Genomic DNA, 81,001 nt, shown 5'->3' on the forward strand with positions numbered 1-81,001 from the left:
ACCCACCATGCAAGGGGCCAGAAGGAAGAAGAAGAGGAAGACAACCCCGCCCCCCCCCCCCCCCCCCCCCCCCCTCCCCCGGTGCGTGCGGTGGGGGAGGGGACGGGGTGGTGTGCGTACCGCCCCGCGGGGTGTCCCGGCGTGCCCGGGGCCCGGCTCAGCCGTTGGTGGCCGGCCGGGCGGCGGCGCGTGCGGCGGGGGTCCGATCGGCGTGCACCGGGCGCCGGTTGCCGCCCGGCGCGGCCGGCACCCGCTCGGTGCGGACCAGGTGCGGGCGGCCGGCGTGGTGCGCGGTCCGGGGCACCGCGGCGTGCCCGGTGCCGGCCGCGGGGGCCGCGGCCTGCGCTCCGGCCTGCGCGGCTGCCTGACCCGGCACCGGGGCGCCGGCTGCCGTGCCGGCGGTTCGGGCTGCGGCCGGGGTTCCCGCCGCAGCAGGGCCGCCGGGGGTGGGCCGGAGCTGCCACTTGCCGCCCGCGGAGAGCAGCGGGACGAGCGCGGCGGCGACCGGCGCGGGCACCGTTCCGGCCTCCACGCGGCGCCGCATCCGCTCCCGGCGCTCGAACACCCAGGCCTCGACGCCCGCGATCAGCGGCTCGCACCAGGGCAGCGCCAGCATGATCAGCAGACCCGCGGACCAGCCGAGCAGGACGTCGCTGACCCAGTGGGTGCCGAGGTAGACGGTGGTGGCGCCGACGCTCAGCGAGACGACCGCGGAGACCACGGACAGCACCCGCCGGGTGACGACGGTCGAGGCCAGGTAGGCCAGGATGCCCCAGGTCACAACGGCGTTCGCGGTGTGGCCGGAGGGAAATATGTCGCCGCCGGCGAACAGCTCGGCGGAGCCGATCGTGGTGGCGTAGTGCGGGCCGAGGCGGCCGAGGCCGAGCTTGACCGAGCCCACGGTGATGTTGAGCAGGAGCAGCGCCACGCCGAGGGTGATCAGCGGGCGCAGGGTGTGCTGCCGCCAGGAGCGCCAGCCGAGCCATGCGGCGACCATGACCGCGGTGGGCCCGCGCTGCCCCAGCACGACGAGGTAGTCGAGGAAGGCGTGCAGCTGCGGCCACTGGTCGTACGGCCGGAAGAACATGACCTGCCAGTCCAGGCGGACGAGCCAGGACGTGGTCAGTACGGCCACCACGATCGCGAGATAGAAGGCGAGGGTCGCTCCGAAGAGCACGACGCGGTGCCGGCTCATCTGCGGCGTTTGCAGATGAGCCGGTCGCTCGGGTTCCCGGTCCAGTCGGGCGAACACCCGCTCCAACCGGGACAGGATTTGGTCGGTACGCACGTCAATCGACGTTACCGCGCGCCGCTGGTCGGCCCGGGCGAATCACCGGGTTTGTGATGACCATGTGATGTGGAGTTGGTCTCACGCGGCACTTAATTCCTGGGATTAAGGCATTAGTTGGAGTGCCCGATCCATTGGCCCGGCCATTGTTTCGCGCCCACGCCCGGGCTTTATCGGCGACGTTCAATTCCTTTGCCGAAAGATGGCTCGGAACGATCCATTCCGTTGCCGGGTGGGTGGGCCGCGTTCCCGCCCGACGCCCCGGCGGCGGACGTCGGGGGCGCAGCCGTGGCCGGGCCGCCCGGCCGTCCTACGGCGGCCCCGAGCCGTTCAGCCAGAACGCCCCGTACACCGCCGACACCAGCGCCACCGCCCCCAGCACCGCGGCCGCCCGGCCCGGCCGCCGGCGGGCCAGCGCCACCGCCGCCGGCAGCAGGAGCGGGAAGGCCGGCAGCAGCAGCCGCGGCTTGGACCCGAAGTACGCCGACGCGCCCAGCGCCAGCGCGACGACGATTCCGGAGTACACCAGCAGCGCGGCCGGCTGCCGCTGCCGTACGCACAGCGCGTACAGCCACAGCACCAGCACCACGCCCGCGATCAGCCCGATCCCCGCCGGGGCCGCGCCCGAGGCCAGCTTCGCCCCGATGAACCGGGCGAAGGCCAGCCCGCCGTCGAAGCCGTTGCCCCAGCCGCCCTGCACGTCGAGGTACCCGAGCAGTCCGCGCCCGGTGTACGAGCCCACCCACAGCACGTACGCCGCCGCCCCCGCCGGGGCCAGGGCCGCCCCCGCCGCCATCCGCCAGGAGCGCTCGCCGCTCCGCCAGGCCAGGACGGCCGCCACCCACACCGCCGCGACCACCGCGGCGCCGACCGGGCGGGTCAGCCCCGCCCCGGCCGCGAGCAGCCCCGCCGCCGGCCACCGGCCGCGCAGGGCCGCGTACAGGGCCCAGGCGGCCAGCGCCGTGAACAGCGACTCGCTGTACGCCATGGACTGCACGATCCCGACGGGCAGCGCAGCCCAGACCCCGGCCGCGAACACCCCCGCCCGGCGGCCGTCGACGCCGAGGTCCCGCCGGGCGCACACCAGGTCGGTGACCGCGAAGATCCCCCAGGCCGCGGCGAGCCCCGCCACCGCCGAGACCACCAGTCCCGCCGAGCCGTACCCCAGTCCCGTCGGCGCCGCGACCAGCCGCTCCAGCCAGGGCAGCAGCGGGAAGAACGCCAGGTTCGAGTGGACGGCCCCGCCCGGCAGGACCACCTCGTACCCGTACCCCTCGGCGGCGATCCGGGCGTACCAGAGGGAGTCCCAGCGCGCCGACAGCAGCGTGTGCGGGCTGCTGCCGGCCGCCGCCCCCCACGCCGCCAGCACGGCCAGCCCGAGCAGCCGGACCGCCGCGAAGGCGGCCAGGGCGGGCGCGGCCCGGCGAAAAGCATGATCTTTCACAGGCATGATTATCGGTGGCGCCCACGACGCCCGACGGGGTGGAACCACGCACCGTGGCCAGACGTGTACGGGGCGGAAGGGCGGGGAGGGGGGCCAAGTGGGGCGAGTGGCGTACACCACAGCGCGGCCGCCGCCGCGATGAGAGCTTGGCCACGTGCCGGACTGGGGAACTCGCGTACGCTGACCCTTCACTCGCATGTCGATGCCGGACCCCGTAGGACGCCGCCCCCGTGCACAGCCCGGCGGCTCCGCCGAGACGCTGGTCCGCCGAGTGCGAGCGATTCATCTGGGAGGTACATGCATGTCGGGGACCAACGCGGCCGACCGCAGGACCGCCGACAGCAGATACACCCCCGGCGAGCCCGCCGACCGCGCGTCCCTCGGGGCGCGGCTGCGCGCGGCCTCCGGAGGGGCCAACCGCTGGGTGGTCCTCGCGGTCCTGTGCGTCAGCCTGGTCCTCGTCGCGCTCGACGCGACGATCCTGCACGTCGCGGTCCCCTCCGTCACCGAGGACCTGCGCCCCGGCTCCGTCGAGCTCCTGTGGATCGTCGACGCGTACCCGCTGGTGTGCGCCGCGCTGCTGATCCTCTTCGGCACCCTCGGCGACCGGATCGGCCGCCGCCGGATACTCCTGCTCGGCTACACCCTCTTCGGTGCAGCCTCCGCCCTCGCGGCCTTCGCCGACCACGCCCAGGTCCTCATCGCCGCCCGCGCCCTGCTCGGCGTCGGCGGCGCGATGATCATGCCGGCCACCCTGTCGATCCTGCGCCAGGTCTTCCCCGACCGGCGCGAGCGGGCCCTGGCCATCGGCATCTGGACCGCCGTCGCCGCGATCGGCGCGGCCAGCGGCCCGGTCCTCGGCGGCTTCCTCATCGAGCACTTCTGGTGGGGCTCGGTCTTCCTGATCAACATTCCGCTGATGGCCCTGATCCTGCCGCTCGGGCGCTGGCTGCTGCCCGAGTCCAAGGGCGCCGCCGACGGGCCGTGGGACGTGCTCGGCGCGCTGATGGCCGCGGGCGGTGTGCTCGGCGTGGTCCTCGGGGTCAAGCGGTTCGGCGCCGAGCGCCGGCTCCTCGACGCCGAGTCGCTGCTGCCGTTGCTGCTCGGCGTGGTCCTGCTCGTGCTGTTCACCCGCCGGCAGAAGCGCCGCGCGCACCCGCTCATCGACATGCGGATGTTCGCGCGGGCCGCCTTCTCCACCTCCGTCGGCTGCATCGTCCTCGCCATGCTGGCCCTGGTCGGCCTGGAGCTCCTCGCGGTCCAGTACCTCCAGCTCGTGCTCGAGCTCAGCCCCCTCGAGACCGGCCTGCGGCTGCTGCCGCTGACCTTCGCGGCCATGGCCGCCGGGGCCACCGGCTCGTACACGCTGGCCCGGGTCGGGCCGCGCACGATGGTGTCGCTGGGCTTCCTGCTGACCGCCTTCGCCGTGCTGCTGCTGACGCTCATGGGGGAGCACGACCGGCCCGTCCTGCTCACCGTGGGCTTCGTCCTGCTCGGCTTCGGGCTCCAGACCACCCTCTTCGCCGCATACGAGTCGATGCTGAGCGAGGCGCCCGCGGAGACCGCCGGCGGGGCGGCCTCCATAGGCGAGACCTCGTACCAGCTGGGCGCGGGCATGGGCATCGCCCTGCTCGGCAGCGTCATGAACGCCGCCTACGCGCCGGGGCTGCTGGACGTGCCCGGCGTGTCGCCCGAGGACGCCAAGGGCGCCGCGAACTCGCTCGGCGAGGCCTACCAGATCGCCGGAAAGCTGGGCGGCGCCGCGGGTGAGTCGCTGTTCGACGCGGCCCGCCACTCGTTCGTGCAAGGCCTGCACATCACGCTGGTGGTCAGCGCCGCCCTGCTGCTCGCGGGGGCCGTGATGGCGCTGAAGCTGCCGCGGGTCATGGAGTGCACCGACGCGCACGAGGACGCCGGCACCACAGACACTGCCGGCACCACAGAAGCCGCCGGCACCGCGGCAGCGAACCCCGGCGGCGCCGAGCGCGCGGGGCGTCCCGCCCGGTCCGCGGCAGCACCGGTGGGCGAGGGCCCGCGGATCCCCGGCCCGGCGCGTCCCGGCCGTGATGCGCTCGCCGGCCCGGCCGGGGGTGGACCGGGGGCGGCGGCAAGGACAAACTTGCACCGCTAGGTTTACCCTCTGGCCCGCCGGGAGGCCCCGTGTCCTTCGTACCCACCGATCCGCTCGGGCTCGACGAGCTCCTCAGCACCGAGGACCTCGCCATCCGCGACACCGTCCGCGGCTGGGCCGCCGACCGCGTCCTCCCGCACGTCGCCGAGTGGTACGAGACCGGTGAGCTGCCGGTGATCCGCGAGCTGGCCCGCGAACTCGGCGCCCTCGGGGCCCTCGGCATGTCCCTGAAGGGCTACGGGTGCGCGGGCGCCACCGCCGTGCAGTACGGGCTCGCCTGCCTGGAGCTGGAGGCCGCCGACTCGGGGATCCGCTCGCTGGTCTCCGTCCAGGGCTCCCTCGCCATGTACGCGATCTGGAAGTACGGCTCGGAGGAGCAGAAGCAGCGCTGGCTCCCCGGTATGGCAGCCGGCGAGCTGATCGGCTGCTTCGGGCTGACCGAACCCGACATCGGCTCCGACCCCGCGGCCATGCGCACGTACGCCAAGCGCGACGGCTCCGACTGGATCCTGAACGGCCGCAAGATGTGGATCACCAACGGGTCCGTGGCGGCGGTGGCGGTGGTCTGGGCGCAGACCGACGAGGGGATCCGCGGCTTCGCCGTGCCCACCGACTCCGCCGGCTTCTCGGCGCCCGAGATCAAGCACAAGTGGTCGCTGCGCGCGTCGGTGACCAGCGAGCTGGTCATGGACGACGTACGGCTGCCCGCCGACGCGGTGCTGCCGGGGGTCACGGGGCTCAAGGGGCCGCTGGGCTGTCTCAGCCACGCGCGGTACGGGATCGTCTGGGGTTCCATGGGCGCGGCGCGCGCCAGTTTCGAGGCCGCGCTCGACTACGCGCGGACGCGGGAGCAGTTCGGCCGGCCGATCGGCGGCTTCCAGCTCACCCAGGCCAAGCTCGCCGACATGGCGCTGGAGCTCCACAAGGGCATCCTGCTCGCCCACCACCTCGGCCGCCGTATGGATGCCGGCACCCTGCGGCCGGAGCAGATCAGCTTCGGCAAGCTCAACAACGTCCGCGAGGCCATCGACATCTGCCGCACTGCGCGGACGATCCTCGGTGCCAACGGGATCTCGCTCGAGTACCCCGTCATGCGGCACGCCACCAACCTGGAGTCGGTGCTCACCTACGAGGGCACCGTGGAGATGCACCAGCTGGTGCTGGGCAAGGCGCTCACCGGGCTCGACGCCTTCCGGTGAGGCCCTGCCTCAGCTCTGGTTGAAGAAGTCGCGCGACCGGCCGCCGGACTCGCCGCTCACGATCTGGGTGTCGGCCGGGGTCAGCAGGAAGACCCTGGTCGCCACCCGCTCGATCGAGCCGCGCAGGCCGAAGGTCAGGCCGGCCGCGAAGTCGACCACGCGCTTGGCGTCGGCCGGGTCCATCAGCGAAAGGTTCACGATCACCGGGACGCCCTCGCGGAACAGCTCGCCGATGGCGCGTGCGTCGCGGAAGCCGTCCGGCGTGACCGTGGCGATCCGGCGGCCCCGCTCGACGGCCGACTCCGACGCGACCCTGACCCGGGGGTCGGTGACCCACTGGTCGCCCGGTCCCGCGACGGAACCGTGCGGGGCCTCCGCGTAGTCGTCGTCGTAGTAGCGCTCGTCGTCGCTGTCCTCCACGAGACCCAGCCAAGCGCTCGCCTTGCGTACCGAACCCATGGACGCCTCCTCTCTCACCGCGGTCAGTCTGTTTCTCTCCGCTGTCCCTATGGTCGTCCATGATGCTGACAACGCGCCAAGTGGATAGCCGCCGCGCAGGGTTTTCGTGACGGTACTGGTGCAGAACATCCGTTGCACCGTCAGGATCCCGGTCGGCCTCACTGCTGACTGAGTGAAAATATGACGACTGCCGCCGTCCGAGTGGGCGGCAGGGGCGTACGGGTGACTGATCCGGGTCGGTACGATGCCCGTCTCGCAAGCGATTGACACTCGGGGGACCTGGTTTGTTCGGCATTGTCAGACCCTGCGCGCACCGGCTCGGGGAGCGTTTCAAGACGGAGTGGATGGCCCATCTCTGCGGGCTCTGCCTGGCACTTCGCGGAGATCACGGACAGTTCGCCCGGATCGTTACCAACTACGACGGGCTCCTCATATCCGTTCTGACGGAGGCTCAGTCCGGCCCCGCCCCCGGCGCCCGCCGCACCGCCGGCCCCTGCCCGCTGCGCGGCATGCGCACGGCCGCCGTGGCCAACGGCGAGGGGGCGCGGCTCGCGGCCGCCGTCTCGCTCGTGCTCGCCTCGGCGAAGGTGCGGGACCACGTGGCCGACCGTGACGGGCTGTTGGCCCGCGCCCCGATCGCCGCCGCCGCGCGCCGGGTGGCCCGCGGCTGGGACCGCGCGGGCGCCCGCACCGGGGCCTCGCTCGGCTTCGACACCGCCGTGCTCGTCGACGCCGTGGACCGGCAGACGGACATCGAGGCGCTGGCCGGCCCGGGCACCCCGGTGCTCGTGGTGACCGAGCCGACGGAGACAGCGACGGCCGCCGCCTTCGCCCACACCGCGCAGCTGGCCGGACGGCCGGGCAACGCCGCCCCGCTCGCCGAGGCCGGCCGGTACTTCGGCCGGCTCGCGCACCTGCTGGACGCGGTGGAGGACCTGGCCGCGGACGCCGAGAAGGGCGCCTGGAACCCGCTGGCCGCCACCGGGACCCCGCTCGCCGAGGCCCGGCGGCTGTGCGACGACGCCCTCCACGGCATCCGGCTGTCCCTGAAGGAGGTCGAGTTCGTCGACGGCGGCCTGGCCCACCGGCTGCTGGTGCACGAGCTGCGGACCTCCGTGGACCGGGCCTTCGGCACCGGCTCCTGCCGCCACACCGCCGTGAACGCGGCCGGTCAGGGCGGCTTCGGAGCGCCGCCGCAGGGCTACGGCCCGGGAGGCGGGAATCCGTACGGGGGCGGCCAGTACGGGGGCGGCGAGTACGGCGGGGGCCCCTACGGCGGGAACCCGCCCGGCGGCGGCCCGTACGGCGGGGGCCCCTACGGCGGCGGTCCCCACGGCGGGGGTCCGGGCGGCCCCGGCGGCCCCGGAATGCCGCCGCCCACGGGTCCGGGCGGTCCCGGGATGCCCCCGCAGAAGCCGCGGCGCGGGCTGCTCGCCGGCTGCGCGGTGGCCGTGGGGCTGTTCTGTACCTGCCAGTTGTGCTGTACGGACCACGAGGGCCCGTGGTCCCGGAAGAAGCGGGACGCGTGGTGCGACATCTGCGAGTGCTGCGACTGCAGCTGCTGCCGTGGCTGCGGCGGCGGTGACAGCAGTGGCGGCGGTGAGAGCGGTGGCGGCGACGGCGGTTGCTGCGACTGCAACTGCGACTGCGGCTGTAGCTGAACCGGGAGAGCCGGGAGGCCGCCGGGGAAGGCCGGAAGGCGGGAAGTCCGGAAGTCCGGAAGGTCGGAAGGTCGGGGCGGCCCGCACGGCGCGGCGGGCCCGCCGACCCCCCGTCAGGCGCCGTATACACAGGCGGAATCAGGTCCGAAAGGCGTACAGCGCAGTTCCCGTCCGGGCCGGCGTGGAAGGGGCTGAGCGGCATGAACGATGCCGCGGACGCTCCCGCGACGGCCCGGCGGCGGGCGGACGGAGGCCGAAAGACACCCTTGCCGCCCGGGGCTGCGGCCGCGACACTCCCGACAGCGACTGTCCGGGAAGTTGTCAGGGGCACGACTAAAACCGGTGTACCCGCCGCATTCCCGGCTGCGCCTCACGGGCTCCGGCTCCCCCACATCCGCCGGGCCCCCGATCCCTCCCGGGAGGACGAGAAGTGAGGATCAAGAGAATCACCCGTACCCGGCTGCTCGCGGTGGCCGCCGGCCTGGCTGCCGTCGCTGGGCTCGCCGCCCCCACCGCCGCGAACGCCGACAGCGGCTTCAGCGCGGTCCGGCTCGCCTCGGCCGGCGCCGCCGTCGAACGCGCCGACGTCGCCGGCACGGCCTGGTACACCGATCCCGCCAGCGGGACCCTGGTGGTCGCCGCCGACTCCACCGTCACCGCTTCGGACCTCGCCAGGATCCGTACGGAGGCCGGAGCCGACGCCGCCGCCCTGCGCTTCGAGCGCATCCCGGGCACGCTGCGCAAGCTGATCTCCGGTGGCGACGCGGTCTACGCGTCGAGCTGGCGCTGCTCGCTCGGCTTCAACGTGCGCAGCGGCAGCACCTATTACCTGCTGACCGCCGGCCACTGCACCGACGGCGCGGGCACCTGGTGGACGAACTCCTCGCGCACCACGGCGATCGGCCCGACCGTGGGATCCAGCTTCCCGAACAACGACTACGGTCTGGTCCGCTACGACAACGCCTCCCTCGCCCACCCCGGAACGGTCGGCAGTCAGGACATCACCAGTGCCGTCAATGCCACCGTCGGCATGTCGGTGACCCGGCGCGGCTCCACCACCGGCACCCGCAGCGGGTCGGTGACCGGCCTCAACGCCACCGTGAACTACGGCGGCGGCGACATCGTCCACGGCATGATCCGCACCAACGTCTGCGCCGAACCCGGCGACAGCGGCGGCCCCCTCTACTCCGGCACCCGCGCCGTCGGCCTCACCTCCGGCGGCAGCGGCAACTGCAGCACGGGCGGAACGACCTTCTTCCAGCCGGTCGTCGAGGCCCTGAACGCCTACGGGGTCAGCGTCTACTAGCCCCTGCCGCAGACCTGACGGCACCCGCCCGGACCGGGCACCATCACGAGCCCCCCGCCCGAATCCCGGCCGGGGGGCTCGGCGTTGAGGAAGGCGGGGCGGGGAATTTCCGATGGAAGCACAGGTGCGGCGGCTCGGGGACGGGTGCAGCGGAACCGGGAGCGGTGGTCGGTGCCCGCCCCCATGCCGCGTGTCGGCGTCCGCGCCGGGTGCCGGGTCCGCCCCGTGCACGGCGCGGGTGTGGCCGTGGTCGGTGGAGGGCCTGTTTCGGAAACGGCATGGCGCATTGGGGCCGTTGTGCCGCTCTGCGGCGGCTGGTTAGCGTCGGGGCGCATTGCCGGTGCACCGTGCCGCCCTCGACCAGGAGTGTCCGTGAAGCCGTCCCGCTCTGCCCTGCTGTCCCTCGGAGCCGCTCTGGCGCTGGCCGCCACGGCCGCCGTCCCGGCCGCCCAGGCCGCCCCGGCCCCGGCCGCGGACGGCGGGGCCGTCGTACGCGAGTGGTACGACACCACCGCGCAGACCGTCGCCGTCGCGGGGGCGACGACCCAGATCACCAACAGCCGCACCTGGGCGATCAGCTGGCTCGCCGCCGTCCGCGCCGCCCGGGAGGCCCCCGTCGGCCGCGACCGGGCCCCCTTCCAGGACGCCGCGGTCGCCTCCGCCGTCCACGACGCCCTGGTCTCCCTCGCCCCCGCCCGGGCGCCGCAGCTCGACGCCGCCCTCGCCGCCACCCTCGACCGGATCCCCGACGGCCCCGCCGAGGCGCGGGGCGTCGCCGCCGGGGCCCGCCAGGCCCGGGCCGCCCTCGCCGAGCGCGCGGGCGACGGACTCGACCCGGAGTCCGTGAACGCCCCGTTCACCGTGCCGTCCGCCGCCCCCGGCGTGTGGCAGCCGACGCCCGACGGGTACGCACCCGCCGTCCAGTACGGCAACCGCGTCGCGAAGCCCTTCCTGCTGGACTCCCCGTCCCAGTACCGGCTCGGCCCCCCGCCCGCGCTCGACTCCCGCCGCTACCGGGCCGACCTCGCCGAGGTGCGCGCGTACGGGAAGGCCGACAGCACCGTGCGCACCCCGCGCCAGACCGAGACCGCCGAGTTCTGGTACGGCTCCTCGCTGACCCTCTACACCGAGCCGCTGCGGGTGGCCGTGACCCGCTCGCACCGCTCGGCCGCCGGCCGGGCGGAGCTGGTCGCCCTCTACCACGCCGCCCTGGTCGACACGCAGATCGCCACCTCCGACAGCAAGTACGCCTACACCCGCTGGCGCCCCGTCACCGCGATCCGGACCGGCTCCCTCGCCCCCGACCCGGCCTGGACCCCGCTGCACCAGACCCCGGCCCACCCCGACTACCCCAGCGGCCACACCACCTACGCGGGGGCCTCCGAGGTGATCCTGGACGCCCTCGCCGGAGCCCGCACCGCGCCGTTCTCGCTGACGAGCCCGACCGCGCCGGGCGTGCGCCGGACCTACACCGGCTGGGCGGAGCTGACCCGCGAGAACGTCGACGCGCGCGTCTTCTCGGGGATCCACAGCCGCTCGGCCGACGAGGCGGGCGTCGTCCTCGGCAAGACGGTCGCGCTGCACGCCCTGCGCCACGCCGACCGGCTCCTCGAACCGAAGGCCACCGGGCGCCCGTAGCGGCTCGGCGGCCGGCTGCCGGTACGGGGTGGTCGTCCGCACCGGCGTCGGGCCGTCCGGCGACGCCGTGCCGCCGGGCAGGGTGGCCGGGACCGGGCCCGCGATCAGCGCGCCGAGCAGCCCCCGTGGATGATCGAACAAACGTTTCGCACGGATATTCGAATTGCCTTATGGTGGAGACGGGGGAGGTGTTCGACGAACGAAGCAGGAGGCTGCGGGTGCCCGGGTTTACGCATCTGCACACCGTTTCGGGGTTCTCCATGCGCTACGGAGGCTCGCACCCCGAACGGCTGGCGGAGCGTGCCGCCGAGCGGGGCATGGACGCCCTCGCCCTGACCGACCGGGACACCCTCGGGGGTGCGGTGCGGTTCGCGAAGGCATGCGCGGGGGCCGGGATCCGGCCGCTGTTCGGAACCGACCTGGCCGTGTCGGCCGCACCCCCGGCAAGAGGCCCCGGCGGCCCCGGCGGCCCCGGTGCGGAGGCGTCGTACCGGCGGCGGACCCCCGTCAGGGGCGGGGCCTTCGTGGACGAGTCCGCACCCCGGGCCGTCTTCCTCGCCCGCGACGGAGCCGTCGGCTGGGCCGAGCTGTGCCGCATGGTCACCGCCGCCCACGCCGTCCCCGCCGCCGACGCCTCGGGAGTCCCGGAAGCCTCCGGCGTCGCGGGCGGGCAGCCCGTGCTGCCCTGGGACGCCCTGCACGGAACGGGCGTGTACGCCCTGCTCGGCCCCGGCTCCGAGGTGGGGCGGGCCCTGGCCGCCGGCCGGCCCGACCGGGCCGCGCGGCTGCTCGCGCCCTGGCGGGAGGTCTTCGGGGACTCCCTGCGCCTGGAGGCCGTCCACCACGGCCGCACCGGGACCGGCTCCGGCTCGCTGCGGCTGGCCGCCCGCACCGTCGGCTTCGCCGCCGAGCAGGGCGTCCCGGCCGTGCTGACCAACGCCGTCCGCTACGCCGACCCCGGCCAGGGCCCGGTCGCCGACGTCCTCGACGCGGCCCGCCGCCTGGTCCCCGTCGACCCCCGGGGCCCCCTCGACAGCGGGGAGCGCTGGCTCAAGGGCCCGGACGCCATGGCCGAGACCGCCGACCGGATCGCCCGGGCCGCCGGCCTCGGGCCGTCCGGCGCCCGCCGGCTGCTCGCGGAGACCCGGCGCACCGCCGAGGCCTGCGCAGTGGACCCCGAGGACGACCTCGGCATCGGCTCCGTGCACTTCCCCGAGGCCCACCTCGTCGGCGCCGCCCACCGCACCGCCCAGCGGGTCCTCGCCTCCCGGGCCTCCGCCGGCATGGTGCTGCGCGGCTACGCGGACGACCCCGCCTACTGGGAGCGGATGCACCACGAGCTCGACATCATCGCCTACCACGGCTACGCCTCGTACTTCCTGACGGTCGCCCGGGTCGTGGACGACGTACGGGAGATGGGCATCCGCGTGGCCGCCCGCGGCTCCGGCGCCGGCTCCCTCGTCAACCACCTGCTCGGCATCGCCCACGCCGACCCCGTCGCACAGGGCCTGCTGATGGAGCGCTTCCTGTCCAAGCGCCGCCACGTCCTGCCCGACATCGACATCGACGTGGAGTCCGCCCGCCGGCTGGAGGTCTACCGCCGGATCATCGACCGGTTCGGCACCGAGCGCGTCGCCACCGTCTCCATGCCCGAGACCTACCGCGTCCGCCATGCCGTCCGCGACGTCGGCGCCGCCCTGTCCATGGACCCCGCCGCCGTCGACCGGCTCGCCAAGGCCTTCCCGCACATCCGGGCCCGCGACGCCCGCGCGGCCCTCGCCGAACTGCCCGAGCTGCGCGGCGTACGCGAGGAGGAGCACGGACGGCTGTGGGAGCTCGTCGAGGCGCTGGACGCGCTGCCGCGCGGGATCGCCATGCACCCGTGCGGGGTGCTGCTCTCCGACGCCTCCCTGCTCGCCCGCACCCCCGTGGTGCCCACCAGCGGTGAGGGCTTCCCCATGTCCCAGTTCGACAAGGACGACGTGGAGGAGCTCGGCCTGCTCAAACTCGACGTGCTGGGCGTGCGGATGCAGTCCGCGATGGCGCACGCGGTCGCGGAGCTCCGGCGCACCACCGGCGAGGAGCTCGACCTGGACGACCCCGCGCAGGTGCCGCCGGGCGACCGGGCCACGTACGAACTCATCCGCTCGGCGGAGACACTGGGCTGCTTCCAGATCGAGTCGCCGGGCCAGCGCGACCTGGTGGGGCGGCTCCAGCCGTCCACCTTCCACGACCTGGTCGTCGACATCTCGCTGTTCCGTCCCGGGCCGGTGGCCGCCGACATGGTGCGGCCGTTCATCGAGGCCCGGCACGGGCGGGCCCCCGTCCGCTTCCCGCACCCGGACCTGGCGCCGGCGCTGGAGGAGACGTACGGGGTGGTGGTCTTCCACGAGCAGATCATCGAGATCGTGCACGTCCTGACCGGCTGCGGGCGGGACGAGGCGGACCGGGTCCGGCGCGGGCTCTCCGACCCCGAGTCGCAGCAGCGGATCAAGGCGTGGTTCGCGGCGCGGGCGGCCGAACGGGGCTACTCGGCGGAGGTGATCGGCCGGACCTGGGAGATCGTGGAGGCGTTCGGCAGCTACGGCTTCTGCAAGGCGCACGCGGTGGCCTTCGCCGTGCCCACGTACCAGTCGGCCTGGCTGAAGGCGCACCACCCGGCGGCGTTCTACGCCGGGCTGCTCACCCACGACCCCGGCATGTACCCGAAGCGGCTGCTGCTCGCGGACGCGCGGCGGCGGGGCGTGCCGGTGCTGCCGCTGGACGTGAACCGGTCGGCAGCGGCCCACCGTATCGAACTGGCGTCCGAGGATCCTCCGGTGTGGGGGCTCCGGCTGGCCCTGTCCGACGTCCACGGCATCAGCGAGGCCGAGGCACTGCGGATCGAGGACGGGCAGCCGTACGGATCGCTGCGCGACTTCTGGGACCGCGCCCACCCCGGCCACCCGGTCGCCCAACGGCTCGCCCAGGTCGGCGCGTTGGACGCCTTCGGCGCCAACCGGCGCGACCTGCTGCTGCACCTGGCCGAGCTGCACGGCGCGCAGCGCCCGGCCGGAGCCCGCGGCAGCGCCCAGCTCCCGCTGGAGGGCGGGCGGTCGACGGCCCCTGCCGGCCTGCCCGACCTGACCGACGAGGAGCGGCTCAGCGCGGAGCTCGGCGTCCTCGGCATGGACGCCTCGCGGCACCTGATGGGCGACCACCACGCCTTCCTGGCGGAGCTGGGCGTGGTCCCGGCCCGTCGGCTGCGCGAGGTCGAGCACGGCCGGACCGTGCTGGTCGCGGGGGCCAAGGCGGCCACCCAGACCCCGCCGATCCGGTCCGGGAGGCGGGTCATCTTCACGACCCTGGACGACGGGACGGGCCTGGTCGACCTGGCCTTCTTCGACGACAGCCACGAGGCCTGCGCGCACACCGTCTTCCACTCGTTCCTGCTGCTGGTCAGGGGCGTCGTGCAGCGGCGCGGGCCGCAGAGCCTGAGCGTGGTCGGCGCGGCGGCCTGGAACCTGGCCGAGCTGGTGGAACTGCGCCGCTCCGGCGGCCCGTCCGCGGTCGCGGCGCGGCTGGCGGAGCCGCCGCCGGGCACGGCCGGGTCCGAGCCCGAGCCCGGGTCCGAGCCCGGGTCCGGGGCGGGGGCGGGGGCGGGGCGGGGATCCGGGTCCGGGAAGGGGGCCGGGTCCGGGTCCGGTTCGGCGTCCGCCGACTCCGGGCGCCGCATCCACCTGCCCACCGGGTACGAGATGAACCCGTGGGCCGACCTCCAGCCCGCCGGCGACCGTGCTGCGACCGGCCGCAAGCTGTGGCACTCCAGCCCGGGGAGCGCGGGATGACGGCCCCGGAGAACGGCGTCCTGCACGTACGGTGCGCCCCGGCGGTGTCCGAGGAGGGGTACCGCGAAGTCCTGGAGCTGCTGCGGGAGTTCTCCCCGACGGTCCAGGCCCTGCCGCCCCGGGCGGCACTGGTCCACGTACGCGGCGCCCGGCGGTACTTCGGCGCGGACGCCCGCCGGATCGCCGAGCTGGTACGGCTGCGCGCCGTGGCCCGGCTGGGCACGGACGTGCGGATCGGGGTCGCCGCGACCTGGGCGGTGGCGGCGACGGCCTCCGCGCGGGTGCCCCCGCCCGGCGGCGTCCTGGCCGTGCCGGAGGACGACGTGGACGGCTTCCTGGGACCGCTGCCGGTGGAGGAGCTGCACGGCATCGGCCCCCGGCAGGCGGAGGCGCTGCGCGGGTACGGACTGCATACCGTCGGCGCGGTGGCGTCCGTCTCCCCGGGCACCGTCGAACGGATCCTGGGCCGGCGGGCCGGCCGGCTGGCCGCGGAGCGGGCCCGCGGGATCGACCCGCGCCCGGTCACCCCGAAGGACCTGCCCGCATCGGCCGCCGTCCGGAGCGGGTTCACCCGGCACGAGCTCGACGGCCCGCATGCCCGGGCCGTGCTCCTCGGCCTGGTGGTCCGGCTGGGGGCGGTGCTGCGCGGCCGCCGCCAGGCGGCCCGGGCCCTGTCGCTGACCCTCCGGTTCGCCGGCGGCGGCCACTGGGAGAAGGCCCGGCGGCTCCCGGAGGCGTCCGCGCACGACGAGGACCTGCGGGCGGCGGCGTACCGCCTGCTGGACGCGGCCGGGCTGCAACGGGCCCGGCTGACCGGCATGGTGCTGCGCGCCGAGGACCTGACGGATGCCGAGCGGGTGTCCCGGCAGTTGTCGCTGGACCCGGTCCGCGAGGCGCGGCTGACGGTGGAAGCGGCCGTCGACCGCGCGAACGCGCGTTTCGGCCCCGGAACGGTCCGCCCGGCCGCCACCTTCCGCGGGGCGGCGTAACCGCGGCCGGGGCGCGGCGCAGATTTTTTACTGACGCGTAACTTCCCAGTTTTGCTACTCGACCGTAATTTGGCGTCAGCAGCACGCCTTGTGATCCGGATCACGGGATGAGCCCCCACGTCCATTCCCCTTGAACCGCAAGGAGATCACTCGATGCTGCCCTGGCTGCGACGCCGGCTCCGCCCGCTGGCCGTCCTCCTCCTCACCGCCGCCACCCTCACCGCCCCCACCGGCGCCGCACAGGCCGCCTCCGCACCGAGCAGCGGCTGGAACAACTGGTCCTGCAAGCCGTCCGCCGCCCACCCCCGCCCGGTGGTCCTCGTGCACGGCACCCTCGGCAACTCCGTCGACAACTGGCTCGGCTTCGCCCCGTACCTCGTCCACCGCGGGTACTGCGTCTACTCGCTCGACTACGGGCAGCTGCCCGGCGTCCCCTTCTTCCACGGGCTGGGCCCCGTCGACCAGTCCGCCGGACAGCTCTCCGCCTTCGTCGACCGGGTGCTCGCCGCCACCCGTGCCGACGAGGTCGACCTCGTCGGCCACTCCCAGGGCGGCATGATGCCCAACTACTACCTCAAGTTCCTCGGCGGGGCCGACAAGGTCAACGCGCTGGTCGGACTGGCGCCCGACAACCACGGCACGACCCTGTCCGGCCTCACCGCACTCCTCCCGTACTTCCCCGGCGCCGAGGAGCTGATCAGCTCCAAGACGCCGGGCCTCGCCGACCAGATCGCCGGATCCGCCTTCCTCACCAAGCTGAACGCGGGCGGGGACACCGTGCCCGGGGTCCAGTACACGGTGATCACGACGAAGTACGACGAGGTGGTCACGCCCTACCGCAGCGGCTTCCTCCAGGGCACCGGGAACAACGTGCGCAACGTCGTCCTCCAGGACCTGTGCCCCCTGGACCTCTCCGAGCACGTCGCCATCGGGCTCGCCTCCCGGATCGCCTGGCACGAGGCACTCAACGCCCTCGACCCCGCGCATGCCGAACGGACCACCTGCGCCTCGGTCTTCGACTGACGGCCGACGGACGACGGCCGGCACGCCCGCTCCGGCGATCGCGATCGCCGGAGCGGTGCTGCCGCCCCCGTGGGCTCCGGCACCGCGCGCCGGCCCTCCCGGCTCCGCCAAGCCAAGCGGCCCCTGAGGAAAGCCGTCCCCGTCAGGCGAGGAGGGCGGCCAGGCCCGAGGGGGTGCGGGCCTGGCGCTCCAGGGCGTCGAGGGCCCGTACCGCCTCCGCGGCCGCCTCCGGGTCGGTTTCCGCGAGACCGCTCGCCGCGAACTCGTCCTCGTCCAGCCGCAGCACCGACGAGCCGTCCGCCGGCACCCACAGGTCCAGGTCGAGGTCCGCCACCCGGATCTCGCCGCCCTCCACCACCGCCGGGCGGGTGATGTCGCAGTACCAGCCCTTGAGGACCCCCTCCCCGGTCCGCACCTCCTTCACCGCGTACCAGCGGGTCCGCCAGAAGTGCTCGGTGAACACGTCGCCCGGCTCGAAGCGCACGAACCCGAAGTCCCGTACGCCGTCCGCCGCCCACGGGGCCCGTACGGTGATCCGGTCGCCGGTGTCGGCGACCACGTCCGCCGGGTAGCGGATCTTGGTCCGGCCGGCCTTGGAGAGGGCCACCGTCACCGCCGCACGCTCGGCCGCGGAGTCACCCCCGTCGAGCCGCCGCACGAAGCGGACCTCGCCGGCGCCGAACTCGTACCCGAACCACCGGTTGACGGCGAGCATCGGCCCGTTCTCGGCGTCGTTGCCGGTGAAGGCCTCCCGGTAGCCGGCCGCGCGCGCCCGGCGCAGGGAGTCCGTCTTGGCGAGTTTGGCCAGGCCGCGGCCGCGGAAGCCGGCGAGGGTTCCGGTCATCGCCGAGGCGTACCGGGTCTCGCCGTCGGTCCGGGCCGCGGTGAAGGCGGCCACGGCCCCGTCGACGAGGACGACCGAGGTCAGCTCGTGGTCGAGTTCCGGGTCCTGCCAGATGGTGCGTACCCAGTCCTCGTAGTCGTCCAGGACGACCGGCACGTCGCCCGGCTCGTCCGCGGTCACCGCCGCGTCCGCCTCGAACAGCGGGCGCGGGTCGCCGGCGAAGGCGGAGCCGGGGCGCAGCTCCACGCCGGGCGGGAGCTCCTCCGGGTACGGCGGCAGTTCGGCGGCGGCCAGGTCCAGACGCAGGAAGTGCGCGGAACGGCTCGGACGGTAGCCGCGGCGCTCGGCGTAGCCGCGCGAGGGGGGCTCGTCGGGCACCCAGGAGAACACCTCCACCGCGCCCTGGGCCGCGACGTGCTCCTCGGCCGCGCGCAGCAGCGCGGTGCCCGCGCCGCGTCCCCGGTGGCCGGGGTCCACGTGGACGTTGGCGAAGGACTGGCCCGGCTCGGAGCTGTCGTAGGCGATGCCGACCTGGGCGGTCCCGATGACGAGGCCGTCGCCGTCCTCGGCGACCAGGATGCGCCGGTGCTCGTCGGGGTGGGCGCCGGTCAGTTCGAAGGCCACGCCGCCGGCCGTGGAGATCATGAACGGAAGCGTCGCGCGGCGCACGCGCACAACGGCCTCCACGTCCGAGGGGTCGCCCGGGCGGAGGTCGCGGATCGATACGGTCATGGGGCCGACGGTAGGCGCGGGGCGTGGGCGGATGCCTCCGAATTTTCTGCGTGATGAGGGAGAATCAGCCAGGTGACCTCGACGAACCTGAACATCCGGATCGACGGATCGGCCGGCGCGGCCGCCCCGTACGAGCAGCTGCGCGCCCAGATCGCCGAGGCGGCGAGGGCGGGACGGCTGCCGGCGGGTTTCAAGCTGCCGACGGTACGCGGCTTCGCCGAGGAACTCGGGCTCGCGGCGAACACGGTGGCGAAGGCGTACCGGGTGCTGGAGGCGGACGGGGTGATCGAGACGCGGGGCAGGCACGGGACGTTCGTCGCGGCCGCCGGCGACTCCGCCGCGCGGGAGGCGGCGGCCGCGGCGCAGGCTTTCGCGGAGCGGGCGCAGCGGCTGGGCCTGACCTTCGACGAGGCGGCGGCGACCGCCCTGGACGCCCTGCGCGCGCGGTACGGCGCATAGGGCGGCTTATGGCAGGCGGGGCGGAGCCGGGCGCTCAGGCAGTGCTCCAGGGGGAGGCCGAGGGGGCCTGGGAGGAGGCCCGGGCCGCCGTGTCCTGCTCGACGGACGGCTCGCCGTCGCGCCGCACCTGCCGGCGCCGCACGCCGGTGACCTCCTCGGCCCGCGGTGGCGGCCCCGGCGGCGGGCTCGGTGGCAGCGTCAGAGGTACAGGCCGGCGTCCGCGCCGTGGCCCTGCGGCGGCAGTACGGCCGCCGGGCCCGTGCCCCGGCGCAGGGCGAACAGCTCGGCCAGGGTGGCGCCCTCGCGGGAGACGCCCTCCTCGGTGCCCAGCCACTCCACGGCCTCGCGGTGCGTCAGCTTGCCGACCTCGATGCGGGCCAGGCAGCGGCCGGGGCGGACCACCGCCGGGTGCAGCCGCTCCAGGTCCTCGTTCGTGGTCACCCCGACCAGCACGTTGCGGCCCTGGCCGAGCAGGCCGTCCGTCAGGTTCAGCAGCCGCGACAGGGCCTGGCCGGCGGTGTGCCGCGCCTCGCCGCGGATCAGCTCGTCGCAGTCCTCCAGCAGGAGCAGCCGCCAGCGGCCCTTCGCCGTGCCCTCGTCCTCGCCGATCGCGATGTCCATCAGGTAGCCGACGTCGTTGAACAGCCGCTCCGGGTCCAGGACGCAGTCCACCTGGCACCAGTCCCGCCAGGACCGGGCCAGGGTCCGCAGCGCCGAGGTCTTCCCCGTCCCCGGCGGCCCGTGCAGCAGCAGGAGCCGCCCGGCGATGTCGTCCGGGGTCACCTTCATCAGGCGGTCCATGGCCGAGGCCACCGGCGCGGTGTAGTTGGGCCGCACCTCCGCCCAGGTGCCCGCGCTGATCTGACGGGTCGTGCGGTACGGGCCGCGGCGCGGGGATACGTACCAGAACCCCATCGTGACGTTCTCCGGCTGCGGTTCGGGCTCGTCCTGCGCCCCCTCGGTGGCCTCGCCGAGCACACCGGCGGCGAGTTCGTCGCTGACCGCCGTCACCGTCACGTCCGCGCCGCGGCTCCAGCGGGACACGAGCACCGTCCAGCCCTCGCCCTCCGCCAGGACGGCGCTGCGGTCGGAGTCGCGTGCCGAGCGCAGCACGGCGGCCGCGGCAGGCAGCAGGGTCGCCTCCGCCTTCACCCGCTCGATGGTGACGCTGCGCGAGTACGGCTGCTCGCCGGAGGCGAACCGGCCGAGGAACAGCGCGTCCACGACGTCCGAGGGCGAATCGCTGTCGTCGACGTTGAGCCGGATCGGCAGCGCATCATGCGGGTTGGCTGACATGGCGCCCATGATCCGGCACGAACTGGCCCTGTGCACCCGTGTTTCGCCGGAACGGGTGCGTGCCCTCCCCCTCCAAACGCGGTGGCCGTGAAGATTCGGGGCGCAAGTCTGCGCCAAACATCCTTGGCATGGACACTTCCAGCCGTCCGGGGCTCCTTGTACCACGGACTCAGGAGTAACCCCGACTCCTGAGTAACCCCCCCACACCCCCACGAGGAGCCGCACCATGCCTTCGGGACGCCTGCCACGCCTTGCCGCCTGGACCTCCTCCCTGTTACTCGCCGCGGGCGCCGCCCTGTTCGGCGCCGGCCAGGCCTCCGCCGCGGCCGACTTCGGCTACGTCGCCCTCGGCGACTCGTACTCCTCCGGCGTCGGCGCCGGCAACTACGACAGCTCCAGCGGCGCCTGCAAGCGCACCAACCGCGCCTACCCGGCCCTGTGGGCCGCCGCCAACTCCCCGCAGACCTTCGCCTTCACCGCCTGCTCCGGCGCCCGCACGGGCGACGTCCTCTCCGGCCAGCTCGGCCCGCTGAACTCCGGCACCGACCTGGTCAGCATCACCATCGGCGGCAACGACGCAGGCTTCGCCGACGTCATGACGACCTGCGTGCTCCAGTCCGAGTCCACCTGCGTCAACCGCATCAACCAGGCCAAGGCGTACGTCGACTCCACCCTGCCCGGCCAGCTCGACCAGGTCTACGACGCCATCCGCGGCCGGGCGCCCTCCGCCCGCGTCGTCGTCCTCGGCTACCCCCGCTTCTACAAGCTGAACGGCACCTGCACCACCGGCCTCACCGAGGGCGAGCGCTCCGCCATCAACGGCGCGGCGGACCACCTGAACGCCGCGATCTCCCGGCGCGCCGCCGCCCACGGCTTCACCTTCGCCTCGGTCGTGAGCGCCTTCACCGGCCACGAAATCTGCTCCGGCGACGCGTGGCTGCACAGCGTCAACTGGCTCAACATCGGCGAGTCGTACCACCCGACCGCCGCCGGGCAGTCCGGCGGCTACCTGCCCGTCTTCCGCGGCAAGGCCTGACCCCGGGGCAGGCCCCGGGGCGCGGCCGCCGGGTCCGGTGACGCCACCGGGTCCGGCGATCCGCTCGCACCGGGGGAGGGGGCCCCGCCCGTCGGGGCCTCCTCCTCGCAGGTCACCGAGAACTCCACCCACTCCGAGACCGCGGCTACGGGCCCCTGCACCTCCAGGCGGACGGCGTCGGTCAGGGTCCCGTCCGCGCGGTACCCGGGCGCCGCGTGCTCCAGCTGCCGGCCCGCCGGCCCGTCCGTGGTGTACGTGACGGACTGCCAGCCGGGGCCGGCGGGGCTCCCGCTCCGCGTCACCCACCGGTACTCCAGCACGGCCGGCCGGGGCTCCACCTCCACGGTGGCCGTGAAGGAGGGCGCCCGCGACGCGGCGGGCGGGCAGGTCCCGCGGTACTCCCCGCGCACGGCGTGGACGGAGACCGCGACCCGCGGCGGGGGCGCGCCCGGCGGCGACGCCGAAGCGGAGGCGGATGCGGATGCGGACGCCGAGACCGGTGCCGAGACCGGTGCCGAGGCCGGGGCCGAGGCGGAGCCCGGGGCCGCGGCGCCCGCCGTACCGGAGGGGCTCGCCGACGCCGACGAGGCCGTACCGCTCGCGGCGGCCGACCCGCCGCCCGATCCCCCGGAGCCGTCCCCGGCAGACCGGTCCCGCAGCAGCAGCCAGCCCAGGACCACCACCGCCAGCAGCAGCACCGCGATTCCGGCGGCCAGCACCGCCCGGGGAGCCCGGAGCCGTACCCGGGGCCGTACCCGGGGTCGGGGTCCGGCGGTGGAGGGGCCGGCGCGGGCATCGGCAGCGGCGGCGTCACCCCTGCCCCCGTCCCTGACCCTGCCGCCGCACCTGCCCCTGCCGCCGCACCTGCCCCCGCCCATGCGCCGGCACCCGCGCCGCCGCGTGCCGTCGCCGCGGGGGAGTCCGGTCCGGACCGCGGCCCGCCCGCGGCCCGTACCGAACCGCCCGCCCCGATGATCCGCAGCATCCGGGCGGCCTCCACCGCCGGCAGCCGCTTCTCCGGGTCCTTGCGCAGCAGCCCCTCCAGTACGGGCGCCAGCGGCCCGGCCCGGCGCGGCGGCGGCAACTCCCCGTCCACCACGGCCCGCAGCGTGGTCAGCGGGGTGTCCTGGCGGAACGGCGAGACCCCCTCGACGGCCGCGTACAGCATCACCCCCAGCGACCACAAGTCCGAGGCCGGGCCCGGCTCGCGCCCCAGCGCCCGCTCGGGGGCGAGGAATTCGGGGGAGCCGACCACCTCGTCCGTCCTCGTGATCGTCGCCGAGCCCTCCAGGCGGGCGATCCCGAAGTCGCTCAGCACCACCCGGCCGTCGTTGGCCAGCAGCACGTTGGCGGGTTTGACGTCCCGGTGCAGCACCCCCGCCTCGTGCGCGGCCCGCAGCGCGGCCAGCACCTGCTCCCCGAGGTGCGCGGCGCGCTGCGGGGTCAGCGGCCCCTCCGCCTCCAGCACCTCGGCCAGCGAGAGTCCCCGGACCAGCTCCATCACGATCCAGGGGCGGCCCTCCTCGGTGACCACGTCGTAGATGGTGACGACCCCGCGGTGCGAGACCCGGGCCGCCGCCCAGGCCTCCCGTTCGAGCCGCCGGTACATCCGCCCGACCTCGGCCCCGTCCAGCCCCGCGGGGGCCCGTACCTCCTTGACGGCCACCTCGCGCGCCAGGACCCCGTCCCGGGCCCGCCACACGAGGCCCATGCCGCCCCGGCCGAGCAGGCCGAGCAGCCGGTACCGGCCCGCGACGACCCGGCCGGCTCCCGCGCCCGGCCCGCCGTCCGTGTCCGCGCCACCCCGGTTGTCGGTCACGCGCGCCCCCTGTGCGTCCAATGCATCCGCGCACCCCCTGCGTCGGAGCCGCGGCGATGCGTCATCGGGTGGTCACTCCACGTTACCGCAGTGCCGGCCGCCTGCCCCCCGTTGTGCAGGCGGGAATCACCTCCGGAGGTTCCTGAAATACCCTCACCTTGCGGAGAGTAACCGTCGACTCCGCTGAGTAATCGTCAACTCCCCGACGCATAGGGGTAATTCACACCACCGGGATACCCGCGCGCATCGAGGGGGCGATAGGGTTACCCTGCCCGGGCCGGGTGCCTTCGTACGGGTGGGGAGAGAAAGATGGAACAGATAGCTATGCGCAGCAGGCCGCCCCGCGTGCCTGCCATCACCTGCGGCAGCAGCGCGACCAGCTCGCGCCTCGACCGCCACCTCGCCGTGCTGGGCGGACCTGCCGTCCCCCACCGGGAAGTCGCCGAGGCGACCCTGCTGATGCGCGAGCTCACCGCCCGCGACCACACGCACCGGCTGCGCAGCCGGAGCGCACGCGTCTCGCTCTTCGCGCCGCTGCGCCGCCTGCGCCGCTCGCTCTTCGGCAGCCGCCGCTCGTAAGAACTGTCCCCGACCCCGAGAGGTTTCGCCCCGGCCCTACGCAATCACACCATCCCGGCGCAGTGTCGTGATCTGCGCGCCCGACATCCCCAGGGCGCGCAGCAGGGCCTCGGTGTGTTCGCCGAGTGCAGGCACCGCACCCATGTGCGGTGCCGTACCTCCCGGCAGCCCGATCGGCGGCAGCAGTGCCCGCAGCGGGCCGACGGGTGAACCCACCTCCCGCCAGCGGTCCCGTGCCGCCAGCTGCGGGTGCTCCGCGAGCTGTTCCACCGAGTTCAGCCGGGCGCAGGCGATGCCCGCCGCCTCCAGCCGCCCGACCGCCTCGTCGGCGTCTAGCACGGCCAGCACCTCCGCCACCACGGCATCGGTCTTCTCCCGGCCGCGGGTGCGCGCCGCGTTCGTCGCGTACGCCGGGTCCTCCGCCAATTCCGGCCGCCGGAGCACCTGTTCGGCGAGCCTGCGCCACTCCCGGTCGTTCTGCACCGACAGCAGCACCCGGTCGCCGTCCGCCGTCGGATAGGCGTCGTACGGGGCGATCACCGCATGCGCGAGCCCCGTCCGCTCGGGCTGCCGCCCGTCGTGCATCGTGTGGTGCAGGGGATGCCCCATCCACTCGGCGAGTGCATCGAGCATGGACACCTCCACCCGGCCCCCGCGCCCGGTGGCCCCGCGCCGCACCAGCGCCGCGAGGACCCCCGAGAAGGCGTACATGGCCGCCGCGATGTCCGCGGCCGGGATGCCCGCCTTGACGGGCTGCTCCGGGGTGCCCGTCACCGAGACCAGCCCCGCCTCGCACTGCACGAGCATGTCGTAGGCGCGCTTGTGGGCGTACGGGCCCTCGGCGCCGTACCCGGAGACGTCCACCGCGACCAGCCGCGGGTACCGCGCGCACAGCGCCGCCGAGTCCAGCCCGAGCCGGGCCGCCGCACCCTGCGCAAGGTTCTGCACGAACACGTCGGCCCCGTCGAGCAGGCCGTGCAGGACCTCCAGGCCGCGCGGGTCCTTCAGGTCCAGCGCGATCGACTCCTTGCCGCGGTTCGCCCAGACGAAGTGCGAGGCGAGGCCGTGCGCGGCCGTGTCGTAGGCGCGCGCGAAGTCCCCGCCGTCGGGGCGCTCCACCTTGATGACCCGGGCACCGAGATCGGCGAGCTGGCGGGTGGCGAAGGGCGCGGAGACGGCCTGCTCGACGGCGACGACCGTGATCCCGTCCAGCGGCAGGGGTTCGGGCGAGTGTTCCATGAGACCGATGCCTACCGGGTGAGGGCCGGTCCTGTCACCCCCGTACCGGCAGGATGTCCTGCCGAACGGCCGATTCTCCCTCCTGCGGCGCCTCCCGCAGCGCGCCGCCCGTCTCCCGCCTTCAACCTTCCGTCTCCCGCCATTCGCCTTCCGCCGTGGGAGCGTTCGCGCGGCTCAGTCCCGGCCGCGCGCAAACCTGCGGGCCGCGCGCGGCCCGAAGAGCGCGAGCACCGCCGGCGACCAGTTTCCGGGCGACCGCACCCCATCTCACTACGTACGGCGTACGTAACTAGGATGGAGGCGAGGTGATGAGCGATGACACCCAGCGGGCGCCCCGCTGACCCCGAAGTGATCTGGACCCGCCCGCAGCGCGCCGGCCGCGGACCCCGGCCCGCGCACACCCGCGAGTCGATCGCGGCCGAGGCGGTGCGGATCGCCGACGCGGAGGGGATCGACGCCGTCTCCATGCGGCGCGTGGCCGCGGGCATCGGCGCCGGGACGATGTCCCTGTACAACTACGTGCCGCGCAAGGAAGACCTGTACGAGCTGATGGTCGACGCGGTCAGCGGGGAGTACGAGCTGGCCGCCCCGACCGGCGACTGGCGGGCCGACCTGCTGGCACTGGCCCGCCAGACCCGGCAGCTGATGCACCGCCACCCGTGGCTGCCCCGGCTGCTGACCCCGGTCTACGGGTTCAGCCCCAACGCCCTGCGCTACTTGGAGCACAGCCTGGCCTGCCTGGCCCCGCTGGAGCTGTCGGGCGCCGAGAAGCTGGAGCTCGTCGCGTCGGTCAACGGCTCGGTGGCGACGTTCGTGGCGGGGGAGCTCGCCATGGCCGAGCGGGCCCGGGCGCTGCCCTGGAGCGAGGCCGAGGAGGCCGCGGTCCGCATGGTCTGGCTGCGCTCGGCGCTCGGGACCGGCCGGTACCCGCTGCTGGGGGCCGCGCTGGCGGACGCGTACCCGGTGGCGGAGGCGGCCGCGGACATGGGGGCGGTGTTCGACCGCTCGATGAACCGGCTGCTGGGGGGCTGGGGGAGCGCCTGAGGCGGGCGGCCCTCGGGGGGTCGGGGGACGGACTCCGCTCCGGGGGCGGTCCCGGGCCCCGGCTCCGGGGGCGGTCCCGGGCCCCGGCTCCGGGTCAGAGCAGGGCGAACTGCCCGCCCGGGCCCTCCTCCTGGTGGTCCAGTACGGAGGCCGGCCGCCGGGCCCAGTGTGGCGCGGGCAGCACCCCCGCCGCCGTCAGGTCGGCGCGGGACAGCAGCGGCCCCGGCGTGAACGCCTCCCGCTCCGGGGCCAGATCGGCCAGCAGCGCCAGGGTGGTCACCAGGGCCAGCAGCTCCGAGGTCCACGCCTGCGGCCACTCGGCCGGGCCGAGCGCCTCAAGCCCCTCGACGCCGGCCTCCCGGTGCGCGCAGCGGGCGGCGAACCAGGCCCGGAGCACCCGCGTGCCCGCTTTCGCTCCCGCGCTCCCGGCCCCGGCAGGCGCGCCCGGCAGCTCGTACTCCCAGGCGGCCCGAGGCACCGGGGAGACGGTCCCGGACCCGAGGCCCAGCGTCTCGGTCTCCGGCTCCCAGTCGAGCCCGTCGGGCCAGGTCTGGATCGCCGAGCGCACGTACGGCCGCCGGCCGCCCGGCAGCCGGGGCGACTCGCCGCCCGCCACCCCGCGCAACTGGACCGCGAGCAGCCGCCGGCCGAGCTTCAGCCCGGCGTGCCAGCGCTCCGGGTCGACGGTGAGCGGCACCTCGTGGCCGCGCGGGCCCGGCCGGCCCGCCGCGAGGATCCAGCACAGCACGTCCTGTGCCGTGACCGGGCCCCCGTAGCGCTCGCTCAGCAGGGGTAGCAGGCCCGGCGCGAGGTTCGGCTCGGCGCCCCCGGGGCGCCGGTGCAGCGGACGGATCCCGCCCAGCCGGCCCGCCGGGAGGTGCCGGGTCACGAGCAGGCCGCCCGCGCCGGAGCCGGGGCCGGAGCGGCCGGAGCGGCCGGAGCCGGGGCCGGGGCCGGAGCCGGCGCCCGGGCCGGCCGCCCGGGTCTCGACGGTGAAGAGCTGGTGCTCGTCCAGGACGCGCCACAGCTGCGGCCGGGAGGCGTCGATGAGCCGCTGGTCGGGCAGCAGCCACTGCTCGTCGAAGGGTGCGTACAGCACCCGCACCGGCTCCGGGCAGGGGCCGGGCGCGTCGGCGAAGCCGGCCGTGGACGCGGAGCGGCGGCCGGGCAGGGCGGCCGCCCCGGCGGTGGCCGACCGGAACCGGGTCGGGCGGAACAGCCGCTCCCGCTCCGCCCCTTCGGCCCCGGCCAGGACCGACCAGCGGGTCCGCAGGGCCGCCGGATCGGGGGCCGCGACCCAGCCGCGGCCCAGGCGCAGGCCGCTCACGGCCCAGGGCATCAGATCGTCCAGCAGCGGTACGTCTTCGCTCACCCGGCAGATGGTAGCGAGGGGCCGCAGGGGGCCGGGCGGCCCGCAGGGCTGTGCCCAGGTCGAAGCGTTACGCTCCTTATGTACGGAATGTACAGATGCGAGGAGTGGTCATGAGTCAGTACGACGAATACTCGACTCCGTCGCAGGCCGAGGGCGAGCGGCTCGACGAGGACATGGACGAGAAGGAGCGCGCGGCCCACCACCACCCGGACACGATGCGCACCACCCCGTCACAGGCGGAGGGCGAGCGCAGCGCGGACGACGACGAGAAGTAGCGCTCCGGCCCCGGGCCGGGCCGTACCCCGGTGCGCGGGTGCGTCGGGCGGTACCGGGCCGCATCGGGTCGGGTCGTCGGGTCGCGTCGGGTCGGGTCGGGACGTCGGGTCGGGACGTCGGGAGGTCGGGAGGTCGGGAGGTCGGGAGGTCGGGAGGTCGGGTCAGTGGGCCTCGACGGTCACCGTGAACGAGAACCGGTCGCCCCGGTACCGGATCCGCGCCACGTCCACGACCCGGCCGTCCTCGTCGTACGTCACGCCCGTGTAGTGCAGGATCGGGCTCAGTAGCGGCACTTGGAGCAGCTCCGCCGTCTCCGGGTCGGCGAGGCGCGCCTCCACGGTGTCCGTGATCCGGCTGATCCGCACCCCGACGACATCCCGCAGCACCTTGGTCATCGGCCAGCGCGCCAGGTCCTCCAGGTCCACCGCGTCGGCGATCTCGGTGCGGACGGCGTTCTCCGCCCAGTTCGTCGGCTCGCCGCTCTCGCCGTCGTGCCGCAGCCGCCGGTACGTGACCACCTCGGCCGTGTCCGGGAAGTGCTCCAGCAACTCCCCGGACACCGGGGTCCGCTCACGGCCGAGAACCGTCGTACGGTCGCCGGACTGCTGCGCCACGATCGCGTCGACCGAGCCCAGCAGCCGCACCGGGGCCCCGCGCCGTGCGCCCGGTTCGATGAACGTGCCGCGCCGCCGGTGCCGGCTGATCAGCCCCTCACCCTCCAGCTCCTTCAGCGCCTGGCGCATCGTCAGCACGCTCACCCCGTAGTGCTCGGCGAGCTGCTCCTCGGTGGGCAGGCGCAGCGAGGCGTCCGGGGTGCGGCCCAGTATCGAGGCGCGCAGCGACTGTGACACCTGGTACCAGAGCGGCAGCTTCCGGTTGAGCACCAGGGAATCGGGGGCGAAGGCGGTCACGGTCGTTCTCCGTACGGACGGGGCGTCGGGTGTCCGGCCCCTCCCGCGGCGGCGGGCCGGGGAGGGGCCGGGGGCATCTTAGGCGCGGAAGTGGCGCTCCAGCCCCTGCCAGACATCGTCGTACGCGGGCTGGAGGTGGCCGGCACCGGCCGCCTGGGCGGTGACGGCGATCGGCCAGCGCGTCTCGAACATGAAGGCCAGACCGTCGTCGATCTTCTGCGGCTTCAGCTCGGCGGCGCTGGCCTTGTCGAAGGTCTCCCGGTCCGGTCCGTGCGCCGACATCATGTTGTGCAGGGAGCCGCCGCCGGGGACGAAGCCCTCGGCCTTGGCGTCGTAGGCGCCCTCGATCAGGCCCATGTATTCGCTCATCACGTTGCGGTGGAAGTACGGCGGGCGGAAGGTGTCCTCGCCCACCAGCCAGCGCGGCGCGAAGACCACGAAGTCCACGCCCGCCAGGCCGGGGGTGTCGGAGGGCGAGGTCAGCACCGTGAAGATCGACGGGTCCGGGTGGTCGTAGCTGATGGAGCCCAGGACGTTGAAACGGTGCAGGTCGTAGACGTACGGGGTGTGCGTGCCGTACCAGGCGACCACGTCCAGCGGGGAGTGGTCGTACGTCGCGGACCACAGGTTGCCGCAGAACTTGTTGACCACCTCGGTCGGGCGGTCCTCGTCCTCGTACGCCGCCACCGGGGCCCGGAAGTCACGGGCGGCCGCGAGGCCGTTGGCGCCGATCGGGCCGAGGTCCGGCAGCTCGAAGGGGCGGCCGTAGTTCTCGCATACGTACCCGCGGGCGGTGTCGTCGAGCAGCTCGACGCGGAAGCGCACGCCGCGCGGGATCAGGGCCACCTCGCCCGGGTTCGCGGCGAGCAGGCCGAGCTCGGTGCGCAGCAGCAGGCCGCCGCGCTCCGGGACGATCAGCAGCTCGCCGTCGGAGTCGCTGAACACCCGGTCCGTCATGTCGGCGTTGGCGGAGTAGAGGTGGATCGCCATGCCGGAGCGCTGCGTGGCGTCGCCGTTGCCGCCGAGCGTCCACAGGCCGGAGAGGAAGTCGGTGCCCGGGGCCGGGTCGGGCGTCGGGTTCCACCGCAGGCGGTTGGGGTCGGCCGGGGCATCGGTGAAGGGGGCGGTGCGCAGGGCGCCGTTGTCGATCCGGGTGAAGGGCGGGTGCGCGGCCGAGGGGCGGATCCGGTAGAGCCACGAGCGGCGGTTGTGCTTGCGCGGCTCGGTGAACGCGCTGCCGCTGAGCTGCTCCGCGTACAGGCCGAGGGGTGCGCGCTGGGGCGAGTTGCGGCCTGCGGGGAGGGCGCCCGGGACGGCCTCCGAGCTGTGCTCGTTGCCGAACCCGCTGAGGTACTCCAGGGCCCCGGCCGTCTTCCTGGCCTGCTCGCTCATGGCTGCTTCCACTCTGTCGAAGGAATCCTATGGCTGACAGTAGGATTCCGCGCCGCGCGCGTCAATGGCGTTTCTGCGGCGGCCCGGTCCGGACCGGGGCGGGGACGGGCGGCGCCGGGGGTGGGGAGCGGGAGCGGGCAGGGATCGGGCGGGGGTGAGGGACGGACCGGCAGGGGCCGGGCAGATGCCGGGCGGGGGCGGGCGGCGGATTGGGTGCGTCGAGGGGGCTCACAAAACATGAACATTGCTCTACTCTCGCGCGCATGTCGTGGACCCCGTGGACCCGCAGGTTCCCTGCCGTGCCGGCGGTGCCCCTCGCCGCCCCCCTCAAGGCCCCCCTCGCCGCCGCCTTCGCCCTCCTCCTGGCCTTCCTGGCCCTCCTCGCGGCCGCGCCCGCCGCCCGCGCACACGAGGAGCGCCCCGTGACCTTCCCGGACGGCTCCGGATCCGTGCCGCAGTACCGCACCGCCGAGCCCGACCTGCTCGTCTGCAAAACCGACCGGCCCGCCTTCGAACGCCGGATCGCCGCCTTCCCCGAAGCCCTGCGGCAGCGCAACCTGACGCTGTACGAGCGGTGCGAGAAGACCGGCCACCGACACCTCCAGGAGGCCGTCGACGCCGTGGACCGGCCCGGCATGAACATCGCGATCCTCCCCGGCCTCTACGAGGAGGAGCCGTCACTGCCGCAGCCGACGGGGGAGTGCGCCGCCCTGAAGGCCCCCTCCTCCGCGCTCGGCTACCAGATCCTGTCCTACGAACAGCAGGCGCGGTGCCCGCACAACCAGAACCTCGTCGCCATCCTCGGCAAGAAGAACCTGCAGATCGAAGGCACCGGCGCCACCCGCCTTGACGTCGTCGTCGACGCGAAGTACCAGAAGCTGAACGCCGTCCGCGCCGACGGGTCCGACGGCATCTACTTCCGCAACTTCACCGCCCAGCGCACCACCTTCAACTCCCTGTACGTCCTCGCCGCCGACGGATTCGTCATCGACGACGTACTGACCCGCTGGAACGACGAGTACGGCTTCCTGACCTTCGCCAGCGACCACGGCCTGTACAAGAACTGCGAGTCGTACGGGAACGGCGACTCCGGCATCTACCCCGGCAGCGCCTCCGACATCAACGACGGCCGCGGCTACGACGTCCCCCGCTACTCGATCGAGATCACCGGCTGCCGCAGCCACCACAACATGGTCGGCTACTCCGGCACCGCCGGGGACTCGGTATGGGTGCACGACAACGAGTTCGACCAGAACATGGGCGGCGCCTCGATGGACAGCGCCTTCCCCGGGCACCCCGGACTCCCGCAGAACCACGCCAAGTTCGAGCGGAACCTGATCCACGACAACAACCAGGACTACTACCGCCACGTGGCGGACGGCACCTGCGCCAAGCCCCCCGTGGACCGCGGCTACGAACAGGGCGTCGTCTGCCCGCAGATATCCATGCCGCCGGGCACCGGCATCATCACCGCGGGCGGCAACTGGAACGTCTACGAGCACAACTGGGTGTACGGGCACCGGCGCGCGGGCTTCTTCCTCTCGGCCGTGCCCGCGTTCATCCGGGGCGAGGAGGAGTGGTCCAAGCAGACCGACACCTCGCACCACAACCGGTACGCCGCGAACGTGCTCGGCAGGGACAAGGCCGGCGCCGTCCGCCCCAACGGCATGGACGTGTGGTGGGACGGCCAGGGCCGCGGCAACTGCTGGCAGCCCGGCCCGGACGGCTCCAGCCCCGGCACCCTTCCGCGGTGCGGGGAGCGCCGGGGCGACGTGTCCGGCGGCTCGGCCCGCCTGATCGGCGAACCGGTCAAACTCGCCCAGCTGCTCGTCTGCGCCGACTACGACGTGCAGGCCCGCAGGCTCCCGGCCGGCTGCGACTGGTACGGGGCGCGCGGCCCGGCCCGGGTGGAGACGCAGATCGCGCTGGCCGCGGCGGCGGTGCTGCTGCTGGTCGGCGGGGTGCTGTGGTGGCGGCGTCTGCGGCACTCCCGCCTGGGCACGGCGGCCTCGCTGCTCGGCCTGGCCGGGCTGGCCCTGGACGTGGCCGGCTCCACCACGCCGCTCACCCCCACCGCCGTCCCGGCGCTGGCGCTGCTCCTGCTCGGCCTGTGGTGGACGGGCGCCGGCCTCGCCCTGCGCGCCGACCGCCCCTGGCTGGCCCGCCTCACCCTGCTCCTGGCGGGGCTGACCCTGCTCGACGCCTTCGACAAGGCCGTCCTGATGATCCCCTGGATCCCGCTCAGCCCGGCCTGGGCCCGCGCCCTGACCGCCGCCGTCTGGATCCTCTGGGCGGCAGCCGCCTCCACCCGCCGGCCCCCCACCCCCACCCCCGCCCCCACGCCACCCCCCACCCCCGCCTGACCACCCGCCGTCCGTCCACGGCCCGCCGCACGGGCGCCCCCCGGCCACGCGCAGCCCGCCGAGGCGGCGCCTGCCCAGCCGCAGTCCGGCCCCCCGGGCGGCCCAGGGCCGACCTGCTGAGCCGACGCCCCCTTGCCCCACGCCAAGTCGACAGGGCGGCAGCGCCCGCCGGCCCGCCCGAGCGCCCCCGACCCCAGGAGACCGCAGTGACCACGCACCCCGCAGCCGCCTCCGGACCCCCCGATGGCCCCCGTTCCTTCAACCCCGAGGGCCGGCCCCCCAGCAGCGAGCCATCCCGCGCCCGCCCGGGTGCCGAGGCCGGTCCGCGGCCGGCCCCCGGCATCCCGTCCGTGGCCCGGCGCTCCCCGGCGGCGAGTGCCGCAACCGCTCCGGGCGCCCCACCGGGTGCCGGTCGCGCCCGGCACGAGGGTGCGGGCGGGGAGGCGCAGGGCCGGGGTGCGGGGGCCGGGCAGCGGTCGGGGGCCCGTGGCCGTGCGGCGGTGGGGGCACAGCGGCGGGTGGCTGGGCGGGGCGGGGTGCTGCTTGTCGTCGGGGTGCTGGTCGGGGGCACTGTGGCGGGGTGCGGGGGCCGGGCCACGACCCACCACAAGCCCGGCACCAGCCACGAGCAGGCCACCGGCAGCGCCGGAACAGTGCTCGACGTCCGCGACGGCACCGGCCACCGCCTCCGCGAGGTCCCCGCCGAGGGCGCGCCCCAGGTGCGGGTCACCGCCCGCCCCGACTCCGAAGACGGCTGGAACCTCCAGCTGGCGGTGGAGAACTTCCGGTTCACCCCCGAGAGCACCGGCGGCGCCGCCCTCCCGGGCGCCGGCCACGCGCACCTGGAGCTCGACGGCCGCAAGCTGGCCCGCTTGTACGGCCCCTGGCACCACCTGCCCGCGGCGCAGGTGCCCGACGGGCCGCACACCCTGACCGTCCGCCTCTACGCGGACGACCACACCGCCTGGGCGGTCGCCGGAAAGCCGGTCGAGGGCGCCGCCCAGCTCTCCGCCGCCGCCCCGGGCACGCCCGGCGGCCACAGCCACCCGGCGCCCCCGCCCGAGTCCCCGCCCGCCTCCGCCCCCGCGCAGGCGGAGCGTACGGTCACCATCACCGTCCGGGACGGCAAGGTCGTCCCCGCCCCCGGCCGCACCGAGCTCAAGCGCGGCGAGCGCGTCGCCCTGCGCGTCACCAGTGACCGCGCGGACACCCTGCACGTCCACGGCTACGACAAGGAACTCGCCCTGCCGGCAGGCCAGGAGGCCACCCTGGTCCTGACGGCCGACCGCACGGGCCTGTTCGAGGTCGAGACCCACCAGTCCCGCCTCGTGCTGACCCAGCTCCTCGTCCGGTGACGCCGCCCCCGCTCCCGTACTCGCAGGCGGTGACCGGGCCGGGCGCCGCCACCGGCGGCCGGGGCGTGGTCCTGTACCCGGACGCCGCGGACCCGCTCACCGCGCTCGCGCACGGCATCGGCTCCCAGCACGATCTCCCGATCTCTCCCTTCTACGCGTTCGCCGGCGCCTTCACCGCCCTGTTCGTCTCCTTCCTCGCCCTCGGTCTGCTGTGGTCGTCCTCCCGGTTCCGCGGTGACCGGTCCGGCCTCGCCCTGCCGGCCGGCCTCCAGCGGATCGCCGACGCGCCCGCCACCCGCAGCGCCCTCCGCGGGCTCGGCCTCGCCGCCTTCCTGGCCCTGCTCACCTCCCTCCTCCTCGCTCCCGACGACGCCGACCGCAACCCCGGTCCCGGTGCCGTCTACGTCCTCTTCTGGGTCGGCCTCGTCCCCGCCTCCCTCCTCCTCGGCCCCGTCTGGCGCCTCCTCAACCCGCTGCGTACCCTGCACCGCCTGCTGCACCGCCTGCGGCTGCTCCCGCGCCGTCCCTCCCCCCTTCCCGCCCGGCTCGGCCAATGGCCCGCCGCGGCCGGGCTGTTCGGCTTCACCTGGCTCGAACTCGCCGCTCCCGACCCCGCATCCACCACCACCCTCCTGATCGCCCTCGCCGTCCACACCGGCGCCCACCTCACGCTCGCCGCCTGCTTCGGCGAGCGCTGGTTCGACGACGGAGACGCCTTCGAGGCGTACTCCGCCCTCCTGGCCCGGCTCTCCCCCCTCGGCCGCCGCAACGACGGCCGTCTCGTGCTCCGCAACCCCTTCCACGGACTCGACGCGACGCCCGAGCGGCCCGGACTCGTCGCCACCGTCTGCGTCCTGCTCGGATCCACCGCCTACGACGGCTTCGGCGACAACCCTGCGTGGATCGACACCCTCCAGACCTCCCCCCTCGGCCGCACCCCCACGGCCACCCTCGGACTGCTCGCTTCCGTCGCCCTCGTCGCCGCCCTCTACTGCCTGTGCGCGGCGGCCACCCGCCTGGTCAGCGGCCCGCACCCCGGACCGCTCACCGCCTTCGCGCACTCACTCGTGCCGATCGCACTCGGCTATCTCACCGCCCATTACTTCTCCCTCCTCGTGACCGAAGGACCACGCACGGTAAGCATGGCATTCGGCACTGACAACGGCCCGGATCCCTTGCCCCCCTTGGGGTCCGGCGGCCTCGCCGCCCTCCAGGTCATCGCCGTCGTCACCGGCCACGTCCTCGGTGTGGTCGCCGCCCACGACCGCGCCGTCCGTCTCTTTCCGCCGCACCGGGCCGTGACCGGACAACTCCCCATGCTCGCGCTGATGATCACGTACACCCTGGGCGGCATCGGCCTGCTGCTGAACTGATGCCGCGACGGACACCATGCCCGGAACGACGGCTGAAACCGGGCGCCCGGAGCGGCATGATGGACCCCGTGCCGCCCACCCACCCCTTGCGCCGTACGCCCGTCCAGCAGCGCAGCGCCGAACGGCTCGCCCGGATCCTCGACGCCTGCGCCGAACTCCTGGACGAGACCGGGTACGAGAACCTCAGCACCCGGACCGTGGCCCTGCGCGCCGGCGTGCCGATCGGCTCGGTCTACCGCTTCTTCGGCAACAAGCGCGCCATGGCCATCGCCCTCGCCCACCGCAACCTGGACCGCTACACCGACGCCATCGCGGAGCGCCTCGCCGACCTGCCGGCCGACGACTGGCGGCCGGCCGTCGACACCGTGCTGGACGAGTACCTGGCCATGAAACGGACCGTTCCCGGTTTCGCGCTCGTCGACTTCGGCGTGCCCGCCCCGCCCGAGGAGGGCCCCGCCGTCGACCCCAACCGGTTGGTCGCCGTACGCCTCACCGAACTCCTCGGTGCACACCTCGGCCTCAGCCCGGACCCTGACCTGGAGCGGGCGGTCCTCGTCGCCGTCGAGGCCACGGACGCGCTGACCAAGCTGGCCTTCCGCGCCGACCCGGCCGGCGATCCGGCGATCGTGGCGGAAACCCGCGCGATGATGCACGCCTACCTCGCCCGCCTCCTCGACTGACCCGCTCCCGGTCCGCGCTCCCGGTCCCCGGTCCCCGCTCCCGGTCCCGGCTCCCGGCACTCTGATCGCCGGACCCTGCCTCCCGGGCCCCGCACGGCCGTCCGGGACTTCCGCCCGCGTGGATCTCCCCGACGTGCCTACCGGTCGGTATGCTCGGTGCGCCCGCGTGCCCGTGCCGCAGCCTGACGCCCCTGGAGGGCCCATGCCCCGCACCGCCCTGCGCATCTGCCCCCTCTGCGAGGCCACCTGCGGCCTGACCCTCACCCTCGACGGCACCACCGTCACCGGCGCCCGCGGGGACCGCGACGACGTCTTCAGCCGCGGCTTCATCTGCCCCAAGGGAGCGGCCTTCGGCGCGCTCGACTCCGACCCCGACCGGCTGCGCACCCCCCTCGTCCGCCGCGGCGGACGGCTCCGCGAGGCGGGCTGGGACGAGGCCTTCGAGGCCGTCGCCGCGGCCGTCCCGGCCCTCGTGCAGGAGTACGGGGCCCAGTCCGTCGGCGTCGTCCTCGGCAATCCGAACGTGCACACCATGGCCGGCGCCCTCTACCCGCCGCTGCTCCTCAAGACCCTCGGCACACGCAACCTCTTCACCGCCAGCACCCTCGACCAGATGCCCAAGCACGTCTCCAGCGGACTCCTCTTCGGCGACCCGTTCGCGATCCCGGTCCCCGACCTCGACCGCACCGACTTCCTGCTCCTCATCGGCGCCAACCCCGTCGAGTCCAACGGCTCCCTGTGCACCGCCCCCGACTTCCCCGGCCGGCTCAAGGCGCTGCGGGCCCGCGGCGGCACCCTCGTCGTCGTCGACCCGCGCCGCACCCGCACCGCCCGGCTCGCCGACCGCCACCTCGCGCCCCGCCCCGGCAGCGACGCCCTGCTGCTGGCGGCCCTGGCGCACATGCTGCTCGCCGAGCGGCTCGCCGTCCCCGGCCCCCTCGGGGAACACCTCCTCGGCCTCGGGGAACTCGCCGACGCCCTCGGGAGTTTCACCCCTGAGGCCGTTGCCCCCGCCTGCGACCTCACCGCCACCGAGATCCGCACCCTCGCCCGCGAACTGGCGGCCGCGCCCACCGCCGCCGTGTACGGGCGGATCGGCAGCTGCACCGTCGCGTACGGCACCCTCGCCAGCTGGCTCGTCGACGTACTCAACATCCTGACCGGCAACCTGGACCGGCCGGGCGGAGCCCTCTTCCCGCTCCCGGCCGCCGGCCCGCGGCCGCGCCCCGCGGGACCCGGCAGGGGCTTCGCCGTGGGCCGCTGGCGCAGCCGGGTCAGCGGCCACCCCGAGGCCAAGTCCGAACTGCCCATCGCAGCCCTGGCCGAGGAGATCGAGACGCCGGGGGAGGGCAGGATCCGTGCTGTGGTCGCCATCGCCGCGAACCCGGTGCTGTCCGCCCCCGACGGCCGGCGCCTCGACGCGGCCCTGGCCGGGCTCGACTTCATGGTCAGCGTCGACCCGTACCTGAACGAGACCTCACGCCACGCCCACGTCGTGCTGCCGCCCCCGCCGCCCTCGCAGAGCGCGCACCACGACTTCGCCTTCAACGCCTTCGCCATCCGCAACCAGGCCCGCTACACCCGCGCCGCCGTCCCACTGGAGGCAGGACTGCTCGACGAGTGCGAGATCCACGCCCGCCTCGCCCTGGCCGTCGCAGGCCTGCACGGCGCCGCCGTCCCCGATCCGGCTGCCGCGGTCGACGAGCCGGTCATCCTGGCCGCCCTCGCCAAGGAGACCGCCGACCCGCACTCGCCGCTGCACGGGCAGGACCCGGCGCGCCTCGCCGGGCTGCTCACCGGGGAGAGCGGCCCCGAACGGCGGCTCGACCTGATGCTCCGACTCGGGCCGTACGGCGACCTGTTCGGCGCGGAGGGAGATGCCGCGGCCGCGGCCGCCCCGGGCGAGGAGCGGGGCCTCGAGGGGCCGGGCGGCGGAGGGCCGGGCAGCGCAGGGCAGGCCCCTGCGGGACTGAACCTGGAGCGGCTGCTCGCGCATCCGCACGGCATCGACCTGGGCCCGCTGCGGCCCCGGCTCCCGGGCGTGCTGAGGACGCGCAGCGGCAGGATCGAGCTGCTGCCCGACCCGATCGCGGCCGAGCTGCCCCGGCTGCGCGCGGCGCTCGCCGAACGCCCCGCCGCCCTGGTGCTCGTGGGCCGCCGCCACCTGCGGTCGAACAACAGCTGGTTGCACAACGTCCCGGCCCTCACCGGAGGTTCCAACCGCTGCACCCTCCAGGTGCATCCCGTGGACGCCGAGCGGCTCGGCCTCACCGACGGCGGCCGCGCCCTGATCACCGCCGACGGCGGCGGTCTGGAAGTCCCGGTCGAGGTGACCGACACCGTCCGCACCGGTGTGGTGAGCCTCCCGCACGGCTGGGGCCACGACCGCGACGGCACCCGCCTGACCGTGGCCGCCGCCACGCCCGGCACCAACGTCAACCAGCTCCTCGACGGCACCCGGCTCGACCCGCTGTCCGGCACTGCCGTCCTCAACGGGTTCCCCGTCGACCTCACACCCCTGCCCTGAGCTGGGGTTTTGCTCGTATTGCTCACACGCGGACGTCTTGTTGGACGTGGAGGCGGCCCCTACGTTCCCTGCATGCTGACTCTCCTCGGCTTCGCCATGATCGCCACCTTCCTGGTCCTGATCATGATGAAGAAAATGTCGCCCATCGCGGCGCTCGTCCTCATTCCCGCGCTCTACTGCGTGTTCGCAGGCAAGGGCGCCCACCTCGGCGACTACGTCATCGACGGCGTCGGCAAACTCGCGCCGACCGCCGCCATGCTGATGTTCGCCATCGTCTACTTCGGCCTGATGATCGATGTCGGCCTGTTCGACCCGATCGTGCGCGGCATCCTGCGCTTCTGCAAGGCCGACCCGATGCGCGTCGTGCTCGGGACCGCGGTCCTCGCCGCGATCGTCTCCCTCGACGGCGACGGCTCGACCACCTTCATGATCACCGTCTCCGCCATGTACCCCCTCTACAAGCGGCTCGGCCTCAGCCTCGTGGTCATGACGGGCGTCGCCGCCACCGCCAACGGCGTCATGAACACCCTGCCCTGGGGCGGCCCCACGGCACGGGCCGCCACGGCCCTCAAGCTCGACGCCGCCGACATCTTCGTGCCGATGATCCCCGCCCTGGCGGTCGGCCTGCTGTTCGTGTTCGCCCTCGCCTACGTCCTCGGGCTGAAGGAACGCCGCCGGGTCGGCATGCTGGCCCTTCCCTCCGACGCCGAGCGGGCCGCCGACGACGCCGACGCGGACGGGCAGCACCTGGTCGCCGCCGGCAAGGGGTCCGCGGCCGCGGGGGCCCACGCCCACGCCGGTGCCGGTGCCCGAGGCGTCGCAGGAGCCGGTGCCGACTCCGATGCGGGCTCCGGCTCCGCCTCCGCCGGGTCCACCGCCGGTTCCGCCGGTTCTGCCGGGGCCGCCGGCGGCGCCGCGGTCGCCGACGGACCGCAGGACGGCGGCTTCCAGGGGCTCGACCCCCTCCGCCCGACCCTCCGCCCCCGCCTCTACTGGTTCAACGCCGGCCTCACCATCGCCCTCCTCACCGCGATGATCATGGAGCTGCTGCCCATCCCGGTTCTCTTCCTCCTCGGCGCCGCCCTCGCGCTCACCGTCAACTTCCCGCACATGCCCGACCAGAAGGCCCGTATCGCCGCCCACGCGGACAACGTGCTCAATGTCGCCGGCATGGTCTTCGCGGCCGCCGTCTTCACCGGCGTCCTCAGCGGCACCGGCATGGTCAAGCACATGGCCGACTGGCTCGTCGACGCCGTCCCCGAGGGCATGGGCCCGCACATGGCCCTGGTCACCGGCCTGCTCAGCCTGCCGCTCACCTACTTCATGTCCAACGACGGCTTCTACTTCGGCGTCCTGCCCGTCCTCGCCGAAGCCGGCGCCGCGCACGGCGTCTCCCCCCTGGAGATCGCCCGCGCCTCCCTCGTCGGCCAGGCCCTGCACATGTCCAGCCCGCTGGTTCCGGCCGTCTACGTCCTCGTCGGCATGGCCAAGGTCGAGTTCGGCGACCACACCCGCTTCACCGTGAAATGGGCGGCGCTCACCTCCCTCGTCGTCCTCGGGGCGGGGATGCTTTTCGGCATCATCTGACCGGGTCCGGGCCCGGCGCCCCGAAAGCCACCGGCACTGGTTTGTAGGGTGTCCACACGAGGCCAGGTCTACGCGCTCGTGCGTGCTCGGGAGGAATGCCATGAAGGCCCACGACGGGATGTACATCGCCGGTGAATGGCGGCCCGCCGCCGGTCACGACCGGATCGAGGTCGTCAACCCCGCCGACGAGCAGATCCTCGGCGGGGTCCCGGCCGGCACCGCCGAGGACGTGGACGCCGCCGTACGGGCGGCCCGCACGGCCCTCCCCGGCTGGGCGGCGACGCCCCCGGCCGGGCGAGCGGCCCTGATCGGGGCCCTGCGCGACGTACTGGTCGCCCGCAAGGCCGAGTTCACCGAGATCATCACCGCCGAGCTCGGCGCCCCCGTGGGCTTCTCCGAGATGGTCCACGTCGGGGCGCCGATCGCGGTCGCCTCCTCCTTCGCCGAGCTGGGGGCCTCGTACGCCTTCGAGGAGCGGATCGGGAACTCGACGGTGCTGCTGGAGCCGGTCGGAGTCGTCGGGGCCATCACGCCCTGGAACTACCCGCTGCACCAGATCGTTGCCAAGGTGGCGCCCGCTCTCGCCGCCGGCTGCACCCTCGTCCTCAAGCCGGCCGAGGACACCCCGCTGACCGCACAGCTCTTCGCCGAAGCCGTGCACGAGGCGGGCATCCCGGCTGGAGTGTTCAACCTGGTGACCGGGACCGGCCCGGTCGCCGGGCAGGCGCTGGCCGCGCACGAAGGGGTCGACCTGGTCTCCTTCACCGGCTCCACCGCGGTCGGCAAGCAGATCGGCGCCGTGGCCGGTGCCGCCGTCAAGCGCGTCGCCCTCGAGCTCGGCGGCAAGTCGGCCAACGTCATCCTGCCCGGGGCCGACCTGGCCAAGGCCGTCGCAGCAGGCGTGGGTCACGTCATGAACAACTCCGGCCAGAGCTGCAACGCGCTCTCGCGCATGCTCGTCCACCGCGACCAGTACGAGGAGGCGGTCTCGCTCGCGGCCGCCGCCGTCGCCAAGTACCCCTGCGGCGACCCCCTCGAACCGGGCACCCGCCTCGGCCCGGTGATCAGCGCCAAGCAGCGCGACCGCGTGCGCGGATACATCGCCAAGGGCATCGAGGAGGGCGCCCGCCTCGTCGCCGGCGGCCCGGACGCGCCGCACGAGCACGGGTACTACATCGCCCCGACCGTGTTCGCCGACGTCACGCCCGAGATGACCATCGCCCGGGAGGAGATTTTCGGCCCGGTGCTGTCGATCCTCCCGTACGAGGACGAGGACGACGCCCTGCGCATCGCCAACGGCACCGTGTACGGTCTCGGCGGCGCCGTCTGGGCCGCCGACGACGAGACCGCGGTCGCCTTCGCCCGGCGCATGGACACCGGCCAGGTGGACATCAACGGCGGCCGCTTCAACGTGCTCGCGCCCTTCGGCGGGTACAAGCAGTCCGGCGTCGGGCGCGAACTCGGCCCGCACGGTCTGGCGGAGTACCTCCAGACCAAGTCCCTCCAGTTCTGACCCGCCAGTAGTCCCCCACCGGCCCCGCCCCCGCCCAAGCACCGCCCCGCCCAAGCCCTGCCCCCGAGCCCCGAGAGACGGAATCGACCATGGTCCGCGCCGCCATCCTGCCCGCCGTCGGAGCCCCGCTGGAGATACGGGAGATCCTGCTGCCCGAACCCGGCCCGGGGCAGGTCCGGGTGAGGCTCGCCGCAGCAGGGGTCTGCCACTCCGACCTCTCCCTCACCAACGGCACCATGCGGGTCCCCGTCCCCGCCGTCCTCGGCCACGAGGGGGCGGGCACGGTCCTCGCCGTGGGCGAGGGGGTCGCCCATGTCGCTCCCGGCGACGGCGTGGTGCTCAACTGGTCCCCGTCCTGCGGGGAGTGCCACCACTGCTCCATCGGCGAGGTCTGGCTCTGCGCCAAGGCCCTCACCGGAGTCGGCGCCGTCCACGCCCACGACGCCGACGGCACGCCGCTGCACCCGGGGCTCAACGTGGCCGCGTTCGCCGAGGAGACCGTCGTCGCGGCCAACTGCGTACTGCCCGCGCCCGCCGGGATCCCGCTCGACGAGGCCGCCCTGCTCGGCTGCGCGGTGCTCACCGGATACGGCGCCGTCCACCACAGCGCCCGGGTGCGGGCCGGCGAGTCCGTCGCCGTCTTCGGCGTCGGCGGAGTCGGCCTCGCCGCCCTGCAGGCCGCGCGGATCGCCGGGGCGGGCCCGGTCGTGGCCGTCGACGTCTCCCCGGCCAAGGAGGAGCTGGCCCGCTCGGCCGGAGCCACCGACTTCGTCCTCGCCTCCGACACCACCGCCAAGGAGATCCGCGGACTCACCGGCGGCCAGGGCGCGGACGTCGCCGTGGAGTGCGTCGGCCGGGCGGAGTCCATTCGCGCGGCCTGGGAGTCCACCCGCCGCGGCGGCCGCACCACCGTCGTCGGCATCGGGGGCAAGGAGCAGCAGGTCGCCTTCCACGCCCTGGAGATATTCCACTTCGCCCGCACCCTCACCGGCTGCGTCTACGGGAACAGCGACCCGGCCCGCGACCTGCCGGTGCTGGCCGAGCACGTCCGCGCCGGCCGCCTGGACCTGGGCTCGATGGTCACCGACCGGATCACCCTCGACGGCATCCCCGGCGCCTTCGACGCGATGCTGGCCGGCAAGGGCGGCCGCTCCCTCGTCGTCTTCTAGCCCCGCCAAGCCGGCTTCCGGCCCCGCGCCGCTGCCTTCCCGGCCCCGTGCCGCCGCGTTCCGGTCGCGGCCCCGCCGTCCGGCCCGGTCGCGCGTCAGTCCTCCTGCCGCGCGGCCAGGGCCTCGAACTGGAGGGCCAGGCCGTCCAGCAGGGCGGTCAGGCCCGTGTCGAACGCGCCCTCGTCCACCTCGCGCTGCCGCTCGGCCAGCAGGTGGGCCTGGCCCAGGTGCGGGTAGTCCGCCGGGTCGTACGCGGCCTCGTCGTCCACGAAACCCCCGGCGAAGGATCCCACCGCCGAGCCCAGGATGAAGTACCGCATCAGCGCCCCGATCCGCGTCGCCTGCGCCGGCGGCCACCCGGCCGCCGTCATGGCCCCGAACACCGCGTCCGCCAGCCGCAGTCCTGCCGGACGCCGCCCCGGGCCGCGCGCCAGCACCGGCACGATGTTGGGGTGGTCGGCCAGCGCGTCCCGGTACGAGTGCGCCCACGTGCGCAGCGCCTCCCGCCAGTCCGCGCCCGCCCCCGCCGCGCCCTCGAACATCGACAGGTCGACCCGCGCGCTGACCGCGTCCGCCACCGCGTCCAGGATCTCGTCCTTGGTGCGGAAGTGGTTGTACAGGGAGGGGCCGCTGACCCCCAGCGCGGCCGCCAGCCGCCGCGTCGAGACCGCCTCCAGCCCCTCCGCGTCCACCAGCGCGCCCGCCGCCTCGACGATGCGGTCTCGGCTGAGCAGGGGCTTGCGCGGTCTGGCCATGCGCCACATAGTAGGGCTGCCCCGCCTGAAACTACCGCTGCTAGTTAAAACCCGCCGGCCTGCCGCGCTCCCGCCTGTTGCGTTGCCGCCCGCCCACCGCCCCGGAGGTGCCCGGTGAACCTTGAGCTCAGCGAGGAGCAGACCGCGGTGCGCCGCCTCGCCCGCGCGTTCACCGAGCGCGAGGTGGCCCCGTACGCCGCCGAGTGGGACCGCGCCGAGAGCGTGGACCGGGCCATCGTGAAGAAGCTCGGCGCCCTCGGCTTCCTCGGCCTGACCGTCCCCGAGGAGTACGGCGGCTCCGGCGGGGACCACCTCGCCTACGCGCTCGTCACCGAGGAACTCGGCCGCGGCGACTCCGCCGTGCGCGGCATCGTCTCCGTGTCCCTCGGCCTGGTCGCCAAGTCCCTCGCCGCCTGGGGCACCGAGGAGCAGAAGCGCGCCTGGCTGCCCCGCCTCTGCTCCGGCGACGCGCTCGGCTGCTTCGGCCTGACCGAGCCCGGCACCGGCTCCGACGCCGCCGCCCTGACCGCGCGCGCCGAGCGCGAGGGGGACGCGTACGTCCTCACCGGCACCAAGATGTTCATCACCAACGGCACCTGGGCCGACCTCGCCCTCGTCTTCGCCCGCACGGGCGGGCAGCCCGGCCACCGCGGGATCTCCGCCTTCCTCGTCCCCACCGACACCCCCGGCTTCACCCGCCGCGAGATCCGCGGCAAGCTCGGCCTGCGCGGCCAGGCCACCGCCGAACTCGTCCTCGACCGGGTCCGCGTACCCGCCTCCGCGATGCTCGGCCCGGAGGGCAAGGGCTTCTCGGTGGCCATGTCCGCCCTGGCCAAGGGCCGGATGTCGGTCGCCGCCGGGTGCGTGGGCATCGCGCAGGCGGCACTGGATGCGGCCGTCTCGTACGCGGCCGGGCGGGAGCAGTTCGGCCGACCCATCGCCCACCACCAGCTCGTCCAGGAGCTGATCGCCGACATCTCGGTGGACGTGGACGCGGCCCGCCTGCTGACCTGGCGGGTGGCCGACCTGATCGACCGCGGGCAGCCCTTCGCCACCGAGGCGTCCACCGCCAAGCTCTTCGCCTCCGAGGCCGCCGTGCGCGCCGCGGGCAACGCCCTCCAGGTGCACGGCGGTTACGGCTACATCGACGAGTACCCGGCGGGCAAGCTGCTGCGCGACGCCCGCGTGATGACCCTGTACGAGGGCACCAGCCAGATACAGAAGCTGCTGATCGGCCGCGCCCGCACCGGAGTCTCCGCCTTCTGAGCCCGCCGACCCCGGCGGCCCGCGTTTCCGCAAGGCGCTAAGCGCTTGCTCACCCTCCGGTAAGGTGTTCCTTCCGACAGTGACGAGAAGGTGGGCGAGCGATGGACAGCGCGGCGGAGACGACGGGCGGCTATCGGCCGTGGTCGGAGGTCACCCCCGACGCCGCGCGGCGGCTGCTGATCGCCGCGGTCGAGGCGTTCGCCGAGCGCGGGTACCACGCCACCACCACACGTGACATCGCCGGACGGGCCGGAATGAGCCCCGCCGCGCTCTACATCCACTACAAGACCAAGGAAGAGCTGCTCCACCGGATCAGCCGGATCGGCCACGACAAGGCGCTGGACATCCTGGAGACCGCGGCCGCCGGCCCGGGCTCCGCGGCCGACCGGCTCGGCGCGGCCGTGCGGTCCTTCGTGCTGTGGCACGCGGCGCACCACACCACCGCGCGCGTGGTCCAGTACGAGCTCGAGGCCCTCGCTCCGGAGCACCGCTCCGAAATCGTGGCACTGCGCCGGCAGAGCGATGCCGTCGTGCGCCGCATCCTCACCGAGGGCGTCGCGGCGGGGGAGTTCCACGTTCCGGACGTCCCCGGCACCACGCTCGCCGTCCTCTCCCTGTGCATCGACGTGGCCCGCTGGTTCAACGCCGCCGGCCGCCGCACGCCGGAGGAGGTCGGCGAGCTCTACGCCGGCCTCGTCCTGCGCATGGTGGGCGCGCCCGTTCAGAAGTAGTACCGCGACACCGACTGGGCCACGCACACCGGCTTGTCGCCGCCCTCGCGCTCGACCGTGACCGTCGCCGCGACCTGTACGCCGCCGCCCGCCTCGGTGACGTCGGTGATCACGGCGGTGGCGCGCAGCCGCGAGCCGACCGGCACCGGCGCCGGGAACCGGACCTTGTCCGTGCCGTAGTTGATGCCCATCCGCATGCCCTCGACCCGCATGATCTGCGGCACGAGGCTCGGCAGCAGCGACAGCGTCAGATAGCCGTGTGCGATCGTGGAGCCGAAGGGCCCGGACGCGGCCCGCTCCGGGTCCACGTGGATCCACTGGTGGTCGCCCGTCGCGTCGGCGAAGAGGTCGATCCGCTTCTGGTCCACCTCCAGCCAGCCGCTCGGGCCGAGCGGCTGGCCGATCCCGGCGCGCAGTTCCTCGGCGGACGTGAAGACCCTCGGCTCGGCCATGCCTCTCCCTCACACTCTCCGGTCGAATAAGCGCTTGCTCAGCATGCGGGGGCCGCATGTATCTGTCAACGGATTCCGGCAGGGCCGACTACCCTCGGCCTCGTGCCGCAGATTCCCGAGAAAGTCCACGAACTCACCGTCGGCCAGCTGTCCGCCCGCAGCGGCGCGGCCGTCTCCGCGCTCCACTTCTACGAGACCAAGGGCCTGATCAGCAGCCGCCGCACCTCCGGCAACCAGCGCCGCTACAGCCGCGACGCCCTGCGCCGGGTGGCCTTCGTACGCGCCGCCCAGCGCGTCGGGATCCCGCTCGCCGCGATCCGCGACGCACTCGCCGAGCTGCCCGAGGAGCGCACCCCCACCAAGGAGGACTGGGCCCGGCTCTCGGACATGTGGCGCAGCGAGCTCGAACAGCGGATCGCCCAACTGGAGCGGCTGCGCGACCACTTGACCGACTGCATCGGCTGCGGCTGCCTGTCCCTGAAGACCTGCGCCCTGTCCAACCCGGACGACGTCTTCGGTGAACGGCTCACCGGCTCGCGGCTGTAGCACCGCCACCGCGACCGCCACGGCCACTGCGACCGGTACCGCCGCCGCCACCGGCATCGCCCCTCCGGTCCGCGGCCCCGGCGCCGGCCGCCCGGGCCCCGGCACCCGCCGCCCCGGCCCCGGCGGCCTCGTGTGCCGCCGCCACCAGCGCGGCGTTCGAGCCGGCCGGGCGCCCGTCGGGCAGCCGCAGTACGTCGCCCAGACCGATCCGCGCGTCCGCACGGCAGCGCACGGCCAGCCGCAGCACCGGCCAGGCCGCGGCCTCCCGCCCGTACACCAGCAGGGGCCCCACCGCCGGCCGGCGCAGCGCGGCCACCAGTCCCGCCACCGCAGCGGGATCGGCCGCCGCGGGCACCACCGCCAACTCCACCGCGGGCCGGACCCGCGCGGCACCCGTCGGCTCCGGAGCCCGCGAGGCGAGGAACCGCGCCAGCTCCCCGACGCCGACCGCCCCGACCGGGCCAGCCGCCGCGACCGCGCCACCCGCACCCACAGCACCGGCCGCGCAGCCCGCCGCGCCCTCCTCGGGCGCCGCGCCCACCACGACCACCGCGTCCACCGCCACGCCCCGCGCCAGCAGCGCCCGGGCCAGCTCGGCCGCCCCCGGCTCCGCGAAGTGCACGGCGGCCCGGTCCGGGAGCACCGTCCAGGACCGGACCCGCTCCAGCCGCCCCGCCGGATCCGGCTCGGCGGCGATGCTCGCGCACACCGAAAGCGGTACGGAGACCCCCGCGCCCCGCAACGCCTCCAGCAGCGGCCCCACCACCCGGGGCGACAGGCTCTCCCCGCCGCACGGGGTCCGCGGATGGACCAGCACCTCCGCGGCCCCGGCGGCGACCGCCCCGAGCGCCGACTCCGCCAGGTCCCCGGGGGACAGCGGCACGGCGGCACCGTCGGCGGCGCCGCGCGCACCGTTCAGCGACACCTGGAGCCGCAGGCTCACGCCGCCCCGGCCGAGGCCGACACCGGCGCCCGCATCCCGTCCGCCGGCGACGCCCAGGCCGAGTCCGCGAGCGCCGGCCTGGGCACCACGATCCCGCAGCCCGCGCAGACCGGGCCGTCCCAGGCCCACGCTCCCTCCCACGACCCGTGTCCCGCCCGGCTCCCGGCCCGCTGCTGTTGCTGCCGCCCGGCCCCGGACCCCGCGGCACGCCCCGACCCGGCTCCGTGTCCCGCCGCGCGTCCCGGCCCGGGCGCCCGTCTCGGCCCCGGAACCGGCGCGGGCCAGTGCAGTTCCTGCTCACCGCAGACCGGGCAGCCCGTCCCCGGCTCCGACTCCAGGGCCGCGACCAGCCGCCGCAGCACCTCGGCCAGGGTCCCGTCCGGCCGCACCCCCGGGTCGGCGCAGCGGACCACGGCGTCCCCGCTGCCGTTCCACGCCCACTCCGGCCGGCGCAGCCCGTCGTGTTTCTCGCGCCGCCGCCGCTCCGCGAACTGCCGCTCGTACTCCAGCCAGACCGCCCGCGCCTCCTCCAGCTCCTCCAGCGCCGCCACCAGCCGCTGCGGATCCGCCGCCCGGTCCTCCGGGCCGATCCCGTGCCGGTCGCACAGATGCCACCACGTCGCCCGGTGCCCGTACGGTGCGAACCGCTCCAGGCAGCGGCGCAGCGAATGGCGCCGCAGGGCACGGTCGTTGCGCGCATCCCGCACCTGGTAGGCCAGGCTCCGGAAACCTGCCATCGCACCTCCACCTCCGCCTCGCGCGCCCAAGTCCACACCGCGGCGCCGCGCTCGGTCGCACGACGACGCACCGTGAGATGTGCCCAACATGCCCGGTCGGGTGCGGGCGCATGCGGGGGCGGTCGGGGCGTACGGGTGGCACGTGGCCGGAACTCAGCGCCCCATGCGCCCCGCAGACACCACGACCCGGGCCAGTTCCGCGTGGCAGATGTCGCTGTGCGCCCCCGACGGCGGACCGCCCCGCCGCACCACCGATGCCGTGTCCACGCTGACGCAACCGGCCGCCGGGACGCCGTCGCGCAGCGCCTCGTCCAGGGTCAGCCGCGCCGCGTCCGGCACCGCCTGCACCCCGCCGTACCCGACCGCGCCCCAGCGCTGGTCGAAGCCCAGCAGACCGGCCGAATCCCCTGCCATCCGGGAGGCCAGCGGATAGAAGACCCCGAGCGCCGAGTCGTGTGCGGAATGGCACGCCACCACCGGCCCGTCGACCCGGTGCTGCATGCCGCGCAGCACGCCGCCGCGCCCCTTGTCGTGGGGGAGCCGGTCGGTGAACGCGTAGTGCGAGAAAGCTCCTTGGAGCAGTGTCACGGACTTCACGTACCCCGCGCCGTCCGGCACCGCACGCAGCGAGAAGGAAACCAGCCGCGCCCCGAAACTGTGGCCGATCAGATGGACCCGCAGGCCCGGCCGCCGCCCCGCCAGCTCCGCGAGGACCGGGCCGAGGCCGCGCTCGCCGACGACCCCGGCCCGCTTCTTCATCTGGTAGTACGTGGCCTGCCGCAGCAGCTCCTTGGCCCCGCGCCACAGCCCGCGTACGGCCCCGCCGAGGGCGAACCCGGGCCCGGCGGGGTCCTCGGCCGCGGGCCCGCCCGCCTCGGCGAGCCCGTCGGCGAGCGCCCGGCACACCGTGTGCACGTCCTCGGTGAAGATGGCGGGAACCGCCTCCGCGGTACCACCGCCTCCGCCGCCCGTCGCGGTCGCCCCGACGCCCGCCAGCTCCCGTACCAGCGTGCCGAATTCGGCGAGGGCCTCCGCCGAACCGGGCCGCTCCTCCAGCAGTTCGGCGATGCGGTCCAGCTCCGCGCCCCTCCCCGGCCAGAACGCCCTGAGCGCCTCCCGGGTGGCGGGGTCCAGTGCGGTCCCGTGGCCGGCCTCGGCGAGGGCCCCGGGGGACTCGAAGTCCGGGATCGGCTCGTCCGAGAACCGGATCGAGGGCCATACGACGCCCACGTACGCCAGCCGCACCCCAGACCCCACCAGCCCCGGGAAGGGTGCGAAGAACCGGTCGTACAGGCGGGTCGAGGTGGACCGGTCGCTGTTCCAGCCGTGCGCGAAGACCAGCAGATCGGTGGCCTCCAGGGCCGCCACGGCCCGCACGGACGCCCTGTCCGCGTCGCCCTCGGCGTCGAAGGTCAGCTCCGCGTACGGACCGACCCCGACCCCGATCCCGACCGCGCCCGCCGCCCCGCCCGTTCCCGCCGCCATGGGTTCCCCCTCCGCGCCGCGCCCACTGGTGCCGTGCCCTGCCGTGCAGTGCCGTGCCGTGCCGTACAGCATCCTGCTGCGGCCCCCACCCGGCCAGACCCTTGCACCCGGCGGATGCAGCGGCTGACACACACAGCGCCTACGGATACAGGCCCTACGGATACAGCAGGTACTGCTCCCGCACCGCCGCGAACGCCGCCAGCCCCGCCGCCCAGTCCGCCGCGATCTCGTCCACCCCCGCGCCCGCCTCCACCAGCCGCCGGACCCGGTCAGAGCCGGTCAGCCGGTCGATCCAGTGGTCCGGCCGCCAGGCGAAGCCGCTCCACGCCCGGCGCGCCGTCACCAGCATCCCGATGCCCGCCCGGACCGGATCGAACGCCGCCCGGTCGTGGACGATCAGCCGGACCCCGCCGCACACCTTTCCCGCGTGCTTGGAGAACGTCGGCGTGAAGTACGCCTCCCGGAACCACACGCCCGGCAGCCCCAGCGCATCGGCGGCCTCCGCCCACCGCCGGTCGATGCCCTCCGCGCCCACCACCTCGAAGGGCGTGGCCGTCCCGCGTCCCTCGGACAGGTTGGTGCCCTCGAACAGGCAGGTGCCTGCGTACGCGAGCGCCGTGTCCGGGGTCGGCATGTTCGGGCTCGGCGGCACCCACGGCAGTCCGGTCCCGTCGAAGAAGGAGTCCCGCCGCCAGCCGGTCATCGGCACGGTCTGCAGCCTGACCGGCTTGGCCGCCAGGAACTCCCCGTTGAACAGCGCCGCCAGCTCGGCCGCCGTCATCCCGTGCGCGAGCGCGATCGGCTCCCGGCCCACGAAGCTCGCGTACGCCCGCTCCAGCACGGGCCCCGCGGCCCGCTGCCCGCCCACCGGGTTGGGCCGGTCCAGCACGACGACGGCCTTGCCCGCCAGTGCGGCCGCCTGCATGCAGTCGTACAGGGTCCAGATGTAGGTGTAGAAGCGCGCCCCCGCGTCCTGGATGTCGAAGACCACGGTGTCGACGCCGGCCGCCGTGAAGACGTCCGCCAGCTGCTGCCCGCTCTTGCCGTACGTGTCGTACACCGGCAGCCCCGTCGCCGGGTCCCGGCCGGCCCCCTCCGAGTCGCCCGCCTGCGCCGTCCCGCGGAACCCGTGCTCGGGCCCGAAGACCGCGACCAACCGGACCCGCGCATCGGCGTGCAGGACGTCGACCAGGTGGCGGGCATCGGCCGTGATGCCGGTGGGGTTGGTGACCACTCCGACCCGCTGCCCGTCGAGTACGGCGTACCCGTCCGCGGCCAGCACATCGAAGCCCGTCCGCACCCGGTCCGCCGCGCCCTCCGCATCCGAAGCGCTGCCTTCACCGCCCATCGCGGCCCCGGCAGCCGCTGCCGCCCCCCGTGCCCCGGCAGCTCCGAGCACCCCCGCGGCCCCCAGGGCACCGGCCGCGCCTGCCTTCCCCGCCAGTCCCAGCAGCCCCCGTCGCGACAGCGACAGCCTCAGCGTCATCCCGCCACGCTAGGCCCCGGCCCCCTTCCACCCCGACATACCGACCGGTTAGTCTGCCGGCGTCCCGGGGCTTCCGGGGCGTCCGGGCACCGCAGCACCCCGGTGCCCCGACTCCCGGTGTCCGACCGTCCAGGAAAGGTGATCCCCGTGAGCGCGAGCCCGAGCCCGAGCCCGTACCAGGACCAGCGAGTCGTCGTCACCGGCGCGGGCGGCGGCATCGGCGCCGCCCTCGCCCACCGCTTCGCCGCCGAGGGCGCCACCGTCGTCGTCAACGACCTCGACGCCGCCAAGGCCGCCTCCGTGGCCGGCGAGATCGGCGCCCGCGCGATCGCCCTCCCCGGCGACGCCTCGGCCGTCGCCGCCGAGGCCCGCGAGGCCCTCGGCGGGGAGGTCGACGTTTACTGCGCCAACGCGGGCCTCGCCTCGGGCGGCGACGCCTTCGCCGACGAGGCCGTGTGGGAGGCGGCCTGGGACACCAACGTCATGGCGCACGTCCGGGCCGCCCGCCTGCTGCTGCCGCACTGGCTGGAGCGCGGAAGCGGATGCTTCGTGTCCACCGTCTCGGCCGCAGGCCTGCTCACCATGATCGGAGCGGCGCCGTACAGTGTCACCAAGCACGGGGCGCTCGCCTTCGCGGAATGGCTCTCGCTGACCTACCGCCACCGCGGCATCCGGGTCCACGCCATCTGCCCGCAAGGGGTCCGCACCGACATGCTGACGGCCGCGGGCCCGGCGGGCGAACTCGTCCTCGCGCCGACCGCGATCGAGCCGGAAGCGGTGGCGGACGCACTGTTCGACGGCATGGAGAAGGGCCGGTTCTTGATCCTCCCGCACCCCGAGGTGGCGGACTTCCATATCGCGCGCGCCACCGACCCCGACCGCTGGCTGAACCGCATGAACCACCTCCAGCAGAAATGGGAGAGCAGGTGACCTCGGCGCCGCACCCGCCCCCGGCACTGCCCCCGTCCCCGTCCCCGGCCCCGTCCCCGTCCCCGGCCCCGGTCCCGTCCCCGGTCCCGGCCCCGGCCGGTCCTTCCCCGTACGCCGCCAAGCCGTGGCTGAAACTCCTCAGCCCGGCCCAGCGCGCCCCCGTGGACGCGCCGCCCAGCGTGCTGCACGCCTTCCGGGCCGCCGCCGCCCGCGCCCCCGGGCGGACCGCGCTCGCCTACTTCGACGGCCGCATCGACTACGCCCGGGCCGACGCGCTCTCCGACTCCGTCGCCGGGTACCTCGCGGCCCACGGCATCGGCCGCGGCGACCGGGTCGCCGTACTGCTCCAGAACACCCCGCACTTCGCGCTGGCCGTCCTCGCCGCCTGGAAGGCCGGGGCCGTCGTCGTCCCGCTCAACCCCATGTACAAGGAGGCCGAGGCCCGGCACATCCTGCGCGACTCCGGGGCCGCCGCGCTGATCTGCGACGACCGCGCCTGGCCGGCCCACCTGCGCGGCGCCGCCGCCGGGACGGCCGTACGGGCCACCCTGACCGCCTCCGAGCTGGACTTCCAGACCCGCGACGACGTACGCGTCCTGCTGCCCGGGCGGCAGCCGCAGGCCCCCGACGCCGCGGACTTCGCCACCGTGGCCCGCCAGGGCCACCCGGCCCCGCCCGACCCCGGGCACACCGCCGCCGACACCGCGCTCATCAGCTACACCTCCGGCACCAGCGGCACCCCCAAGGGGGCGATGAACCCGCACGGCGCCCTCACCCACAACGCCCGACGGCAGGTCAGCGGCCACCCGGTGGCCGAAGGCTCCGGCTACTTCGCCCTCGCGCCGCTCTTCCACATCACCGGCATGGTCTGCGAACTCGCCGCCTGCTTCCTCAACGCCGGCACCCTCGTCCTCGCCCACCGCTTCGACGCGGGCACCGTCCTCGACGCCTTCCTCGAGCACCGCCCCGCCTACACCATCGGCCCCGCCACCGCCTTCATCGCCCTGGCCGCACATCCCGCCGCCACCCCGGACCACTTCGCCTCGTTCCGGGTGGCCTCCTCCGGCGGAGCCCCGCTCCCGCCGGCCCTCGTCGCCCGGCTGCGCACCGCCTACGGCCTCCACCTGCGCAACGGATACGGCCTCACCGAGTCCACCGCCGCCGTCGCCTCCGTCCCCGTGCACCTCGAAGCCCCCGTCGACCCCGCCTCCGGCACCCTCGCCGTCGGCCTGCCCGGCGCCGACACCGCCGTCCGCATCCTCGACGACCGCGGCGCCGAGGCGCCCCTGGGCGAGACCGGGGAGATCGCCGTCCGCGGCCCGCAGATCGCGTCCGGCTACTGGGGCCTGCCGGAGCAGACCGCCCGCGCCTTTCCGGACGGCGAACTGCGCACCGGGGACGTCGGGTTCGTGGACCGGGACGGCTGGCTCTACGTCGTCGACCGCAAGAAGGACGTGATCAACGCCTCAGGCTTCAAGGTCTGGCCGCGCGAGGTCGAGGACGTCCTCTACACCCACCCCGCCGTCCGCGAGGCCGCCGTCGTCGGCGTCCCGGACCCGTACCGCGGGGAGACCGTGAAGGCGTACGTGAGCCTGCGCCCCGGCGCCACGGCCGGGCCGGCGGAACTGGCCGCCCACTGCGCGGCCCGCATGGCCGCGTACAAGTACCCGCGCCAGGTGGAGATCCTGCCCGCCCTGCCGAAGACGACGAGTGGCAAGATCCTGCGACGGGAACTGCGCGACCGCGGCTGAAAACAGCCGTACAGTCGGCCGCACCGGGCCACACCGGCCGTCCCCGGCCGCGGAACAGGAAGGGAAGGTCAGCGCCATGGCTGCCAGGACGACGGAGCCCGAGGGCACCCACGAGACCCCGGTGCCGCAGCGGCTGCTGGCCGTGGCCACGCGGCTCTTCGCGGAGCGTGGCTACGACCGCACCTCCGTCCAGGAGATCGTCGAGGCGGCCGGCGTCACCAAGGGCGCCCTCTACCACTACTTCGGCTCCAAGGACGACCTGCTGCACGAGGTGTACGCGCGGATGCTGCGCCTCCAGCAGCAGCGCCTGGACGCGGTGGCCGATTCCGACGCCCCCGTCGAGGAGCGGCTGCGCGCCGCCGCGGCCGACGTCGTGGTCACCACCATCGAGAACCTCGACGACGCGATGATCTTCTTCCGGTCGATGCACCAGCTCAGCCCGGAGAAGTACAAGCAGGTCCGGGCCGAGCGCCGCCGCTACCACGAACGCTTCCGCGCCCTGATCGAGGAGGGCCAGCGCACCGGCGTGTTCTCCACCGCCACCCCCGCCGACCTGGTGGTGGACTACCACTTCGGCTCCGTCCACCACCTGTCCACCTGGTACCGGGCGGACGGCCCGCTCACCCCGCAGCAGGTCGCCGACCACCTCGCCGACCTGCTGCTGCGCGCCCTCCGCCCGTAGGCAGGCGGCCGGCGCCGGCCTACGGGCCCACGGGCCCGCCGGCCTGCGGGCCCGCGGTCAGCGGTACCGCTTCAGCTCCCGGTGCGCCAGCGAGCGCTGGTGCACCTCGTCCGGCCCGTCCGCGAGCCGCAGCGTCCGCGCCGCCGCCCACAGCTCGGCCAGCGGGAAGTCCTGGCTCACCCCGCCCGCACCGTGCAACTGCACCGCGTCGTCCAGGATGCGCACCACCGCCCGCGGGGTGGCGATCTTGATGGCCTGGATCTCGGTGTGCGCCCCGCGGTTGCCGACCGTGTCCATCAGCCAGGCCGTCTTCAGCACCAGCAGCCGCAGCTGCTCCACCGTGACCCGGGCGTCCGCGATCCAGTTCTGCACGACGCCCTGTGCGGCCAGCTCCTTACCGAAGGCCGTACGCCCCACCGCGCGCCGGCACATCAGCTCGATCGCCCGCTCCGCCATGCCGATGAGCCGCATGCAGTGGTGGATCCGGCCGGGGCCCAGCCGGGCCTGGGCGATCGCGAAGCCCGAGCCCTCCTCGCCGATCAGGTTCGCGGCCGGCACCCGCGCCCCGTCGAAGACCACCTCGGCGTGCCCGCCGTGGTCGTGGTCCTCGTACCCGTACACGGTCATCGCCCGGCGGACCTCGACGCCCGGGGTGTCGCGCGGGACGAGGACCATCGACTGCTGGCGGCGCGGATCCGGCCCGTCCGGATCGGTCTTGCCCATCACGATGAACACCCGGCAGTCCGGGTTCATGGCGCCCGAGATGAACCACTTGCGCCCGGTGACCACGTACGCGTCCCCGCTCGCGGAGCGCTCGATCCGGGTCTCGATGTTGGTGGCGTCCGAGGAGGCCACCTCGGGCTCCGTCATCGCGAACGCGGACCGGATCTCCCCTTCCAGCAGCGGCTCCAGCCACTGCTTGCGCTGCTCCTCGCTGCCGAACTGGGCGAGCAGCTCCATGTTCCCGGTGTCCGGAGCGGCGCAGTTGGTCGCCGTCGGGGCCAGGTGCGGGCTGCGGCCGGTGATCTCGGCGAGCGGGGCGTACTGGAGGTTGGTCAGGCCGGCGCCGTAGCGCGCGTCGGGCAGGAAGAGGTTCCACAGGCCGCGGCGGCGCGCCTCGGCCTTCAGCTCTCCGAACACGGCCGGGGTGTCCCAGGGCGAGGCCAGCCGCGCGCGCTGCTCGGCGGCGACGGGCTCCGCCGGGTACACGTACTCCTCCATGAACGCGAGGAGCCGGGTCCGGAGTTCCTCGGTCCGGGCGTCGAATGCGAAGTCCATGGGTGCGTGCCTCAGCCTTCCTTGAGGGTGGTCAGACCGTGCTCGATGAAGACCGGGACGAGCTCGCCGATCCGGTCGAAGCCTTCGCCCACCGTCTGCCCGAGGGTCCAGCGGTAGTGGATGCCCTCGAGGATCACGGCGAGCTTGAACCAGGCGAAGGCCGTGTACCAGGCGATCGCCCCGGTGTCCCGGCCGGAGCGGGCGGCGTACCGCTCGATCAGCTCGGCCGGCGCGGGATGGCCGGGCGCGGCGCTGGTCGTACTGACGGGCGAGTCGGCGAGCCCCAGGTCGGAGCTGTACATCACCAGCAGCCCGAGGTCGGTCAGGGGGTCGCCGAGCGTGGACATCTCCCAGTCCAGCACCGCCCGGACGGTGTCCCCGGGCCCGCCGACCAGCACGTTGTCGAGCCGGTAGTCGCCGTGCACGACGGTGGCGGCGGGGGAGCGGGGCAGGGCGCGGCCGAGCGCCCCGTGCAGTTCGTCGATGCCGGCGAGGTTCCGGCCGCGGGAGGCCGCGAGCTGCTTGGCCCAGCGGCGCAGCTGCCGGTCCAGGAAGCCCTCGGGCCGGCCGAAGTCGCCGAGGCCGACCTCCTGCGGGTCCACCGCGTGCAGCTCGACCAGCGTGTCCACCAGGCCCAGGACCACCCGCCGGGTGCGCTCGGGCCCCAGCGCGGCCAGCTTCCCGGCGGTGCGGTACGGGACGCCGTCCACGAACTCCATGACGTAGAACGGCGCCCCGAGCACCGACTCGTCCTCGCACAGCAGGACGGGCTCGGGCACCGGGACGGCCGTGCCGTGCAGCGCCTCGATGACCCGGTGCTCGCGGCGCATGTCGTGCGCCGTGGCCAGGACGTGCCCGAGCGGCGGGCGGCGCACCACCCAGCGGGCGCTCCCGTCGGTGATCTCGTACGTGAGGTTCGACCGGCCGCCTTCGATCAGCCGGCCGTGCAGCGGCCCGGCCAGGAGCCCCGGGCGCACGCGGTCCAGATGGCCGCGCAGCCGCTCCAGGTCGAGGCCGCGGGGGTCGGCCGCGGCGGGCGCTGGGGTCATGGTGCACACCTCCGTACGGAAGTTGACGGTGACGGAGGCCTATCATGCCGACCAGTCGGTATGCCGTCCAGTGTGCGGGGCCCCGGACACCGGCCGGGCCCCCGCGCGGGTGCCGGGCCCCCGCGCGGGTGCCGGGCCCCCGGGCGGGTGCCGGGGACCGGGCCCGGACTCAGGCGTGGCAGAGGATGGGCTGCCCGCCGTTCATCACCGCCATGTCCCTCAGTACCGCCGCGATGTCCAGCGGCGCGCCCTCCGGCCCGCCCGCCAGCTCCGCGTACGCCCGGTGCAGGTTCGCCACCAGCCGCTCGCTCTCCCGCCAGGCCGCGAACTCCCCGAGGTCCGCCGCCTGCGCCACCTCCAGCGGGCTCAGCCCCTTCGCCCCGCCCTCCCGGGCGAGCTCGGCCACGTACCGCAGGTAGCGCTCGGTGGACTCGTACGCCGAGGGGTCGGTCAGCGGCCCGTGGCCCGGTACGACGGTCTCCGCGCCCAGGGAGCGCAGCAGCTCCAGCGCCCGCAGGGAGCCGGCCAGCGAGCCCATCGCCAGGAACGGGGTGCCCCCGGAGAAGATCAGGTCGCCGGTGAAGACGACCCGCTGCCGTGGCAGCCAGACGACGGAGTCCCCGGTCGTGTGCGCCACGCCCGGGTGGATGACCTGCACCTCCGTGGCGCCGAGGTGCAGGGTCATCCGGTCGTTGTACGTGAGGTCCGGCGGGGTGATCTCGATCGCGCCGAAGTCGGTCGCGGGCCAGATCATCTCCAGCTGGTGCCCGGCGGTGAGCTGCTCGGCGCGGGCGCTGTCGTGCCCGACGATCAGGGCCTCCGGGGCGAACACGCCGTTGCCGTAGGTGTGGTCGCCGTGGTGGTGGGTGTTGACGACGGTGCGCGGCAGCGGCACCCCGGCCGCGACGACCGCCTCGCGCAGGGCCAGCGCCCTCCGCTCGGTGGCGGCGGTGTCGACGAGCAGCGTCCGCCCGCCGTCGCTGACGAAGCCGGCGTTGTTGAGGCACCAGCCGCCGTCCGGCTGGATGTAGGCGTACACCCCGTCCGCGGACTGGACGACGTACGGCTTCTCGGCGGTCATCTGCGCTCTCCCCGGGTCGTGTGGCAGGTGATCGGCATCCTGCCAGCCGGGGTCGGCCCGGGGGAGCGGGGATGGGTCAGTGGTCGTCGTAGTGGTCGTCGTGCGCGGCGTGCCGGTGGCCGTCGTGCAGGTAGTCCACGTGGTCGCCGTGGCGGACGGAGTCGTGTCCGCAGCCCTCGCCGTGCGCGTGCTCGTGGCCCTTGTGCAGGATGTGGACGGTCGTCTCGCACTCGTCCCAGTGGCCGGCGTGTTCGCGGTGCAGGTGGCCGTCGTGGGCGTAGTCCACGTGGTCGCCGTGCGCGACCTCCGTGTGCCCGCAGCCGGGGCCGTGCGCGTGCTCGTGCGTGGGGTGTTCCTGGTGCAGGGTCGTCATGGCGCAGAGGCTAGTGCGCTACTTCCCGGTTTGCCCGTTGTGTACCGGGTGGCGTGGACAGGTCGCACGATCCGATGGGCAGCTCAGAGGATGACCGCCACCGCGAACACCGCCAGCGCCACCGCGCACGCCACCGCCGTCAGCGCGGCCCGCGGAGCGAGCGCCGGCGGCCGTGCCGCGGCCAGCTCCCGGATCCGCCGGTGCGCCAGCCACAGGAACAGCAGCCAGACCAGCGCGATCACCGCCGCCCCGGCCACCTCCGTCGAGCCGCCCGAGCCGTGCAGCGCCTGACGCAGCGCCAGCACCGCCACCACCGAGCACGTCAGCGTCGTACGCCGCCACGCCAGCCGGGTCCGCTCGGGCTGGAGCCCCGCGTCGCGTCCCTCCGCGGCAGCGGACGGGCCCGTCACCGCCCGTCCGTCCAGCCGAGCAGCACGACCAGCACCATCCCCGCCGCGACCAGCCCCACCCCCAGGCTCAGCAGCACCGGGAACCGGGACAGCGGCAGGTCCTCCCCGCGCCGCATCGCCCGCTCGCAATGCACCCAGTGGTTCACCGCCCGCAGCGCGCACGCGGCGCCCACCGCCAGCAGGGCGAGGGCCATCCCGACGCGCACGCCCCAGCGCAGGTCCGGCAGGAACTGGTCCACCGCGAAGCCGCCGCCCACCAGGGCGAGGGCGGTGCGGATCCAGGCCAGGAACGTGCGCTCGTTGGCCAGGGAGAACCGGTAGTCGGGCGTCTCGCCCTCGTCCCGCAGCCGCTGCGGCGCGAACCAGAGCCGGATGTCCTTGCCGAGGTCGATCACCCGGCCAATCTACGTCCCCCTACGCCCCGGCCGCCCGGAAGGCCCGCAGGCGCCGGTACGCCTCCAGTCCGTCCGGCACCCAGGGCCACTCGCCGCCGTCGACCCGGGCCGCCAGCTCCTCCTCGGACAGCCACGCGTGCCAGGCCACCTCGGACTCCTGCGGCCGCACCGGCAGCTCGCAGCGCACCTCGTGCACGTACGACCACCAGGCCCCGCCCGGCCCCTCGTACAGGAACTTGAACAGCGGCTCCGGCTGCGCCAGCCCGGACACCCCCAGTTCCTCCTCGGCCTCCCGCAGCGCGGCCGAGGCGTAGTCCTCGCCGGCGCCCAGCACCCCGCCCACGAACATGTCGCAGTGCGACGGGAACACCAGCTTCGACGCGGTCCGCCGGTGCACGAACACCCGCCCCGCCGCATCCCTGGCCAGCACGAACACGCACCGGTGGATCAGCCCGCGCGCGTACACCTCGCCCCGCGGCGCCTGCCCGGTCACCCGGTCCTCGCGGTCCACCACGTCCAGCACTTCATCGGCAGCACTCACAGGGTTCATCCAACCACCGCCATTGACGGGTTACCGCTCCGTAGCCAAGGATCTGCCCCACCAGCGACCGGAGGGCGACTTCGCATGACGTACGACGCAGACGTGATCGTGATCGGGGCCGGGCTCGCGGGCCTGGTCGCCACCGCCGAGCTCGTCGACGCGGGCCGCACGGTGCTCCTGCTCGACCAGGAGCCCGAGCAGTCCCTCGGCGGCCAGGCGTACTGGTCCTTCGGCGGCCTGTTCCTCGTCGACTCGCCCGAGCAGCGCCGGATGCGGATCAAGGACAGCCGTGCCCTCGCCCTCCAGGACTGGCTCGGCACCGCCGGCTTCGACCGCCCGGAGGACATCTGGCCCCGCCGCTGGGCGGAGGCGTACGTCGACTTCGCCGCCGGCGAGAAGCGGCCCTGGCTGCACGCCCGGGGCGTCCGCTTCTTCCCCGTGGTCGGCTGGGCCGAACGGGGCGGCTACGGGGCCCTCGGCCACGGGAACTCCGTACCCCGCTTCCACATCACCTGGGGCACCGGTCCCGGCCTGGTCGAACCCTTCGCCCGGCGGGTCCGCGCCGGGGCCGACCGAGGCCTGGTCCGGCTGAGGTTCCGCCACCGGGTCACCGGGCTGTCCCGGACGGCAGGCGCCCCGGACACCGTCACCGGCGAGATCCTGGAGCCGTCCGCCGCCGAACGGGGCACCGGCAGCAGCCGGAAGACCGTCGGCACCTTCTCGCTGCGCGCCCAGGCCGTGATCGTGGCCAGCGGCGGCATCGGCGGCAACCACGACCTCGTCCGCAAGCAGTGGCCCGCCCGGCTCGGCACCCCGCCGCAGCGGATGCTCTCCGGGGTCCCGGCGCACGTGGACGGGCTGATGCTCGGCATCGCCGAGGACGCCGGCGCCCGCCACATCAACAAGGACCGGATGTGGCACTACACCGAGGGCATCGAGAACTGGAACCCGATCTGGGCCCGCCACGGCATCCGCATCCTGCCCGGCCCCTCCTCGCTCTGGCTGGACGCCGCCGGCAGACGGCTGCCCGTACCCCTCTTCCCCGGCTTCGACACCCTCGGCACCCTCGACCACATCATGCAGACCGGCCACGACCACACCTGGTTCGTGCTCAACCGGCGCATCATCGGCAAGGAGTTCGGCCTGTCCGGCTCCGAGCAGAACCCCGACCTCACCGGCAAGTCCGTGCGCGACGTCATCGACCGCGCCCGGCAGGCGGTGCCGGCCCCGGTCCAGGCCTTCATGGACCGCGGCGCGGACTTCGTCGTCGAACGCGACCTGTCCGCGCTCGTCCGCGGCATGAACGCGGTCACGGGGGAGGACCTGCTCGACGAGGCCACCGTCCGGCGGGAGATCGAGGGCCGGGACCGGGAGATCGCCAACCCCTTCACCAAGGACCTCCAGGTCACCGCCATCCGCGGCGCCCGCAAGTACCTCGGCGACCGGCTCGTCCGCACCGCCGCCCCGCACCGGATCCTGGACCCCGCGGCCGGCCCGCTGATCGCCGTACGGCTGTCCATCCTGACCCGCAAGTCCCTCGGCGGCCTGGAGACCGACCTGTCCTCGCGGGTGCTCACCGAGTCCGGCGATCCGCTGCCCGGCCTGTACGCCGCCGGCGAGGCGGCCGGGTTCGGGGGCGGCGGGGTGCACGGCTACCGCGCACTGGAGGGCACCTTCCTCGGCGGCTGCATCTTCTCGGGCCGCGCGGCGGGCCGGGCCGCGGCGGCGGCGGTGGGCTGAGCCCAGGCGCTCCGCGGGAAGGGTGATGGGCCGGTGGTCGCCTGCGGGCCCGTTGTGGCCGGTCGCCGCAGTTCCCCGCGCCCCTTCGGGGCGCTGCCGAACCGCAGCCGACTTCGCCACGGCCGCTTGGCCGGCCGTCACACGGGCAGGCCGAGTGGAGCCCGCCCGCGGACAGGGCGGCCCGAGCGGCGGCCCGTACGCGTTTCAGCCGATCCGCTCGACGACCCGGAACCGCTCCGCGATCACCAGGGTGTCGTCGTCGACCGTGTAGTCCGGATCGCCGAGCGCCTCCCGCACCGGATCGCTGTGCCAGAACGCCTCGTGCGAGGCACGCCATTCGGCCACGGACGCGTACCCCTCGCCCTCGTCCAGCGCGTGCCGGAGGTCCACGTCGGCGAGCCGCACCACCCGGACCTCCGTGACCTCCACCACCGCCACCGCCCGCTCGTCCGAGTCCACGAGCACGCTCCGGTCGCCCGGCTCGGGCAGCGGCTCGCCCTCGGCCTCGTACTCCGGCAGCAGGCCGGTCGTGGAGGTCTTCGCGCCGCTCAGCACGGCCGCCACCAGCGCGTCGCGCAGCGGCCCGGGGAAGCCCAGCAGACAAGGAGGAAGGTCTTCGTACGCCGTCATGGGCCCACCCTACGGCCCGCCCCGGCACCCGCCCCGAACCGGAATCGGAACCTCAACTCTGCGCCAGTCAGGACCAGTTGAAACGCGCCACGCAGTGGACTGGACCTTGACTCGGAGCTGTGCGTACCGGTTTGCTGTGCGTGATCATCCCGTGTCGCGCCCGAAGTCCCGCTCGTGCGCGCCGTCATTCCCGTCGTTCCCGTCGTACGTGCCGAACCGTCCGCCCGCGCCCGTGTTCCTGGAGGGAAAACCGCGGATGTCCCCGCCTCCGCCGCCCCTCGGCCGCGCCCGCAAGCGGGAGGCCCAGCTCTTCGACCCGGCCCTGTGCGACACCGAACTCGTGGACGTCCGCACCCAGTTCACCCAGGGACGGTGGGCCAGGGCCCGAGCCCTCCTGGCCGGCACGGGGGACGACTGGGACCGCCGCGGCCACCGCATCGTCGTCCTCGCCGAGACCCCGGCCGCGACCGCCTGGGCCGGGGAATGGCTGCTCGCCGAACCCGACAGCGCCGACGCCGCCACCCTCCTCGCCTGCGCCGCCGTCTTCAACGCGCTCCGCCGCAAGGGCACACCGGAGGCGGCCGAGGAGGCCTGCCACCGGGCCGCCGCACTGCTGCCCGCCGACCCCACCCCCTGGCTCGGCCTGCTCATGCTGTCCCGCGCCTTCGGCTCCCAGGAGGAGTTCAGCCGCCACTTCGACCAGGTCCGGGCCCGGCACCGGGAGCACCACCACGCCCACCACCTGATGGTCGCCCGCCTCGCCGAGCACGCCCCCGCCTCCGGCCAGGACCCGCTCCACGAGGTCTACGACTTCGCCGCCTGGGCCGCCGAGGAGTCCCCGGCCGACTCCCCGCTCGCCGTCCTCCCCGTCATCGCGCACGCCGAGCGCTACCGGGTCCTCGCCGCCGCCCACGGCCGCACCCCCGACGGCGCCGCCGCCCACTGGTCCAGCCGCCGCGCCCGCCAGGTGCTGCGCGCCGCCTTCGACTGGTGGCTGGAGTGGGAGCGCGAGGACCACCCCCGCAACCGGGTCGACCTCAACTTCCTCGCCCACGCCAAGCTGTGCGAGGGCCGCCCCGCCGAGGCCGCCGCCCTCTTCCACCGGATCGGCAGCCACGCCACCCGGGCTCCCTGGTCCTATCCCGACCTCGACCCCCGCAAGGCGTTCCTCGCCGCCCGCAACGCCGCGCTCGGCACCGCTTGACGGCGAGCCGCCGGCGCACGCCACCGCTCAGCGCGCCACCTGCACCACCCTGCACCACCGCTCACGGCCCACGGCTCCACCGGGCCCGGGCCGGCCCCCCCGACCGGCCCGCGGCCGCACTCCCGCACCGCTCGACCTTCCTTCCCCCGAAAGGACACCCCATGGCGACGGGCAGATCCACCACGCTCGGCACCCCGCCCGGCACCGCCGAGATCCGCACGTACAAGGGCCAGGAGCGGGCCCTGCGCGCCGACCGCCTCGGCACCGCCGGCCTGCTGCTCTCCGTACTGGCCGCCAGCGCCCCCCTGATGGTGGTCGCCGGTGTGATGCCCACCACCTTCGGCGTGATGGGCATCGTCGGACAGCCCCTGCTGTTCGTCATCCTCGGCATCGTGCTCGCCCTCTTCGGCGTCGGCTACGCCGAGATGAGCCGCCACGTCCACAACGCCGGCGCCTTCTACGCGTACATCGCCCGCGGCCTCGGCCCCACCGCCGGCGCGGGCGCCTCGCTCGTCGCCCTCGTCGCGTACAGCGCCATGCAGGTCGGCGTCTACGGCATCCTCGGCTTCGAGATTTCCGGCCTCTTCTCCACCTACCTGAAGACCGACCTCGCCTGGTGGATACCCGCCCTGGCCGCCGTCGCCGTCACCGGCGCGCTCGGCTGGCTCAAGATCGACCTGAACGCGCGGGTCCTCGGCGTCCTGCTCCTCATCGAATGCGCCCTGGTCATCGTCTTCGACGCGGCCGCCCTCGCCGCCCCCGGACCGCAGGGCCTGTCCCTGCACGCCTTCAACCCCGCCACCCTCGGCGGCGCCGGCCTCGGCACGGCCCTGTGCTTCTGCATCGCCGCGTTCGTCGGCTTCGAGCAGTCCCCGGTCTACGCCGAGGAGACCAGCAAGCCGCACATCGTGGTCTCCCGCGTGATGTTCCTCGCAGTCGGCTTCGTCGCCCTCTTCTTCGCGCTCAGCGCCTGGGCCCTCACCGTCGCCACCGGGCCCGCCGAGGTCGTGAAGACCGCCGCGGAGGCCGGCCCCGGACTGCTCTTCCAGCTCACCGGGGAACGCCTCGGCGCCACCTTCACCGATGCCCTGCACGTCCTGTTCGTGACCGGCATGTTCGCGGCGATGCTCAGCTTCCACAACGTCGTCGCCCGCTACGCCTTCGCCATGGGCCGCGAGGGCCTCCTCCCGGCCGCCTTCGGCCGCACCAACGCCGGCACCGGAGCCCCCGCCACCGGCTCCCTGCTGCAGACCGCCGTCGCGACCGCCGTCGTCCTCGCCTTCGCCGTCGCCGACGACAAGCCGAACGGCGACCCCACGGTGCCCGTCCTGCACCTGTTCACCTGGATGGGCAGCGTCGGCGCCCTCGGCGTGACACTTCTCATGGCCACGGCCTCCGTCGCCGTCATCGCCTTCTTCGTCCGCCGCGGCACCGCCGCCGCCCAGCTGTGGCGGCTCCTCGCGGCCGGAGCCGCCGGGCTCGCCCTCCTCGGCATCGCCGCGTACACCGTGAAGGACTTCGGGGTCCTGGTCGGCGCCGGCAAGGGCTCCGCGCTCAGCTGGGTGCTGCCCGGCATCATCGGTGCCGCAGCCGTGGGCGGCCTGCTGTACGGGCTGGTGCTGCGCAGCCGGAAGCCAGAGGTGCACGCCCGGATCGGCCTGGGCAACGAGGCGTTCAGGCTCGACCAGGCCGCGGAGGCCGCCCCGCGCGACTGACCGCCGGCGGCCGGCCGCCGCCCTCGCTTTCACCCCGTACGAGGCCCCCGACACCCGTTTCCAAGGTCGTCGGGGGCCTTCGTGCACAGGGCCGGGTTTTGGCCATCGCCGGGGCTCATGGTCTCCTATGGCGACAAAAACCACCGGAACCCCGCACAGGTGACACCACCCAGCTCCCCTGAACGGCGTCCCGGACCTGCCTGTCCCACCCACGAAGGCGAAGTCCCCCCATGAGTGACCGCACCTTGACCGAGGCCCCCGCCCCGGTCACCGCCTCCCACGTCGACGCAGGTGACGAGGGCTACAGCAAGGACCTCAAGTCCCGCCACATCAACATGATCGCCATCGGCGGGGCGATAGGCACCGGCCTCTTCCTCGGCGCCGGCGGCCGGCTCGCCGGCGCGGGCCCCTCCCTCGCGATCGCGTACGCGGTGTGCGGCATCTTCGCCTTCTTCGTCGTACGGGCTCTCGGCGAGCTCGTCCTCTACCGCCCCTCCTCCGGCGCGTTCGTCTCGTACGCGCGCGAGTTCATGGGTGAGAAGGGCGCCTACACGGCCGGCTGGCTGTACTTCCTGAACTGGTCCACGACCACTGTGGCCGACATCACGGCCGCCGCCACCTACGCGCACTTCTGGTCGATGTTCACCAGCATCCCGCAGTGGGTCCTGGCCCTGATCGCCCTCGCCGTGGTCCTCGCCGCGAACCTGATCTCGGTGAAGTACTTCGGCGAGATGGAGTTCTGGTTCTCCCTGGTCAAGGTCGCCGCCCTGGCGATCTTCCTGGTCGTCGCGATCTACCTGGTCGCCACCAGCCACGACATCGGCGGCCACACCCCGGGCCTGTCCACCATCACCGACAACGGCGGCATCTTCCCGTCCGGTGTCCTGCCGATGCTCCTGGTGGTCCAGGGTGTCGTCTTCGCCTACGCCTCCGTCGAGCTGTGCGGCGTCGCCGCCGGCGAGACCGAGAACCCCGAGAAGATCATGCCGAAGGCGATCAACTCGATCATGTGGCGCGTCGGCCTCTTCTACGTCGGCTCGGTCGTCCTGCTGGCGATGCTCCTGCCGTACACCGCGTACTCCTCCGACCAGAGCCCCTTCGTCACCGTCTTCGACAAGCTCGGCATCCCCGGCACCGCCGGCATCATGAACCTCGTCGTGCTGACCGCGGCCCTCTCCAGCCTGAACTCCGGCCTGTACTCCACCGGCCGCATCCTGCGCTCGATGGCCATGGCCGGCTCCGCCCCGAAGTTCACCGCCCGCATGAACAAGGGCAAGGTCCCCTACGGCGGCGTCCTGTTCACCGCCGCCTTCGGCCTCGCCGGCGTCGGCCTCAACTACCTGATGCCGAAGGACGCCTTCGAGCTCGTCCTGAACTTCGCCTCGCTCGGCATCCTCGGCACCTGGGCGATGGTCATGATCTGCTCGCTGTTCTTCTGGCGCCGCTCGAAGCAGGGCCTGGTCGAGCGCCCCGCCTACCAGCTGCCCTGGGCCCCGTACACCCAGATCATCACCCTGGTCTTCCTCTTCTCGGTGCTGGTCCTGATGTGGTGCGACGGCGGCGTGGGCCGCACCACCGTCCTGTGCGTCCCGGTCATCGCCGCCCTGTTCGTCGGCGGCTGGTACCTGGTCCGCCGCCGCGTGGCGGAGATCGCCGCCCGCGGCTGACGCCCTGAACGGCCCTGAACCACGAAGGACCCCCCGCCGCCCGGCGGGGGGTCCTTCGTCGTTCCACGGGCTCCACGGCCCCTGCGACGGCCCGGATCAGGCCTTCTTCACCACGCTGGACTTCAGCTGCATGGCCCCGAAGCCCTCGATCCGGCAGTCGATGTCGTGGCCGTCGACGCCGTCCACGAGGCGGATGTTGCGCACCTTGGTGCCGGCCTTGATCCCCGAGGCGCTGCCCTTCACCTTGAGCGCCTTGACGACGGTGACGGTGTCGCCGTCCTGCAGGATGTTGCCGACGGAGTCCCGGACGACCCGCTCGCCGGCCGTGTCCGCGTCAGGAGCCCCGTCCTCGGCGGGGATCCACTCGTGGCCGCACTCGGGGCAGACCACGAGCGCGTTCATCTCATAGGTGTACGCACAGGAGCATTTCGGGCAAGGGGGGAGATTTTCGATCACACCCCCAGGGTAGCTCCCGCTCCGGCCGCGCCACCCGCCAGGGGAGCCGGGAAAAGCAGAGAACCCCACGTGAAGTGGGGTTCTCAGTGGTGTCCGAGGGGGGACTTGAACCCTCCACTCGGGCACCAGCTTCTTAGTTCGCTGACCTGCATAAACACCCCCGTGGAGGGCATCCAGGGCCAGCCACGGTTGGTCACCCTCACCTGCTGTTTCTCGGTGTTTCGAACCGCTGTTGGTCATGCGTTGGTCACGTTGCCAACCGGTCCGGTCCTAGTGCTTCGGAGCGCGCTCATCCCGGTCCAGCAAGATCGTCTATTCCGGAACAGGAATAGTCCGGAGTCGGCATAGACGTGGGGCGATGGGGCTCCGTAGCGTCGTCTCAGGCGGTCCCAAGCGGGGACCGGAGGCGAGGGGGCAACCATGGCGCGAGACGGACTGACCCGACTCACCGGCAAGGTCAACGGGCCCAACTGTGACGACGACGATTGCCCGAACGTCTACCGGCACGAGGGGCGCGGCTCCATCGTCGTGCAGGGTGATGTCTTCAACGGCTTCACTGTGCCGGAGGGGGAAGGTCTCGTGGAGATCCCCGAGCACGTCTTGAGGGAGGCTGTCCGTGCACTTGGATGGTGACGCGTGGCGGAAGGCTTTCGACTCCTTCACGCAAGATGCGTGGCGGTTTGAGGCTCAACCCACCTACACCATGCCTCGGGAGGCGGAGAACGTTGCCCGATTCCTCAGAGGCGAATGCAAGCCGGTTGACCACAACACTCGTTGGCATGAGCGGGTGCGCAGCTACCTGTCATCTGGGCGGCGGATAGGTCGGGTGCGCATCGTCCGGCAACCGCTCACCGACTATCAGCGCTATCAGTTCGCGTGGGGCATTCCTGGCAACATCGAGGCCGGAGAGGATATTCGTATCCTCGACGTGACAAGCCACGACTTCGGATTGCCGCTGGGCGAAGTTGACTGGTGGATGTTCGATGATGCGCGCATTGTCCATCTGAACTTTCGCCCGGACGGAACTCAGATCGACCGCGAAACATTCGAGGGTGACATCGCGCCGTACCGAGAGTGGAAGCGCATTGCGCTTGCGGCGTCCGTGCCATTCGCGGAGTACGTGAAAGAACATAGGTGACGTTCGAGCCTGAGCAGCTAGGGCAGTCCAAGACTGATCTAGCAGAGAAGCTGAGAGAGCTACGCAAGTCAGCCGGTCTCACAGGAGACCGGCTGGCCAAGCGTTGCAACATGTCTCAGTCGCAGATTAGTAAGTTTGAGACAGGGAAGAAGACCCCCAAGCTTATCGACGTGGAGCGCATCCTTCGAGCGCTTGATGCCCCGCCTGAGCTGATTACTGAAATAACGGCCCTGGCGAGGATCGCTAACACTGAGTGGCAGGACAAGCGCTCCTCGTGGCGCAGAGGCTTGGAGAAGCGGCAGGCCGAGCTGGCCGCGCTGGAGGCCGAGGCAACTGCCCTCCGATACTTTCTACCCGCCATGGTCACAGGTCTGCTGGCAACTCCGGAGTACGTACGAGCCAGCTTGAGCAATGCTCCCGGTGACAAATCCAAGACGGTGGCGCGCAAGCTGGAAAGGCAAGCAGTTCTCTACGACACATCAAAGTCCTTCACGTTCCTGCTCACCGAGCAAGCCGTGAGATGGGCGATTGTGCCGCCTCCGGCCATGGCCGTGCAGATTGACCGGCTCGCCTCACTTTCTCACTTGCCAAACGTACGTGTGGGCGTGATTCCGCTCGGTGTCCAGATATCACGTGGCCCGATGAACACCTTTACGATCTATGACGATCGACTGGCTACCGTGGAGAATTTCACCGGGCGCATGGTGTTTCAGGACTCTCGCGACGTTGCTGAGCATCTTGCCGTGTTCGCCACCTTTGAGCGTCACGCCTTGTTTGGGCAGATGGCGCGGCAGCGGCTATCCGAATGGGCTGAGCTCTACAGAACTTGATTTTTATGCCGCAACGGGAATGTGGCTAGCGGCATCGCCAGCGCACCGGAATTATCTACCCATGCCGACACCGTCATGGAGGAAATTTCAGTGAGCAGCCCCACTACAACCATGGACCCGCCTGTTCATCTTTCTCTGCCTCGAACACCGCCTGAGCCCGCGTCCGGTTGCGGGGTCTGCGCTGCTCTGGTGAAGCAGCGGGGGACAGCCCACAAGGCCGGTGATATGTCCGCTGTTTCTGACTGCAACGTCGAGTTGGCCGCGCACCCGAAGCACGAGCAGGCCCGGTGATGGACATGGAGACGTGGCGAGACAGCTGGACACGGGCCACAGACGCCGCCGAGTCGATACGTGCGGCTCTGGCCGCGCTGGGTGTCCCCGAGGCCGCTTGGACCGGGGTTCGGCCAGTAGTCACGAAAACCGGTCGCGCCTACGTCGAGCTTGGGACTGTCCGGGCTGACGTGGTGGAGCAGATCGCGGAGGCCCTGCGGGGCGTGCGACTTCCGTCCGCTGAGGGGCGGGGGGCGGCCGGGTTCTGATCTGGCCGTCAAGGAGATCAGGAAGGGCACGACGATGACCGACCTGTACGGGCTCCCCATCGAGGGAGCGGAGTTCAACAAGGCGTGCGGAGGCAGCACCCACCCGGACGGCGAGGCGTGCGTGACGCTCGCCAAGATCGGCCCGGACGCGTGGGCCATGGGTGACAGCAAGCGGCCGGACGCGGAGCCGCTGCGCTTCACCACGGCGGAGCTGAACGCGGCGGGCATCGACCCCGCACGGTTCGACCTCTCCGCGTAGCACCTGCACCTCCCCCTCAGACGGCCCCGCCCTCACGCCGACGGGCGGGGCCGTCACCCTTACCAGGAACGGAGCGGCAATGCACATCCACGGATACGCCTGGCTGGGTGAAAAACAAGTCTTCGACAAGGAGAGCATCCGGCGGCCCCCGCCGAGTCAGACACCGACCGCTCACAGTCCGCTGGAAGTGATGGACCGGCACCGGCAGGCCGTAGCCGAGTTCCCCACCACGGACGTGCCGCCGCTCCAGACGGCGCACTGGCTGATCAAACCGGCCTCCATGGTCCGGGGCACCTGGGAGGAGCCGAAGGAGGCCGGGGAATGGCTCGGGCTTCAGCTGACCGAGCTCGCCCCCCGCTTCGCCTCGGAGGAGGAACGGCAAGTGACCCGCCTGGTGCTGCTCGTGAAGTCGGCCGTGGAACGGCTGACCTGGGGAGGGGATGTGTCACTGGGGCACTACCTCAAAGGAACCGTATTCCATTCGGTTGCCCTGGTGTCCTGCTCCCCGAACCGTTCCAGTCCCGAACTGTCCTGCCCACTCGGGTAGTCGAAGCAACGAACAAGCCCCGGCCTGGGTGAGGCCGGGGCTTGCTTGGTTAGTTCGGCCGCTCAGAGCAGTGAGCGGAACGGGTTCTCGGCGGTGGGTCCGGCCAGAGAGACCGGGCGGTGAGTGGGGGCCGGGCGGTAGGAGTCGATACGGACAACCTTCGCACCGTTGCTTTCCATTACGGTCCGCTTCGCCGGCGCTGACGCGCCGTGCTGGGAACTGTCACCGCGAAGTGTGAAGACGGTGGCCGGTCGGCCCGTCTTCCCCGACCGTTCCACGGTGACGACGATGCCGGGTAGTGCCTTGACCTCTTCGGCGGTCGCTCCCACGTAGGGCAGGACCTGAGAGGACGTGGCCCGGCCGCCATGCAGCTCGATTCGGGCTCGGACCTTGTCCGTCAGGCTGAGCGGCTGCCGCTTCATCTTTGGGGCGTAGGCCCCCTTGGTGATCCGGACAGCGTCCTGGACAGAGCGACGTACGAGAGTGAAGGCGGCCGACAGGATCTCTTCCGTGACAGTCTCGGAGCACTCGGACGCTGCCAGGCAGGCCGCTACCCGAAGGGTTTGTTCGGCCGTTCTCTCGATGAACACCGACTGTGCTTCGGGCAGGGTCTCACCCAGGATGCGGGCATAGCGGCGGACGATCCGCCACAGCGGTCGTGCATCCTCGGAGAGTGTGATCACCCGGGGTCGGGCGGTAGCCCAGCCGTAAGCGTCGGACAGCTCGGAACCGTCCACCTTCGGCAGACTGATCCGGTCATCGTCCAGCATCGGAACCGACCCGAGCAGGAAGGGCAGGATGCGGTTGTACGAGCCTCCGGCCGCCTCCGACTCCCCAACGTACTTGGCCCAGTCAGACGGGGTGATGTGCGAATGGAGAACCATCGCAGGGTCGCGCACTTCCTGCGCTTCGTCCATTCCTCCTCCACCACCAGGGCCCGGACGTCGCGCCCGTGCTCCGTCTCGGAGGTCGCTTCCTGTTGCTCCCACAGGTGATTGACCAGACTGGCTCCGGACGTGATCCCGGATGTGGTGTGCGTGGCGAGGAACCGTCCCAGGGAACCGTCCAGGACGTGAAGCGCTGCCCGCAGGGCAGTCCCCTTACCCCTTCCTGTACCGGCGCAGAGCGCGGACCAGAGGAGCACGGGCCGGCTGCTGCCACGCGACGACACCTTGACCGTTCCACCGATCGCGGCCGACCACATCGACAGAGCGGCTACATACACCCCCAAGGGGTCCGTCTCCATGAACGGGGCGATCTTGCGGACCGCGCGACCGATGGGACCGTACAGAACGGGGGTGCTCATGCTGCCTCTATCTCAGGGAGGGTTAGTTGGGTGGCCGCTGGCCGGGGAGGCCGGGCGCACTCGGCGCCCGGCACGCTGGGGGCGGCATTCAGGCCGCTACCGCTTTTCCCTGCACGGACTCTCGGTTGGCCAGCTCGTACGCGTGACGGACGTTCATCGGGACACGACCCTGAGCGGGAAGCTTCGGCCACCCGTTCTCGCGCGCCCATGCCCGGATCAGCCGGTTACGTTCCCGCGTGCTCATCCCCGAACGGTCCACCTTCACAGGCTGGGGAAGCGGGTCACCACCAACCAACTCACCCGCACAGACAGCGGACTTGAACCGTCCGGGCGCACGGACGTCCATGCAGGGGATGCCACGCTCAGACGCGTCCCAGAGCTTCGCACCGTTGCGGTCCCCACCCTCACCCAGGATCAGCAGGACCGTGCTGTCATCGGCACGCCCAACCACCTCGTAGCCCAGGTTCCGCACAGCCTCACGCGCCGTGTCCCAGTCGTAGCCCGGAACCTCCCCCGCGATCATCACGGACCGCCCAGCGTCAGACTCCGCCGCTTCCTCAGTCACGTCCGGCACGTCGTCGCAGCCCGACTCGACAGGCACCACATCAGCCAACGTCACGGGGTCAGGGTCGGCCGCAACGTGTTCCGACGCCCCCAGGGCATCCACCAGGTACAACCCGAACGACTCGGCGTGAGAGTCACAGAGATCCCACGTGCGCACTCCCAGGGTCAGCGTGTCCGTGGCCTCTTCCTCACTCCCATCCTTCGCCAGATGGGCGTCACAAAGCGTCTTGAGAACGGGGACGAGAACCGTCTTACGCATGACGTGAGAATCCTTTGATTCGGGGCCGACAGGGCGAGCAGTCGATGGGCCGGAGCGTTGCTCTTACGGCTGCCGCACTCGGTAGGTGCGACGTGATCAACTCTGCCAATCCCCTATCACGAAACGGTAACGAAAAGATTTCGAGACAATTACTCTCGTGAATGCAATTACTGGGGTAATGCCTAGTTAGAAACAAATGGGGACCGCCCGGGGCGCCCTCCTTCTGCCGCGTTCGCCAATCAAAATACCGAGACGCCGAAGCGGCTCGACAGGTATCGAGCCGCTTCGTTCACGCGTTTGTTACCGGGCACCGAAAAAGGCGTCCATGATTTCACTGAAGCTGCCAAATCCGGGCTGCTCGGAATAGGTGGGGCGCGGGGTGGTTGAGTAGCCTGAAAGATGGGCCGCCTGTACCTGTTCGCTCACTCTGCGTCGCAGCTCATCTATTGCTTCTCTATCTCGGGGAGGGCGCGCTTCGGGAAAGCATTTTCGGAACCACTTTCGCCGCTCTGGATCTGCTATTTCGAGGCACGCGGACTCAACTCTGCGGATCGTTCTCACGCACTCCTGGTGAGCGTCCTGGTATGAGCCCAGAAGCGAGATGTCACCTAGGGGTGTGGCGCTTCGTGGGCGGGGGAGTTGGAATTCTCGCCGCATGATCCATTGAGGAAGTGGGCTATCTCCCTTGCTCAAGTTGCAGTCGTCACAGGCTGGAACCAGGTTCTTGGAGCTGTCCTCTCCGCCTCCAGCAAGCGGGATCACGTGATCCATGACACGAGACTCCGCGCCGCAGTAGACGCACCGACCGTTGTGGGCGAACAAGACCATCATGTGAACCCACCAGTAGAACCGCCTTCTTGCCACTCCGCCCCTTCCGCCGTGCTGGTGGCGCGACAGTAGCGAGCGCCTCTGACAAACGACTCGCTCAGGCTCGGCAGGAGAAGCAACGTGGTGGCGCGTGTTCAAGCCGGTCATCCCATGGACGGCCATCGCCGGTCAGAAGCCATCCGATGTGAACGGAGAACTCTCGGAGGCAGCCGGAGCACTGCGGCTCTGCCGAGGGGCATTCGATGCCGGGCTTGTGCTGGCCGTCATGGCTGCCTGCGGCCCCGGCCTTGGCCGCTCGGCGGGCGCTCACTGCGCATCACCTTGGAAGGCCCAGCCGAGTCGCTTCATGCCCTCTGCGGTCAACCCCAAGGAGCTCGCAAGGTGCCGGTACTCCATCTGATGTGTGCTTGTCGCCATGCCGTCCAGGATCTTGCCGAAGTAGGTGAGCATCACTGCCACAGTCGGGATGAACGACTCGTCCCACATGGCGGCCTGAGGGCCGCTCCACCACTGCCGCCACTGCTCGTGCTCCGCATCGGTCCACTCCCGCCCCGACGGCATGTCGGGCACTGGCAGGCCGTGGTCCCACGGAAGTTCGACCAGCCCCTTGTATCGGGAGTGCGGGGAGTTGGGGTTACGCATCTTCGGCATGGGGTGACCTCCAGAAGTGACAGCCCGCTGAGCGGAGAGTGGACGGAACGGGCCCCTGCCTCTGAGGTAGGGGCCCGGGGCGGTTCGGGCAATTAGGCGGCGGTGGGCCACTCGACAGCTGCCTTGACGATCCCCTTCGTCGGCTTGGACTCATCGAACGTCGAATCCGCCTTCTTGGTGTCCAGCTCGGGGTAGCGGACGATCTTGCCGCCGTAGAGGTGAAGGGTGTCGATGTAGTCGGCCCGGTACTTCTCCGACTGGCCCTCACGGAAGCCCGAGAACTGGGACGCGTAGGTGGCGAAGTCCTTGTGTCCGGCCACGATGTCCACGCCGGTCGGCATGGCCGTGGTGCTAAGGATCGTGAAGCCGGCCAGACGCGCCGCAACACCGTTCGCGGTCACGCCGCCCTCGCCGTAGGTGGCAGCGTTGGCGACGGCCGGGAGTTCCACGAGGTGGCGCTTGACGCGGGGTGAGACGACCACGTACCGGCCCGCCGGGATGTCGTTGTCGTCCAGAGCCAGCATCATGTCCAGGATCGTGCTGTAGAGGCTTTGAGGGATGTTGGTTGCGGTCGGCTTGATGTTGGGCAGAGCCGTGGCGCCGTTGGCAATGACGCCGCCCATGAACGTGTCGGCTTCCCGGGCAAGGGCGCGGATCATCTGCTGGTTGATCGGGGAGTCAAGCCCGGGAATGGTGAGCTGGACTCGCTCGGCGTCCTCCACGAGCACCTGGAGATATTTCGCCTCAGTGATCGGGAGCTTCTGATCCACGGTCTCCGGGCGCTGCGCCGTCATGCCATCGGGAAGCTTGTAGTCCCCGACCGAGGGGCGCAGAAGCGAGTTGATGTGAACCACATCACCCTTCTTCCGGATCTCACCCTCGTACTTGTGATTCGAGACGATCGGGGAAGCCCAAACAAGCAGCGGGTCAAACTGGGTCAGTAGGTCGGCGTCCCAGATTTCCGGGACGAAGGTGTGAGTGGAAGCGTTCTGGTAGGCAAAGGTCATATAGGTACTCCTGGTTAGCGCTTACGGACGTCAAGGGAAACGCGGCGGACCGCAGGCGGGTCGTAGCGGTTGTAGCCAGCTCCAGCGATCGGAGCGAACTTTGGATCCTGGGCTGCTGCGAGCGGAGCCAGGGCCTTGCCGATGGCCTCGGCTGATGGATTTCCGTTCTCATCAAGGAGCTTGGAAGCATCCAGATAGTCGGTGAAACCGTCACCGAGCTTGATACCGGCTTGGGCGGCCTGGATCCTAACTTCGGCTTTGGCGAGCCTGGTTGCGTACTCGCGCTGCACCTCGGCCCGGACGGCTTCGGAACCGTCGGCCGGCACCTGGGCTGAAGAATGGGAATCAGTCTGTGGGTCGCTCACAGGCGACACCTCCTCAGAATCTAATCAAGCGGGAAGAAGTAAGGGCCGCTCTCAAGGCGGCCCATCACCCTCACAAGAGGACAACGTAAGAGAAGACACTGCCCCCCTTACCCCCCACTGTGAACGATGCAAGTAGGAAGCAAGGGAGGAGTCTTCTCTACGTTGTCCCCTCACAGGGAGGTATCCGCAGAGCCTCATGACGACTTAGGAACTGCCCGGCCCGTGGGCCGTGCCAGAGGCACACCGCCGAGTGTGCATGGCCCCAGAGGATCGCTCCTCCACTACCTGCGAATTAATGCGACACAGCGGAAGGGTTCGCCGAATCGACCCTTATGACCACGTCCGAGCTGTGTTGACCCGGCCCCACAGTTGCCGATAGCCCGTCAGGTCCTGCTGGCGCAAGCCGTTGAAGTCATAGACCAGATTCCTGTTCTTGCCCACTTGGATTCCCTTGTACCTGAGACGTCGGGTGCGGGCCCTAGCGGCCTTCTGGTGGACGCCGCAATGCCTGCGTGGCCTGCCCGCCTTGCGGTGCGCCTCACGGTCGTACAGTCGCTCTTTGCAGCCACTCCACCAGCATGTTTCGGGAGGGAAATTCCTGCGCTCCAATGCGAACCCTGACCCGTATCCATGCGTGAGCAGTGCCTGTTCAAGGATCTGCGACAGAGGGTCAGGGGTTTCCTCTCCAGGCCGCTCCTGCATCAGATTTCGCATTGCGGACTGTCCGGCCTCGGGATCGAAGTCGGGCAGGGATGCGACGAGGGATGCTACTGCTAGTGGAGTCATTCCGGTGTGAGCCGCCGCAATGCGGTCGAACTCCGATTCCTCCTGCCTTGGCCATGGAGTCGGCCAGTCGTCCCACACCTCAGCGCCAGCCATGGCCAGAATTGCGTCGGCCTTCCGCTCCAGACTCCTTCGCTCCCTCTCGCCGGACGGCGGGATGATCTGGTTCACGCATTCCTCTCATGAAACAAGAAGGCCCCCGGTTGCCTCGGGGGCGTCAATTGGTCGCGCTGTTCAGTTCTGCTGATCAAGCCACCGCTCAAGGTCCTGGAACCGGCATCGAAGGCTTTGGCCTACCTTGCGAAACGGGATGTCTTCCTTGCGCCAGTTCCCGTAGATCCAAGACCGAGGCTTCCCGAGGTACGCGGCAACGTCGTCCAGCGTCATCAGCTTGTGTTCCATGTGTTCCCTCCAGAGCCGGCCCGGTTGGCGGTAGTTCCGTCTGTTGCTGTCCGGCTGGTCCCCAGACTGCCAGCATCCGAACATGTTGCGTCAAGTTCAATATGAGTGATCCACACCACCTTGCCGAACTGCTTGCATTAAGTTCGGTTGCCGCTATGGTGGTGGCATGAACACAGAAGACGCAGGCGCACTCAACGAGTGGCGGCGTGACGGCCAGGAGCTGGTATGGCGCCGCTACTACGGCCCCTGGGAGGTCTCGGCGCGAGCGAACGTGAACGCGCCGTTCACCGGCCCGTCCGAACTAAGAATCCGGCTGAGCGTCGGCGGGAGTGACGAGCGGATCGACCGGCTGATGGGCGAGGCCCTGGAGACGGACGGTATCCCGGCCAGCCTGCTCCGGCAGGTGCCATTTGCGGAGATCAAGGCGCAGTTTCGGGCGGCACTGAGTCAGCGGCAGGACCGGCCCATGAACGAACCGTGGCCGGTTCCGAACCGGTGCCGCACAGACCTTGACTACGCCCTGCTGGTGGCTGAGTTGGCCCGGATGAGGGCAACCGGTACCACCGCACCGCAAGGCGAGTTGGCGGCGCGCTTGGGCGTCGGCAAGGCGACGCTCTCGGAGCGGGTCAAGCGAGCCAAGGAACTGGGCCTGTGGGACGGCAAGCAGCCCACTGGCAAGGCCAGGGCACTTCTCAGTGAGTGGTTGGACGAGCGGAAGGAGCAGTAGCCCCAGTGGCGAAGCGCGGTAACGGGCTCGGCGGCACCCCCGTGGAGATCAAGCGCACGGGCAGACCGAACACCTGGGGCGTCCGGACGCCCCTCCACTTCAACAAGGCGACGGGGAAGAAGGAGCGCTACTGGATAGGCAGGGAGTACAAGACCAAGACCGAGGCTGAGAAAGCGCTCAGGAAGTGGATCACCGACCAGGAGGCGGGCAAGATCGCGGCCCGCTCAGACATGAAGCTCGGTGACTGGTTGGACAAGTGGCTGAGCAATCACAGGAAGGAGGGGACGACCGTGGCCGGGTACGAGACGAAGATCCGTCTGCACATCAAGCCGCACATCGGCAGCGTGAAGCTGTGCGAGGTCACGGATGACACCCTGGACGACCTCTACCGGCTTCTGGAGACCGCCCCGTGCCCGACCAGCGAGGGCAAGCCTCTGGGGGCCAAGAGCGTCCGGCACGTGCACAACATCCTGTCGGCAGCCCTCAAGGCCGCAAAGGTCAAGAAGCTGATCTCAGCTAACCCGGCTGAAGACGCCAACCCGCCGACTGAGCGGCAGATCCGTGCTCAGAAACCGGTTCATCCGACGCTGGACGACGGCCAGACGGCCCGGTTTCTGTCGGCGGTGTGGGAGCCGTGCCGTAATCGGGCCTGTGATGACGGTCTGACCCATCACTGTCTCCGGGATGCGCCCCTGTGGACTGTCTACGCCGCCACAGGTCTCCGACGCAGTGAAGCCCTGGGGATGAAGTGGTCCCTCATCCGCTGGGATGAAGGAGTCATCGAGCTGGGGTGGGTGGTGGTCGAAGAAGGCAACTCGTACAGGCTGCGGAAGCTGACGAAGAACGGAGGCGACAGTGAGTTGATTCGCGTTGATCAGTCCGTGATGAGCATCCTCAAGAGGCAGAAGGAGCGCCAGGAGCAAGAGCGGGCACGGCTCGGCGGGGCATGGGTCGATCATGACCTTGTGTTCGCCCGGGACGGCTTCAAGCTCCAGAGGAGCGGCAAGGCCGGAGGCCCGCAGGACCCTGAGAAGGTCTCGGCACGGTGGCGCACGCTCCGTAACAAGCTGCACCTGCCGGAAGACTTCCGCATCCACGACTGGCGGCACAGCTACGTTACGAACGCTCTGGAAGCCGGGGAGAACCTGGTGGAGGTCAGCGCGAACGTCCGGCATCACTCAGCGGCCTACACGGCGCGGGAGTATGGCCAGCGCCGCACGGACAACGCTCGCAAGCTGGCCACGTCCAATGCAGGCCGGATCGGTCTGTCGTCCCTGGTCTGACCTGGGGATTCGCTGGGCCGTTGGTCACGTGGTTGGTCACGCCACAGCCCGGAAAAGCAGAAAACCCCACATGAAGTGGGGTCTCAGCTGGTGTCCGAGGGGGGACTTGAACCCCCACGCCCGATAAAGGGCACTAGCACCTCAAGCTAGCGCGTCTGCCATTCCGCCACCCGGACAAGGTGTCTGTCTCGCGGCCCTCGGCCGTTCCGACGTGGAAAACATTACCAAACATTCCGGGGTGCTCGATCACCCCCCTGCGGCCGGGGACGCCCTTGGGCGGAGCGGGCCGAAGCGGGAGGATGGGGAGGCAGTCGGACCGACCAGTGGGAGGAAGCAGCGTGAGCCAGTCGAGCGCGGGCAGGACCGTCTCCGGCGAGGACGAGGTCGTCGACCTCTGCAGGGACCTCATCCGGATCGACACCAGCAACTACGGGGACCACTCGGGCCCCGGCGAGCGCAAGGCCGCCGAGTGGGTCGCGGAGAAGCTCGCCGAGGTCGGCCTCGAACCGCAGGTCTTCGAGTCGCACAAGGGGCGCGCCTCGACCGTCGCCCGGATCGAGGGCGAGGACCCCTCCCGTCCCGCGCTGCTGATCCACGGGCACACCGACGTGGTGCCGGCGAACGCCGCCGACTGGACGCACGACCCGTTCTCCGGCGAGATCGCCGACGGGTGCGTGTGGGGCCGCGGCGCCGTCGACATGAAGGACATGGACGCGATGACGCTGGCCGTCGTGCGCGACCGGCTGCGCAGCGGCCGCAAGCCCCCGCGGGACATCGTGCTGGCCTTCCTCGCCGACGAGGAGGCGGGCGGCGTGTACGGCGCCCGGCACCTCGTGGACAAGCACCCCGGGCTGTTCGAGGGGGTCACCGAGGCCATCGGCGAGGTCGGCGGCTTCTCGTTCACCGTCAACGAGAACCTGCGGCTGTACCTCGTGGAGACGGCCCAGAAGGGCATGCACTGGATGCGGCTCACCGTGGAGGGCACGGCGGGCCACGGCTCGATGACCAACACCGACAATGCCATCACGGAGCTCTGCGAGGCCGTGGCGCGGCTCGGCCGCCACCAGTGGCCGGTGCGCGTCACCAAGACCGTACGGTCCTTCCTGGACGAGCTCTCGGACGCGCTGGGCACCCCCCTCGACCCCGACGACATGGACGCCACCCTCGCCAAGCTGGGCGGCATCGCCAAGATGGTCGGGGCCACGCTGCGGAACTCGGCCGCGCCGACCATGCTGGGCGCCGGCTACAAGGTGAACGTCATTCCCGGCCAGGCCACCGCCCACGTGGACGGCCGCTTCCTGCCCGGCTACGAGGACGAGTTCTTCGCCGACCTCGACCGGATCCTCGGCCCGCGCGTGAAGCGGGAGGACGTGCACGGGGACAAGGCCCTGGAGACCGACTTCGACGGCCGGCTCGTCGACGCCATGCAGAGCGCCCTCAAGGCGGAGGACCCGATCGCGCGCGCCGTCCCGTACATGCTCTCCGGCGGCACCGACGCCAAGTCCTTCGACGACCTCGGCATCCGCTGCTTCGGCTTCGCGCCGCTCCAGCTGCCGCCGGAGCTGGACTTCGCCGGGATGTTCCACGGAGTGGACGAGCGGGTGCCGGTGGAGGGGCTGAAGTTCGGGGTGCGGGTGCTCGACCGGTTCATCGACAACTGCTGAGATTCGCGAGGGTGTGCGTATTCCACTGAGAAGAGTGAATGCGCTCATACGCTAGTAGCCCCGGTGATCCCTCCTCGTTACAGGTGATGCGGTCCGCGGCTGGGACCGCATTGCCTACTAGGAGGAACAATGCTGAAGAAGGTTGTGGCCGCTGCTGCTGCCACCGGTGGTCTGGTTCTCGCGGGTGCCGGTCTGGCCGCTGCCGATGCGGGTGCCCAGGGTGCGGCCATCGGCTCCCCGGGTGTCCTGTCCGGCAACGTCGTCCAGGCCCCGGTCCACGTCCCGGTGAACGTCTGCGGCAACACCGTCAACGTCATCGGCCTGCTGAGCCCGGCCTTCGGCAACACCTGCGTCAATTCCTGACGTTTCTGAAGTCTTGGGCCCCGGAATGCATTCCAGCGTTCCGGGGCCGCCGGGCTTCAGGGCCCGGCCGTTCGTTTTTCCAGCTGGGGGATCACACAGATGCGACGACAGGCAGCGGTCACCAGGAAGACCCTGATCACCATGGCGGCGGCAGGGGGTGTGCTCGCGCTGGGCGGGGGATACGCGCACGCGGACTCCGGCGCGTCCGGCCGCGCCGTGAACTCCCCGGGCGTCCTGTCCGGGAACAACGTCCAGGCGCCCGTGGACGTTCCGGTGAACGTCTGCGGGAACACGGTCACGGTCGTCGGGGGCCTCAACCCGGCCTTCGGGAACCACTGTTCCAACGGATCGGCGAAGCCGGCGGAGCCGGGCCGGCCCGGCGGCCACCCGGGGAACCCCGGGCACCCCGGATATCCGGGGCACCCCGGATATCCGGGCCAGCCAGGCCACCCGGGGTACCCCGAACTGCCGGACGAGCCGTGCGACGAGGGCGAGCACCCGGGCAACCCCGGTACGCCCGGTCAGCCTGGCACTCCGGGTACGCCGGGTCAGCCGGGTACGCCCGGTCAGCCTGGCACTCCGGGTACGCCGGGTCAGCCGGGTACGCCCGGTCAGCCTGGCACTCCGGGTACGCCGGGTCAGCCGGGTACGC

73 protein-coding genes, 1 tRNA gene and 2 pseudogenes are annotated in these 81,001 nt (G+C 72.8%); 41 read left to right on the forward strand and 35 right to left on the reverse strand.

Annotated elements, in window-relative coordinates:
- Positions 1-157: 157 nt before the first annotated feature.
- Together AC068A_RS05230 and AC068A_RS05235 are read right to left on the reverse strand one after the other, a co-directional pair.
- Positions 158-1,288: a phosphatase PAP2 family protein gene (locus AC068A_RS05230; protein WP_478580965.1), complete on the reverse strand. Its 1,131-nt coding sequence runs from the start codon at positions 1,286-1,288 to the stop codon at positions 158-160.
- 310 nt (positions 1,289-1,598) lie between these two features.
- A complete protein-coding gene (locus AC068A_RS05235) occupies positions 1,599-2,738 on the reverse strand; it encodes a hypothetical protein (protein ID WP_478580968.1) in 1,140 nt (379 codons plus the stop codon).
- A gap of 295 nt (positions 2,739-3,033) precedes the next feature.
- On the opposite strand from AC068A_RS05235, the gene AC068A_RS05240 reads away from it, so the two are divergent.
- Both AC068A_RS05240 and AC068A_RS05245 read left to right on the forward strand, forming a co-directional pair.
- Positions 3,034-4,863 (forward strand): MFS transporter, encoded by a 1,830-nt coding sequence (locus tag AC068A_RS05240; RefSeq protein WP_478580970.1) that lies wholly within the window; start codon positions 3,034-3,036, stop codon positions 4,861-4,863.
- Between the two features lie 29 nt (positions 4,864-4,892).
- Positions 4,893-6,062: an acyl-CoA dehydrogenase family protein gene (locus AC068A_RS05245; RefSeq protein WP_478580973.1), complete on the forward strand. Its 1,170-nt coding sequence runs from the start codon at positions 4,893-4,895 to the stop codon at positions 6,060-6,062.
- A gap of 9 nt (positions 6,063-6,071) precedes the next feature.
- On the opposite strand, the gene AC068A_RS05250 is transcribed toward AC068A_RS05245, so the two are convergent.
- Positions 6,072-6,521, reverse strand: coding sequence for a cell division protein SepF (locus AC068A_RS05250; RefSeq protein ID WP_478580975.1), 450 nt, complete (start codon positions 6,519-6,521; stop codon positions 6,072-6,074).
- A gap of 284 nt (positions 6,522-6,805) precedes the next feature.
- Here AC068A_RS05250 and AC068A_RS05255 point away from each other — a divergent pair, with 284 nt between their 5' ends.
- The 6 genes from AC068A_RS05255 to AC068A_RS05280 all read left to right on the forward strand — a co-directional run bounded on the left by AC068A_RS05255 (position 6,806) and on the right by AC068A_RS05280 (position 16,965).
- The gene (locus tag AC068A_RS05255; protein ID WP_478580977.1) at positions 6,806-8,182 is read left to right on the forward strand and encodes a DUF5685 family protein; all 1,377 of its coding nucleotides are present in this window, start codon (positions 6,806-6,808) and stop codon (positions 8,180-8,182) included.
- Between the two features lie 430 nt (positions 8,183-8,612).
- Positions 8,613-9,488 carry a S1 family peptidase gene (locus AC068A_RS05260; RefSeq protein WP_478580979.1) on the forward strand — a complete coding sequence of 292 codons (876 nt, stop codon included), beginning with the start codon at positions 8,613-8,615 and terminating at the stop codon, positions 9,486-9,488.
- 372 nt (positions 9,489-9,860) lie between these two features.
- Entirely contained in the window at positions 9,861-11,126 is a 1,266-nt protein-coding gene (locus AC068A_RS05265) for a vanadium-dependent haloperoxidase (RefSeq protein ID WP_478580982.1), read from the forward strand.
- A 170-nt stretch (positions 11,127-11,296) separates the two neighbouring features.
- Entirely contained in the window at positions 11,297-14,953 is a 3,657-nt protein-coding gene (locus tag AC068A_RS05270; RefSeq protein ID WP_478580984.1) for a DNA polymerase III subunit alpha, read from the forward strand.
- Positions 14,950-15,942 (forward strand): DNA polymerase Y family protein, encoded by a 993-nt coding sequence (locus AC068A_RS05275; RefSeq protein WP_478580987.1) that lies wholly within the window; start codon positions 14,950-14,952, stop codon positions 15,940-15,942. The genes AC068A_RS05270 and AC068A_RS05275 overlap by 4 nt, the downstream gene beginning before the upstream one ends.
- A gap of 153 nt (positions 15,943-16,095) precedes the next feature.
- A complete protein-coding gene (locus tag AC068A_RS05280; protein ID WP_478580989.1) occupies positions 16,096-16,965 on the forward strand; it encodes an esterase/lipase family protein in 870 nt (289 codons plus the stop codon).
- A 142-nt stretch (positions 16,966-17,107) separates the two neighbouring features.
- On the opposite strand, the gene AC068A_RS05285 is transcribed toward AC068A_RS05280, so the two are convergent.
- Both AC068A_RS05285 and AC068A_RS05290 read right to left on the reverse strand, forming a co-directional pair.
- Positions 17,108-17,623 carry a ribonuclease FAU-1 family protein gene (locus AC068A_RS05285; RefSeq protein ID WP_478581477.1) on the reverse strand — a complete coding sequence of 172 codons (516 nt, stop codon included), beginning with the start codon at positions 17,621-17,623 and terminating at the stop codon, positions 17,108-17,110.
- Positions 17,612-18,541, reverse strand: a pseudogene (locus AC068A_RS05290) (N-acetyltransferase family protein); the annotation flags it as partial. The pseudogene AC068A_RS05290 and the gene AC068A_RS05285, both read right to left, overlap by 12 nt.
- A 72-nt stretch (positions 18,542-18,613) precedes the next feature.
- Here AC068A_RS05290 and AC068A_RS05295 point away from each other — a divergent pair.
- Positions 18,614-19,000 carry a GntR family transcriptional regulator gene (locus AC068A_RS05295; RefSeq protein ID WP_478580991.1) on the forward strand — a complete coding sequence of 129 codons (387 nt, stop codon included), beginning with the start codon at positions 18,614-18,616 and terminating at the stop codon, positions 18,998-19,000.
- Between the two features lie 198 nt (positions 19,001-19,198).
- On the opposite strand, the gene AC068A_RS05300 is transcribed toward AC068A_RS05295, so the two are convergent.
- Entirely contained in the window at positions 19,199-20,296 is a 1,098-nt protein-coding gene (locus AC068A_RS05300; RefSeq protein WP_478580993.1) for a DUF5925 domain-containing protein, read from the reverse strand.
- Positions 20,297-20,522: 226 nt separating this feature from the next.
- Between AC068A_RS05300 and AC068A_RS05305 the strand changes: the two genes are divergently transcribed.
- Positions 20,523-21,332, forward strand: a complete 810-nt coding sequence (locus AC068A_RS05305; protein ID WP_478580994.1) for an SGNH/GDSL hydrolase family protein — start codon at positions 20,523-20,525, stop codon at positions 21,330-21,332.
- 437 nt (positions 21,333-21,769) lie between these two features.
- Here AC068A_RS05305 and AC068A_RS05310 read toward each other — a convergent pair.
- Positions 21,770-23,043, reverse strand: a pseudogene (locus AC068A_RS05310) (serine/threonine-protein kinase); the annotation flags it as partial.
- 417 nt (positions 23,044-23,460) lie between these two features.
- Between AC068A_RS05310 and AC068A_RS05315 the strand changes: the two are divergent.
- On the forward strand, positions 23,461-23,730 hold the full coding sequence (locus AC068A_RS05315; protein ID WP_385422249.1) for a hypothetical protein: 270 nt from the start codon (positions 23,461-23,463) through the stop codon (positions 23,728-23,730).
- A gap of 36 nt (positions 23,731-23,766) precedes the next feature.
- On the opposite strand, the gene AC068A_RS05320 is transcribed toward AC068A_RS05315, so the two are convergent.
- A complete protein-coding gene (locus tag AC068A_RS05320) occupies positions 23,767-24,969 on the reverse strand; it encodes a CaiB/BaiF CoA transferase family protein (protein ID WP_478580997.1) in 1,203 nt (400 codons plus the stop codon).
- Between the two features lie 315 nt (positions 24,970-25,284).
- On the opposite strand from AC068A_RS05320, the gene AC068A_RS05325 reads away from it, so the two are divergent.
- On the forward strand, positions 25,285-26,013 hold the full coding sequence (locus AC068A_RS05325; RefSeq protein ID WP_478581000.1) for a TetR/AcrR family transcriptional regulator: 729 nt from the start codon (positions 25,285-25,287) through the stop codon (positions 26,011-26,013).
- A gap of 94 nt (positions 26,014-26,107) precedes the next feature.
- On the opposite strand, the gene AC068A_RS05330 is transcribed toward AC068A_RS05325, so the two are convergent.
- Positions 26,108-27,385 carry a type ISP restriction/modification enzyme gene (locus tag AC068A_RS05330; protein WP_478581002.1) on the reverse strand — a complete coding sequence of 426 codons (1,278 nt, stop codon included), beginning with the start codon at positions 27,383-27,385 and terminating at the stop codon, positions 26,108-26,110.
- 110 nt (positions 27,386-27,495) lie between these two features.
- Between AC068A_RS05330 and AC068A_RS05335 the strand changes: the two genes are divergently transcribed.
- Positions 27,496-27,660, forward strand: a complete 165-nt coding sequence (locus tag AC068A_RS05335) for a hypothetical protein (RefSeq protein WP_478581005.1) — start codon at positions 27,496-27,498, stop codon at positions 27,658-27,660.
- Between the two features lie 162 nt (positions 27,661-27,822).
- Here AC068A_RS05335 and AC068A_RS05340 read toward each other — a convergent pair whose 3' ends face one another.
- Together AC068A_RS05340 and hmgA are read right to left on the reverse strand one after the other, a co-directional pair.
- Positions 27,823-28,572: a GntR family transcriptional regulator gene (locus AC068A_RS05340; protein WP_478581007.1), complete on the reverse strand. Its 750-nt coding sequence runs from the start codon at positions 28,570-28,572 to the stop codon at positions 27,823-27,825.
- Positions 28,573-28,650: 78 nt separating this feature from the next.
- The gene (hmgA, locus tag AC068A_RS05345) at positions 28,651-29,964 is read right to left on the reverse strand and encodes a homogentisate 1,2-dioxygenase (protein WP_478581009.1); all 1,314 of its coding nucleotides are present in this window, start codon (positions 29,962-29,964) and stop codon (positions 28,651-28,653) included.
- Between the two features lie 263 nt (positions 29,965-30,227).
- Here hmgA and AC068A_RS05350 point away from each other — a divergent pair, with 263 nt between their 5' ends.
- From AC068A_RS05350 to AC068A_RS05385, 8 genes are all read left to right on the forward strand, one after another.
- Positions 30,228-32,327 carry a right-handed parallel beta-helix repeat-containing protein gene (locus AC068A_RS05350; protein ID WP_478581012.1) on the forward strand — a complete coding sequence of 700 codons (2,100 nt, stop codon included), beginning with the start codon at positions 30,228-30,230 and terminating at the stop codon, positions 32,325-32,327.
- Positions 32,328-32,863: 536 nt separating this feature from the next.
- Positions 32,864-33,682, forward strand: coding sequence for a cupredoxin domain-containing protein (locus tag AC068A_RS05355; protein ID WP_478581014.1), 819 nt, complete (start codon positions 32,864-32,866; stop codon positions 33,680-33,682).
- A gap of 71 nt (positions 33,683-33,753) precedes the next feature.
- Positions 33,754-35,055, forward strand: coding sequence for a hypothetical protein (locus AC068A_RS05360; protein ID WP_478581478.1), 1,302 nt, complete (start codon positions 33,754-33,756; stop codon positions 35,053-35,055).
- 59 nt (positions 35,056-35,114) lie between these two features.
- Positions 35,115-35,735, forward strand: coding sequence for a TetR/AcrR family transcriptional regulator (locus AC068A_RS05365; protein WP_478581481.1), 621 nt, complete (start codon positions 35,115-35,117; stop codon positions 35,733-35,735).
- 202 nt (positions 35,736-35,937) lie between these two features.
- On the forward strand, positions 35,938-38,262 hold the full coding sequence (locus tag AC068A_RS05370; RefSeq protein WP_478581017.1) for a molybdopterin-dependent oxidoreductase: 2,325 nt from the start codon (positions 35,938-35,940) through the stop codon (positions 38,260-38,262).
- A 72-nt stretch (positions 38,263-38,334) separates the two neighbouring features.
- Positions 38,335-39,849: a CitMHS family transporter gene (locus AC068A_RS05375; protein WP_478581019.1), complete on the forward strand. Its 1,515-nt coding sequence runs from the start codon at positions 38,335-38,337 to the stop codon at positions 39,847-39,849.
- A 100-nt stretch (positions 39,850-39,949) separates the two neighbouring features.
- Positions 39,950-41,362 (forward strand): aldehyde dehydrogenase family protein, encoded by a 1,413-nt coding sequence (locus tag AC068A_RS05380; RefSeq protein ID WP_478581022.1) that lies wholly within the window; start codon positions 39,950-39,952, stop codon positions 41,360-41,362.
- Positions 41,363-41,451: 89 nt separating this feature from the next.
- A complete protein-coding gene (locus AC068A_RS05385) occupies positions 41,452-42,531 on the forward strand; it encodes a Zn-dependent alcohol dehydrogenase (protein ID WP_478581023.1) in 1,080 nt (359 codons plus the stop codon).
- A gap of 95 nt (positions 42,532-42,626) precedes the next feature.
- Here AC068A_RS05385 and AC068A_RS05390 read toward each other — a convergent pair whose 3' ends face one another.
- Entirely contained in the window at positions 42,627-43,286 is a 660-nt protein-coding gene (locus tag AC068A_RS05390) for a TetR/AcrR family transcriptional regulator (protein WP_478581026.1), read from the reverse strand.
- A gap of 114 nt (positions 43,287-43,400) precedes the next feature.
- On the opposite strand from AC068A_RS05390, the gene AC068A_RS05395 reads away from it, so the two are divergent.
- Both AC068A_RS05395 and AC068A_RS05400 read left to right on the forward strand, forming a co-directional pair.
- Entirely contained in the window at positions 43,401-44,552 is a 1,152-nt protein-coding gene (locus AC068A_RS05395) for an acyl-CoA dehydrogenase family protein (RefSeq protein WP_478581029.1), read from the forward strand.
- A gap of 101 nt (positions 44,553-44,653) precedes the next feature.
- Positions 44,654-45,283, forward strand: coding sequence for a TetR/AcrR family transcriptional regulator (locus AC068A_RS05400; RefSeq protein ID WP_478581030.1), 630 nt, complete (start codon positions 44,654-44,656; stop codon positions 45,281-45,283).
- On the opposite strand, the gene AC068A_RS05405 is transcribed toward AC068A_RS05400, so the two are convergent.
- Positions 45,274-45,735: a MaoC family dehydratase gene (locus AC068A_RS05405; protein WP_478581034.1), complete on the reverse strand. Its 462-nt coding sequence runs from the start codon at positions 45,733-45,735 to the stop codon at positions 45,274-45,276. The genes AC068A_RS05400 and AC068A_RS05405 overlap by 10 nt on opposite strands.
- 102 nt (positions 45,736-45,837) lie before the next feature.
- Between AC068A_RS05405 and soxR the strand changes: the two genes are divergently transcribed.
- Positions 45,838-46,281 (forward strand): redox-sensitive transcriptional activator SoxR, encoded by a 444-nt coding sequence (gene soxR / locus AC068A_RS05410; protein ID WP_478581035.1) that lies wholly within the window; start codon positions 45,838-45,840, stop codon positions 46,279-46,281.
- Here soxR and AC068A_RS05415 read toward each other — a convergent pair.
- The 4 genes from AC068A_RS05415 to AC068A_RS05430 form a co-directional block, all read right to left on the reverse strand.
- On the reverse strand, positions 46,262-47,224 hold the full coding sequence (locus tag AC068A_RS05415) for a 3-keto-5-aminohexanoate cleavage protein (protein ID WP_478581038.1): 963 nt from the start codon (positions 47,222-47,224) through the stop codon (positions 46,262-46,264). The two genes, soxR and AC068A_RS05415, sit on opposite strands and share 20 nt — an antisense overlap.
- A complete protein-coding gene (locus AC068A_RS05420) occupies positions 47,221-47,961 on the reverse strand; it encodes a hypothetical protein (RefSeq protein ID WP_478581039.1) in 741 nt (246 codons plus the stop codon). Before AC068A_RS05420 ends, AC068A_RS05415 begins: the two co-directional genes overlap by 4 nt.
- Before the next feature lie 153 nt (positions 47,962-48,114).
- Positions 48,115-49,446 carry a serine-threonine protein kinase gene (locus AC068A_RS05425; RefSeq protein ID WP_478581041.1) on the reverse strand — a complete coding sequence of 444 codons (1,332 nt, stop codon included), beginning with the start codon at positions 49,444-49,446 and terminating at the stop codon, positions 48,115-48,117.
- A gap of 154 nt (positions 49,447-49,600) precedes the next feature.
- Entirely contained in the window at positions 49,601-50,920 is a 1,320-nt protein-coding gene (locus AC068A_RS05430) for an exo-beta-N-acetylmuramidase NamZ family protein (protein ID WP_478581483.1), read from the reverse strand.
- Between the two features lie 150 nt (positions 50,921-51,070).
- On the opposite strand from AC068A_RS05430, the gene AC068A_RS05435 reads away from it, so the two are divergent.
- From AC068A_RS05435 to AC068A_RS05445, 3 genes are all read left to right on the forward strand, one after another.
- Positions 51,071-51,862 carry an SDR family oxidoreductase gene (locus tag AC068A_RS05435; protein ID WP_478581043.1) on the forward strand — a complete coding sequence of 264 codons (792 nt, stop codon included), beginning with the start codon at positions 51,071-51,073 and terminating at the stop codon, positions 51,860-51,862.
- A complete protein-coding gene (locus AC068A_RS05440; protein WP_478581046.1) occupies positions 51,859-53,613 on the forward strand; it encodes an AMP-binding protein in 1,755 nt (584 codons plus the stop codon). Before AC068A_RS05435 ends, AC068A_RS05440 begins: the two co-directional genes overlap by 4 nt.
- A 76-nt stretch (positions 53,614-53,689) precedes the next feature.
- Positions 53,690-54,295, forward strand: coding sequence for a TetR/AcrR family transcriptional regulator (locus AC068A_RS05445; RefSeq protein ID WP_478581049.1), 606 nt, complete (start codon positions 53,690-53,692; stop codon positions 54,293-54,295).
- Between the two features lie 57 nt (positions 54,296-54,352).
- Here AC068A_RS05445 and AC068A_RS05450 read toward each other — a convergent pair whose 3' ends face one another.
- The 7 genes from AC068A_RS05450 to AC068A_RS05480 form a co-directional block, all read right to left on the reverse strand.
- Positions 54,353-55,573: an acyl-CoA dehydrogenase family protein gene (locus tag AC068A_RS05450; RefSeq protein ID WP_478581052.1), complete on the reverse strand. Its 1,221-nt coding sequence runs from the start codon at positions 55,571-55,573 to the stop codon at positions 54,353-54,355.
- Positions 55,574-55,584: 11 nt separating this feature from the next.
- Positions 55,585-56,622, reverse strand: a complete 1,038-nt coding sequence (locus AC068A_RS05455; protein WP_478581055.1) for a phosphotransferase family protein — start codon at positions 56,620-56,622, stop codon at positions 55,585-55,587.
- 169 nt (positions 56,623-56,791) lie between these two features.
- On the reverse strand, positions 56,792-57,703 hold the full coding sequence (locus tag AC068A_RS05460) for an MBL fold metallo-hydrolase (RefSeq protein WP_478581057.1): 912 nt from the start codon (positions 57,701-57,703) through the stop codon (positions 56,792-56,794).
- A 76-nt stretch (positions 57,704-57,779) separates the two neighbouring features.
- Positions 57,780-58,076, reverse strand: coding sequence for a hypothetical protein (locus tag AC068A_RS05465; RefSeq protein ID WP_478581060.1), 297 nt, complete (start codon positions 58,074-58,076; stop codon positions 57,780-57,782).
- Between the two features lie 83 nt (positions 58,077-58,159).
- Positions 58,160-58,486 carry a DUF202 domain-containing protein gene (locus AC068A_RS05470; protein ID WP_478581063.1) on the reverse strand — a complete coding sequence of 109 codons (327 nt, stop codon included), beginning with the start codon at positions 58,484-58,486 and terminating at the stop codon, positions 58,160-58,162.
- On the reverse strand, positions 58,483-58,881 hold the full coding sequence (locus AC068A_RS05475) for a YidH family protein (protein ID WP_478581065.1): 399 nt from the start codon (positions 58,879-58,881) through the stop codon (positions 58,483-58,485). The genes AC068A_RS05470 and AC068A_RS05475 overlap by 4 nt, the downstream gene beginning before the upstream one ends.
- 19 nt (positions 58,882-58,900) lie before the next feature.
- Positions 58,901-59,431, reverse strand: coding sequence for an NUDIX hydrolase (locus AC068A_RS05480; protein WP_478581067.1), 531 nt, complete (start codon positions 59,429-59,431; stop codon positions 58,901-58,903).
- 75 nt (positions 59,432-59,506) lie between these two features.
- Between AC068A_RS05480 and AC068A_RS05485 the strand changes: the two genes are divergently transcribed.
- Positions 59,507-61,162 carry an FAD-binding dehydrogenase gene (locus tag AC068A_RS05485; RefSeq protein ID WP_478581070.1) on the forward strand — a complete coding sequence of 552 codons (1,656 nt, stop codon included), beginning with the start codon at positions 59,507-59,509 and terminating at the stop codon, positions 61,160-61,162.
- A gap of 204 nt (positions 61,163-61,366) precedes the next feature.
- Here the strand turns inward: AC068A_RS05485 and AC068A_RS05490 are convergent, their stop codons facing one another.
- On the reverse strand, positions 61,367-61,792 hold the full coding sequence (locus tag AC068A_RS05490) for an ASCH domain-containing protein (RefSeq protein WP_478581072.1): 426 nt from the start codon (positions 61,790-61,792) through the stop codon (positions 61,367-61,369).
- Positions 61,793-62,048: 256 nt separating this feature from the next.
- Between AC068A_RS05490 and AC068A_RS05495 the strand changes: the two genes are divergently transcribed.
- The 3 genes from AC068A_RS05495 (at position 62,049) to AC068A_RS05505 (ending at position 66,378) form a co-directional block, all read left to right on the forward strand.
- Positions 62,049-62,996 carry a hypothetical protein gene (locus AC068A_RS05495; protein WP_478581075.1) on the forward strand — a complete coding sequence of 316 codons (948 nt, stop codon included), beginning with the start codon at positions 62,049-62,051 and terminating at the stop codon, positions 62,994-62,996.
- A 161-nt stretch (positions 62,997-63,157) separates the two neighbouring features.
- A complete protein-coding gene (locus AC068A_RS05500; RefSeq protein ID WP_478581078.1) occupies positions 63,158-64,711 on the forward strand; it encodes an APC family permease in 1,554 nt (517 codons plus the stop codon).
- 230 nt (positions 64,712-64,941) lie between these two features.
- On the forward strand, positions 64,942-66,378 hold the full coding sequence (locus AC068A_RS05505; protein WP_478581080.1) for an amino acid permease: 1,437 nt from the start codon (positions 64,942-64,944) through the stop codon (positions 66,376-66,378).
- A gap of 96 nt (positions 66,379-66,474) precedes the next feature.
- Here AC068A_RS05505 and AC068A_RS05510 read toward each other — a convergent pair whose 3' ends face one another.
- Positions 66,475-66,834 carry a zinc ribbon domain-containing protein YjdM gene (locus AC068A_RS05510; RefSeq protein WP_478581083.1) on the reverse strand — a complete coding sequence of 120 codons (360 nt, stop codon included), beginning with the start codon at positions 66,832-66,834 and terminating at the stop codon, positions 66,475-66,477.
- A 420-nt stretch (positions 66,835-67,254) separates the two neighbouring features.
- On the opposite strand from AC068A_RS05510, the gene AC068A_RS05515 reads away from it, so the two are divergent.
- The 5 genes from AC068A_RS05515 (at position 67,255) to AC068A_RS05535 (ending at position 70,147) form a co-directional block, all read left to right on the forward strand.
- Positions 67,255-67,467 carry a hypothetical protein gene (locus AC068A_RS05515; protein ID WP_363179395.1) on the forward strand — a complete coding sequence of 71 codons (213 nt, stop codon included), beginning with the start codon at positions 67,255-67,257 and terminating at the stop codon, positions 67,465-67,467.
- Positions 67,451-67,972, forward strand: coding sequence for a DUF6879 family protein (locus AC068A_RS05520; protein WP_478581086.1), 522 nt, complete (start codon positions 67,451-67,453; stop codon positions 67,970-67,972). The genes AC068A_RS05515 and AC068A_RS05520 overlap by 17 nt, the downstream gene beginning before the upstream one ends.
- Positions 67,969-68,802 carry a helix-turn-helix domain-containing protein gene (locus tag AC068A_RS05525; RefSeq protein ID WP_478581089.1) on the forward strand — a complete coding sequence of 278 codons (834 nt, stop codon included), beginning with the start codon at positions 67,969-67,971 and terminating at the stop codon, positions 68,800-68,802. The genes AC068A_RS05520 and AC068A_RS05525 overlap by 4 nt, the downstream gene beginning before the upstream one ends.
- A 573-nt stretch (positions 68,803-69,375) precedes the next feature.
- Entirely contained in the window at positions 69,376-69,600 is a 225-nt protein-coding gene (locus AC068A_RS05530) for a DUF397 domain-containing protein (protein WP_478581092.1), read from the forward strand.
- Between the two features lie 79 nt (positions 69,601-69,679).
- Complete coding sequence (locus AC068A_RS05535) at positions 69,680-70,147, forward strand: hypothetical protein (protein WP_478581094.1); 468 nt, start codon at positions 69,680-69,682, stop codon at positions 70,145-70,147.
- Positions 70,148-70,209: 62 nt separating this feature from the next.
- Here the strand turns inward: AC068A_RS05535 and AC068A_RS05540 are convergent, their stop codons facing one another.
- The 8 genes from AC068A_RS05540 to AC068A_RS05575 form a co-directional block, all read right to left on the reverse strand.
- Positions 70,210-71,064, reverse strand: a complete 855-nt coding sequence (locus AC068A_RS05540) for a YfjI family protein (RefSeq protein WP_478581097.1) — start codon at positions 71,062-71,064, stop codon at positions 70,210-70,212.
- Positions 71,065-71,541: 477 nt separating this feature from the next.
- The gene (locus tag AC068A_RS05545) at positions 71,542-72,276 is read right to left on the reverse strand and encodes an Lsr2 family DNA-binding protein (RefSeq protein ID WP_478581099.1); all 735 of its coding nucleotides are present in this window, start codon (positions 72,274-72,276) and stop codon (positions 71,542-71,544) included.
- Between the two features lie 300 nt (positions 72,277-72,576).
- Entirely contained in the window at positions 72,577-73,266 is a 690-nt protein-coding gene (locus AC068A_RS05550) for an HNH endonuclease (protein WP_478581101.1), read from the reverse strand.
- A 144-nt stretch (positions 73,267-73,410) separates the two neighbouring features.
- Positions 73,411-73,755 carry a hypothetical protein gene (locus AC068A_RS05555; RefSeq protein ID WP_478581104.1) on the reverse strand — a complete coding sequence of 115 codons (345 nt, stop codon included), beginning with the start codon at positions 73,753-73,755 and terminating at the stop codon, positions 73,411-73,413.
- Positions 73,756-73,847: 92 nt separating this feature from the next.
- Positions 73,848-74,762, reverse strand: a complete 915-nt coding sequence (locus AC068A_RS05560) for a hypothetical protein (RefSeq protein WP_478581106.1) — start codon at positions 74,760-74,762, stop codon at positions 73,848-73,850.
- Between the two features lie 14 nt (positions 74,763-74,776).
- Positions 74,777-75,127, reverse strand: coding sequence for a hypothetical protein (locus tag AC068A_RS05565; protein WP_478581109.1), 351 nt, complete (start codon positions 75,125-75,127; stop codon positions 74,777-74,779).
- Positions 75,128-75,457: 330 nt separating this feature from the next.
- Positions 75,458-76,081 (reverse strand): hypothetical protein, encoded by a 624-nt coding sequence (locus AC068A_RS05570; protein WP_478581110.1) that lies wholly within the window; start codon positions 76,079-76,081, stop codon positions 75,458-75,460.
- A 63-nt stretch (positions 76,082-76,144) separates the two neighbouring features.
- The gene (locus tag AC068A_RS05575; RefSeq protein ID WP_478581113.1) at positions 76,145-76,312 is read right to left on the reverse strand and encodes a helix-turn-helix domain-containing protein; all 168 of its coding nucleotides are present in this window, start codon (positions 76,310-76,312) and stop codon (positions 76,145-76,147) included.
- Between the two features lie 166 nt (positions 76,313-76,478).
- Here AC068A_RS05575 and AC068A_RS05580 point away from each other — a divergent pair, with 166 nt between their 5' ends.
- The gene (locus AC068A_RS05580; RefSeq protein ID WP_478581116.1) at positions 76,479-77,039 is read left to right on the forward strand and encodes a helix-turn-helix domain-containing protein; all 561 of its coding nucleotides are present in this window, start codon (positions 76,479-76,481) and stop codon (positions 77,037-77,039) included.
- Between the two features lie 5 nt (positions 77,040-77,044).
- Positions 77,045-78,322, forward strand: a complete 1,278-nt coding sequence (locus tag AC068A_RS05585) for a tyrosine-type recombinase/integrase (protein ID WP_478581119.1) — start codon at positions 77,045-77,047, stop codon at positions 78,320-78,322.
- 88 nt (positions 78,323-78,410) lie between these two features.
- Here AC068A_RS05585 and AC068A_RS05590 read toward each other — a convergent pair.
- Positions 78,411-78,498: transfer RNA gene (locus AC068A_RS05590), tRNA-Leu, on the reverse strand.
- Between the two features lie 162 nt (positions 78,499-78,660).
- On the opposite strand from AC068A_RS05590, the gene AC068A_RS05595 reads away from it, so the two are divergent.
- From AC068A_RS05595 to AC068A_RS05605, 3 genes are all read left to right on the forward strand, one after another.
- Entirely contained in the window at positions 78,661-79,986 is a 1,326-nt protein-coding gene (locus tag AC068A_RS05595; RefSeq protein WP_478581122.1) for a M20/M25/M40 family metallo-hydrolase, read from the forward strand.
- A gap of 129 nt (positions 79,987-80,115) precedes the next feature.
- On the forward strand, positions 80,116-80,349 hold the full coding sequence (gene chpH / locus AC068A_RS05600; RefSeq protein WP_478581124.1) for a chaplin ChpH: 234 nt from the start codon (positions 80,116-80,118) through the stop codon (positions 80,347-80,349).
- 99 nt (positions 80,350-80,448) lie between these two features.
- Positions 80,449-81,001: chaplin (locus tag AC068A_RS05605; RefSeq protein ID WP_478581485.1), on the forward strand; the 553-nt coding region annotated here is incomplete at its 3' end.

It is taken from the genome of Streptomyces sp. NPDC043854, from assembly GCF_056436005.1.

Coding starts and splice junctions, on each gene's coding strand:
- AC068A_RS05235 (WP_478580968.1), bottom strand. CDS start 2,738: ATGCCTGTGAAAGATCATGCTTTTCGCCGGGCCGCGCCCGCCCTGGCC.
- AC068A_RS05240 (WP_478580970.1), top strand. CDS start 3,034: ATGTCGGGGACCAACGCGGCCGACCGCAGGACCGCCGACAGCAGATAC.
- AC068A_RS05250 (WP_478580975.1), bottom strand. CDS start 6,521: ATGGGTTCGGTACGCAAGGCGAGCGCTTGGCTGGGTCTCGTGGAGGAC.
- AC068A_RS05270 (WP_478580984.1), top strand. CDS start 11,297: ATGGTGGAGACGGGGGAGGTGTTCGACGAACGAAGCAGGAGGCTGCGG.
- AC068A_RS05275 (WP_478580987.1), top strand. CDS start 14,950: ATGACGGCCCCGGAGAACGGCGTCCTGCACGTACGGTGCGCCCCGGCG.
- AC068A_RS05280 (WP_478580989.1), top strand. CDS start 16,096: ATGCTGCCCTGGCTGCGACGCCGGCTCCGCCCGCTGGCCGTCCTCCTC.
- AC068A_RS05300 (WP_478580993.1), bottom strand. CDS start 20,296: ATGTCAGCCAACCCGCATGATGCGCTGCCGATCCGGCTCAACGTCGAC.
- AC068A_RS05305 (WP_478580994.1), top strand. CDS start 20,523: ATGCCTTCGGGACGCCTGCCACGCCTTGCCGCCTGGACCTCCTCCCTG.
- AC068A_RS05315 (WP_385422249.1), top strand. CDS start 23,461: ATGGAACAGATAGCTATGCGCAGCAGGCCGCCCCGCGTGCCTGCCATC.
- AC068A_RS05320 (WP_478580997.1), bottom strand. CDS start 24,969: ATGGAACACTCGCCCGAACCCCTGCCGCTGGACGGGATCACGGTCGTC.
- AC068A_RS05325 (WP_478581000.1), top strand. CDS start 25,285: ATGACACCCAGCGGGCGCCCCGCTGACCCCGAAGTGATCTGGACCCGC.
- AC068A_RS05335 (WP_478581005.1), top strand. CDS start 27,496: ATGAGTCAGTACGACGAATACTCGACTCCGTCGCAGGCCGAGGGCGAG.
- hmgA (WP_478581009.1), bottom strand. CDS start 29,964: ATGAGCGAGCAGGCCAGGAAGACGGCCGGGGCCCTGGAGTACCTCAGC.
- AC068A_RS05350 (WP_478581012.1), top strand. CDS start 30,228: ATGTCGTGGACCCCGTGGACCCGCAGGTTCCCTGCCGTGCCGGCGGTG.
- AC068A_RS05365 (WP_478581481.1), top strand. CDS start 35,115: ATGGACCCCGTGCCGCCCACCCACCCCTTGCGCCGTACGCCCGTCCAG.
- AC068A_RS05370 (WP_478581017.1), top strand. CDS start 35,938: ATGCCCCGCACCGCCCTGCGCATCTGCCCCCTCTGCGAGGCCACCTGC.
- AC068A_RS05375 (WP_478581019.1), top strand. CDS start 38,335: ATGCTGACTCTCCTCGGCTTCGCCATGATCGCCACCTTCCTGGTCCTG.
- AC068A_RS05380 (WP_478581022.1), top strand. CDS start 39,950: ATGAAGGCCCACGACGGGATGTACATCGCCGGTGAATGGCGGCCCGCC.
- AC068A_RS05385 (WP_478581023.1), top strand. CDS start 41,452: ATGGTCCGCGCCGCCATCCTGCCCGCCGTCGGAGCCCCGCTGGAGATA.
- AC068A_RS05390 (WP_478581026.1), bottom strand. CDS start 43,286: ATGGCCAGACCGCGCAAGCCCCTGCTCAGCCGAGACCGCATCGTCGAG.
- AC068A_RS05400 (WP_478581030.1), top strand. CDS start 44,654: ATGGACAGCGCGGCGGAGACGACGGGCGGCTATCGGCCGTGGTCGGAG.
- AC068A_RS05405 (WP_478581034.1), bottom strand. CDS start 45,735: ATGGCCGAGCCGAGGGTCTTCACGTCCGCCGAGGAACTGCGCGCCGGG.
- AC068A_RS05420 (WP_478581039.1), bottom strand. CDS start 47,961: ATGGCAGGTTTCCGGAGCCTGGCCTACCAGGTGCGGGATGCGCGCAAC.
- AC068A_RS05425 (WP_478581041.1), bottom strand. CDS start 49,446: ATGGCGGCGGGAACGGGCGGGGCGGCGGGCGCGGTCGGGATCGGGGTC.
- AC068A_RS05445 (WP_478581049.1), top strand. CDS start 53,690: ATGGCTGCCAGGACGACGGAGCCCGAGGGCACCCACGAGACCCCGGTG.
- AC068A_RS05450 (WP_478581052.1), bottom strand. CDS start 55,573: ATGGACTTCGCATTCGACGCCCGGACCGAGGAACTCCGGACCCGGCTC.
- AC068A_RS05455 (WP_478581055.1), bottom strand. CDS start 56,622: ATGACCCCAGCGCCCGCCGCGGCCGACCCCCGCGGCCTCGACCTGGAG.
- AC068A_RS05460 (WP_478581057.1), bottom strand. CDS start 57,703: ATGACCGCCGAGAAGCCGTACGTCGTCCAGTCCGCGGACGGGGTGTAC.
- AC068A_RS05465 (WP_478581060.1), bottom strand. CDS start 58,076: ATGACGACCCTGCACCAGGAACACCCCACGCACGAGCACGCGCACGGC.
- AC068A_RS05480 (WP_478581067.1), bottom strand. CDS start 59,431: ATGAACCCTGTGAGTGCTGCCGATGAAGTGCTGGACGTGGTGGACCGC.
- AC068A_RS05485 (WP_478581070.1), top strand. CDS start 59,507: ATGACGTACGACGCAGACGTGATCGTGATCGGGGCCGGGCTCGCGGGC.
- AC068A_RS05490 (WP_478581072.1), bottom strand. CDS start 61,792: ATGACGGCGTACGAAGACCTTCCTCCTTGTCTGCTGGGCTTCCCCGGG.
- AC068A_RS05495 (WP_478581075.1), top strand. CDS start 62,049: ATGTCCCCGCCTCCGCCGCCCCTCGGCCGCGCCCGCAAGCGGGAGGCC.
- AC068A_RS05500 (WP_478581078.1), top strand. CDS start 63,158: ATGGCGACGGGCAGATCCACCACGCTCGGCACCCCGCCCGGCACCGCC.
- AC068A_RS05505 (WP_478581080.1), top strand. CDS start 64,942: ATGAGTGACCGCACCTTGACCGAGGCCCCCGCCCCGGTCACCGCCTCC.
- AC068A_RS05515 (WP_363179395.1), top strand. CDS start 67,255: ATGGCGCGAGACGGACTGACCCGACTCACCGGCAAGGTCAACGGGCCC.
- AC068A_RS05530 (WP_478581092.1), top strand. CDS start 69,376: ATGACCGACCTGTACGGGCTCCCCATCGAGGGAGCGGAGTTCAACAAG.
- AC068A_RS05535 (WP_478581094.1), top strand. CDS start 69,680: ATGCACATCCACGGATACGCCTGGCTGGGTGAAAAACAAGTCTTCGAC.
- AC068A_RS05540 (WP_478581097.1), bottom strand. CDS start 71,064: ATGGACGAAGCGCAGGAAGTGCGCGACCCTGCGATGGTTCTCCATTCG.
- AC068A_RS05545 (WP_478581099.1), bottom strand. CDS start 72,276: ATGCGTAAGACGGTTCTCGTCCCCGTTCTCAAGACGCTTTGTGACGCC.
- AC068A_RS05550 (WP_478581101.1), bottom strand. CDS start 73,266: ATGGCCGTCCATGGGATGACCGGCTTGAACACGCGCCACCACGTTGCT.
- AC068A_RS05555 (WP_478581104.1), bottom strand. CDS start 73,755: ATGCCGAAGATGCGTAACCCCAACTCCCCGCACTCCCGATACAAGGGG.
- AC068A_RS05560 (WP_478581106.1), bottom strand. CDS start 74,762: ATGACCTTTGCCTACCAGAACGCTTCCACTCACACCTTCGTCCCGGAA.
- AC068A_RS05575 (WP_478581113.1), bottom strand. CDS start 76,312: ATGGAACACAAGCTGATGACGCTGGACGACGTTGCCGCGTACCTCGGG.
- AC068A_RS05580 (WP_478581116.1), top strand. CDS start 76,479: ATGAACACAGAAGACGCAGGCGCACTCAACGAGTGGCGGCGTGACGGC.
- chpH (WP_478581124.1), top strand. CDS start 80,116: ATGCTGAAGAAGGTTGTGGCCGCTGCTGCTGCCACCGGTGGTCTGGTT.